We start from the raw sequence: 115,343 nt of genomic DNA, 5'->3' as shown, positions 1-115,343 counted from the left end.
GGTATCAGAAAACAGAATATTTCTATTAATAAAATCATAAGTTTATAGAAACTGGTTAACCCTTTCATCGTTTAAAACGTTGGAAGGGTTTTTTAATTTAAAATATACATGATGAATGAAAAAAGAGTTAAACCCTATTTAATTCACTAAAATTATTCAAATTTGTAGTAAATAAAATAACAATGCAATTCAGAACTCCAATCCCTATTTCTAAAAGTAATTATCCTTTAGATTACAATTCTAAAATTGTGTCTTTGGGTTCTTGTTTTGCAGAAAACATGGGTGAAAAATTCAATTATTTTAAATTCGAAAATACCATAAATCCTTTCGGAATAATTTTCAATCCGGTTTCTATTGAAAAAATCATTTATAAAGCTATAAACACAGAATTATTCACCGAAGAAGATATTTTTTTCTATAACGAACTTTGGCACTGTTTTGATGTGCATTCAGATTTGAATAATGCTAATTCAGTCGAATTAATAAATAATTTGAATGCGATTGTCAAATCAATGAAGCAACAAATAACCGAATCAACGCATATCATCATCACTTATGGAACCTCGTGGATATATCGAAATATAGAAAGCGATTCTATTGTTGCGAATTGCCATAAAGTTCCACAAAAACAGTTTAAGAAAGAATTACTTTCGGTTGAAGAGAGTAAAGAAAGTATTGCAAATACTATTAAATTAATCCTTTCAGTTAATCCTTGTTGCAGTATTATTTTCACGGTTTCACCAGTACGACACATTAAAGATGGTTTTGTCGAAAATCAATGGAGTAAAGCCAACTTGGTTTCGGCTGTTCACAGTGTTCTGAATACGGAACACTATAAACGGCAAACTGAATACTTTCCTTCATACGAAATCATGATGGATGAACTTCGTGATTATCGGTTTTATGCGGAAGACATGTTGCATCCCAATCAAGTGGCAATCGATTATATTTGGAAGCGTTTCAAGGAAACTACCATTTCAGAAACTGTTTTTTCTACAATGGAAGAAGTTGAAAGTATTCAAAAAAGTCTTTCACACAAGCCTTTTAATCCTGATTCAAAAAGTCATTTGAAGTTCGAAACCAAACTCAGAGAAAAAATCACTAAATTGGAAACTCAATATTCATTCATGAAATTTTAATTATGCTTAGAAGAATACTTATTGGAATAGGAGTTATTGTCGGAATATTTTTATTATTCAAATTTTGTGATTTTAAGAAAAACGATGATGAAGACATCAGTTACAACACCAATCTCATTCAGCAACAAATTGTAAACGTAGGGAAATTGGTAGTTACCGAAGGGCATTTCTCAGAGGTGATAACCTATAAAAATCAACAAAAATACTTGTTGGATATGCTTTCTTTCGAGAAAAAAGCATTAGTTATTGTCAATGCCGATGTAACAGTTGCGTATGATTTGCACAAAATGAAGTATGACATCGATGAAAAAAACAAAACTATCACGATTATTAGTATTCCAAAAGAAGAGATAAAAATAAGTCCAGATATTCAGTTCTATAACGTGGAACAAAGTAAACTGAACCCTTTTACAGGCGACGATTACAATAAAATCAATAAGTCAGTTAAAGCGAATTTAGCCAAGAAAATAGCTAAATCGTCATTGAAAACGAATGCTCAAAATCGCCTAATTAGCGAATTATCCAAAATACTGATTCTAACCAATACAATGGGTTGGAAATTACAGTATGAGGGAAAAGTAATTGAGAGCGAGAAAGATTTTGGTCAGCAAATAAAATTGTAATTTTTTTTGTCAGGTTGAGCGAAGTCGAAACCATTTTCATGTGGTATTAAAGCATAAACAATAATCTCGACTGCGCTCGATTTGACAAAATTAATTTAGTATAAAAACCTAAGCTTTCTCTTTATCAAAAATCAAATCCAAACCGCCAGCAATCAAATGCGCTACTTCGGGTCTTTTTTCTTTTAATTTTTTAAGATAAGCGATAACTTCCTGTAACAGTTGCGGTTTGTTTCTGTCTCTCAAAAGTTCCGTGATTTCAACGGCTAACAGCCAGTCATTTGGATGATTGGTATGTAATTTATCAAAAATTGGCGCTAAAGAAGTTTGCATGTCTTTGGATTCCCTGATCATTCGAATCGTTTGGTACAAAACCTCTAAATCATCACGTTCCGCAGTATGTTTCGCCTTGATGGTTTTACTTGTCGGTACATGCGAAATCAGATCAAAACTATTCACATCAGCAGGGCCTGAAAAAGCCGAAATCACCTTTTTTCCTATCGCCATATCGTAATTGCCCCATTCCGGTTGAAACAAAACAGTTTCTCTATGAGTTACGGTACAGTTTTTTAAACTGATTAAAATAATCTCGCCATGCAGGTTTCTGGAGCCAGTTATAATTTCTCCTTTTACCGTAATGTTACCTTCAAATTCTAAGGTTACACTTTTGTTTTCAGTGATAGAATAGGCACTTAAGTCTCTTGGACTCATGTCTTCAATTGCGAGATTTATACCTTTTAGTTTGCCAATAGGACTTCCAAAACCTTCGGGATGTTTAATTGTTCCATGGCCTACTAGTTCTTTTTCTCTATACGATAAGGCAGTTTTTCCTGTAGTTTGGATATAAACGGGTTTTCCTTCTTCTTCAATAACATTGGTAAACACACCCGAAATCTGAATTCCGGTACTCAGTTCAATAGTTCCTAGAGCATTGGAATGAATCAATTTATTAATTCCCGATAATCCTCCGGTACGCAATGCCATTTTATTGGCAAACTCTTCCAAAACCAAGCTTAAATACCCAAAATCTGGGGTGACGTAAAGTTGCGGTTGCAGTTTTGTAATGTCAAAACTCTGATTGGCTGCTGATATATCGTAAGGGATTTTCTTCACATTATCCGTCATGCACCAAGCACTTTCTCCAATTGACGAAAGCAGTCCGGCGCCATAAATTTTCGGGTTGTCGAGAGTTCCTATCAAACCATATTCTACGGTCCACCAATGTAGGTTTCTAATTTGTGCCATCTCCGATAATTCACCCATATTGTTTTGCAAATCCTCCACCGCTTTTTCGGCAGCATTAATATCAGCTTGCGGAGTATCTTCGGCTTCTTTCAAGATAGAAAGCAGTCGGATGGCTTCGTACATTTGGTAATCTTTATTCGAAGAAATCGCTTTGCAGCCTATTTCCCCAAAACGACGCAGGTATTCCGCATATTCCGGATTGGCAATAATGGGCGCATGACCGGCACCTTCGTGAATAATATCCGGTGCTGGCGTGTATTCTATATGTTCGAGTTGACGAATATCAGAAGCAATTACGAGTACATTATACGCTTGAAATTCCATGAAAGCATTTGGTGGAATAAATCCGTCCACTGCCACCGCAGCCCAACCTATTTCGGTCAGAATGCGGTTCATACCATACATACTAGGAATGTGGTCAATTTCAATTCCTGTTTTTTTCAATCCTTCGAGGTACGAACTATGAGCCACTTTCGAAAGGTAATTCACATTTTTACGCATCACATATCGCCAAACCGCTTGATTTATAGGTGTGTAATCGCTATAGTCTTGAGGCTTAATAAATTGCTTTAAGTGCTTTGGCAATCGGTCTAATAACGGATTACTTTCAATAGTTGAGTTCATTTCGAAATCGTTGTAGTTACGTTGCAAAAGTACGAATTTAAGGAGCTATTTCCAGCTTTTCAGTGCAAGTTTTTGCAAACCCGTTTGTTTTTCTAAAGTTGCTGCTAGAGCTTCCTCCGGTCGCTTTGCGGCAACAAGAAAAACTAAAACGGCTTTCGCAAAAAGCTTTTCATTGCAAACGAAGTTCACTGAACTCTAGTAAAAATAAAAGTATAGTGAAGTAATCTGGGCTAGGGGAGTGTTGGATTGATTGATGTTTTTTGGGTTTACTATTCCACCAACTCAAACACCAACACCTGCGTTTTTTGCATCTCAGAAAAATTATTATCAGAAATGAAAATAATGGATTGATTGCCATTAGCTAATTTTGGTCCAAAAGTAAGGCCTTCGATATTATCAATAAAAATCCCCAAATCATCCATGTTTAGAATCAGTTTTTTGGAAGCTAATTCAAAATTTTGGTTCTTTAATGAATCATAGTTTTTAACATTAGTTGCTTTTTTCAAATCACACAGATAAACTTTAATTGTGCAAGCTTGAGTGCCCGTAGAATAAGAGCGTTCCACAACCAGCAACTGGTTTTTACCATAATATTGAATCGCTGAAACTCCATTTACGGCAAAAGCATCTTTTGGATTCGGTTCCAATGCAATAGGTTCTAATTTATATGCATATTGAGCTCTATTCTTTTTGGTTTTTGCATTAAATTGATACAATCGAATCAAACCTCCTTTACTGGTATTGGCTTGTTCACCATCTTCAAATAAAGGTTCCTCAATGTTGGTGTAAATGTTTTTGTAGTTGGGGTCAAAAGTAATTCCTTCTAAAGTTCCATTATTTCTAGGGCCTTTTTCCGCTTTCTGCATTTCTAAATTCGTTGGTAATTTGGCTTTGCCAAGAGAATTACCTTTTAAATCTATAAAATTAATAGAAGGATTTTGTGAAATTAATTTATCTGCGGTAATTACACGAGCGCCTTCGCTGCTCCAAACTAAGGAACTGGTTTTTGGATTGAATCGAATATCTTCAGGGTCGGCTGCCGTTGTTGGGTTAGTATTCCAGTTACCAAAATTTTTTCTGGTTTCATTTTTTAAAGTAGTGACGCTTTGAAAATGGATACTTTCTAATTTATTTTCGACCAAACGAATTTTTGCAGTGTAAAATCTGGAATCGTTAAAAGCTGATCTATCATCACTTATTAGGTAGTAAAGATCGTTTTTCGCATCATAATCGATTCCGGATAAACCACCAACTTTCGTGTCTTGAAAAGTTTGATTAAAAGGAATTTCTAACGAACTGATAAACTTTAAACTGGGAGTCGGTTTGTTTTCAGCAGTTTGTTTTAAATTGGAACAAGAAAGGAGAATAGCTTGTAAAACAACGAGAATTAGAAATTTACGCATATTTTATTTAGTATAGTATTCGTGTGGTTTTTGAATTGTATTTTGTTTCAAAGATACTGGTAATCGAAAAAAAAGTTGATTGGTTAGTCTTTAATAATTCGTTAAGGATTTAGTTCTTTTCGGCATTCCTGAAATACTCAATTTTATAATTGAACATTTCAGCCATATTCATAGCGCGAAGTTTAGCTTCTTCAGCTAATGGGCCAACAAATAAACTATCTGTAGTTTCAATGAAAATTTCCATCCAGCGTTCAAAGTGTTCTTTTGCAACAGGTAATTGTTTGTGTGGCGGAAATGGGCTGCCGGAATAGGTATGTTCTTCTAGTAGAATTGTTTGCCAGAAGAGATACATTTTTTCTAAATGTTCCGGCCATCGGTTGCTTATTTTTTCATTGAACATTGGTCCAATAAATTTATCTTTTTGAACTTTGGAGTAAAAGGTATCAACAAGTAATTTGATGTCTTCGAGAGTGGTAATATCCGTAAGTTGTGTCATTATTTTATATAAAAAAGCCTACGTAAAGGTAGACCATTTATATCAAATAATAGTTTAAAGGTTCTTGCTACTTTTTAGATTAGTTGCTTGTCCACAATGTTACTTAACAACAAAAATAGCACACAGATTATACACATTAAACGGATCAACACAAATTTTTTTGATTATTTTTATTTCAAATTGGTGCTAATTCGTGGCTATTTTTTTAAGGGTTATTTATACTAGGGTTATTGTTTACTATAAATCTGAAAACTGCTTACTTTTTAACAGGCGGGAATTGTTCTAAAATTTTTGCCACAAATTCATTGATTTGTTTTTCTTTTTCACTGCGGTTTTCAGTCAAATAACCTACACCTTCACCTTGCCAAACTAATTCTTTTTTCTTGGCATCGATTAAATCAATATACAATGTCCCTTCGGTTGATGACGAAACATAAGTGCTGCGGCCTCCCCATAAATAAGGATTCCATCCCCATCCCCAACCATAACCCCATCCGGCGTTGTATTGGTTTACATCAATTTTTTCTCTTTCTTTAGTTAGTATATTAATCAGCAAATCTGGATTTTCACTTTTGGTCATTCCTTTGTTGCTTAATTCCCGGTCTATGGCATTTAGTATTCTTTTCTTGTCTAATTCTGAAATTTCAACTTTATCAATTCCTTTTTTATGAAAAGCATACGTTTTGTATTGACTAAAATCTACATTGTTATCATAATCTGAATACACTTTTACAGAACTGCAAGATGCAATTACGAAAAGTAGAAGTACGGGAAGGAGTTTAATTGCTTTCATGGTGTGATTATTTGATTTCTATATGTTTACTAAAGATACGTTCAAATTTTTAAAAATCCAACAAATTGTCGGCTACTATATTAGGGATGGTTACTTTCAATAAAGGTTGCGTCTCCATCGCTCTTTTTATTGCAAATAATGCTCCATCGTTTCTAGCCCAACTTCTTCTGGAAATTCCGTTGTTGACATCCCAGAAAAGCATTGATGCTAAACGTCTTGAAGCTTCTTTTGAACCATCAAGAACCATACCAAATCCACCGTTAATTACCTCGCCCCAGCCTACACCGCCGCCATTGTGAATGGATACCCAGGTGGCTCCTCGAAAGCTGTCTCCAATGACGTTTTGTATCGCCATATCGGCGGTAAAACGGGAACCGTCATAAATATTAGACGTTTCTCTGTAGGGCGAATCTGTGCCAGAGACATCATGGTGATCTCTGCCTAAAACTATAATTCCTATTTCGCCTTTGGCTATAGCCTGATTAAAAGCTTCAGCAATTTTTACACGTCCTTCGGCATCAGCATAAAGGATTCGGGCTTGTGAACCTACAACCAACTTGTTTTCTTGTGCACCTTTTATCCAGTGAATGTTGTCCTGCATTTGTTGCTGAATTTCCTCAGGAGCTGTTTTTGCCATTTCTTCCAGAACTTGACAGGCAATTTCATCTGTATTGGCTAAATCTTCTGGTTTTCCCGAAGCACAAACCCATCGGAAAGGACCAAAACCGTAATCAAAACACATTGGTCCCATGATGTCCTGAACGTAGCTCGGATATCTGAAATCGATATGATTTTCCGCCATTACATCAGCACCTGCACGGGAAGCTTCCAGTAAAAATGCATTTCCATAATCAAAGAAATAGGTTCCTCTAGCAGTATGTTTATTGATAGCAGTAGTGTGTCTGCGTAATGTTTCCTGTACTTTTATTTTAAATAAATCAGGATTATTAGCCATCATTTCATTTGCTTGTTCAAAAGAAAGATCGGCAGGATAATAGCCTCCAGCCCAAGGATTATGTAAGGAAGTTTGATCGGATCCTAAATCGATATGGATATTTTTCTCGTCAAATTTTTCCCAAACATCTACCACATTTCCAAGATAGCCGATAGAAACGGTTTCTTTATTGGCTTGCGCCAAAGCGACTCTTTTTACTAATTCATCTACATTTTCAACCACTTCATTAATCCAGCCCTGACTGTGGCGAATATGGGTGATTTTTGGGTTTACTTCGGCGCAAACGGTAATGCAACCGGCAATATTTCCAGCTTTTGGTTGTGCGCCACTCATTCCGCCCAGCCCTGAGGTAACAAATAAACCAGCCTTTGGACTGCGTTTTATTTTACGAAAACCATTTAAAACGGTAATGGTTGTTCCGTGAACAATTCCTTGTGGACCAATGTACATATAGCTTCCAGCTGTCATTTGCCCGTATTGAGAAACGCCTAATGCATTCATTTTTTCCCAGTCATCCGACTTGGAATAATTAGGAATGACCATTCCATTTGTGACAACAACTCGTGGAGCTTCTTTATGCGAAGGAAACAATCCCATAGGATGGCCGGAATACATGGTCAATGTTTGCTCTTCTGTCATTTCCGACAAATAGTGCATTGTCAAAAGATACTGTGCCCAGTTTTGGAAAACAGCTCCATTTCCGCCATACGTAATCAACTCATGCGGATGTTGTGCTACGGCATAATCTAAATTATTTTGAATCATCAACATGATTGCTTTTGTCTGTTCACATTTTCCGGGATATTCAGCAATAGGTCGCGCATACATTTTGTAATCAGGACGAAAGCGGTACATGTAAATACGGCGATATGTTTCTAACTCTTCTGAGAATTCTTTAACTAATTCAGCATGATGTTGAGGTTGAAAATAACGAAGGGCATTACGTAATGCTAGTTTTTTTTCTTCAGCAGAAAGGATTTCTTTGCGTTTTGGGGCGTGATTGATATCCGTTTCGTATGGTTTTATTTTTGGTAAAACCGATGGAATCCCTTGTTGAATTTGTTCTTGGAAAGTCATTTTTGATGTTATTCGTTAATTTTTTTATGTGTAATTTTAAAAGAAAAGGATTTCGACTGCGCTCGATAGGACACCATTTTAATTTTAAGAATACACTAAGGATAACGAATATCCGACCTATGGTAGGATTTATGAATTTTGATTCTATATTTCTGTAAACAAATATCCATTTAGTTTTTTGTTGATGTTTTTTGAAAACTGCATTCTCTTGATTATACTATCTGCACCTGAATATTGACTACTTTTTATTTGTGCCTGTTTTTTTATCATAACCATAAGGGCAATGACGACAACCGCTTTTGCAACAATAGCCACGTTTTAAATGGTATTTTTCAGTGAAACATTTGTAACCTTCCGGTGTGTAATAGAAATCTTCCCCTTCTATTAATTTATTTTCATTACTTTGCTCATTCATACCTAGGATTATTCTATTCTAAAAGTCATTCGATTTACTTTGATTGATAAAAGAACTCAATCGATTGAGTTTTTCATTAAATAGGACCATTTTATCAGTACAAATTTATAAATTTTATAGCGAATGTTTCTAATTGTTGCTAAATATTTAATTCCAAAAGGATATCGTGGATTGACTGCATTTCCTTTTGTATTTATAAAATATCATATTGATAAAGAAAATAAAGTTTTTATTAATCATGAGAAAATACACTTGCGACAGCAATTAGAACTTCTGGTGATTTTTTTTTTTATTTGGTATTTTATAGAATATCTTTTTCGTTTGATTCAATATAAGAAAGCTGATTTAGCATACAGAAATATCAGTTTTGAAAGGGAAGCTTATGCCAATGAATCAAATTTAGAGTATTTAAAAAACAGACCTTTTTTAAAGTTTTTAAATTTTTTTGATAAAAAATAATTTTATTCATACCATACTTTAAAAATCGATTACTTTAAGAAAATTATAGTTTATTGAATACCCTTTTTTATCGTTCAATTGCGATCAATCAAGGGATGCCACCTTTTTCAATCCTTATTTTTAAATTATAGAAAGAAACTATTAAAAAAAATAGTGCAGTTTGTTTTTTTTGTAAGAAAAAGCTTGTTTATTTAAACAAAAATGTTATTTATATTCAAATAAAATTTTGCTCATAAAAGTGACTGTTTACTGGGAATTATGAGTTAAAATGAGTGCTAAAAAATAAAAAAAGGTACTGAAGATGTGTCGATTAGAGACTTTATTTTTTTTAACAGTTGTTTAGTCATTAATTAACATCACATTTGCATCACATTGGATTTTTAATAAATTTTTTAGATTTAAAACGTGTTGTTTTTCAATAAATTAAGATAAATCTCAATAGAGTAATTAAAAATATATGAAAAATAGTATTTCGTTCTTATTCGTTTTATTCTTGCTAATTTCGAAAGCATCAAATGCACAAGTAGGAATAGGTACTACAAATCCTGAAGTTTCATCGATGCTAGACATTCAATCTACTAATAAAGGATTTCTTTTGCCTAGATTGACTACAGCTCAAAGAGATCTAATAAGTTCACCTGCAACTGGGCTCCTTATTTATAACACTACGACTTCAATTTTTAATTTTTATAATTTGGGTTGGAAAGATTTTAATACAGGTTTAGTTTTGCCAATAAATGGAGGAACTGGAATAGCCAATAGTAACGCATCTACTCTTGCATTACCGGGAGCATTTGCAACTACAATTACAACTACTGGATTAACAGATGTTACATTGCCTAAGACAGGAACTTTATACGGAACGGAAACAGGAAGTATAACTTCAGCACAAATACAGAATTCATCGAGCGATGAAACAGGGACTGGAAAGTTAGTGTTTTCTGAATCTCCAACTTTTACAGGAATAACGCTAGCTCCTACTGCAGCAGTGGGAACGAATACGACACAATTAGCAACGACGGCTTTTGTTTTGGCAAACACTACAAGTAATTATAAATCCATTAATGCTACTGGGGACATAATGACTAGTTCAACTACGGATGTTTTAGTACCGGGAATGTCAATAAGTCCCCTAACAGGAACTTATGCTGTTGCCTTTAATGGCCAATATACAATAACACCTGGTAATAAAGCGACGCAAGCAGCAATCGCTTTACAAGCATTTTATAATCAATTGAATTCAGTCGCAGTTACAAATACTACCCATTCAGCTACGTTTGGAAGTGAGACCGTGAACCCAGGAGTGTATAGTATAGCTACGGCAGGTTCTGTATTAGGTGCCCTTACCTTAGACGCACACGGAGATACCAATGCTCTTTTTATTTTTAAATTCGGAGCGGCCTTTAACACTGGGGCAAGTGCTGCAATAATCTTGCTCAATGGAGCATCTGCTGCTAATGTTTTTTGGTTGGCACAAGGAGGGATAGGGCTTGGAGCTTCAACTATTATGAAAGGAACCCTTCTCGCTAATAATGGTGCAGTTGCTTTAGGAGCATCTTGTATGCTTGAAGGAAGAATACTTTCTACGGCGGGAGCTATAAGTACTGATAGTTTAACCATGACTAAAACTGCTAATAGTTCTCATGTCAACTTGGGAGCTTTGTCTTCCTTTGCTATGTTTACTTCTTCTGGTGGTGTTGGTAATACAGGAATTTCAAATATTACGGGAGACATAGGTACTAACGCAGGTGCTATAACAGGTTTCGAAACTTCTACTGTGAATGGTTCTTTTATTACTCCTACTACTGTTAGTGCTTTGGCTACTTTTAGTATTTATCAAAATGGAGTATTAATTGCAAACTCCAGTAGAACGAGATTAAGTTCTGTTAATACGGTGGATGTGTCATTGCAAGCCATTGCATCTGTTTCGGCAGGTCAAGATGTTGATGTAAGATGGAACATTGATGCAGGAACTTTAAAGCTAGGAAACAGAATATTAACACTAATCAATGTAAAGTAGTTTTATTGATTAACAGGTATTTAGATATAGTGTCTTTTGTTTTTTTAATTTGTCTTAAGTCGATTACTTTATTTGTAAAAATAGTTCTCAATTTTTCTAAAATAAATTTATACGATTATTATTAGGTTAATTAAAGAATGGTTTTTTACAGGTGTCAAGTTATTCAATAGCATCACATTTGCATGCTTTAAAAGTTATAATGTACTTAGTTAAAGGACAAAAATACATTGTTTTCAATGTATTAATGATTTAGATCAATAGAATATATAAAATAAATAAATGAAAAATAATATCTTGTTTTTATGCGTTTTATCCCTGCTAATTTCGGAAGTTTCTAGTGCACAAGTAGGAATAGGTACAGTTACCCCTGAAGTTTCATCAGCTTTAGATATTCATTCTACCGATAAAGGATTTCTTTTGCCTCGTTTGACTACAATACAAAGAGATGCCATTAGCTCACCTGCAACAGGACTTCTTATTTATAACACTACGACTTCAATTTTCAATTTTTATAATTTGGGTTGGAAAGATTTTATTACAGGTTTAGTTTTACCAATTAATGGGGGGACAGGAATAGCTAATAATAATTCGTCGACACTTGCTTTACCAGGTGAATTTGCAACTACAATTACAACAACAGGAGTAACAAATGTAACATTACCTACAACAGGAACAGTTTACGGAACGCAAACTGGAAGTATTACTTCAGCACAATCACAGAATTCATTGATTGATGAAACAGGGACTCAAAAGGTCGTGTTTTCAGATTCGCCAACCTTTACAGGGGTGGCATTAGCTCCAACTGCAGCGATTGGTACGAACACTACACAATTAGCAACTACGGCTTTTGTACTGGCCAATTCAGATAATTTTAATTCGGTTAATGCAACTGAGGATATAGTAACTAATTCAAATACTGATGTTTTAATTCCAGGAATGTCATTGACTCCTAGGGCAGGAACTTATCTGGTTATGTTTAATGGTCAATATAGTATTACTTCCAGCTATTCTTCTAGATCTGTAAATACTGATCAAGGTAGATTAGATTTAAAAGCGGCATACGATCAGTTGAATGGGGTTTCTATTACTAATATTCATGCACCTGCTCTTGGTAGTGGGGAGATTCTAACAGCTGGTGTATATTCAATAGGAGCTGCAGGATCAATAGCTGGAGTTTTAACTTTGGACGCGCAAGGAAATCCAAATGCAGTGTTTATTTTTAAAATTGGAGGGGCATTTACTACAGGAGCAGGTACTGTTGTTGCATTGACTAACGGCGCATCTGCATGTAACGTATTTTGGATTGTAGAAGGCGCAGCATCTATGGCCGCTTCAACGACAATGAAAGGAACTGTTATTGCTAATAATGGAGCCGTTTTTATGGGGGCTAATGGAACGCTTGAAGGGAGATTGTTTTCAACAACTGGTGCTATTAGTTTTGGACCAGGAACTGCATACATACCTTTAAACTGTTCTTATCTTGACTTAGGAACATTGTCTACTTTTGTTATATTTACGACTAATGGTGCAATTGGCAACACTGGGAATTCTTATTTCACTGGAGACATTGGTACGAATTCAGGTGATGTTTCAGGTTTTGAGTATTCAAGCGTGAATGGTTCTATATTTAAACCTGGGACTACTACTGTAGCAACCGCTAGCAAAGCATTAGCAACTTTTAGTATTTATCAAAATGGAGTTTTAGTTCCTAATTCGAGCAGAATTTGCACAAGTAATCTGAATATTGGATCAGTTTCTTTACAGGCAATTGCTACAGTTTCTTCGGGGCAAAATATTGATATTAGATGGAAAATTGATTCAGATGCAATAATTCTGAAAAATAGAATCTTAACCTTAATGAGTGTGAGATAAGATTATGTTAAAAACTATCGTAAATATCTAGTTTGCACCTTGAGATTTTTTATTATTCTTAATAGCTTCATTTTCTAAAACTAAAGATGTTATAGTGTCTAATGAGATTACTTATTAAAAAACATCTAAACTCTTATAAATTAACTTAACTAATAAGCTTGTGTACTCAAAATTACTTAAAATAATACTGTTAATTGTTTCTGAAATTTTATTTCAGAGCAATGCTAATGCCCAGATGTATATTAGTCCTAATAGTTATGTCTTTGCAAGTAATGAAGTTATTTTTATAAAACAAGACTTGGAATTAAGTGCAGCTAGTAGCAATTTCTATTTGAGAAAAGATGCCCAATTGTTGCAAGGCTCTACTTCGGTTGGAACAAATAAAGGAGTTGGTGAGTTATCTATTTTTCAAGAAGGAAGTACGAACAATTTTCAATTCAATTATTGGTGTTCTCCTGTTGGGGGAAATAGTGCTGTCACAGGGAATTCTCCTTTTGGGATTACCCAGCTTAAAGACATTGTAAATTTGACTAGTAGCAATAATCCAACCATTTTAGCAATGAATAATTACGATGGTAAAGCTAGTCCATTTGCAATTGCCCCATATTGGATAAATAAATTGATAGCAACATCGAATTATTCGAATTGGATTCAAGTGGGTTCTGCTTCTAGCATAAATGCAGGAGAAGGTTTTACGATGAAAGGAACTTCAGGGACTAATTTAACTACTGTAAATGGGGTTCAAAACAATCCGACAAGTCAACAAAGATATGATTTTAGAGGAAAACCAAATGATGGAACAATTTCTATTCCAGTGAAAATTCAGCAATTTACGTTAACTGGAAATCCTTATCCATCAGCAATAGATTTGTCTGCCTTTTTAATAGCTGCAACAAATTGTACGGGGATTGCTTATTTCTGGGAGCAAGATAAAACGATAAACTCTCATTTTATAGCTGATTATAAAGGGGGATATGGAGCTTTTTCACCTGGTTCTTTAGGAAGTAATGGAGTTTATGTTCCTGCAACTTTTTATTCTTATGATGGATCTGGAAATCAGGTAACGAGTATGAGTACAGGGGGGATTTATGAAAGACGTTTTAGTCCAGTTGGACAAGGTTTTTTGATTGAAGGAACTGTAAATAGTACTGTGGAAATGAAAAATATTTATCGAGTATTTGTTAAGGAGAACGTGTCAAATTATTCTCAATTTAATAAAAATGAAGATAAAACGAAAAATATCTCTTCTTATTTATCGGATATTCAATCAGTATCTGGTTTTGATTATACCAAAGTGAGTATTCTCCCAACGCCACAAATACGATTCAATATATTGATGAATAATGAAGGAGTCCGTCAAATGGCTTTGGCATTTATTCCTGAAGCAACGGACGGTGTTGATCGTGCCTTAGATGCAATATCCCCAAGCGATGGACCTCCTGCAGATGTTTACTTTGTAGTAGAGGATAACGAATATGTAATAAATGCTGTGAATTTCAATGTCGATAAAAAAATCCCTATAGGTTTTAAAAATGTGGCCAAAGCTAATTATAAAATTACAGTAAAAGAAATTTTGAATTTTACAGGAGCTAATACTGTTTACTTACATGATAAAGTGGCGGATAAATATTTTGATATTAAAAATGATTTCCATGAATTGACTCTTCCAGCAGGTGTCAATAATACACAATTTGAAATCACCTTTAAAAGTAATGTTTCCTTGGGAGTTGAAGATTTGACGAGTGAAGGTTTTGTGGTTTACCAAAATAATTCTACTAAAAATCTAACAATCAATAATCCATTGTTAATAGATTTTACTACCTGTGCTTTATATGATGTCGCCGGAAAATCAATTTTTAATAAAAACGATTTGGGAGTAAATTCATCTTATAAATTTTCTACGTCAGGTCTTGGAGATGGAATTTATATTGTTAAGTTATCCACCAAAGACAATATTGAGGTTGGTAAAAAAATAATAATTAAAAACTAAAACTCATTTGAAATGAAAACAATAAATGCAATCTGCAAAGGTTGCATTTTTGTTATATATAAATTTTACCTTTGTAAAAAAATAACTTAGCTTGAATCAACAGTTAACGATATTATTTCCAAACTCCATTTCAGTGCATATCAAACGGGAAGATTTGATTCATCCTTTTGTTTCAGGAAATAAGTTTAGAAAACTTAAATATAATTTGCTTCAGGCGAAAGAAGAAAATCAGGAAACACTGCTTACTTTTGGAGGCGCTTTTTCGAATCACATTGCAGCGGTTGCTTTTGCAGGGAAAGAAAAAGGATTCAAAACTATTGGGATTATTCGAGGGGATGAATTACGCACTAAAATTTTAGAAAATCCAACCTTATTGTTTGCTCAAAATTGTGGGATGCAATTGGAATTTATTTCGAGAGAAGCGTATCGCTTAAAAAACGAGATTTCATTTTTAGAAAATTTAAAACAAAAATTTGGCAGCTTTTATCTTATTCCCGAAGGCGGGACTAATGCATTGGCCATCAAAGGTTGTCAGGAAATTTTAACACAGAAAGATGCTGAATTTGATTATATTTGCTGCCCAATAGGAACAGGGGGCACTATTTCAGGAATTATAAATAGTGTTTTGCCGCACCAGAAAGTTTTAGGGTTTCCAGCTTTAAAAGGGGATTTTTTAAAAGCCGAAATTTGTAATTTTGCACAAAATGAGAATTGGGAATTAATTACTGATTACCATTTTGGAGGGTACGGAAAAGTAAATAACGAATTAATCGGGTTCATTAATCAGTTTTATGAAGATAATCAAATTCCTTTGGATCCTATTTATACAGGAAAGATGGTTTTTGGCGTTATAGATTTGATACATAAGAACTATTTTCCGGCTCAATCAAAAATTTTACTAATTCATACCGGTGGAATTCAGGGAATTCAAGGAATGAATATGAAATTAAGAAACAAACAATTACCAACAATCAATGTCAATGTTTAAAAAAATTCTGCTGATTCTCACAATACTAACTTTGGTAGGTTGTAAAGCTACAAAGCCAGTTATTGTAACTACGAAAAAAGTTGCTTTAAAACCAAAATCAGAAGTTGTTACCACTGTTAAAAAACCGAATGTCTCAAAATCAATTATTACAAAACCCGTAAAAAAAGAACCAACGATTAGTGAAACGGAAGTAATTGTTTCTACTTCAAAAACGGTAGTTACGAATGCTGTTGTGAAAGCTTATATTTCTCAATTTAAAGAAATTGCAATGGGAAATATGAAGAGTTTTGGTATTCCTGCAAGTATTATTTTAGCTCAAGGAATTTTAGAATCAGGTGCCGGAGTAGGTGATTTGGCTATAAGTGCCAATAATCATTTTGGTATAAAATGTCATGAAGGCTGGACTGGAGAAAGTGTGCGTCATGATGACGATTCTGATCAGGAATGCTTCAGGAAATATAATAATCCATCAGAATCGTTTAAAGACCACGCTATATTTCTAACTGGCAGAAGTAGATATTCTAAATTATTTGCATTGCCAAAAGGAGATTATAAGGCTTGGGCAAGAGGGCTTAGAACTGCCGGCTACGCTACAGATCCAAAATATCCGGATAAATTGATAGCTTATATTGAACGATACAATTTGCAACAATATGACCGTGAGGTTTTAGACGTAAATTATGTTTCGAATGAAAAACAATTAGTAGCAGAATTATCAATAGAAAATAAAAACTCAAAAGGTTCAGACTCCTATGAGGTTCAAAAAGGAGATACGTTGTATTCTATTTCTAAAAAATTCGAATTAAGAATTGACGAATTAAAACAAAAAAATAATCTTTCTGACAATTCTCTTTCAATTGGACAAAGACTGATTATAAAATAAATTAAAAATAACCAAAAATTCATAATTCATTAAATGTTATATAAAAGAAGCAGTCAGCTTTTTGCTGAAGCAGAAAAAGTAATTCCAGGAGGTGTAAATTCACCAGTAAGAGCTTTTAAAGCAGTAGGAGGAACTCCAATTTTTGTCAAAAGTGCCAAAGGTGCTTATTTGTATGATGAAGACGGTAACCGTTTAATCGATTATATCAATTCATGGGGTCCTATGATTTTAGGTCATGCTTTTGAACCGGTTATACAAGCCGTGATTGAGAAAGCTAAATTGGGAACTTCTTTTGGAATGCCAACAGAATTAGAGACTCAAATTGCCGCTTTGGCTGTTTCCATGGTTCCGAATATCGATAAAATCAGATTTGTAAATTCAGGAACTGAAGCTTGTATGAGCGCGGTAAGATTAGCTCGTGGATTTACCAAAAGAGATAAAATAATAAAATTTGCAGGTTGTTATCACGGTCATTCTGATTCATTCTTGATTCAGGCCGGAAGCGGTGCCATTACTTTTGGTTCGCCAAATAGTCCTGGAGTAACCGCAGGAACTGCCAAAGATACTTTGCTGGCACGATACAATGATTTAGAGAATGTGAAGGCTTTAATTGAAGCCAATAAAAATGAAATTGCCACAATAATCGTTGAGCCAGTTGCAGGAAACATGGGTTGTATTCCTCCAAACAAAGGTTTTCTGGAAGGATTACGCAAATTGTGTACAGACAATGGAATTCTATTGATTTTTGATGAGGTCATGACAGGTTTTAGACTTGCCAGAGGCGGTGTTCAGGAATTATTCAATATAACTGCTGATATAGTTTGCTTCGGAAAAGTAATAGGCGGCGGTTTGCCAGTTGGAGCTTTTGCTGCCCGTGAAGAAATTATGAATTATCTGGCGCCATTAGGACCTGTTTATCAAGCAGGAACTTTATCAGGAAATCCATTAGCAATGGCTGCAGGATTAGCGATGTTAGAAGCGTTAGATAATGATCGTGCTATTTTTCAAAGATTAGAAGAAAAAACAGCGTATTTGGCTGCAGGGATTGACAAAGTTTTGAAAGCAAATAATGTTGCTTTTACAATCAATACCATTGGATCTATGATTTCAGTACATTTTGACGCTGCTCCAGTTGTAGATTTTCAAACTGCTGCAAAAGGGGATAATGAAACCTTCAAGAAATTCTTTCATGGGTTATTAAAGGAAGGAATTTATATTGCGCCATCTGCTTACGAAACATGGTTTATTACAGATGCATTAACGTACGATGATTTAGATTTTACCATTCGTGCTATAGATAAAGTTTCAAAAAATTTTTAGTTATAAAAAAACTTCCGGCTTAAACCGGAAGTTTTTTCTTTTTTCTTATTTTCGATCACCACCTCTTCGGTCACCTCTTTCTTGTTGTTGTTTTTCTTTTTCTGCATTCCACTTTTCAAATTGTTCCGGAGTTAAAATGCTTTTCATCTTGTTTTTCATAGCGATTTGTTCATCCATCATTTTGGTTCTCATGTCAAAATTCTCGCCAGTGTTTTTTTCCTGATTTGCTTTTCGTTCCGCTCTCATGGATTCTCTTTTGGCGCTTTGTTCAGCAATAACCTGTTTCATTTGCTCTTGCTGTTTTGCATTCAAATCAAGGTCTAATGTCATTTTTTTTAACATTAATTCATTGCGTTGTTCAGGAGTTAATTTTTCCATATCAGCTCTTGCTGGTCTTTCTTTTCTGTCTTGAGCAAAACTGGTCATTCCAACAACTAATAATGCAGCAATAATTAATTTTTTCATTTGTTTTGTTTTTAAGTTATAATTATAAGACAGTGATAGAGACCAAAGGTTTAATCTGTTAGCAAAAGTTTATTTTTTATTCTTAGTTGTTTTAAAAAAAAATGATAGTTTAGTATGATTGGCCATAACGGATTGATTTTAAAACAGTCTCAAAAGGGCTTTGAAAGCTAAGGTATTTGATAAAGTAGAATAGCGCATGATATTTATCAGTTTTTATTCGGTTTTGTTTCTCGAGTTTTGTGGTTTATTTATTAAATCATTTAGGCATGAAAACAATTAAACCACTTCATACATTTCATATTCCGGTTATGGGGCTTGCATATACAATTGATAGCCCGATACGAGTGGCGAAGTATGGAATATCTTCCGTAATTTCAATTATGGATGATGAACTTATCGAAAAAATGAATGCATTTTACAGTAAGAAATTTGATCTTCCTTACCAAGAAATCACTCAAAAAATTCATGATTATCGCGCTGAACGCATTACTTCTTATTTGAATTTGGTAGACAAAATCGTAAAAGAAAAATTTGAAAATTTTAAAACTGAGTTGTCCGAGAGCAAATTAGCATTGGAAAATTACATGACAATGTTACCCAACAAATCGGAAATTAAATTAGGCTTGCAAAATTTTTTGGAGGACGGTTTTGCTTTCAAAGAAAATATCAAAAATTATCTGGAGAATAATCTTTATCCGGGTGCTATTGATGTGAACATAATGACCAAACTCGATAAGGATAATTTCAATAAAGACGAACAATTACCAATTGCTTTCAATGATGCACATGCTGCCCTTCGAGGCTTTGCCAATAGCACATTAGAATCATCAGTTGTTTTATCCGCGGGAATGAATCCAAGACTGTACAGTTATTTTGAAAATTTCACGGCTTTCTTTCCCGATTTGAATAACAACCTTAAAAAGAAAATCACACTAAAAGTAAGTGATTTCCGTTCGGCAATGATTCAAGGAAATTTTTTAGCCAAAAAAGGGCTTTGGGTTTCTGAATACCGAATAGAATCCGGATTAAATTGTGGCGGTCATGCTTTTGCAACCGAAGGGTATTTGTTGGGACCCATTTTAGAAGAATTCAAACAGAAAAAAGACCAATTGATTGAATCTGCCCATGATTTGATGGTGAAAGCCTTGGGACAAAAAGAAATGCATGTTCCGGAACAACCATTGGATTTAAAAATCACCGTTCAGGGTGGTGTAGGAACTGCTGAAGAACATGATTTTCTATTGGACCATTATAAAGTTGATGCTGTGGGTTGGGGTTCCCCGTTTTTATTGGTTTCTGAAGCGACTTCGGTAGATAAACACACCCGAGCATTATTGGCTGGAGCCAAAGAAGAGGATTTGTATTTAAGTCATATTTCGCCTTTGGGAATTCCTTTTAATACGTTGCGCGGAACGACTAATGAAAAATTAAAACTGAAACGTATTGAGGAAAGTAAAGCGGGTAGTTCGTGTCCAAAACGATTTTTGGCGTTAAGCAAAGAATACGATGTAAAAGGAATTTGTACTTCTTCCAAAAAATACCAAGATTTAAAACTGGAAGAATTACTGCAACAAAAAGATGTTTTATCTGCAGAAATTTTCGAAAAAAAGAAAAATAGTATCACTGAAAAAGCGTGTCTTTGTGTAGGTTTGGCTAATGCTTCTTATCTCGAAAATAATATTAAAATTAAAGGGCAGGCACAAGGCGTTATCATTTGTCCCGGACCAAATATGGCTTATTTTGACCAAGAAGTTTCCCTTTCTAGAATGGTGCAACATATTTATGGAAACGTTTCCGTAGTAACGGTTACGAATCGTCCAAATCTCTTTGTCAAAGAATTAAAAATGTATTTGGATTATTTGAAAAATGAAATCACAGCAGTTTCTGACGAAATTACTGCGGCACAAATAAAAAAATGGCATTCATTCCTAAAGAATTTGATGGAAGGAATTGCATATTATGAAAATTTATTCTCAGTAACACCTTTTTTCGAAAGCACTAAAAAAGAAATTCTAAATCAATTTAATAGTTATAAAACGGAATTGATTGAAATTGAAATTCCAGAGTTAGTTCTGGTTTAATACTAAAAAGGCTTGAAATTTTCCACTGCCCCCAAAAAGTTAGACGCTATTTGAGGGCAGTCTTTTTTCAAGCCTTTTTTATTATTTTCTATAGCCGAAAAAATGTTAAAATGAAATAAAAGGGCCTTTTAATTTTTTAAATTAGATTCAATTTAAAGAATTATAATCTACCTTTGCCCCGTGAAAAAAATAGCATTCATAATAGTATTGTTTATGTTTCTAAAGCCACTAGTCCCGGTTTTAGAATATGCAGTTAATTATGAATATATTTCAAAGGTACTATGTGTTAATAAGGCAAAACCGATGATGCATTGTAATGGAAAGTGCCATTTGATGAAAGAATTAGCCAAAGCACAAGAAGAAGAAAAACAAACATCTTCTAACAAAAAGAATACAACATTTGATACCGTTGATTTAATCTTGGACATCAAAAACGACTTCTCCTTATTCGTTTATAACGGAAATGCCAAAACAACAATACATTCAAAATATAATAATTTATATTCCCACCTGAATTTATATTCTATTTTTCATCCTCCCATTTTTATTTCTTAAATTTTAGCTGAAACACCTTTACGTATACTTTTTCATTTGACAAATGTCATTTGAAACTGTCTTGTACGTGCAATTATTTCAAAACAAAAAATAAGAAATATACAATCATATAAATGAAAAATTTACTGAATAAAGCAATAGCAATTATTGCATTAAGCGCTGTGTTTGCAGGCTGTACTAATAATGATGAGGTAATCTCAGGAACAGGAAACTTAGGGGTTGAATTCGATAATTCTTTTGGGTCAAATGACTTGATATTAAGTACGCAAGCCAATACGACTTCCAACGGGGAAATATTGAAAATCAATACCGTTAAATACATTATCAGCAACATCGTCTTGACAAAAGAGGATGGAACTACTTTTACCTATCCCAAAAGCGAAAGCTATTTTATCGTTGATGAAGCTACTGTAGCCAGTCACTTATTGGAATTAACGAATGTTCCTGCGGCAAATTATATTAAAATAAAATTTGGAATAGGAGTTGACAAAGCGCAATGGGAATTGGGTGCAGCGGGTCAGGGAAATTTCTTAGCTACTGCACAAGCTGCTGATATGTTGTGGAGTTGGTCTGCGGGCTATAAATTCCTTGCTTTCGAAGGTACATTTACGTCCCCAACAGTGGCTAACAGCACTTCGTTTATGGTTCATACGGGACAAACGGGAACAAGTTATAACTATACCGAAGTAACACTTGATTTGCCTACAAAAGCGATGGTACGAACAACTATCGCTCCAGAAATTCATGTTGTAGCCGATGTGTCTAAAATTATTGACGGAACAAACAAAATCAAATTGTCTGACAATAACATGGGCGGAATGGGAGCCATGATTATGGGCGGAACAAATTTGCCTTTAATCACAGCAAACTTAAACGGAATGTTTACGGTAGCCCACGTTCATAACGATTAATTCGTGCTGAATTAGAAGCTATTTCCTGCTATACATTGCAAGTCCTCGCTAAAAAATGTGGTTTTCTAAGCTGGGAAAAGAGCTTCCTTTGGTCGCTTTTTTCCAGCAAGAAAAACTACATTTTTTTGCTGCGGGCTTTCCATTACTATCAGGGCTAAAAAACGTGAAGATGTACAAATTAATAGTGTTATTTTTCTTTTTGACTTTGCTTTCCAGTTGTTCGGATCAAGATGATGTTTATGTCAATAAACCTTTAGATTTCGAGGTGCCGTCTAATTTTCCGGATTTGGCTTATAATATCGCACTGAATCCGCCAACAGAGAAAGGATTTGAACTGGGAAAAAAGTTGTTCTACGACGGAAGATTATCTTCGGATGGTCTTATTTCTTGCGGTTTTTGTCACATTCAGGAAAATGCATTTACACATCACGGACATACTTTCAGCCACGGAGTTGGGGATAATATAGGAACCAGAAACACGCCCCCAATTCAAAATCTAGGCTATCAAACGGCATTTATGTACGATGGAGCAACAACGCATCTGGATTTGCAACCTATTATTCCGTTGACAAGTGCGATTGAAATGAATGGAAATTTGACTACAATTGTTGCCATGATGAAAGCGGATAAAACTTATCAAAAGCTTTTTCAGCAAGCATTTACAGATGGAGCCATAAATACCGAAAATATGCTGAAAGCACTTTCCCAATTCATGTTGATGGTAACGTCATCCAATTCTAAATTTGATAAATACCGACGTAATGAAACGGGCGGTACTTTAACGTCGGAGGAATTTTCGGGTTATGCACTTTTCAATACAAAGTGTGCTTCATGTCACGCCACAGATTTAATGACTGATAATTCCTATCGGAATAATGGCTTGGTAGTCAATCCGCAAATAAATGATGTGGGAAGATTTCGTGTGACGCAAGTAGCAACGGATTATTATAAATTCAAAGTGCCTAGTTTACGAAATATAGAAAAAACGGCACCTTATATGCACGATGGAAGATTCGGTACATTAGAATCTGTTTTGAATCATTATGCTTCCGGAGTTGTAAATGGGGCAACTTTAGACCCGATTCTAAATCAAAACGGAAATTTAGGAATTCCGCTTTCTGATACTGAAAAAATACAATTGATTGCCTTCCTAAAAACACTAACCGATAATCAATATCTCACCGATAAACGATTCTCAGAATATTAAAACCATGAAAAATAAAATTTTAATTATTGTTTTAGTTCTTTTTGTAAACCAGTTTGTATTTGCCAAAATAGAAAAAGACAGTATTTCGAGATTCACTTTCCAGAAAATGCAATTACTCGAAGATTTCGAAGATGATTGTGATGCCTGTGGCTGTTCGGCAAGTGGCGGCAGTATGGGATTTAGTTCTATGCTGAACAATAATTTTGTGGGCTTACGCTATTTCAATCAAAGTTATACCAGTCAAGACGGGATTTTCGCCAACTCCCCGTGGATTGATGAAATTTTCAATACAATCCAAATTTGGACCAAAATTCCAATTACAGAAAAAATCCAGATTTCAGCATTGGTTCCGTATCATTTTCACAATCGCGAGCGTTCCACCGGAACAGAAAACATTCAAGGATTAGGGGATATCTCTGTTATGGCGATGTACTCCGTCTATCAAACGCATAAAGACAGCACCGTTTTTACGCATAAACTGCAATTGGGTGGTGGAGTAAAAATACCAACAGGAAAATTTGAAGAAGCTAACAATACCGGAAGTGTCAATCAGAGCTTCCAAGTTGGAACAGGCAGTTGGGATTATCTTTTGGTTTCTGAATATGTTATAAAAAAGAAAAATTTAGGATTAAGCACCATGCTGAATTATACTTTCAAAACCGAAAACCAAAAGCAGTACCAATTTGGGAATCAATTTAATTACGGCAGTACACTGTTTTATCTTTTTGATTTACCGACTGTAAAACTGGTTCCACAATTGGGCTTGGCGGGTGAAGTCTATGAAACCAATAAGCAATATGGAGAAAAGTTACCGGATACTTCAGGAGATATTCTTTTTAGTAAATTTGGGATAGAAGCAGGAAAAGGAGATTTTTCCATCGGTGTTAATGCGATGCTTCCTATCAATCAGCATTTATCCAATTCAAAAATCGAAGCCAATTACCGTTGGAGTGTTAATCTGAATTATACTTTATAATAACAAAAAAAGAGCTTCGATTGAAGCTCCTTTTTTTATATAATCAAACGGAATAAACTATTCGGCTAATTCCACCACTTTACTATCACCTACTAAAGCTACTTTTACTAAACCATGTTTAGCCAAGCCTTTCATGGCAGCATCCCATTTCTTTCCACTCAAATCTGATTTTACTTTCAATAATCCCAAATCCATTTTGCTTTCATTGGTTTTCAAAAGAGCAATGATTAATTTCTCTTCGTCTAACAATTCAATTTGGACTTGTTTTTTTTCTGGTCGCATTTGCGGGAACAACAACACTTCTTGAATAGAAGCATTATTAGTCAAATACATAATCAATCGATCCATCCCAATTCCCATTCCGGATGTTGGAGGCATTCCGTATTCTAACGCTCTCAAGAAATCTTCGTCGATTATTCCAGTGGCTTCATCATCTCCTTTTTCAGCCAATCTCATTTGGTCTTCAAAACGTTCTCTTTGGTCAATTGGGTCATTCAATTCAGAATAGGCGTTCGCTACTTCTTTACCACAAATCATTAATTCAAAACGTTCTGTTAATTCTGGATTGTCACGGTGTTGCTTACACAATGGTGACATTTCCTTTGGATAATCCGTGATATAAGTTGGTTGAATATAATTTCCTTCACATTTTGCTCCAAAAATCTCATCAATCAGTTTTCCTTTACCCATTGTGGCATCTACATCAATTCCCATTCCTCTGGCAGCGTCAAATAACTCTACTTCACTTTTTCCTGAAATATCAAATCCAGTAAAATGTTTGATAGAATCGGTCATTGTAACTCGAGTATAAGGCGCTTTAAAATTGATGGTATGTTCTCCAAAAGTCACTTCTGAATTTCCATTTACGGCAATCGCGCAATGCTCCAAAAGATCTTCGGCAAATTTCATCATCCAATTGTAGTCTTTGTAGGCTACATATATTTCCATGGCTGTAAATTCCGGGTTGTGCGTTCGGTCCATTCCTTCGTTACGAAAGTTTTTCGAAAACTCATAAACCCCTTCAAAACCACCAACAATCAATCTTTTTAAGTACAATTCATTCGCAATACGCATGTATAAAGGCATATCAAGCGAGTTGTGGTGCGTGATAAAAGGACGCGCTGCAGCTCCACCAGGAATTGGTTGTAGAACAGGAGTTTCTACCTCTAAATATCCTTTATCATTAAAGAAAGAACGCATTGCATTGAACAATTTAGTTCTTTTAATAAACGTTTCTTTCACATGATCGTTCACGGTCAAATCCACATAACGACGACGGTATCTTTGTTCCGGATCGGCAAAAGCATCGTGCGTTTTTCCATCAGCATCCGTTTTTACAACAGGAAGTGGTTTCAAAGCTTTTGCCAAAACCGTCAATCCATAAACATGAACCGAGATTTCACCTACTTGTGTTTTGAAAACCGTTCCGCGAACTCCAATAAAATCGCCAATATCCAATAGTTTTTTGAAAACTACATTGTACATCGTTTTCTCCTCATCAGTCGAAATATCATCTCGTGAAACATAGATTTGAATACGTCCTTCAGCATCTTTCAATTCTGCAAACGACGCTTTCCCCATGATACGCTTACCCATCAAACGTCCTGCTAAAACAACTTCTTTTCCTTCGTACTTCTCGAAATCGGCTAGGATTTCGCTCGAATAAGCGGTTGTGATAAATTCGGCTGCTGGATAAGGCTCAATGCCTAAATTGCGTAATTCGGTAAGTGCTTCTCTACGTAATATTTCTTGTTCGGATAATGCCATTTTATGCTGTTTTTAAGAGCGCAAAGATACTGTATAAGTAGCAAAGTAGCAAAGTGCTAAAGGTTTTTTGGAGCTATTTCCAGCTTTCCGTTATAATCTTTTTATTTTTAAAGAAAAAATAAAAAGGATTTCCACTGTAATCTGGGCTAGGGATTGTAGTTATTATTTTATATTTGGTAAAAAATGACCATTCAAAATCATAAAAATTGAAAAATAAAATTTACGCTTTTTTGCTTTTAGGGCTACTGGTTACAAGTTGCCAAATCACCGAAACCATCCATTTAAATGAGGACGGAACGGGAAGAATAGAAACCGAATCACTTCGCGACGAACACAGCTACATGCAATTAGCGGGAGAAAATTATTCGAAAGAAGAAAAATTTGAGGATACAACTTACTTTTTTAAGGATTTTATAACGAAATATTCGGAAACATTTTCAAAACTTCCAGCATCCGAAAAAGCTATTTTTCAAAAATATGCAACCGTAAACGTTCACATCAAGAAAAGTTCCTACGAGAAAGAATTTCGAACAAAAATCAATCAAAGCTTCGATAAAATTTCAGCAGTTCCGGATTTATACAAAACCCAGGAATATGCGGATGATTTAGAACATAATTATGCCTTGACTGCCGAAGAACATTATTACAGTGTGAGTTATGCTTTTGACGGAAGTCTTTTTAAAAGAATAGTGAAAATTACAGATGAAGTCGAATTAAAAAAACAACAGGATAAAATCTCAGAATTGAAAACCCGAGTAGCCAATTTTAAAATCAATCAACCTTATGTTTTAAAATATCATTTTCCTCGAAAAATTAAGTCAGTTTCGAATATAAATGCAAAAATAAGCGAAGACAAAAAAGCATTAGAATTGCAATTCCTTTTATCGGATTGTTTACAAAATCCCGAAAGCACGAATTTAGAGGTGATTTTGGAATAAGTATTTTAAACTAAAAGATGTAATGGAACACTGTATTATTCATTCTTGAAAACTTTGTACCTTTGCCAATCAAAAATAAGGGAACGAAATAGGATTGCTTCGTTCCTCGCCATGACAAATGAACAAAACCATCCAACTTCAAGATTTAGGGAACAAAGATTACAAGGAAACTTGGGAATACCAAGAAGAATTGTTCAAAGGAATAGTTGACTTAAAAATTAAAAATAGGAGAGAGGAAACGAGTTTACAAACTCCTAATTATTTCCTTTTTGTGGAACATCCTCACGTTTATACTTTAGGTAAAAGTGGTGATTTAAGTAATTTGCTTTTATCCGAAAAACAACTCGAAGCCAAGGGAGCGACTTTCTACAAAATCAATCGTGGTGGTGATATTACCTATCACGGACCCGGACAAATTGTGGGTTATCCAATTATGGACTTAGAAAATTTCTTTACTGATATTCACAAATACTTGCGTTTTCTGGAGGAAGCCATTATTCTTACACTTCAAGAATATGGAATTTCTTGCGGCAGAAGCGAAGGCGAAACCGGAGTTTGGTTAGGTGCAGGAACTCCATTTGCAAGAAAAATTTGTGCCATGGGCGTGCGCGCTTCCCGTTGGGTAACCATGCACGGATTTGCACTAAACGTGAATGCTGATTTGGGTTATTTTGACAATATTATTCCGTGTGGAATTCGCGGTAAAGCCGTAACTACATTAAACGTAGAACTTGGAGTTGAAAGGGTGAATGAAGAAGAAGTGAAAGAGAAAATCCTGAAACATTTCTCCATTCTTTTTGAGGCCAAGTTTGATTGAAGATTTTAGATTAACGATTTTAGATTAACGATTTTTGATTTCAGATTTGTGTAAGACTTATGAATTTTAGTATCATTATTGGCTATTAAAAAAATCAAAATTTTTAATTTCTTAAATCAAAATTTTGAAGCTAATCGATTTGCTTTAAATCTGAAATCAAAAATCGTTAATCGGCAATCAAAAATCAAAAGAATATTGTTCCGGTAACAATCGAAAAGTAATTCGGTGGTATTTCGTTATCCCATATTTCCGTATTGCTTCACGATGTTCTTTGGTAGGATAGCCTTTATTTTGTTTCCAATTGTACATCGGAAATTCTTCATGAATGCGGTTCATATACTCATCCCGATAGGTTTTTGCCAATACGGAAGCAGCGGCAATACTCATAAATTTAGAATCGCCTTTTACAATACTCGTATTTGGAATCGAATTAAGAATTTCGAGTTCAGTAGCAGTGAAAATTTTCCCTCCACGGTTTTTTATCCCTTTTTTGTGAATCAGTGGTGCATTTCCATCCACAATAATATATTCGGGTTTGGGATGGAGTTTTAGAATACTTTCTTGCATCGCTTTTATAGAGGCATTTAGAATGTTGATTTCATCAATTACCAAAGGCTCAAGATGCGTTACCGCAAAGGAAATGGCTTGCTGCTCAATAATAGGTCTTAACTTTTCTCGGATTTTCTCGGATAATTGTTTACTGTCATTCAGGATTGCGTTTTCAAAATCGAAAGGTAATATTACGGCTGCTGCAGTTACAGGACCGGCAAGACAGCCACGACCCGCTTCATCGGTTCCGCTTTCAAGGATAATCTTCGAAAAATTGTTTTCGAGCATGTTCTGTTTTTTTAAAGAAACAAATATTATAAAATTTTCGCTGTAAAAACCCGTTAGTTATCTATTTGTTATAACAATCCTATAAAATGCTGTGTTTTTTTATTTATATGTTTTTATAAATTACCTTTGCTTGATTAAAATTGTAAAAATAATTGCCTAATTATACCCACTTTCAAATGAGAATTCTCTTTTTTTTATTTTTTTTATCATGCTCCAGTTTACTATTTTCTCAGGAAAAAAACGGTAAAAATTTAGACTTCGATAGTAAATACAATAGTTCGGATTCAATAAGTAAAAAGAAACAACCAGTTGCTACCATAGATATGTATCGGGTGATTACCTTGGATCGCGATACGACATATATTGATACGTCACTCACCATTCAAAAAGAATACAGTCATAATTATTTACGAAAAGACATTTTTGGACTTTTGCCTTTTCCAAATGATGGACAAACGTATAATACGTTGCAATATAGTTTAACCGATTTTTCGCCTCTACCGGAATTTGGATTCAAAGCAAAACATTTTAATTTTCTAGAAGCAAACCAAATTCGATATAGCTCTGTAGCCACTCCAGTTACTGAACTGTATTTTAAAACGACCCTACAAAAAGGACAATCAACAGATGCGTTTATTACCTTGAACACATCTGAAAATCTTAATTTTTCTATAGCCTACAGAGGATTGCGATCTGAGGGGAAATATATAAATCAATTGTCAAGTACGGGAAATTTCAGATTCACCGTAAGTTATAATACTAAAAATAAACGCTATTTTTCTAATGCACATTTCACGTCTCAGGATATTCTAAATGAAGAAAATGGCGGAATTACAACAATTAGTGATTTCGAAAGTGAAGATCCCAAATACAATAACAGACAACGACTTGAGGTCTATTTATTAGATGCTAAATCATTTTTGAAAGGGAAAAGAATATTTATAGATCATAATTTTAGGATCAATGCGAATAAGGGTGCTAATAATCTATATATAACGCATCAATTTAATTACGAAAATAAATTTTTCGAATACAATCAGGCGACCGTTCCATCAGCGGTGGGGGGAATGCTCGTATATAGGTTTGGTGATTCTTTTAAAGATAGTGGAATCAATGACCAAACCCGTTATAACAAAATGTACAATAAGGCAGGGTTAACCTATGAAAATACAACTCTAGGGAAATTTCAGTTTTTTGTGGAGGATTTCAGATCTAATTATTATTACAACCAGATACTGATTTTTGACGATAAGACGGTAGGTAGCTCTTTAAGTCAAAACATAAATAATGTGGGTGGGCAGTATGAATACCGAAAAAATAAGTGGAACGGTAAATTTTTGTATTCAAGATCGATTACAAATCAATCCTTATCAAATCTGGATGCGAAGGTAAAATATGATTTTAATGATGAAACGGAATTGTCATTTCAATATCAAAACATAAATAAGTTACCTAACAATAATTACAACCTGTATCAAAGTAGTTATATTCAATACAACTGGTCAAATGATTTCAAGAATGAAAAAATAAATTCAATTAACGTTAATGCCATCACTCCCTGGGTTAATGCATCGGTTCAGTATTCAGTTCTAAATGATCATTTGTATTTTAATGATGTTTCAACAGCTGCGCAAATATTGGCAAATACTCAAATCGTTGCCCCAGTACAATACGGGAACACGATAAATTACGTATCAGTTAAAGTGAGTAAAGAATTGAAATTTGGGAGTTTTGCATTAGATAACACGGTCTTGTATCAAAAAGTAGGTCAACAAGATAATGTCTTAAATGTACCTGAAATTCTGACGAGAAATACCTTTTATTACTCGGGTTATTTTTTCAAAAAGTACGCTTTGTTTTTACAGACGGGAGTTTCATTTAATTATTTTACAAAATATTTTGCTAATGATTACAGTCCGGTAATTGGTGAGTTTTTTGTTCAAAATAATAAAGAAATTGGAAATTATCCAAATTTTGATTTCTTTATTAATGCAAAAATTCAAAGAACCAGAATTTATTTAAAAGCAGAGCATTTTAATTCGACCCTGTCGGGAAATAATTTCTATTCTTCACCTAACAATCCGTCTCGTGATTTTACAATCCGTTTCGGATTGGTTTGGAATTTCTTCAATTAAAAAATAGTAGTCCCTATTCAGCGGCTTGACGAAAGCAAGTAAAAGGATTTAGCTTTAAATGAAATTTACAAAACTCTTATATGATAAAAGTATTGTGAAGAAATAATGTATGCAAAATGCTGTAATTCGTATTGTTTTGTAACAAAATGCTATCTTTGTATTGCGATTTATAACAACTGACACTCTTAAATGGATAATATAATGCACTACGCAGAAAACATATTAGGCACAATAGGCAACACACCATTGGTAAAACTAAATAAAGTTGTTGCTGGAATAGATGCTTTGGTGCTAGCTAAAGTAGAAACTTTCAATCCAGGAAATTCCGTAAAAGACAGGATGGCCGTTAAAATGATTGAAGATGCCGAAGCGGACGGAAGACTAAAACCGGGAGGAACTATTATCGAAGGAACTTCAGGAAATACAGGAATGGGATTGGCATTAGTAGCCATTATAAAAGGGTACAAACTTATTTGCGTCATTTCTGATAAACAGTCCAAAGAAAAAATGGATATTCTTCGTGCCGTAGGAGCAAAAGTAGTGGTTTGTCCTACCGATGTTGAACCAACAGATCCACGCTCGTATTATTCTGTTTCTAAAAGATTGGCCGAAGAAACACCTAATTCTTGGTATGTAAACCAATACGATAATCCATCCAACTCTTTAGCGCATTATGAGCAGACAGGTCCTGAAATTTGGGAACAAACCGGAGGGAAAATTACTCATTTTGTTTCTGGGGTAGGAACAGGAGGAACAATTTCAGGAGTGGGAAAATATTTAAAAGAAAAAAATCCGAATATTAAAATTTGGGGAATTGATACTTATGGTTCCGTATTTAAAAAGTACCATGAAACCGGGATTTTCGACGAAAATGAAATCTATTCTTACATCACCGAAGGAATTGGCGAAGACATATTGCCAAAGAATGTTGACTTCTCTTTGATTGATGGTTTTACAAAAGTAACGGATAAAGATGCGGCAGTTTACACCCGAAAAATTGCATTGGAAGAAGGGATATTTGTGGGGAATTCAGCTGGCGCAGCCGTAAAAGGATTGTTACAGCTCAAGGAATATTTCAAACCGGAAGATGTGGTTGTTGTTTTGTTCCATGATTCAGGAAGTCGTTATGTAGGTAAAATGTTCAATGATGATTGGATGCGAGAAAGAGGATTTCTAGATGAGGAAATCAAAAAAGCCGAAGATGTTATCAAAGACCATATCGATAAACCATTGATTGTAGTGCGTACGGAAGAATTAGTTTCACACGCTATAGAAAGAATGCGTAAATACAAGATTTCTCAAATTCCGGTGATTGACGTTACGGGATTTGTAGGTTCAGTTGATGAAAGTGATTTGTTCCAAAGTTATGTTGCCGATAAAAATGTAGCGGACAGACCCATCAAAGAAATTATGGGAAAACCATTTCCAATCGTAAAATTAGGAACTTCAATTGAAGAAGTTTCTAAATTATTTACCAAAGAAAATGATGCGGTTTTGGTGGAGTTAGAAAATGGCAATCACCATATTATTACCAAATATGATATTATTGGTTCGATAAAATAAACTTAAAACACGAATTTAATTCTATACTTACTCCTGTAAGGTTTTTTAACCTTGCAGGATTTTTTGCTTTAGGACGATATGGCTTGAATATGTTTGACTAGTAAGGCGCCTCTGCACTTTTTGTTATTTTGTCTATGATAATGAAGATGTCTTGTTTAACTGGAGGAAATAAATAATTTTAGGATCTTATAAATTACTTTAATAGGGAGTAAAATATAGTTTTAAAAATATTTCATTAGGACTCTTTTGATTTTGATACAAATGTATGTTTAATTAAATTTTATTGATTATACATTAATAATAGTCTATTTTTTATACACTTATGGTAATTTAATTGCTTTTATTTTGGAGAATTGAGGATTATTAGTTACGTTTGGGTAATCGATTGCACTTTGTCTAAACGGTTTAGTAATTATAAACATTGACAATCACAGTCAAGTTGCATTATAACTTTAATACATCGAAACATTAAAACTGTAAATATGGAAAATTCAAGAAGAAAATTTTTAACCTCTATAAGTATGTTAGCCGCATATAGTGCGTTCCCAATTAATTCTTTCGATTTTGGCAATTCAAAAAAACTTAGAATTGTTCTTGTTGGAACAGGGGTTCGGGGAACAAGCTTTTGGGGGAAAAGGCTCGTTGGAGAATATTCTGATATTTTGGAATTTGTTGGACTTAGCGATATAAATCCAGGAAGACTTCAATACGGAAAAGAATATATGGGAGTTAATTGTCCCACATTTGTAGATTTTGATGAAATGTTGAATACAACAAAACCCGATTTGATCATTGTTACAACCGTAGATTCAACCCATCATAAATTTATAATAAAAGGTTTGGAGTTTGGTTGTGATGTACTTACAGAAAAACCACTCACCACCGATGAAAATAAATCACAAGAGATTTTAAATGCCGAAAGGAAATCAGGTAAAAATCTTATCGTTGGATTTAATTATCGTTGGAGTCCATATGCCACTAAAATTAAGGAAATATTGGCTAATAATACGATTGGTAAAATTACCTCGGTGGATTTTCACTGGTATTTAAATACTTACCATGGGGCTTCGTATTTTAGAAGATGGCATGGTCAAAAAGACAAAGGAGGTTCGCTTTGGGTACATAAAGCAACCCATCATTTTGATCTGTTGAATTGGTGGATAGATTCAGATCCCACTGAAGTTTTTGCTTATGGAGATTTAGAACATTATGGCGCTAACGGCCCTTTTAGAGGAGACAATTGCCGAACCTGTGAATTTAAAACCAAATGCGATTATTATTATGACATCACAAAAGATAAACATTTAATGAATCTCTATGTAGCCAACGAAAAGCATGATGGATATATTCGGGATAATTGTGTTTTTAGAAAAGAAATTGATATTTATGATAAAATGTCCGCTCAGATAAAATATGCCAATAATGTAACCGTAAATTACTCACTAACTACCTATTCTCCTTATGAAGGATGGAGAATAGCCTTTAACGGAACCGAAGGTAGAATAGAAGCGTCTTTAGATATACCTTATAATAAAAATGTAGCAGTAAATCAAGCAGAAATGCATGCCAGAGAAATGGAACAAACTGTTTTAGAAAAAACAAGTACCGAATCAATTATAGTTCATAAACTATGGAAGGATTTTGATACCATATTAGTACCCATTGAAAAAGAAGGTCATGGAGGTGGAGATAAGCGTTTACATGATAAAATATTTAAGACTGCATCAAAAGTTGATCCTTATGATAGATCTGCGGGCATAAGAGATGGGGTGATGTCCGTATTGATAGGAATTGCGGCAAGAAAAAGTATAGAAACGGATAGCCCAATTAAAATTGCGGATTTAACGGATCTTAAACCAATGCCTAAAAGAATTAAATAAATTACGTTAGTATTCGGTTTGTAAATAGTAGGGGAGCAACCCCCTGATTCTTGATGTGTAAATAAATACGGTCATCATTAATTTCTAAGTATTTAAATTTTTATCGCCATGAATTTAACGAATTTAATTCGTTAAATTTGTGGTTTTTTAGTTTTATAAAATACAAATTAAAATGACCTTTACCGCTATAGATTTTGAAACCGCAACAGCATTCCATCCGTGTTCCGTAGGTATTGTTACCGTAGAAAACGGAATAATTGTAGATGAGTTTGTCAGTTTAATCAAGCCGCCAAATAATCTATATTCTCCCTTTACAATTCAAGTCCACGGGATATATCCGCGTGATACGGTAAATGCTAAATCATTTGCGCAAGTATATCCTGAAATACAAAAACGGCTACAAAATAGGATTGTTGTGGCTCATAACGAAAGCTTTGACAGAAATGTTCTGGCTAAATCAATGGCGCTTTATAATTTGGATTATGCTGATTTGAATATCGCCTCTCGTTGGGAATGTACCGTGAAAATCTACAAAGCCAAAGGATTAAAGCCAGCTAAACTAAGTGATTGCTGCCGGGAAATGAAAATACAATTGAATCACCACGAAGCTTTATCTGATGCTCGGGCTTGTGCCAAATTGTATTTATTGAAATAAATTTCTTTCATTTTTTGTATTTTTTTATTACTTTAGAGTCCATTTCCAAGTCTAAACTCTATTATCTGAAAAAAATATGAAAGAAGATTTCCTCCATTACCTCTGGAAATTCAAGAAGTTTGATACCTTGAATTTAAAAACCTTCAATAATGAGGAAGTCACAATTATCAACGTAGGCCAATATCTTGAATTGGCTGGACCCGATTTTTTCAATGCTCAAATCACTATTGGTGATCAAAAATGGGCTGGAAATGTCGAAATTCACCTTAAATCGTCAGATTGGTACGTACATCATCACGAAAAAGATGCGGGTTATGAAAATGTAATTCTCCATGTGGTTTGGGAACATGACACTGAAATTTTCAGATGTAACAATACTGAAATTCCGGTTTTGGAACTTAAAAAGTATGTTGAGATGGATACGCTTGAAAACTATCAATCTTTAATAGCTCCAAAATCATGGATTTTTTGCGAAAAGCAGCTAAAAGAGATTGATGAATTTGCTTTTAAAAACTGGCAAGAGCGTTTGTTTTTTGAACGTTTAGAAAGGAAGTCTCAACCTATATTTGATTTATTGCTACAAACCAATCAGGATTGGGAAGCCGTTTTGTTTTGCCTTTTGTCCAAAAATTTTGGTCTGAATACCAATGGGGAAATCTTCTTGAAAATTGCCCAATCGATTCCTTTTTCAATAATTAGAAAAGAAAGTTTTGAAGTGGAGAATCTCGAGGCTTTAATTTTTGGCAACGCTGGTTTATTGGATTCAGAAAAGGAAGATAATTATTTCAAAGATTTAAAATTCAGATATTTTTATTTGTTGCATAAATATCAAATGGAGAAAGTGTGTATAGAACCCGTTCAGTTTTTTAAGCACCGTCCGGATAATTTCCCTACGATACGACTTTCTCAATTGGCCAATTTATATCATTTTCAACGGAATTTATTTTCGAAAATAAGTACTTTAAATTCGTTAAAAGATATTTACGAAGTTTTCCAAGTGTCTACTTCTGAATATTGGCTAAATCATTATCAATTTGATAAAGAAAGCTCGAAGAAAAAGAAACCGCTTTCTAAATCTTTCATCGATTTGATTGTTATAAATACCATAATTCCACTTCAGTTTGCTTTCGCAAAAAGTCAGGGAAAGGAAATTTCGGAGGATTTGATACGACTTTTAAATGAAGTTGCTCCTGAGAAAAATGCGATTATGGATAAATTTAGTTCTTTTGGAATACAATCAAAAAGTGCTTTTGAAACGCAATCTTTGTTGCAACTCAAGAATGAGTATTGCAATAAAAGCAAATGTTTAGAATGTGCCGTTGGGATGGAATTGTTGAAAAAAAGTTGATTCAGTTATTTTGGATTTGTTTACAGGAGATTGCTGTAATGTTGTAAATTTGTAAATTCGAAGAAACGAATAACCAGTTCAACAAATAAAATAAAAGATGTCAGTAGTAATCAAGCTCAAGTTTTTTTTTGAGAAACACGGTTTTCATGTTTCTTCCCGTTTGGCTGATACATTAGGAATGCGGGCCAGTAGTGTGCGATTGTTTTTTATTTACTTGTCGTTTGTTACTGTTGGATTGTGGTTTGCCGTTTATTTGACATTGGCTTTTTGGATTCGTTTGAAGGATTTAATTAGAGCCAAGCGCACTTCAGTTTTTGATTTGTAAAATAATATAAATAAGAAAAAGGGATTATAAAGTGCTTAAATACTTTATAATCCCTTTTAAATTAGCTGTTTTTATTATCTCGTTTTTTTGAAACTGTAAGCGTAAATAAAAATATGAATTGCAGCAAATATTAGAGAGAAATAAAACAAGAAACTGCCCTCTGCACTTGGATCTAATTGATTGATATATGCGATAACAATTAAGGCAAATACCATTCCTAAACCGGAAGCTGAAACAGTCTTGTAACTATCTAAACTGAAATTTCCTTTATTTAAAATGCTGTGTTTCATTCCGTAAAATAAGTATAAATCGAATCCAATCATCATCCAAACGATAAGACGAATCCAAGTGTCTAATGGTAAAAAAACCATCATAAACAAGCATACTAAAACTCCGGCAATTGGTACAAAAGGTACAAAAGGGGTTCTAAAAGCTCTTGGTGCTTCTGGCATTTTCTTACGCATAATTAACACTCCGATACAAACTAGAATGAAAGCAAACAAAGTCCCAATACTTGTCATTTCTCCAACTACTCTTGCTGGAACAAACGCAGCAAAAAGACTCACAATTACCATAAATAATAAATTGTTTTTTGCAGGAGTTCTAAATTTAGAATGCACTTCTGAGAATACTTTTGGCATCAAGCCATCTTTACTCATAGAGAAAAATACTCTACTTTGTCCCATCAACATCACTAAAATTACAGAAGAATATCCACCTAAAATAGCTAGTAAAATAGCGTTGTTTAACCAAGGATAAGCGGGTGTTATCATTCCGTTAGGTCCGACGGTTCCCATTGCTTCAACTGCAATTGCAACTGGTGCAATTCCATCTTTTCCAGCAAATGCCTGATAATTTACAACTCCGGTCATAACGTGAGCGAAAAGAATGTAAAGAATAGTACATATCGCTAATGATAACAATATCCCAATAGGCATATCTCTTTTTGGATTTTTAGCTTCTTGTGCAGCTGTTGAAACTGCATCAAAACCAATATAAGCGAAAAATACGATTGCTGCAGCTCTAATTATTCCTGAAAATCCAAATTCTCCAAATTTACCGGTGTTCTCAGGTATGTATGGGGTGTAGTTTTCCGGTCGTATGTATTGCCATCCTACTGCAATGAACACTAAAACAACCGTTACTTTTAATAAAACAATAATACCGTTTATTAATGCCGATTCTCGAGTTCCTCTAATTAATATTAATGACATTAGCATAACGATGCAAACGGCAGGTATATTAATTATTCCTCCTTCAAAAGGAGAAAGCATGTAGGCTTCATTTATATGAATACCATAGCCGCCTAAGAATTTACCAAAATATCTGGACCAACTAATGGAAACAGTTGCTGCGCCTACGGCATATTCTAAAACTAAATCCCAACCAATAATCCAAGCAACAAATTCCCCCATTGTGGCAAAAGAATAGGTATAAGCACTTCCTGCAACAGGAATCATTGAAGAAAATTCGGCATAACATAAACCTGCAAAAATACATCCAAATGCAGCTACAAGAAACGAAATTGTTATCGCTGGTCCAGCATTCATTGATGCTGCCAGTCCGGTTATTGAAAACAATCCAGCTCCAATAATTGCCCCAATTCCTAGTGCAACTAGTCCGGGTGCGGTTAATGTTTTCTTTAATCCCTTTTCAGAATCAGCGGCCTCTGCTAAAAGCTGAGCTAATGGTTTTCTTTTCCAAATAGACATATTTTATGGTTTTTTTGTTATTAAGCTCCAAATGTATTCTTTTTTATAAAAAATAAAAACAATAATTCAGTTTTAAGTTATAAAAAAAGAATCTGTCACTCTTTTTAGGGATTTATTTTATATAAAAGCCTTTGTTGTATCTATGGATGTCGAATATTTTGTTGTAACTCCAAATAAATTTTCTGTTTCTTCGAATATTTTCTGTTAGAAAGTGATGCGTCTAGATTTAATTTATAATTTTAGGATTCCTAATTTAAATAAATCAACACGCAGTCATCAGATGAGTTATAAAGCAATTCTTACTTATTTTAAATTCACTCGGGAACAACGTACGGGCGTGTTTTTATTATTTGCGATTATCATTGTTTTGCAGTTGGTTTATTTTTTTGTTGATTTTAGTGCTGTAATAAAAAATTATCCAGAGAAACAGGAATGGCTTTCACTGCAATCTCAAATTGATTCCATGAAAGTGGATAATTATAAGGATTTCCCTAAAATCTATCCTTTCAATCCTAATTTTATTACAGACTATAAAGGGTATAAACTGGGAATGTCAGTTCTGGAAATTGACCGGCTGTTGGTTTTTAGAAAAGAAAATAAATATGTCAATTCTTCTAAAGAATTTCAAAACGTGACTAAAGTTTCGGATTCGCTATTAAATGCGATAGCTCCCTTTTTTAAATTTCCAGATTGGGTAAACAATAAAAAAGAATTCAAAGCTTATAAAAATTATCCAAATCAGGCTTTCGCCAAAAAGGAAAAAATTGTTTTTATCGATATCAATCAGGCGACCAAAGAAGATTTGATAAAAATTTATGGAATAGGCGAGGCCCTATCGCTTCGGATTTTAAAACAAAAAGAAAGTTTAGGCGGGTTTGTTTCAATGGAACAAATGAAAGAGGTTTGGGGATTATCACCTGAAGTTATTGAAAATTTGAATACCCATTTTAAAATTTCAGTACTCCCGAATTTTAAAAAGATAGCCATTAATAATGCTTCTTTAAAGGAGCTTTCCCAGTTTTATTATTTCAGATATGCTTTGGCTAAAGAAATTGTAACTTATAGAAGTATGATAGGAAACATTAAGAATATTGAGGATTTAACAAAAATTAAGGGATTTCCTGTTGATAAAGCAAATATAATTGGCTTATATTTGGACTTTTAAAATAAAACACTGTCACAATGAACTTTGATTACAACGAAACGCAATCGATGATTGCACAATCTATAAGAGATTTTGCTGAAAAAGAAATTCGTCCGAATATAATGGAGTGGGATGAAGCACAGACATTTCCTGTGCCATTGTTTAAAAAATTAGGTGAAATGGGCTTTATGGGTGTTTTAGTACCGGAAGAACTTGGAGGTTCGGGATTAGGATATCATGAATACATTACTATTGTAGAAGAAATATCAAAAGTGGACCCGTCCATTGGACTGTCAGTTGCAGCACATAATTCTTTATGTACGAATCATATTTTAACCTTTGGAAACGAAGAACAAAAGAAAAGATGGATTCCTAAACTCGCCACTGCTGAACATATAGGCGCTTGGGGATTGACGGAGCATAATACGGGTTCGGATGCGGGCGGAATGAATACAACTGCAAAAAAAGACGGGGATTTTTGGATTGTCAATGGAGCCAAGAATTTCATTACGCACGCCATTTCTGGTGATATCGCCGTTGTAATTGTTCGTACGGGTGAAAAAGGAGATTCAAAAGGAATGACCGCTTTTGTATTCGAAAAAGGAATACCAGGTTTTGCCTCAGGAAAAAAAGAAAATAAATTAGGAATGCGCGCCAGCGAAACTGCTGAATTGATATTTGATAATTGTCGTATTCCCGATGCTAACAGATTAGGGGAAGTAGGGCAAGGTTTTATTCAAGCGATGAAAATTTTGGACGGTGGAAGAATATCCATCGGAGCATTATCGTTAGGAATTGCCAAAGGAGCGTATGAAGCGGCATTGAAATATTCGAAAGAAAGACATCAGTTTGGGCAGCCCATTTGTGAGTTTCAAGGAATTTCATTCAAGTTAGCTGATATGGCAACTGAAATAGAAGCCTCGGAATTGTTGTTGCATAAAGCGGCTTTCTTAAAACAACAACACAGGCCAGTTACCACGATGGGAGCTATGGCTAAAATGTATGCTTCGGAGGTGTGCGTAAAAGTAGCAAATGAAGCAGTGCAAATTCACGGTGGTTATGGTTACATTAAAGATTATCCAGTGGAGAAATTCTATAGAGATTCTAAATTGTGTACTATTGGTGAAGGAACAACCGAAATTCAAAAAGTGGTGATTTCCAGAAATTTGTTGAAAGAATAGTTTTTGAAACTGAAATAATAAGATAAAGAGTCAAGATGTATTAAATTGTAGCTTGGCTCTTTTTTTGCGTGAAGGATGGAAGAGGAAAGCCCGGAATGCAATGAGGACCTGCAACGGACAGCCTGACGGCGGATTGAGATGTGTTTTGTGGATGATAAAAGTGGTGCCCGCCGGCACGCCCAAAAATAATCCGTAATTCATGACTTGTAATTCAAAATAATGTTTACTTTTGCACACTTAAAGAAAGGGGGTGTCTATATTATGTTAATTATACCAATTAAAGACGGAGAAAATATCGATAGAGCGTTAAAACGTTACAAAAGAAAATTTGATAAAACAGGAACTGTTCGTCAACTAAGAGCACGTACTGCTTTTATTAAGCCTTCGGTTACCAATAGAATCAAAATTCAAAAAGCGGCTTATATCCAAAATATGAGAGATAACTTAGAGAGTTAGTTAATATCTATTAAAATAAATTACCGTTAGTCATTAAAAGTTTTATAACTTTGATGCTAACGGTTTTTTTTATGACTACTAATAAAGATGCATTTCGGGATTATCTTCGGTTGGAGAAAAAATATTCTTCACATACTGTAACGGCATATTGTAATGATATTGCTTCTTTTGAATCATTCAACGCTATTCATTTTGATCAAGAAAGTATAGAGCAAGTCAATTATAGTCAGATTAGAAGTTGGATTGTGTCTCTCGTTGATAATGATATATCAAATATCTCAGTTAATAGAAAAATTGCATCCTTAAAAGCATTTTACAAATTTCTATTAAAGACAAAGCAAATAGAAGTGAGTCCGTTATTGAAACACAAAGCGCTAAAGACTCCTAAGATTTTACAAATTCCATTTTCTGAAAAAGAAGTTGAGGATGCGCTGAGTCACATGCAAAATCCAATAGGTTTTGAGGAAATACGGAATAAACTTATAGTCGATTTGTTTTATACTACCGGTATGCGAAGAACGGAGTTAATTCATTTAAAAATAGCTGCTATTAATTTATCTAGTGGTACGGTCAAAGTGTTAGGAAAAAGGAACAAGGAGCGGCTATTGCCTGTTTTACCGATAATTATAAATCAGTTTTCTTTGTATTTAAAGGAGCGTTCCTTTCTGTTGTCGATAGTAGATGGCGATTATTTTTTTCTCACAAAAAAAGGGTTAAAATTAAATGATTCTTTTGTGTATCGATTAATAAATTCTTACTTTAGTGCTGTCTCCGAGAAAGTAAAAAAGAGTCCGCACATATTGCGGCATACGTTTGCAACACATTTATTAAATAACGGAGCCGATTTGAATTCAGTGAAGGAGTTATTGGGACATTCTAGTTTGGCGTCTACGCAAATATATACGCATAATAGTTTAGCAGAGCTAAAAAAAGTATATGAAGATGCGCATCCAAGGAATCAGAAGTAATTCGGAAATGTTTAACTATTAAAAAAAAATGATTATGAAGGTAAATGTTCAAGCGGTTAACTTTGCTGTTGACAGAAAGCTACTAGATTTTGTTCAGGAAAGAATGGACAAATTAGAAAAATATTACGATAAAGTAGTATCGGCGGATGTTTTTTTGAAAGTTGAGAAAACAAGTGATAAAGAGAACAAGATTGCTGAGATAAAAATTAATGTTCCGGGAGATGATTTTGTGGTTAAAAAGCAGTGTAAAATTTTTGAAGAAGCGGTGGAACTTTGCGCTGAATCTTTAGAACGATTGTTGGTAAAAAGGAAAGAAAAAATAAGTTCGCACATTTAATACAAATTTTTTTAAAAAAATGTTTTGATTGAGAGATAAAATCTCTACATTTGCAGTCCGTTAGAAATAGCGGACTTTTTTTATTGATTCGCCAGCGTAGCTCAGTTGGCTAGAGCAGCTGATTTGTAATCAGCAGGTCGTGGGTTCGAGTCCCTCCGCCGGCTCAAAACTGTAACGGTTTGACAATAGAAGAAGTAGGGGAGATACTCAAGCGGCCAACGAGGGCAGACTGTAAATCTGCTGTGTAAACTTCGCAGGTTCGAATCCTGCTCTCCCCACAGAATAATGTAGATATTGGAATTAAGGTTTTAAATTTTTTTTGAATCTGAAATCTCAAATCAAAGTTCTGACATCAAGGATTCTGCCGGTGTAGCTCAGGGGTAGAGTGCTTCCTTGGTAAGGAAGAGGTCTCGGGTTCAATTCCCGACATTGGCTCAAGTAAGTAGGAAATAGAAATTAATATATAACTAAGATTAAAAATTAAGTAAAATGGCAAAGGAAAATTTTAACCGTAACAAGCCCCATTTAAACATTGGAACAATTGGGCACGTGGATCACGGAAAAACGACATTAACTGCGGCAATTACAAAAGTATTGTCTGATGCAGGTTACTGTCAAGCAAAATCATTTGATCAAATTGATAATGCTCCAGAAGAAAAAGAAAGAGGTATTACAATTAATACATCTCACGTTGAGTATGAAACTGCTAATCGTCATTACGCTCACGTTGACTGTCCTGGTCACGCGGATTACGTAAAAAACATGGTTACAGGTGCTGCTCAAATGGATGGTGCTATTCTTGTAGTTGCTGCGACTGATGGACCAATGCCACAAACACGTGAGCATATCCTTTTAGGACGTCAGGTAGGTATTCCTAGAATGGTTGTATTCATGAATAAAGTGGATATGGTTGATGATGAGGAATTACTTGAATTAGTTGAGATGGAAATCAGAGACTTGTTATCTTTCTATGAATATGATGGAGATAATGGTCCTGTTGTTCAAGGTTCAGCTTTAGGTGGATTGAATAATGATCCAGCTTGGGTACCAAAAATTCTTGAATTGATGGAAGCTGTTGATGCTTGGATCGAAGAGCCGGTAAGAGATGTTGCAAAACCTTTCTTGATGCCTGTTGAAGATGTGTTCTCAATCACTGGTCGTGGAACTGTTGCTACAGGTCGTATCGAAACAGGTGTTGCTAATACTGGAGATCCAGTTGAAATCATCGGTATGGGAGCTGAAAAATTAACTTCTACTATTACAGGAGTTGAGATGTTCCGTAAGATCCTTGATAGAGGAGAAGCTGGAGATAACGTAGGTATTCTTTTAAGAGGTATTCAAAAAGAAGACATCAAAAGAGGAATGGTTATTTGTAAGCCAGGTTCGGTTAAACCACACGCTACTTTTAAAGCAGAGGTTTATATCTTGAAAAAAGAAGAAGGTGGTCGTCACACGCCATTTCATAATAACTACCGTCCGCAGTTTTACGTACGTACAACTGACGTAACAGGTATCATTACTTTGCCAACAGGTGTAGAAATGGTTATGCCTGGGGATAACTTAACTATTGATGTGGTATTGCTTAGTGCAATTGCGTTAAATGTTGGTTTACGTTTTGCTATCCGTGAAGGTGGTAGAACAGTAGGTGCAGGTCAGGTGACTGAGATTGTAATATAATCCTATAAATAAATTATGAAGCCAGTAACTTCTTTGGATGTTACTGGCTTTTATTAACAAACGGGCGTAGTTCAAGGGTAGAATAGCGGTCTCCAAAACCGTTGATGGGGGTTCGAATCCCTCCGCCCGTGCAAATAAACTAAATCATAATGACAAAAGTTGTTAATTACATATCAGAAGCATTTGAAGAATTAAAGTCAAATGTAACTTGGCCGGCTTGGGCTGAGGTGCAACGTCTAACGATTGTTGTTGCTGTTTTTTCAGTATTATTCGCTTTGGCAACTTGGGGAGTAGATGAAATTTTCGCAAAAGCTTTGGCTGGATTTTTTAACTGGATAAAAGCGTAATTTTTTTGTTATGGCAGATAGTAGTGTAAAAAAGTGGTATGTAGTTAGAGCAGTAAGCGGACAGGAAAATAAAGTGAAAGCATACATTGAAACCGAAATCGCGAGATTAGGGATGGGTGACTATGTTTCTCAGGTTCTTGTTCCTACTGAAAAAGTAGTTACTGTAAAAGAAGGGAAAAAAATAATCAAGGATAAAGTTTATTTTCCGGGTTATGTTATGATTGAGGCAAATCTAATAGGTGAAATACCTCATATTATCAAGTCTATAACAAGTGTTATTGGTTTTTTAGGTGAAATTAAAGGTGGTGAGCCTGTGCCGTTAAGACTTTCGGAAGTGAATAGAATGTTAGGGAAGGTTGATGAGCTGGCTGTTAACACAGATACTCGTTCTATCCCTTTCAATATTGGAGAAACTATTAAGGTTGTTGATGGTCCTTTCAATGGTTTCAATGGAACGGTTGAGAAAATCAATGAAGAAAAGCGTAAACTGGAAGTTATGGTGAAAATTTTCGGAAGAAAAACACCATTGGAATTGAGTTTTATGCAAGTTGAAAAAGTATAATTTTTTGTTACATCTATAATATCCATTGCAATCGCTTCCAAAGATTGTAGTGTTAAATTTTTTAAAAAATGGCTAAAGAAATTAGTAAGGTAGTTAAACTACAAGTTAAGGGAGGTGCTGCGAATCCGTCGCCACCGGTTGGACCTGCTTTAGGAGCTGCTGGGGTAAACATCATGGAGTTTTGTAAGCAATTTAATGCTAGAACTCAAGATAAACCCGGCAAAATATGCCCAGTACAAATTACTGTGTATAAAGACAAATCATTTGATTTTGTTGTAAAAACTCCTCCGGCAGCAGTTCAGTTAATGGAAGCTGCAAAGCTAAAATCTGGTTCTGGTGAGCCTAATCGTAAAAAAGTAGCTAGTGTTACTTGGGAACAAATTAGAGCTATTGCTGAAGACAAGATGCCAGACTTAAATGCATTCACTATAGAGTCTGCAATGAGTATGGTTGCTGGAACAGCTAGATCTATGGGTATAACTGTATCAGGAGACGCTCCTTTTTAATTAAGAGAAAGACATGGCAAAATTGACAAAAAAGCAAAAAGAGGCTGCTTCAAAAATTGAAAAGAACAAATTATATTCTCTTAAAGATGCTGCGGCATTGATAAAAGTAATTGCTTCTGCAAAATTTGATGAGTCTGTTGATATCGCAGTTCGTTTGGGCGTAGATCCAAGAAAAGCGAATCAAATGGTTAGAGGTGTGGTAACATTACCTCATGGAACTGGTAAAGACGTTAAAGTACTAGCATTAGTTACTCCAGACAAAGAAGCGGAAGCTTTAGCAGCTGGTGCAGACTATGTAGGTCTTGACGATTATTTACAGAAAATTAAAGACGGTTGGACGGATGTTGATGTAATCATCACGATGCCTTCAGTTATGGGTAAATTAGGTCCATTAGGTCGTATTTTAGGACCTAGAGGTTTAATGCCTAACCCTAAAACAGGGACTGTGACTATGGATGTTGCAAAAGCTGTTCAAGAGGTAAAAGCTGGTAAAATTGACTTTAAAGTTGATAAAACTGGTATAGTGCATGCAGGAATTGGTAAAGTTTCTTTTGGAACTGAACAAATTATTGACAATGCTCACGAAATTATTCAAACATTAATCAAACTTAAACCAACTGCGGCTAAAGGAACTTACATTAAAAGTATTTACCTAACTAGCACTATGAGTCCTGCAATTGCTTTGGACCCTAAAGCAGTATAATTGGTAGTTAAAAATTTTTAGTATGACTAGAGAAGAAAAATCAATCGCGATTGAAGTTTTAACTGCACAGTTAGCTGGTACAAACATTGTTTATGTATCTGATATTTCTGGAATGAATGCAGAAGCAACTTCAAACTTGAGAAGAGCTTGCTTTAAAGCAGGTATAAAATTAGAAGTTGTTAAAAATACTTTGCTTGCAAAAGCAATGGAAGCTTCCGCTAATGATTATGGAGAATTACCTTCAGTTTTGACTGGTAATAGCGCTATATTCATTTCTGAGATAGCAAACGCTCCTGGTAAGATAATCAAGGATTTCAGAAAAAAATCAGCTAAACCTGTATTAAAAGGAGCTTATATTAATGCTGAAGTTTATATTGGAGACGATCAATTAGATGCGTTAGCAACTATTAAATCTAAAGAAGAGCTTATCGGCGAACTTATTGGATTGTTACAGTCACCAGCACAAAGAGTTATTTCTGCTCTTCAAAACCAATTTGCAAAAAGCGAAGAGGTTACAGAAGAAGTAGAAGCATAATGAAAATAGAGTCTTACTCTAATTTTATTACACAAAACGCGCACAATAAATAAATTATATTTTTACAAATCATTTTAAAACGATAGAAAAAATGGCAGATTTGAAACAATTCGCAGAACAATTAGTTAACCTAACAGTAAAAGAAGTTAACGAATTAGCAACAATATTAAAAGATGAGTACGGAATCGAACCAGCTGCTGCAGCTGTAGTAGTTTCAGGTGGTGGTGAAGCTGCTGCTGAAGACGTTCAAACAGAATTTACAGTTGTATTAAAAGCAGCAGGTGCTTCTAAATTAGCAGTTGTAAAATTAGTTAAAGAACTTACAGGTTTAGGTTTGAAAGAAGCTAAAGATGTAGTTGATAGCGCACCAAGTAATGTAAAAGAAGGTGTTTCTAAAGAAGAGGCTGAAGGGCTTAAAAAATCTTTAGAAGAAGCTGGAGCTGAGGTTGAACTTAAATAGTTAAACTTGCTTTAAAGAATAAGGTTTAGGTCTTGGGTTTAGTCACCCAATGACCTAAACCATTTTTCGTATAACAAAAGTCTACCTTGTGTAATTACACAATAGCCTTTTAAAACAAATTCATTTTACCCATTACGAGGAAAAAAAATTAACAGATAATAAAAAAGTAGTTATCTTAAATTGGTTTTTAAAGATGTAATGGTTGTAAAAAGAAAGTATGAATAAATAAATATTTATACAAAAAAATTACTTTTTTAATCAAAATTTTGTCCATTGATGATAACAAATCAGACTGAAAGATTGAATTTTGCCTCTACAAAAAATATTCCTGATTATCCAGATTTTCTAGATGTTCAGGTTAAATCGTTTAAAGATTTTTTTCAATTAGAAACTAAATCTGACGAAAGAGGCGACGAAGGGCTTTACAATACCTTCATGGAAAATTTCCCAATTACTGATACAAGAAATAACTTCGTATTGGAATTCCTTGATTATTTTGTAGATCCTCCACGTTACACCATTCAAGAATGTATAGAAAGAGGTCTTACGTATAGTGTGCCCTTAAAAGCAAGGTTAAAACTATATTGTACTGATCCAGAACACGAAGATTTTGAAACAATTGTTCAGGATGTATATCTTGGTACAATTCCTTATATGACACCAAGTGGTACCTTTGTTATTAATGGTGCCGAGCGTGTAGTTGTATCTCAATTACACAGATCACCGGGTGTTTTCTTTGGTCAATCGTTCCATGCAAATGGTACAAAATTGTATTCTGCCAGAGTTATTCCTTTTAAAGGATCTTGGATAGAATTTTCTACCGATATTAATAGCGTAATGTATGCTTATATCGATAGAAAGAAAAAATTACCAGTTACCACTCTTTTTAGAGCAATTGGTTTTGAAAGAGATAAAGATATTCTAGAAATTTTTGACCTTGCTGAAGAAATTAAGGTTTCTAAAACAGGTCTTAAAAAATATGTCGGTAGAAAATTAGCTGCCCGTGTTTTGAATACATGGCATGAGGATTTTGTAGATGAAGATACTGGTGAAGTAGTTTCTATCGAACGTAACGAAATAATCCTTGATAGAGATACCATTATCGACAAAGATAATGTTGAAGAAATCATCGATTCTAACGTTAAATCTATTTTGTTGCATAAAGAAGATGCTAATCAAGGTGATTATGCCATCATTCACAATACGCTTCAAAAAGATCCAACAAATTCTGAAAAAGAAGCTGTTGAGCATATCTACAGACAATTGCGTAACGCAGAACCGCCTGATGAAGAAACTGCTCGTGGGATTATAGATAAATTATTCTTCTCTGATCAACGGTACAACTTAGGTGAAGTAGGTCGTTATAGAATGAACAAAAAACTTGGTTTAGATATCCCAATGGAAAAGCAAGTGCTTACCAAAGAAGATATCATTACCATTGTGAAATATTTGATCGAATTGATCAACTCTAAAGCAGAGATTGATGATATTGATCACTTATCAAACCGTCGTGTTAGAACAGTTGGAGAACAATTGTCTCAACAATTCGGTGTTGGTTTAGCGCGTATGGCGAGAACTATTCGTGAGAGAATGAACGTTAGAGATAACGAGGTGTTTACACCAATAGATTTGATTAATGCTAAAACATTATCGTCTGTTATCAACTCTTTCTTTGGAACAAACCAGTTGTCTCAGTTTATGGATCAAACGAATCCACTTGCCGAGATTACGCACAAAAGAAGATTATCTGCACTAGGACCAGGTGGACTTTCGAGAGAAAGAGCAGGTTTTGAGGTACGTGACGTTCACTATACGCATTACGGACGTTTATGTCCAATTGAAACTCCTGAGGGACCAAACATTGGTTTGATATCTTCTCTTGGTGTTTATGCTAAAGTAAACGGAATGGGTTTCATCGAAACACCTTACCGTAAAGTAACTAATGGAACTGTAGATTTAGTATCTACTCCAGTGTACTTAAGCGCAGAAGAAGAAGAAGGGATGATGATTGCTCAGGCAAACATTCAAATGGATGCAACTGGAAAAATTACTGCCGAAGACGTAATTGCACGTCAAGAAGGTGATTTCCCAGTAATTGAACCAACAAAAGTAGATTATACGGATGTTGCTCCAAATCAAATTGCTTCTATCTCTGCTTCTTTGATTCCTTTCTTAGAACATGATGATGCGAATAGAGCCTTGATGGGATCTAACATGATGCGTCAGGCCGTACCATTAATTCGTCCTGAAGCTCCGATTGTTGGAACTGGTTTAGAGCGTCAAGTTGCTTCTGATTCCAGAGTTTTAATTAACGCTGAAGGAGATGGAGTTATTGAATATGTAGATGCAAACATCATCACAATCAAATACGATCGTTCTGAGGAAGAAAGAATGGTAAGTTTTGAGCCGGATGAGAAAACATACAATTTAATTAAATTTAGAAAAACCAATCAAGGTACAAGTATCAACCTAAAACCTATCGTAAGAAAAGGGGATAGAGTGGTTCCTGGACAAGTATTATCTGAAGGATATGCGACTCAAAATGGTGAATTAGCTTTAGGTCGTAACCTAAAAGTTGCCTTTATGCCATGGAAAGGATACAATTTCGAGGATGCGATTGTAATTTCTGAAAAAGTAGTTCGTGACGATATTTTTACCTCTATACACGTTGATGATTATTCATTAGAAGTTAGAGATACTAAATTAGGTAACGAAGAATTAACGAACGATATACCGAACGTTTCTGAAGAAGCTACTAAAGATTTAGATGAAAATGGAATGATCAGAATTGGAGCCGAGGTTAAACCTGGCGACATTCTTATCGGAAAAATTACTCCAAAAGGAGAATCAGATCCTACTCCGGAAGAGAAATTGCTTCGTGCAATCTTCGGGGATAAAGCAGGTGATGTAAAAGATGCTTCATTGAAAGCGTCTCCTTCTTTACATGGTGTTGTTTTAGACAAAAAATTGTTCGCAAGAGCAGTAAAAGATAAACGCAAACGTACGCAAGATAAAGATGCTTTAGGCGCTTTAGAAATGGAATTCGAAACTAAATTTGTTGAATTAAAAGACAAATTAGTAGAGAAACTTTTCTTGATCGTTAACGGAAAAACATCTCAAGGTGTAATGAATGATTTGGGTGAAGAAGTTTTACCAAAAGGTAAAAAATACACGCAAAAAATGCTTTATGCAGTGGAAGATTTTGCTCACTTAAGTAAAGGTCAATGGGTTGCTGATGATGCAACTAATAAAATGGTTAATGATTTAATTCATAACTATAAAATTAAATTGAACGATTTACAAGGGGCTTTACGTAGAGAGAAATTCACTATTACTGTTGGAGATGAATTGCCAGCAGGAATCTTGAAATTAGCGAAAGTATATATTGCCAAAAAACGTAAACTGAAAGTTGGGGATAAAATGGCGGGACGTCACGGTAACAAAGGTATTGTTGCTCGTATCGTTCGTCATGAAGATATGCCTTTCCTTGAAGACGGAACGCCAGTTGATATCGTGTTGAACCCACTTGGTGTACCTTCACGTATGAACATTGGTCAAATTTATGAAACGGTATTAGGTTGGGCAGGACAAAACTTGGGTAGAAAATTTGCTACACCAATTTTTGACGGAGCAACTCTTGATCAAATCAATGAATTGACTGACGAAGCTGGAATACCACGTTTTGGACATACACATTTATATGATGGTGGTACAGGAGAGCGTTTCCATCAAGCGGCAACAGTAGGAGTTATCTACATGTTGAAACTTGGACACATGGTTGACGATAAAATGCACGCACGTTCTATAGGTCCATACTCGTTGATTACACAACAACCACTTGGAGGTAAAGCTCAATTTGGAGGGCAACGTTTTGGAGAGATGGAGGTTTGGGCACTTGAAGCTTATGGAGCATCAAGTACACTAAGAGAAATCTTGACTGTGAAGTCTGATGATGTTATCGGTAGAGCTAAAACTTACGAGGCAATCGTAAAAGGTGAATCTATGCCAGAACCAGGATTACCGGAATCATTCAATGTATTAATGCATGAATTGAAAGGTCTTGGACTTGACATTCGTTTAGAAGAATAAATAAATTTTGTCAACAGTAGAGACGCGATTAATCGCGTCTCTACTTTGGCATTTATAAAAGTTTTTAGGATTTATACCCGTAACCCGTTCCGATTTTTTATTTAGACCCAATCGGTTTTATAAATAGCACTTCAAAATTTTTATTTGAAGTTTAGAGAAGTAATTCGAGGTAATAGTTTAATGATTTAAATCTTTTTTTGGGCGACTCGCTTAAAAGTAAATCATAAATCTAAAATCAATTTTTAATTGCAAATAAATCAATAGTAAAAACTATGATGAATAATAGAAATAATAACAATAAAGATAAAAACCCTGTAAAAAGGTTTAATAAAATCTCAATAGGACTTGCTTCTCCTGAATCGATCTTGAAAGAATCAAGAGGGGAAGTATTAAAGCCGGAAACTATCAACTACAGAACGCACAAACCGGAGCGAGATGGACTTTTCTGCGAACGTATTTTCGGACCAGTAAAAGATTTTGAATGTGCTTGTGGTAAATATAAAAGAATACGTTACAAAGGGATCATCTGTGACCGTTGTGGTGTAGAAGTAACGGAGAAAAAAGTACGTAGAGACAGAGTAGGTCACATCAATCTTGTTGTGCCAATTGCTCATATCTGGTATTTCCGTTCTCTTCCAAACAAAATTGGTTATATCCTTGGTCTTCCATCTAAGAAATTAGATATGATTATTTACTACGAAAGATACGTAGTAATCCAAGCTGGTATCGCTAAAAATGCAGAAGGTGAATCTTTGCAAAGATTAGACTTTTTGACAGAAGAGGAATATTTAAATATTTTGGACACTCTTCCTGCTGACAATCAGTATCTTGATGATTTTGATCCTAATAAATTTGTTGCCAAAATGGGAGCAGAGTGTATTATGGATTTATTGGCAAGAATTGATCTTGATGCATTGTCTTATCAATTGAGACATAATGCTAACAATGAAACGTCTAAACAACGTAAAACTGAAGCGTTAAAAAGATTACAAGTTGTTGAATCTTTCCGTGAGTCTAACTTGAACCGTGAGAATCGTCCGGAATGGATGATTATGAAAGTGGTACCAGTTATCCCACCAGAATTACGTCCGCTTGTGCCACTTGATGGAGGTCGTTTTGCAACTTCAGATTTAAATGATTTATACCGTCGTGTAATTATACGTAACAACCGTTTGAAAAGATTAATGGAGATTAAAGCTCCAGAAGTTATCTTAAGAAACGAAAAACGTATGTTGCAGGAATCTGTAGATTCACTTTTCGATAATACGCGTAAAGCTTCTGCAGTAAAAACAGAATCAAACAGACCATTAAAATCATTATCTGATTCCCTTAAAGGTAAGCAAGGACGTTTCCGTCAAAATTTACTTGGAAAACGTGTAGATTATTCTGCTCGTTCGGTAATTGTTGTTGGACCTGAATTGAAATTATCTGAGTGTGGTATCCCAAAAGATATGGCAGCAGAATTATACAAACCTTTCGTTATCCGTAAATTGATAGAAAGAGGAATTGTAAAAACTGTAAAATCAGCTAAGAAAATAATAGATAAGAAAGAGCCTGTAGTTTGGGATATCCTTGAAAATGTAATCAAAGGTCACCCAATATTACTGAATCGTGCTCCTACTTTGCACAGATTAGGTATCCAAGCATTCCAACCAAAATTAATTGAAGGAAAAGCAATCCAATTGCACCCTTTAGTTTGTACTGCATTTAATGCGGATTTTGATGGGGATCAAATGGCAGTTCACTTGCCATTAGGGCCAGAAGCTATTTTGGAAGCACAACTATTAATGTTGGGTTCTCATAATATTCTGAATCCTGCAAATGGTGCTCCAATCACGGTACCTTCTCAGGATATGGTTTTGGGTCTATACTATATGACCAAAGAACGTTTATCTACTCCTGAGCTTAAAATTTTAGGAGAAGGAATCACTTTTTATTCTGCTGAAGAAGTAAATATTGCTTTGAATGAAGGCAGATTAGAATTGAATGCTCGTGTAAAAATTAGAGCAAAGCATTTTAATGAAGCAGGTGACTTGGTGTTCCAAATCATACAAACTACTGCAGGTCGTGTATTATTTAATGAAGTAGTACCGGAAGCAGCTGGATATATCAATGATGTATTGACTAAGAAAAACCTTAGAGATATTATCGGACACGTTTTAAGCGCTACCGATGTACCTACAACTGCGGCTTTCTTGGATAACATGAAAGATATGGGTTACAAATTTGCCTTCAAAGGAGGTTTGTCATTCTCTCTTGGTGATATTAGAATTCCAGATCAAAAACCTAAATTAATTGCAGACGCCAGAGAACAAGTTCAAGGTATTTCTGTAAATTATAATATGGGTCTTATTACCAATAACGAACGTTACAACCAAGTTATTGATGTTTGGACTTCAGCGAATGCGCAACTTACAGAGTTAGCAATGAAAAACATTAGAGAAGACCAACAAGGTTTCAACTCGGTGTATATGATGCTTGATTCTGGAGCAAGGGGTTCCAAAGAACAAATTCGTCAGTTAACCGGTATGCGTGGTTTGATGGCTAAGCCTAAAAAATCTACTGCTGGTGGTGGTGAAATTATTGAAAATCCAATTCTTTCTAACTTTAAAGAAGGGCTGTCGATCCTTGAGTACTTTATCTCTACTCACGGTGCGCGTAAAGGTCTTGCGGATACGGCATTGAAAACTGCCGATGCAGGGTATTTAACAAGAAGATTGCATGATGTATCTCAAGATGTTATTGTTAACATCGATGATTGTGGTACACTTAGAGGTGTTGAAGTATCAGCATTGAAAAAGAATGAGGAAATAGTTGAAACTTTAGGAGAAAGAATTTTAGGACGTGTTGCATTGCAAGACGTAATTAATCCTTTAACTAGTGATATTTTAATTAAATCGGGTGAGCAAATTACGGAGGTTATTATGAAAGCAATTGAAGCTTCTCCTATCGAGAAAGTGGAAGTGCGTTCCCCATTAGTTTGTGAAGCTTTAAAAGGTATTTGTGCTAAATGTTACGGTAGAAATTTAGCTACCGGTAAAATGACACAAAGAGGAGAAGCAGTTGGTGTAATTGCTGCTCAATCTATTGGAGAGCCGGGTACACAGTTAACCTTACGTACCTTCCACGTTGGTGGGGTTGCGGGTGGTATTTCTGAAGAGTCTAGTATTGTTACCAAATTTAACGGTAAACTGGAAATTGAAGATTTAAAAACTGTTAAAGGTGAAGATAGTGAAGGTAATGCAGTTGATATTGTAGTATCTCGTTCATCTGAATTGAAATTAATCGACGAAAGAACGGGTATCTTATTAAGTACAAATAATATTCCTTACGGTTCCAGCATCTTTGTTAAAGACGGTCAATCTGTTGTTAAAGGGGATGTGATTTGTAAATGGGATCCATATAATGGAGTTATCGTTTCTGAGTTTACTGGTAAAATTGCTTACGAAGATTTAGAGCAAGGTCAATCTTTCATGGTTGAAATTGATGAGCAAACTGGTTTCCAAGAAAAAGTAATTTCTGAATCTAGAGCTAAAAAATTAATTCCAACTTTATTGGTTTACGGTAAAGACAATGAATTAATCCGTTCTTATAACTTACCGGTTGGAGCCCACTTGATGGTTGAAAACGGCGAGAAAATTAAAGCAGGTAAAGTATTGGTAAAAATTCCACGTCGTTCTTCTAAATCAGGAGATATTACAGGAGGTTTACCAAGAATTACAGAGTTGTTAGAAGCTCGTAATCCTTCCAACCCAGCTGTTGTTTCTGAAATCGATGGTGTAGTTTCTTTTGGAAAAATCAAAAGAGGAAACCGTGAAATTGTTATCGAATCTAAATTTGGTGATATTAGAAAATACTTGGTTAAATTATCAAGCCAGATTCTAGTTCAAGAAAATGACTTCGTAAGAGCAGGGGTGCCTTTATCTGATGGTGCAATTACTCCAGACGATATTTTAAGAATCCAAGGGCCAGCAGCTGTTCAACAGTATTTGGTAAATGAAATTCAAGAAGTATACCGTTTACAAGGGGTAAAAATCAACGACAAGCACTTTGAAGTAGTAATACGTCAAATGATGCGTAAAGTAAGAGTACAAGATCCGGGTGATACTTTATTCTTAGAAGACCAATTGATTCACACTAAAGACTTTATCGTTCAAAATGATAAATTATATGGTATGAAAGTTGTTGAAGATGCTGGAGATTCTAGCGCTTTAAAAGAAGGACAAATTATTACGCCTCGTGAATTGCGTGATGAAAACTCTCTTTTGAAACGTACAGATAAAAATCTTGTTGTAGCTCGTGATGTTATTACTGCAACAGCAACACCAGTTTTACAAGGTATTACAAGAGCATCGCTTCAAACGAAATCGTTTATCTCTGCTGCATCTTTCCAAGAAACAACTAAAGTATTGAATGAAGCTGCTGTTGCAGGTAAAATCGATTACTTAGAAGGATTGAAGGAAAATGTAATTGTAGGACATAGAATCCCTGCCGGAACGGGTATGAGAGAATATGATCATACAATTGTAGGTTCGAAAGAAGATTACAATGATATGATGGCTAATAAAGAGGAATACATTTATTAATTCTCATCCTAACCCTCTCCTTTGGAGAGGGGAATGGAAAAATAAAATATTTATGAGCAATTCAAATCAACAACAAGAACAAATCAACATTGAGTTGGATGAAAAAACGGCCGAAGGGATTTATTCCAATTTGGCAATAATCAATCATTCTTCTTCAGAATTTGTTTTAGATTTTGTAAGTATCATGCCTGGTATTCCTAAAGCTAAGGTAAAATCAAGAATTGTCTTGACACCTCAGCATGCCAAAAGATTGTTGAAAGCAATCGGAGAAAACATTCACCGTTTTGAAGCCGCCCATGGCGAAATAAAAGACACCGAACAACCTCCAATTCCACTTAATTTTGGTCCAGCAGGACAAGCATAGTTATAGAAAAGGCTCCAGAAATGGAGCCTTTTTTTTTGTTTATTTTTTTAATGATGCGCTTTTTCTAAGGGATAATGGTTTTAATCGGTCTCTTTCAACCTTTTTGAAGATGTGCAACTGAAATATTAATTAAGGCGTTTATACTAAGATTAAGCAGTGTTAATATTGAAATTTTGTCGCTTAAACAGGTAAAATGGTGGTTCATCGAAAATATTTTTTATTAGAAAGTTAATGGTATAGTTTCGTATCAGAATAAGAACAACATCTTATTTGATTTAATAAAAAGATACAAATGAATCATTTTTCAAAACATGCAAGTAATAAAAAGATTAGCAACATTTTTATGTTGTTAGTAATTATTTTATTATCTAATGTTTCTGCTTTTGGTCAATCTACTGATAATAATTTAGCAGCTAATGCTATTGAAGTGGTTAGTGTTGCAAAACAAAATAATGTTTCGACAAATACGGTTTCTAATAATATGAATTTTGTGCTTTGGTTCATGGGTTCTAAACAAGATCCAAACAATACTATTTCTACGGAAGGTATTAATACAAAAAAACAAGTTATTACTTCTGGAACAGCTCCAAACCGTTTGTTAATCAAAGCTTTTTTGAAAAAGGCAGTAGCTTTAGAAAGTATGGTTGCTTAATCTTAAATTAATTTTTAATTGACATAAAAAAAACGCTAATTTTTAAATTAGCGTTTTTTTATGCAATTATTTTTTTACTTCAGATTTTAAAATTGATGTAAAAACGAAGTTGTTTTCTTTTCTGCGAATTACTCGAATTCAGAAGTGAAATATAATTTAACGTTTGGATATTTATTTTGCGTCATTTGAATCGTAAAATCAGAATCGGCTAGAAATACCAATTGTCCGTATTTATCATGCGCCAAGAATTTTTGTTTGATTCTTCTAAATTCTTTGAACTCATCGCTTTTCACATCATTTGGTTTCACCCAGCACGCTTTATGAACCGGAAAATTTTCATATGTACATTTTGCACCGTATTCATGTTCTAAACGATATTGGATCACCTCATATTGAAGCGCACCTACAGTTCCAATAATTTTTCGGTTGTTCATTTCGAGCGTAAATAACTGAGCAACGCCTTCGTCCATCAACTGATCAATTCCTTTGTCCAGTTGTTTGGCTTTCATCGGGTCAGCATTATTGATGTATCTGAAATGCTCCGGAGAGAAGCTAGGAATTCCTTTAAAACTCATGATTTCCCCTTCGGTCAAAGTATCTCCAATTTTGAAATTTCCGGTATCGTGTAATCCTACAATGTCTCCAGGATAAGAAATGTCTACAATCTCTTTCTTCTCTGCAAAGAAAGCATTTGGACTGGAGAATTTTAAATTCTTTTTTTGACGAACGTGATAATAAGGTTTGTTTCTTTCAAAAGTTCCGGAAACTATTTTTATAAAGGCCAGACGGTCTCTGTGTTTTGGATCCATATTGGCGTGGATTTTAAAAACAAATCCAGTCATTTTTTCTTCTTTGGGGTCTACCAATCGACTCTCTGAATCTTTTGGTCTTGGTGATGGGGCAATTTGAACGAAACAATCCAATAATTCTCTTACTCCAAAATTATTTAAGGCTGAACCAAAAAATACAGGTTGTAATTTTCCGTCTAAATAATCCTGACGGTCAAATTTCGGATATACTTCGTCGATTAGTTCTAGCTCTTCGCGTAACTGATCTGCTGGTTTTTGTCCGATTATTTTCTCTAATTCTGGATTTTTAACATCTGAAAAAGCAATTGTTTCTTCGATATTCTTTCGGCTATCACCACTAAACAAGTTAATATTTTGTTCCCAAAGATTATAAATCCCTTGAAAGTCATATCCCATTCCAATTGGAAAACTTAGCGGTGTAACTGTCAAGCCCAGTTTTTGTTCCACTTCGTCCATTAAGTCAAAAGCATCTTTTCCTTCTCTATCTAATTTATTGATGAATACAATAATTGGAATTTTTCGCATTCTACAAACAGCTACTAATTTCTCTGTTTGTTCCTCCACCCCTTTGGCAACATCGACAACAACAATAACGCTGTCAACAGCCGTTAGGGTTCTAAAAGTGTCCTCGGCAAAATCCTTGTGTCCGGGAGTGTCCAGAATGTTTATCTTTTTGTCTTTATAATTAAATGCCAAAACCGAAGTGGAAACCGAAATTCCTCTCTGACGTTCAATTTCCATAAAGTCACTGGTGGCGCCTTTTTTGATTTTGTTGTTTTTTACAGCACCCGCCTCTTGAATTGCACCACCAAAAAGGAGGAGTTTCTCAGTAAGTGTTGTTTTTCCGGCATCAGGATGTGAGATAATCCCGAAAGTTCTTCTGCGTTGTATTTCTTCTAAAAAGCCCATATTTGTATAAATAGTTTGCAAAAGTACTATTTATAAATGCCAATTAAAAAAATAGTATACTCTTAATTGATTATATGGATTTCGTAGATGATATTTTTTAATTTTTTTAAATCAATTGCATAATTGTGAAGATTTGAATAAGCTGTAAAAAATAAAGACTGCCTGAGAAGGCAGTCTTTAGGATATTTATATTTTACATATTAATGGACCATACGGAATACCCATTTGGAGGACACTGAATTTTAACCCATGTGTCTCCTTGAGTTGTAGGAATCCAGGTTGAATTACCCGTAAAATCTTTGATCTGTGCATTAGTCCAATTCGTAGTAACCCATCTTTCTTGCCAAGTAGATGAATTGTTAATGTAAACGATCAATCCTGGATTTCCATTGTACCCATTTCTTCGAGCAATATACTCATCGGTATCTGCGTATAAAATAGAAGTGGTGCCAGTTGCCTTGTTATTGTGAATCCAAATCAGGTTGTTCATTTTTGTTTTATTCAACCATTCTTCATAATCTCGATAAAAAATAGTAGGATACCCCTCATGTGTCAGAATATAAGCATACGCTAATTCTTTTTTCCAAATTTCATCAGTGTCATGATTGGTAACGAAAGTAACCGCTTTGTACGGGTTTCTTTTCCACATCATATCATCGTTCAAAAGAGTAAGGTTGTTCCCGTCAAATGCGTCGTTCATTTTATAATAACAGGCAAAATCAAAAACCGAACTATTGGCATTATTTGCCCACCATTCTAAGGTGTTTACATTAGCATCCCAATATTCACCAACGGAGAAACCGCCCACATTCGCATTCCAATCTTTCACTACCCATGGACCAAAACCTTTGACATAATCAAATCTCCAGCCATCAAATTTCATCGTGTTTTTATAGTATTTCCCTACGCCATCGGCTCTTTTCCAAAGCCAGTCTTGTACATTAGGGACTACATGTGCTAAATCTGGGAATCCTCCAAACGCGCCTTCGTCATTGTTGGCATACGAATTTTTGTAAAAATCAGAGCTGCTTCTAGGGAATTTACCTGAAGAAACGCCAGTGAAATTAGTATAGGTTTGTGTTCCCGTAAAAGGGTTGTTTTCTAATTGACCGCCACTATTGTGATTAATTACAATGTCTGCATATACTTGCATGTTTTCCGTATGGACTTTGGTTATTAGACTTTCTAATTCAGTACGGGAACCAAATCTGGTTTCTACAGAACCATTTTGATTGTAATTTCCAAAATCAAAATAATCAGTAGGGTCGTATCCCATAGAAAAGGCACCGTTTTGTGCCTTGGATACCGGAGGAAGCCAGATGGATCCGATCCCTGCATTGGACCATTCGGTTATTTTGGTGTTGACTGTATTCCACCAAGTTCCACCCGAAGGTACATCCCAATAAAAAGCCTGCATCATAACACCGCCCCCAGGATTGGCAACATATTTTCCGGTTAATGAAGTTGTCGTTTTTCCCGTGCTGAATGGATGCCCGTCATGATGGGTTACATGGATTACTTTGAATGGAGCACCTGTTGCAGCGGAATCTGTTGCTACAGTGTCATTTGAACTACAGGAGTAAAAGCCAACTAGCAGGGCTGATAACAGATAGATTTTTAAATTTTGTTTTTTCATAAAATGAATAATTTAGGTTAAATAATAGATTTGGTTAACTAGGAATAAAAAGTAGAATACGATGTTAATTTATTAAAAATGAAAATTAAATTTTATCAAAATGAATACAATTGAATGAAATAAATAGATTTAATATAATTTTATATTGTTTATTTGGATAAAATGATATTTTTTTTGGCTAATTTATACAAATTCTTATGCGATCTGCATAAGGGGTATTTTAATTCGTTACGAAAACGTAATAGTGTTGAGAACTTTGTAAATAAGAGTCTTGAAATGAGAATTTTATGCGCATTTTTGAGTTCTGTCTGTAATGTCTAAGAAAGTATTTTTAAGAATTCTTAGTTCTAATAAGTTTGCATGGGAAATAAATACTTCAAAAGAGCAGCAGTCAAAAAACACAAAAGAACAGTTGATTTAAAGACCCGTATGTATCGATCTTATTTAGTCAGTTAAGGGCGTTTTTTATAAGATTTATAAAGGAACTAACGCGATAAATAAATGCGTTTATAAATTTTTGTTAATACTAGTAAGGAAACTTGTATAATGTAATTGAATTGTTATTTTTGTTCGTTTTAAATTTAAAGATTTGAAAGTAATTGTATTGTTAAATTCAATTCAGTTCTTGATTCTTAAAGTGTATATTTGGCCAAAATTAATATACCCTTTGCTATTCAGATTTAAAGACAGGAAAAGCAACGATATGTTGTGATAAAATAAATTAAAAAAATGCCATTAAAAAAAATACAAATGAAATTCATAAATAATAAAATTGCACTTTCTTTTTTTCTTTTGCTTTTTTCATGTGTGATTGCCAGAGCACAAGAAATTATTAAAGATAGTGCGGTTGTTACTACTAATAAGATACAATCCAATCAAAAACAAAAAATTGACGGTGTAATTGCTACAGTTGGAGATTACATTATATTAGACTCAGATATTGATAAATCCTATTTGGAAATCTCGAGCCAAGGTGGTTCTATAAAAGATATTACCAGATGTCAAATGTTAGGAAAGTTACTGGAAGACAAATTGTATGCGCATCAAGCGATACAAGATAGTATTAAAGTGTCGGATTCCGAAGTTAAAGGTATGATGGATGATCGAGTTAACTATATGACGGAACAATTAGGGTCTCTAGATAAAGTAGTGAAGTATTATAAAAAAAATTCTGAAGAAGAGTTTAGAACCTATTTCTTTGATATTCTAAAAGAACAGAAGCTTACTTCAGAAATGCAAAAAAAGATTATTGATGCAGTTGAAATAACACCTGAAGAAGTTCGTAATTTTTTCAAAACTATACCTGCAACTGAGCTTCCAGTTTTTGGTGCGGAAATGGAAGTAGCACAAATCGTTATTAAGCCTAAAGTTTCCGAGGCTGAAAAACAAAAAGTGATTGACAAACTAAATAGTTTCAAAAAAGAAATTCAGGAAGGCTCCAGTTTTGCCACTAAAGCAGTTCTTTATTCGCAAGATCCAGGTTCAAGATCTAATGGAGGGTATTATAAAATGAATCGTAAAACGCCTTTTGTAAAGGAATTTAAAGATGTTGCTTTTGGACTTGCCGAAGGAGAAATATCTGCTCCATTTGAAACGGATTTTGGATATCACATTATATATGTAGAGAAAATAAAAGGACAAGAAATAGAATTGCGTCATATATTATTGACTCCAGCAGTTTCTGAAGAATCACTGAAAGAGGCGAAAGAGAAAATTGCTTTGATTAGAAAAAGAATTGAGGACAAGGAAATAACTTTTGCAGAAGCAGCAAGAACTTTATCTGACGAAAAAGAAACCAGAGCAAACGGTGGAGCATTAATCAATCCAAAAACACAGGATACTCGTTTTGAATTAACAAAAATGGATCCTAGTTTATACGGTCAGGTTTCAAATTTGAAAGAAGGAGAAATTACTGCGCCATTCATGGAAGATGAGCAAGGAAAGAAAAAATTCAAGTTGATTACCGTAACCAATAGAATAAATGAACATACGGCTGATTATGCTAAGGATTATATCAAAATTAAAGACCTGGCATTGAAAGAAAAACAAATCAAAGCGATTGGAAAATGGTTTGATGAGAAAATCAAAGAAACCTACATTAAAATTATCGGTGAATACAGAGATTGTGCTTTTACAAACAACTGGTTGAAAAAATAATTTTTATAAAATAAATAAAAAGAGTTAGCTTTATGAATTCATATCGCTAACTCTTTTTAATTTAAAATACATTCTAAAATGTCTGACGTAGCAGCAATACATAACTTAGTTCAAAAACGAAATGAGCTAAAAAACGAAATAGCAAAAATTATTGTAGGTCAGGATGCGGTGGTAGATCAAGTTTTGCTTTGTATTTTTTCTGGAGGTCATGCGCTTTTAGTTGGGGTTCCCGGATTAGCAAAAACATTGATGGTAAATACATTAGCGCAAGCCTTAGGGCTTGATTTCAAAAGGATTCAGTTTACTCCTGATTTGATGCCGTCGGATATTTTGGGAAGCGAAATATTAGACGAAAGTCGAAAATTTAAATTTATAAAAGGGCCTATTTTTTCGAATATTATTCTGGCAGACGAGATCAACAGAACACCGCCCAAAACACAAGCTGCTTTGCTGGAAGCAATGCAGGAGCGTTCCGTTACTATTGCGGGTGAGAATTATAAATTGGATTTGCCTTATTTTGTTTTAGCCACTCAAAATCCTATTGAGCAGGAAGGAACCTATCCTTTGCCTGAAGCGCAATTAGACCGATTCATGTTTGCCATAAAACTGGAATACCCTTCTTTTTTAGAAGAAGTACAAGTGGTAAAACGCACGACTTCCGATTTGAAGAGCGCTATAAATCCGTTATTTACGGCGCAGGAAATTATTGATTTTCAACAATTAATTCGTAGGATTCCTGTTGCGGATAATGTGATTGAATACGCAGTAACACTGGTAAGCAAAACACGTCCGGACAATCCTTTGTCGAATGAATTTGTGAAAAATTATTTGGATTGGGGGGCAGGACCAAGAGCTTCGCAAAATTTAATTTTGGCTGCTAAAGCCAATGCTGCTTTTAATGGAAAATTTTCACCGGATATCGAGGATGTAAAAGCAGTGGCTACCGGAATTTTGCGTCATAGAATAATCAAAAATTACAAAGCTGATGCGGAAGGAATTACCGAGGAAATGATTATTGATAAATTGATTTAAGGAGTTGTTTTTAGTCATAAATTAATAATTTCCCTTTTGACTCCTACAATATCACATATTTAGTATTATTATTTAGAAAAAAACGAAAAAATAATCATCGTAAAAAGGTGATTTTGTCTTCTAAAGTAGTAATTATACAAATAATCTTTCTGATTTTCAGAATTTTTCAATAAAACACATAATATTTATTTTATTTATAAATATTATGATTCAAATGGCATCTTTTGCTGTTTTTTTTAAATTATCATCTTTAATTCTTAAGTTTGCATCACCAATAAAAAAAACTAATATTATGGCTTTTTTATTTTGAAATAATCAAGGAAATCTGCCATACAACATTGAAAAGATATCATTATGAACACTTATAACGATTACATCAAGGAGATCGAAGAACGAAAAATTCAGGGTCTTCATCCCAAGCCAATTGATGGTGCTGAATTACTAAGCGAAATCATTGCACAAATTAAAGATTTAGCTAACGCAAATAGAGTTGATTCTCTTAAATTCTTTATTTATAATGTTGTTCCAGGAACTACTCCTGCTGCTAATGTGAAAGCTAAGTTTTTAAAGGAAATCGTTTTAGGTCAATCAGTAGTTGCTGAAATTATGCCTGCTTTTGCATTTGAGTTATTATCACACATGAAGGGTGGATCCTCAATTGAGGTATTGCTTGATGTTGCCTTAGGTGATGCTGCCGCTATTGCGAAAGAAGCTGCAAAAGTTCTTAAGACACAAGTATATCTTTATGATGCGGACACAGACCGTCTTAAGGAGGCATTTGAAAGCGGTAATGAAATTGCTAGAGAAATTATTGAAAGTTACGCAAAGGCTGAGTTTTTTACAAAATTACCAGAAATAGCTGAAGAAATTAAGGTAGTTACATTCATCGCTGGTGAAGGAGATATTTCAACTGATTTACTTTCTCCGGGTAACCAAGCGCACTCAAGATCAGATCGTGAACTTCATGGTAAATGTATGATTACTCCTCAAGCACAAGAGGAAATTAAGGAGCTGCAAGCACAACATCCTGACAAAAGCGTGATGTTGATTGCTGAGAGAGGTACGATGGGTGTAGGTTCGTCAAGAATGTCAGGTGTAAACAATGTGGCCCTTTGGACTGGTAAACAAGCAAGTCCTTATGTTCCATTTGTTAATTTTGCTCCAATTGTTGCGGGAACAAACGGGATTTCTCCTATCTTCCTTACAACTGTTGATGTTACTGGAGGTATTGGTCTTGATCTTAAAAACTGGGTAAAAAAGCTTGATGCGGATGGTAATTCTATTCGCAATGAAAGTGGTGATCCTGTTCTTGAAGAAACATACTCTGTTGCTACTGGAACTGTTCTTACAATCAACACAAAGACAAAGAAACTTTATAACGGCGATAAAGAATTGATAGATATTTCTAAGGCATTTACTCCTCAGAAAATTGAATTTATAAAAGCTGGTGGGTCATACGCAATCGTGTTTGGAAAAAAACTTCAAACATTTGCATCAAAGACACTTGGTATTGATATTGTACCTGTATTTGCTCCGTCAAAAGAAGTTTCTATTGAAGGACAAGGTCTTACAGCTGTAGAAAAAATATTTAATAAAAATGCGGTTGGTACAACTCCAGGTAAAGTTTTACACGCTGGTTCAGATGTTCGTGTTACCGTAAATATTGTTGGTTCGCAAGATACAACTGGTTTGATGACTTCTCAAGAATTAGAGTCTATGGCTGCTACTGTGATTTCTCCAATCGTTGACGGTGCTTACCAATCAGGTTGTCACACTGCTTCGGTATGGGATAATAAATCTAAGGCAAATATTCCTAGATTAATGAAATTCATGAACGACTTCGGCTTAATTACAGCCCGTGACCCGAAAGGCGTTTATCACGCAATGACTGATGTAATTCACAAAGTACTTAATGATATTACTGTAAACGAGTGGGCGATCATCATTGGTGGTGACTCTCATACAAGAATGTCTAAAGGTGTTGCTTTTGGTGCTGACTCAGGAACAGTTGCTCTTGCACTTGCTACTGGAGAAGCTTCAATGCCAATTCCTGAATCTGTGAAGGTAACATTCAAAGGAGATATGAAAGGGTATATGGATTTCCGAGATGTAGTTCATGCTACACAATCTCAGATGCTTAAGACATTTGGTGGAGAGAATGTGTTTCAAGGAAGAATCATTGAGGTTCACCTTGGAACTCTTAATGCGGATCAAGCATTTACGTTTACGGACTGGACTGCAGAAATGAAAGCAAAAGCTTCTATCTGTATTTCTGAAGATTATACCTTGATTGAATCTCTTGAGATAGCGAAGGGCAGAATTCAGATTATGATCGACAAGGGAATGGATAACAAAAATCAAGTTCTTAAAGGATTGATAGCTATAGCTGATAAGAGAATCGCTGAGATTATATCTGGCGAGAAACCAGCACTAAGACCGGATGCAAACGCTAAGTATTACGCTGAAGTTGTTGTAGATCTTGATCAGATTGCTGAGCCAATGATTGCTGATCCTGACGTAAATAATGCTGATGTTTCTAAACGATATACTCACGATACCATTAGACCTTTATCTTTCTATGGAGGAGTTAAAAAAGTAGATCTTGGATTTATCGGTTCTTGTATGGTTCACAAGGGAGATATGAAAATCCTTGCTCAAATGCTTAAGAATATTGATGAGCAAGAAGGTAAAGTAGAGTTTAAAGCACCACTGGTTGTAGCTCCTCCTACTTATAATATTGTTGATGAATTAAAAGCAGAAGGCGACTGGGAAATTTTACAAAAATACTCTGGTTTCGAATTCGACGATAATGTTCCTAAAGCTGCGGCGCGTACTTCATATGAAAATATGTTATATCTAGAGCGCCCGGGATGTAACCTTTGTATGGGTAACCAGGAAAAAGCAGCCAAAGGGGATACTGTAATGGCAACATCTACTCGTCTTTTCCAAGGAAGAGTAGTAGAAGATACTGAAGGGAAAAAAGGAGAGTCATTACTTTCCTCTACACCAGTTGTGGTTTTATCTACAATCCTTGGTAGAACTCCAACAATAGAAGAATATAAAATTGCTGTGGAAGGTATCAATCTAACTAAGTTTGCGCCTTCTCATAAGCTATTAGTTAAATAATTCACATAATAGTTAATTATAATTTAAAAGCCTGAGTCTAATGACTCAGGCTTTTTTTATACTCTATTTTTTTGTATCTTGTATGTTTAAAATAGAATAGTAACAATTATATATAAATCTTATGGCTTTTGATATTGAAATGATTAAAAAAGTGTATGCGAACATGACTAGTCGTGTTGATGCAGCGCGTGAAATAGTTGGTCGTCCACTAACTTTAACTGAGAAAATTTTATATAGTCACCTTTGGGATGGCGTTGCTAAGCAAGCATACGGAAGAGGAGTTGATTATGTTGATTTTGCTCCGGATAGAGTAGCCTGTCAAGATGCAACAGCTCAAATGGCTTTATTGCAATTTATGCACGCTGGAAAGAAAACTGTTGCTGTTCCAACAACGGTTCACTGTGATCATTTGATTTTGGCTAAAAATGGAGCTGAATTTGATTTAGCTGCAGCAAATAAACAATCTAAAGAGGTTTTTGATTTTCTTTCTTCAGTATCTGATAAATACGGAATTGGTTTTTGGAAACCGGGTTCAGGAATTATTCACCAAATCGTTTTGGAGAATTATGCATTCCCTGGAGGATTGATGATTGGTACCGATTCGCATACTGTAAATGCAGGAGGATTAGGGATGTTAGCTATTGGTGTTGGTGGAGCTGATGCCGTAGATGTAATGTCAGGAATGTCATGGGAATTAAAATTTCCAAAATTAATAGGTGTAAAATTAACTGGAAAACTTTCTGGTTGGACTGCACCAAAAGATGTTATCCTTAAAGTAGCTGATATTCTTACCGTAAAAGGTGGAACGGGAGCTATTGTTGAATATTTTGGAGAAGGAGCTACTTCAATGTCTTGCACTGGAAAAGGAACTATTTGTAATATGGGTGCCGAAATTGGAGCTACCACATCTACATTTGGTTATGATGAGTCAATGAGAAGATACCTTTCTGCCACAGGTCGTCAAGATGTAGTAGATGCTGCTGATAAAGTAGCTTCTTACTTAACTGCAGACCCAGAAGTATATGCTGATCCAGCAACTTATTTTGATCAAGTTATCGAAATTAACCTTTCTGAATTAGAGCCACACATTAATGGTCCTTTTACTCCGGACAGAGGTACGCCAGTTTCTAAAATGAAAGAAGAAGCTGCTGCTAATGGATGGCCAATTAAAGTAGAATGGGGATTAATCGGTTCTTGTACGAACTCTTCTTACGAAGATATGGCTCGTGCTGCGTCTATCGTAAACCAAGCAGTTGAATTAGGGATTAGCCCAAAAGCTGAATTTGGTATCAACCCAGGTTCGGAGCAAATTAGATATACAATCGAAAGAGATGGAATCATCGCTACTTTCGAAAAAATGGGAACCAAAGTATTTACAAATGCTTGTGGACCATGTATCGGCCAATGGGATAGAGCAGGAGCAGATAAAGGAGAGAAAAATACAATCGTTCACTCTTTCAACCGTAATTTCTCTAAACGTGCGGATGGTAACCCAAACACACACGCTTTCGTAACTTCTCCAGAAATGGTAGCTGCTTTAGCAATTTCAGGGCGTTTGGATTTCAATCCTATTACTGATACTTTGATCAACGATAACGGTGAAGAAGTGAAATTGAGCGCTCCTTATGGTGATGAATTGCCTAAAAAAGGGTTTGCTGTAGAAGATGCAGGATTTCAAGCGCCAGCTGCTGATGGATCAGGAGTTCAAATCGTAGTTAGCGAAACTTCAGATCGTTTGCAATTATTGGCGCCATTCCAACCTTGGGACGGTAAAAATATTTCAGGAGCTAAATTATTGATTAAAGCTTTCGGGAAATGTACTACAGACCACATCTCTATGGCCGGTCCATGGTTGCGTTTCCGTGGTCACTTAGATAATATTTCTAACAATATGTTGATTGGGGCAGTTAATGCTTTCACAGATAAAACCAATTCGGTTAAAAATCAATTGACTGGTACTTATGATGCAGTTCCTGCAGTAGCACGTGCTTATAAAGCGGCTGGAGTTCCATCTATTGTTGTGGGAGATCACAATTATGGAGAAGGATCTTCTAGAGAACATGCGGCTATGGAACCTCGTTTCTTAGGTGTTCAAGCAGTATTAGTAAAATCATTTGCTCGTATTCACGAAACAAACCTTAAAAAACAAGGTCTTTTAGGATTGACATTTGCTAATGAAGCAGATTACGACAAAATCCAAGAAGATGATACTATCAACTTCACTGATTTAGTAGATTTTGCTCCGGGAAAACCTTTGACATTAGAATTTGTTCATGCGGATGGAACCAAAGATATTATCTTGGCAAACCATACCTATAACGAAGGACAAATTGGTTGGTTCGTAGCTGGTTCAGCATTAAATTTAATTGCTGCTGCCAGTGTTGCATAAGTAAATTAAATATTTACATCCAAAACTCTCAAGGTAACTTGGGGGTTTTTTTGTTTCATGGGGTTTTTTAGAAGAGCGGTATGTCTCATTTTAAAACATATTAATTGTACGTTAAAATACTGATAATAAGTATTTTGAGGTTTAAAATGATTCGACTATTTTGTATCTTTAGTTACTATTAATTTTAAATCTAATTGCGATGAGAATGTTAGTTAATGTTATCTTCCCTATTGAGCCTTTCAACTCAATGGCTAGAAATGGTACAGCAGGTGAGATCATCAGTCGAGTGATTGAAGATATTAAACCAGAGAGTATTTATTTTTCTGAACAAGACGGTAATCGAGGTGCGGTTATGGTAGTTGAAGTTCCTGATGCTTCCGCTATTCCATCAATTGCTGAACCTTGGTTTTTAAATTTTGAAGCCAATTGCGAGTTTAGGATTGCAATGACTCCTGATGATTTAATGCGGGCTAACCTCAGTAAACTTGCAGAAAAATGGCACGATGTTCATGTAATGTAAAGAAAGCGAAAGAACTAAAAGCACCACTTCAAATAAAATGGGGTGGTTTTTTTTGGAGCTATTTCCTGCTGACCGCTTCAAGCTTTTTCATAGAATTGCTTTTTCCAAGATAAAAAAGGAGCTTCCGCCGGTCGCTCTTCTTTCTCAGGAAAAAAATGCAATTCCATTTTAAAAGGCTTTCCACTTTCATCAGGGCTAGAAATCGGGAAGACGATTTCTTTTGGATTTTACGATTTAAAAAAAAGAAGTGAATAGTGTCAGTTTAAATAAAATGTAATTTTTCATTCTTAAAAGCCCTTAAAAATGCTGAAAAATAGGCGTTTTCTTTATTTTACACGTTAAATTCAAAAAAAAATGTTGTTTTTTGAATTTTATAACTTAAATTAGCTTTTTTGTAGATAAATTTTTCAGCGAAGTTTTTTTGATTGTAAATACAAATCATCTCTTCATTAAAATATTTATTTTCAGCGCAACAATACATTAGGATTGTACTGCGTTACAGTTTAAGTTGCTTTTGCAATTCGAACAAAAAAACCAACTAGATTTTAAAATAAAATATTATTGCCCTCTTTTTTGAAAAGAGATGCCATTTTTTATTTTTAAAAATAAAGATAGTTGGAACAAACCCTAGCGAGATTTAATAATTATATCCCGAAATTGCTAAGGAGAATAAAAATGGGGTAAGTAATTTGAAATAAATGAATATGAGTTTAAGATTAGTTGTAACATTGTTTTTATTGAATAGTATTGTACTTTTTTCTCAGGAAAGCACCAAGAAACATACCATCGTAAAAGGAGAAACCATTTCGAGTATTGCAGAGAAATATGATGTAAAACAAAGTGAAATCTATAAACTAAATCCAAAAGCCAAGAATCTATTAAAACTCAATTCAGTATTATTAATTCCTGTTACTGCACCAAAAAATACCAATACCAAATCTAAGATTGCAACAAATTATTTCGGGAAAGAACACGAAGTACTTGCCAAAGAAACACTTTACGGAATCGCAAGACAATACGGAATTACAGTAAAAGAATTAAACGAAGCCAATCCTACATTAGAAACTTCAGGATTAAGAATAAGTCAAAAAATTACAATTCCCGGTAATGCAACTTCAACCGAAATCGCAGTTGTTCCCCAAGTAAAAAAGTCTTCACAAAAAGTACCTGTAGTAATTGAACCTCAAATTGCTGAAACCGAAAGTACTATTGGCGAACAAACTATTATAGAAGTTTTGCCAAAAGAAACAAAGTATTCCATTACAAAAAAATACGGAATCACAATCAAGGAATTCGATAAAGCCAATCCAACATTAGGAGTTAAATCACTTAAAGTGGGGCAAAAAATTAATATTCCTGCAAACGTATCACTAAAAACTGAAATTGCAGTTGCACCTCAAGAAAATAAAATACAATCCATACAAGAACCGGCTGCTATTATTCAACCAATAAATGATTTCTCAAAGGCAGCATTGGTAATGGTTACAAATCCAACTGAAAGTTTAAATACTTCAAATGAAAATATTGTTCGGGAAGTGTTACCAAAAGAAACCAAGTACGGTATTGCAAAACAATACGGAATTACGGTTCAGGAACTGGAAAAGCAAAATCCTGAAATTAAAAATAAGCTGCGTGTTGGGTATAAATTAAACATTCGATCCGCTAATGTAACTAATGAAAGTGTAGCAGTTTCGGATACTGAAAATACAACACATGAATTTACTAATATTGGTAATGATAACGAGAAATACAAAAATATTGAAAACAATAATTGGGAATTCAAAAGTTTTTTAAAACCGGCTTCGAATCCTAATTTTTTAGATGAATTGATTGAAACCGCTTCATCTAATATCGGGACTAGATACCAGTCAGGTGGAACTTCAAAATCAGGCTTTGATTGTTCGGGTTTAATGTGTAACACATTTGAAGCTTTTGATATCAAATTGCCAAGAACTTCTTTAGAACAATCCCGTTTAGGAGTTGTTGTCAATCCAGAAGATGCCCAAAAAGGAGATTTAATTTTCTTTAAAACTAATGGAAGAAGCCGTATTAATCATGTTGGAATGGTTGTTGAAGTTTGCGATGGTGATATAAAATTCATTCATGCCTCTGTAGGTGGAGGTGTTGTAATTTCATCTGTTAAAGAGAAATATTATGAAAAAAAATTAACCCAAATCAATCGCGTTTTACAATAATCAAATTTTAGAAAATATACTACTCTTACATATAATGGAAACTCTTCAGGAAACTGGGGAGTTTTTTGTTTTATCAAATGTGATTTCATCTTTAAACTTTTTATACCTTCCAAAAAAGACAAGGGTTAACTTCTCATTATTGTTTTGAGTTTTTTTATTTCCGGGTCTTTTTATTCGCTTTATTATTTAGTTCAAAAGAGAACTGAAATCGATACTACAAAGTTGCAAAAGATACGCAAAGAAAATAGTACACAATTTAGAAGAAAAGTATCATTTTTCACACATCTGATTAGATGTGGTTTATTGTTTTTTTTGCTAAGAGTAGTGAAAAGTTTGCAGTTCTCTTGTCTAAATTTGGGATATAAGGATGAAGCTGTAGCTTTTAAAAGTGGTAATCTATTTTTCAACGCTGTTTACTTCAATCCAATAGCCATCTGGATCCTGAAAATAAATCTGTTTAATACCGTCAGCACGAACGTTAATTTTATGAATCGTTCCTGGCCAGTCAGAATAAGTGATCTTTAGGTTTTCCAATACTTTTACCAGTCCATCAAAGTTGACGGCTTTAAAAGCAAGATGTACCGCTCTATTTATTGTAACGGGATCTTTAATAGTAGAAACCAAATGCAATTCTTTTCCATCTCCTAAAGAAATCCAACGGATGCCTTCTTTTCTTGTTAAGTTAGTAATTTCTTTAAGTTTCAAAACGTTTGTGTAAAAATCAACCGAACGATCCAAATCTTTTACTGATAGCGCAGTATGATCCATAGTTAAAGAAAATGAGTTTTTGTCCTGCGCCCAAATTGATACAGTGAATACAAATGAAAGAAGTAAAAAGAGTGTTTTTTTCATAGCTATTTAATTTTGGTTTTTGATAAGGAAAAAGGGTAGTACTAAATCAGTTTGCAGTAAGAATACGATTGATGATTTTAATACAATCATCCGTATTACTGTTATTGGTGTTTATCGCCACACTATTATTGTTGTAAGGCGCATACATGTTTATATTAGGACGTGAGAACAAACCAACAGTTGTGGTTAGTGAAGCACTGGCCAAATGCATAATACCGCTATCGGCACCAATAAAAATTACGGTATTTGCAATTACTGACCCAATTTCACGAACGTCTTTACTATAAAAGGTAGGTGCTTTAAATCCAATTTGTGAAATATTTTCAACAGGTAACACTTCCATAATATTGTAATTGGGGTATTCCTTCTTTAAACGGTCATAAAATTCTTCCCACCAGGATTCTGAATAGCATTTATCGTCAGTGGCATAGGTAAAAACAGCTATTGTCTTTATATCGTTTTTTACTATTTCTTTCACTATTTTTTGACCTTCAGCAATTTCTGAAGAACTTAGCTTAATGTCTAATGATGGAACGGGATTCTCGTTATTCTCAAATCCTAATTTGGTTAAAAAACTTCTAAATTCATACACCGGATATTTTGCAATATGCTCATAATCGCTATATTTTAATTGAATGTTTTCATCAACTTCGCCAAAAAACTTATATTTTGCATTAGCAAATTGCGCAGACAATCTTCCTGATGAAGAACCTTTATCTACATTTATAACAATATCATAGTGTTGTTTTTTGATTTTTATCCAAACTTGAAAATAAGCTATTAAATTTTTAAAAGGCTTTTTAGGGAGTTCTATAATGTAATTGATGTTTTCATAATTTTGAAAAACAATAGGAGCTAGCCCTCCTTTTACAAATAGATCAATTTTACACTCTGGAAAAGTGAAGATAACTTCTTGCACTAGCGGCGTAATCAACAAAAGGTTTCCTAATCTATGATTTGGCCTTGAAATTAAAACTCTTTTAATTTCGATTTTTTGAGTTAAATCAATTTTTTGATTCTTTTGTGAACTGCCAATGTTTTTAGTCAGGTTGTGTGTTATTATCCTTCTATATTCATTTACTTTTTTTAAGACACTCATGCTTTTAATGTTATAGGGTATTGAATTCTTTTCAGTTAAAATTAAAAAGGTTGTGAATATTCATGAAACAAAATATGAAATAATTAAACACAGCCCAGAAATGTACTACGTACTTGACAAATGTACAATATAGATGGAAATCATTCGGCTTATCCCATAAAATAAAAAGAGAACTAGAATTTATACTTGTGTAAAGTCCCCTTCCTAAAGAGGGGAAGTGTGGTTGTAATTGATCTGGTATCAGATTTTACTTGGTTCAGTTGACTGCTATTAATTCATAATTCACTTTTTATATTATATAGAATTAATGTAAATTAGCCTTTTGCATCATAAAAAAATCGCTATTGCTGAGCTGTCAGGATATATTTTTGCAATCTTTGAACTCTAAAAAATTAAACAGCGCTATGAGTAAGACGAAACTAATAATTAATCGCAATGGATCTATAAAAATAGAGGGTGATTTCGAAATAATGGACTTCGAAGGTAAAGTTTATGGACTGGAAGGAAGAACCGCATTGGGTCTTTGTCGTTGTGGATTATCATCCAATAAACCTTTTTGTGATGGTTCACACCGCAATAATTTTGAACATGAAGCAGAAGCATTTGACTTGCCGCCAATGAAAACGAATTAAAGAATACCGTTTTTCTTTTATTGGATAAAAATAGAATAATCTAGTATAGATTGCTTCGTGTATCGTTATTTTAAGACGGAACATTGAAGTATTCCTGAAAAAAATAAAGCCGCACAATTCATGTGGCTTTATTTTTTTGGTTCTGTTTATTCTTAGAGTAATATCCCGTATGCCTCGCAAAAAGCCTTGGTTACATATTCGTTTGAACAATAAACATAACCATTGTCGCAAAAATCGGTACCCCAGCTGTTGCGAACGATAAAATAATCTTCAGTATACCCCACAATGGCTACGGCGTGACCACCATGCATACTTTCCATATCATATACTTCAAACTTGTGTTCTGAGGTTATAGCCCATTGACTATCAGTGTCTACCAAAGCAAGTACAGGACCTTGACTTGAAATCCACATGCGTAGATAATCCACATTGCAGTCATCGTTATTGATTACCCTGTAGTAGCCTTTAATCCTCATCTGCGCGGCCAAATCAGTGAATTCTGTTGTTTTGAATTTCGTACTGAATAGGTCTGTATCTAGCGGAAGGTCTTTTTCGTGAACAGCACCATATTTTCGTAATATGTCCAGTGCAGCTTTCAAGCATACCCCGGAATTAATATCTTGAGATGTTGTAGTATCATCTTGGTCAGTTTCTTTAGCAGCCATCCATGTCAGCCATGATGACAGTTGATCTTCCTTACTGATCCGGTTTTCTTTAACAAGATGCCATCTAAGTAGTCCATGTGTAGATGCCCAACCCACACATGCGGATGTTTCGAGTTGGTCCCCAATTTCCCACCAGTCTTCACGCAAATCAAAAGTCTCTGGAAAGTCAGTTATTACTAGTCCTTCAACGATTGCCTTATCGAGTGTCCAATCGTTTTCTTTATCAAAAGAGGGAACACAATTTAGTATTCTACCTGTTACTCTACCTCCTGCTGGCATAAATTTTGGTTTTAGTGTTTAGAAATTATACGTATATTCGGACACAAGATAGATGTTAAGGTTGATTTTAGCAAATGTGTGGATACATTGTTAAAGTACTTGTAAATAATCTACTTTTCGATTGGTCGATTATTAAAAAATGAGAAATTATAAGACATTCGAGCGAGTCTTCATAATTCATTAAAAGATAGTGTTTTATTACAAAAAATTAAAAACTTCCTATTTTTTTCAAATCTTTAAAGATTTATCTATTTGAAAAAGAAGTATATAACTTCTATTTTGGTTTGATGAAATTGTTTTATTAAAAAAGTTTATCCCACGGATTATCACTTCTGAAAGGAATGGCAGGAAGTCCTTCTTTGCTGATAAAATTGGATTGAGCAGCCTCGTTCCAACCAAAACGCACCGAAAGGGGATGTGGAACTTCGGGAGCAGAAACGATTATTTTATAGCCCTCTATTTCCGCTTTTGCCGGTACAAATTTCCCGTCCACACCTGCTATACTAAACCAGGTAAGAGGTCTTTTATCACGGCTTGCTAAACCACTTCCTACATTTGAAAAAGTGATTTCAATGGTATGGTGTACTATTTTTATTTTTTGATATGCAGGTCCGGAACAAACGACATTTTTTTGTCCATATGCTTTATTTGCGGCAACTAGACTTAAACGGCGACCAACTTCCCATTTGTATCCAGGATGTAAATCAGCAATGCTGTCGACTAAATCGGTAATCGCAACCATGCTTGTATTCTTTAAATGCAATGCGAGCGCCTGTGCTTCCCAAAATTCGGGAAGATTTTCAGTAGTATGTTGACGAACATCTTTGGCAGCAGAATAATTGTAGGGCGCTATTTGAACAAAATAAAAAGGTAATTTTTTATCTTTCCAATCGGTACGCCAACTTTCTATTAGTGTTTTTAACTTATAAGCATAACGGATATTTTCGTTCAGAAAACAATTTGATTCTCCCTGATACCATAGAATTCCTTTCAATTTAAAAGGAATTAGCGGTTGTATCATGCTGTCATAAAATTTACCGGGATCGCCACCATCCGCACTTAGTTTGTCTAGCGTTTTTCCGTTTTTCATTTTAGGAGCTATTTCCATTTTAGAAGCCTGAATCCAAGGTTCAATCCGGCTACCAGGCACTGCTGCAGCAATCATTCCGATAGGCACATGTAATTTGGCATATAAGTCTTTCGCAAAATAATAACCAACAGCCGAAAAATCAACCAATGGCCGCCCAATTGCCGAGTCCCAACCGAGATGTTCCGGACTTGGATCCATGTATTTTCGACGGTCGAGAAAAATGCGGATATTGGGATTATTTGCTGTGTTTAAATCATCCTCAGGAGGTCTGTTTCCCTTCACTGCTGATTGGAATTTACTATATTTTCGCATAGCATATTCCATGTTCGATTGGCCTGAACAAAGCCAGACTTCCCCGACCAATATATTTTTTAGTAGGATTGTATTTGTTCCTTTAATAGTCATTTGGCGTGGTGTAAATGATGCTTTCATCGGGCTGAGTTTCACTGACCATTTTCCAGAGCTGTCGGCAACCGTTGTTTTGCTTTGTCCAGCAAAAGCAACCGCTATTTTTTCGCCTGGACTGGCAGTTCCCCACACAGGTACTTCTTTCAGTTGTTGTAAAACCATGTTATGTCCCAGAATTTTCGGGAGTGTAACTTGACTAAAAAGGTTGAAAGTAACTAAAAGTAAAACAGTTAAAGATAAGAAAATCAATTTTTTGGAACACATATTTTTATAATTTAAAAAAGCACGGGATGATTAAAGCTCAGCCCGTGGATAAAGATTATTCAGTTTTCTGATTGTCGGTATTTTGAAGAAGTTGTTCAGAACTGATGTTGTCAATTTGGTGAAAGGGATTGCGGCAGGATGAATTACATTCCCGGCCAATATAAGACATTGAATTTGTGACCGTCTGGATCTGCAAATCCAAAAGTGTATCCCTTGTCGAATTTCTGCGGTTCAGCATAAATTTTTCCGCCCGCTTTCTTGACTTTTAGGAACCATTGGTCAACTTCTTCTTTACTTTGTGCAGAAAGAGAAAAAATCACCTCGTTTTGTTTTACAAGATTTGCAGCCTCACTGTTCGCAAAGCTTTCAAATCTTGTTTTCGCAAAGAAATGAATAATAAATTTATCATTACCAAAAAAGAAACTCGACAACTCTTCCGTACGATTGCCATTTGTTTTAAAATCTAATTCTGTGTAGAATTTGGTTGTCCTGTCTAAGTCATTTGAGACAAGATTCGCCCATATCATTTTAGGTTCCATAAGGTTAAATTTTTAGATGTCTATTTGCGAAAACTAAGGTATGGATTTAATGCTTTTTATATGCAAAAAGCTATATTCAATTACGTTTATTATGCGGTTGTCAGAAAACTTACCGCTAAGGTTTCGTGTATTTTCGCAGGCGCGTAAAGAGCGGGATCTTCGAATTTCATTTTTTTTTAATTAGATATGCTTACTGCTTTTTTCAAATATTCGTTGGTTTTCAGTTGGCATAACATAAAGCCTGCAACAGCAGTCCGTGCTATTTTAAGGTTGAGTTTTTTGTATGTTCCTTCAAAACCAATTTTGTATTGATTGGTAATTTCGCCATCAGTTAATGCACTTGGTCTTACGATTGTATAATCCAAATTGCTATTCAAGATGTGTTTTTCTTGTAATTGATGGTCTTGAAATGCTTTTTTGAGCAACATTCCAAACATAATGTGTTTCCAAATAAAATTGAGGTTTCCATAACTTTCGCCCATACCGAGTGTGGTTTGACAAATCAACCTTTTAATCCCTTTTTTATTCATTGCATCAATGATGTTTTTTGTTCCCGAGGCTCTTATTTTTCCGGCTTTTCCGTCACCTAAAACACACAAAACTGCATCTTGATTTTGCAGCGCATTTTCTACTTCGCTTACATTCAAAACATCAGCTTTGCAAATAGTAAGATTGACATGATTGAGGTTCTGTATTTTTTCAGGATTGCGAACAAAGGCTGTAACATCATAGCCTTTATTTAATGCTTGTTTTACGATTTCAACGCCAACTGTTCCTGTTGCACCAAAAATTATTACTTTCATTTTATTCTATTTTTAAAATTGATGAGGCAAAATTGCGACGGATAAACCGTGTAAAATAGAATAAAAACGACAGTTCTTTTATTTATTAAAAGTTTTTGGTGTTTTGCCTGTAAAAGCCTTGAATACTTTGATGAAGTGAGATTGATCTGAGAAACCGTTTTGATATACAATATCGGTGAGTTTGGTGTAATCTTTTATGGTCAGTTGTTCCAGTGAAGCCTGAAACTGGATGATTTTAGCAAATTGTTTGGCTGAAAGTCCCGTTTCATTCAAAAATCTACGTTCAAAAGTGCGTATATTGAGATTTGATTTTTCGGCAACCGCACGAATGCTTTCCTGACCTTTTGTGTGGATAATGCTTTCTATGCCTTGTCGTATTTCAAAATCAAGATTTTGCCTTTTCTTTTCAAAATACAATAAAAGCAACTTTGAGATGATTTCAATTTTATCTTTTACGGTTTTGCACGATACCAATTGCTGGTTAAGATGAGCAATATTGTCTACGGTGTCTTCCAAATAGTAGCAATTATCGTTTATACTTTGCGGAGCGATATTGAAAAATGTTCTTAAAACAAAAGGATACAATTGGAAAATGAGGATGAGGTATGTTCCCGAAATTTCCAGTTCAATGGGTTTGATTGTTTGACCGTAAAGAAAAATTTCTGGCATTATTTTGTTGTGTGGCTTTACGATTAATCCGTTATCGGTTTGCTGAAACATTAATCCGGGGAAACCATCTGCAAAAAAAGGTAAACAGGTTTTTATGTTTTTGTCCTTATTTTCAAACACCCAAATATTTTTCACAAAAAGCGAAATAGATTTATCAGGAAGGATGTTTTTAAAGTTCATTTGCTCTTATTGTGAGGGTTTGTGGAATTACCGCTAACGTCAGTCTGTGAAAAAACTTCTGTTGTACTACAACCAAATATAGCAAAATACTTGTATAAAAAGAAGATTATTCTTATTTTTAAGAATGCAACACATCACCGGAATTTCCCGCCAACAAATGCGTTTTTCAAGTTTAGTAGACGCAATAAGTCTAGACAATCAAGTTCGGTTTATAGACGCTTTTGTTGAATATATAGATTTGATAAAACTTGGTTTCTCAGTTCAAACACTCAAAAAAAAAGGTCGTCCGAGTTATACCAGCCAAGTATTTCTTAAGATCTATTTATACGGTTATCACAATGGTTTAAGAAGTAGTTGTAAATTAGAAAACGAATGTTTTAGAAACATTGAAATACAATGGCTCTACTTAACGGGATTGGAAAAAGTAAATGGAGAACACAGCCTGATTATGCTTGTGTATAACATCAAACGCAGTATCAATATACTCGGCGTTCCGGATTTGATTGCCAAACTCCAAAAATGGAACTCGCCCTACAAGGCAAAAGCCTTGCTTTTAATAAAAAAAGATTTGTTTAAAGCTAAATGCTAACAATTTTTATTCAATTAAATAGCAGCCTGAAAAAAAGACTTCGTTATAAGGCTTGATTTGAATTGCAGTATCATGAAATTTGGAGGTTTTTAGAAAAAAAAGAGGTTTTTTCACAGCCTGACGTTCTCGCGCTACAAGCAGTATGGGACTAAATTAAGCCCATTATTCGGATTTGCCTAATTTCCCAAATACAAAACCATTTTCCCATTAAGCCAATTGCTCAAATCCGTTGTAGCTGTTGTAGGCAGTGCTTTATTTTGATGCTTTAGACTTCTTGATGTTCAAAGCTTTCTTTTTTATCCATTGAATTGAAATATCAACAGGTGCTGTAATATTGCCAGAAGCTGTATTGTGTCCTAATGTTGAAAACAAGGTATATTCGAAAGGTTTGCCTTGAACTTTAAATGTATTTAATTGCTCTATACACAACTTTACTGGAATTTGGATATCTTTCTCACCAAAAAGCCAAAGTCCTGGAATAGAAAGAGTATTCAAGGAAATCTTTGGGTCAGTAGCTGTAAATTGATACCTGTCAGAATCATTATTGATATGTTCACGTGCTTCTGCTTCTGTGTGATTTTCCCAAAAATTATTATTCCCATTGGTATAAAACTGAAATCTAAGTTGTTCCAAAGTTGTAATTGTTGGGCAACTAAATAAAACCATAAATTCTATTAACGGATTTTTACTTGCAGCAATTGGGATTATCCATCCTGCTTGACTGAAACCAACAAGACCTATAGGTATATTTTTATACAGTTGATGAAGTTTGTTCACGGCAGCACTTGCATCTTTTGCTAATAGAGTTAAATTAACTGAATCAATGTTATTTGTCCCAACTTCTGGACCAGCATAAACTCCACCAGATTCTCCAACTCCGCGTTTATCATATGTTAATACAGCTATGCCTTCTTTGGCAAGACGTTCAGCGAACTCCATTTCCCTTTTTACAGGGTCAGACCCATGAATAATTACAACTGCTGCAAATGGCTTTTTAGGATTTAAAATTGAGCCAGCAAGAGTTACTCCTTCACTTTTAAATGTTACATTCTCTATTTTTATAGAGTCTAATGATTGAGCTTTTACTTGATTTAGTGTCATCAAGAAAAGCAACAATAAAAAGAATATTCTGAAAAAAAAAGAGAGATTCTTTAGTTTTTTTTCTGCTTTAAGTTCAATCACGATATTTTTTTTTATCATATATTTAATCTATAATTTTTAGGCTTTTTTTGGCGCATTGCCTACAACGTTCTGGTACTACAGCGGGTTTGGGACTAAATTAAGATTTATTTTCGGATTATTACTAAACTTTTCAAGTACAAAACCATCTTTAAATTCAGCCTAAAACCCCAATCTTGCCAAACGGCTGTTACCTGCTGGCGTATTTTCCGTACTACACTTTCCGTTAAAATTTATAACTATATCCAAGCCTTATTACTTGTGTTTCGTAATAGTCATTACTTGTATAGTTAAAACCTTGTCCGTTGATTTCTTTTTTGATTATCATTGTGTTTAGTAAATCTGTAGCGTTAAAAAAGAGTTCGCCTTTCCCTTTTTGAATTGCTTTTTTTAGCCCAAGGTCTAATGAAAACCTTGATTTAATTTTTCCTTGTGGAATTATATCGGGTGCTAAATAAATTGTTGTTAATTGTACATCTATGTTTTTAGGAAAATGAAACGTATTGTTCAATTTTATGTTTCCAGAATATATTTCTTGTTTGTCTGCTGAAAAAGTATGTGTAGTTGGATATTTGTTTTCAACTGTAAATGCATCAATTTGATTTCTGTATGCGTTTAGATTAATATTGAATGAGTACAATTTAGAAATTTCTTGTGCTAAAACCATTTCAATTCCTGTGTTGTAACTTTTATTTACGTTTTGAAATGTTGCATAAATTAAATTACTTGGTGGAACAGTACTTGAAATCCTTGTAATTGTACCATCAGCAAATCGGTGATAAATAGCCTTGTATAAACTTCCTTTTTCCCAACTTTTTTTATATCCCAATTCTATCGAATTGGTAAATTGTGGTCGCAATGCAGGATTCCCCACTTTTATAATTTCTGCGTCATCATATTTTGGAAAAATACGAATATCAACTTCGTTTGGTCGGTCAACTCTTCGGTTGTAGAAAACGGAAACTTTATTGTTGTCGTTAATTTTGTATGCCCAACGTAAATTTGGAAACGGTTGGGTATAATTATAACCATCACTTTGATATACTATATGGTTAGGATTAACTTCATATTGAATTTTTACATACTCAATTCGTAATCCTAATTCGGCTTCCCATTTTTTGTTTTCAAAAATGTAGTTTCCATAAACGGCAGGAATTAATTCTTTGTAAGTTGCCCAACCGCCTGCATTGGTGTCTAATACAGAATTCACACCTGGTATAAATTGCATATTTGTCGGTATATTTCTGTTGCGAAGTTTTATTCCTGTTTCAATTCGTCCGTATTTAAGTGGTTTTATGTAGTCAAAATTAAAATCATAAACTTGTTCGTCTGACAATAATTTAAACGCATCGGTTCCTGTGGAAGTTGGCAAATAATTGTCGTAAAAATATTTTTCGTCTTCTCTGTGAAAAGTGTAATTTAAACCAATATTTAGCAAATGTCCTGCTTCTTTAAATTTGTGTTGATAGCTGGCAGTTGCCATTATGGTTGTTTTTAATTCATCTTCTAAAAACTGCCAAAGTCTGTTTCGTTGTGAAAAATCGCTATTAAAAAAGGGTTGGTCGCCTCTGTCAATTATTTTTTCACTTCCAAAAAGTCCGGAAATAGTCAAAGAATTTTCGTCGTTAATTGCATAATCAAAACCACTTTTCAATGTCGTAAAATGCGTGTTTCTGTTGCGTTTTAATTGTGAATTTATGACTACGCCATTGTCGTAATTTCTTATTACAAATTCATTTTTGTTGAGCGTTTCAGTATATAAATAATCGCCTTGAAAAAAGACATTGACTTTGTTTTTTCTATAATTGAGTGAAACGCTTGGGTTGATTTTTGGCGTAAAAGTATATTGTGGTCTTATGGTTGGTAAATTTTCTTTTCGTACCCAAAGTGAACCAACACCTGTTGTAAAACCAAACTTTCCATTAAAACCATCTTTTTTGTTTTTTTTGTAAATAATATTGATAATTCCTGCATTTCCATTTGCATCATATTTGGCAGAAGGATTGTTAATAATTTCAATTTTTTCAATGGCAGATGCAGGAATATTATCTAAGCCTGTTTGGTTTCCAAAACCTGTCAATGCTGTTTGTTTACCGTCAATTAACACTGTTACTTTATCGTTTCCTCGCAATTGTACTTTTCCGTCTTGTACTGTAACACTTGGTAAATTTTGCATTGCTTGTAATACCGAACCACCACTTTGACTGATATTGTCTTTCAAAGAAAATGTTTTTTTATCCATTTTCTCACTTATCTCGGCTGTTTTTCCTGTTACAACAACTTCTTGCAAAGATGTTGATTCTTCATCTATCTCAATGTTTTTAATGTCAAGATATTCTGTTAGATTACCCACGAACAGCGATTGTTTTGTTGTTTTGTAGCCGATAAAAGAAACCTCTAAAAGGTAATCGCCTGACTTTACTTTTGATAATGAAAATCGCCCTTCTTCGTTGGTAACTGTCCCACTTACAAAAGAGCTGTCTTTTTCAGTTTTCAAAACTACGTTTACAAAAGGCAAAACAGCTTTGCTGTTTTTGTCTTTAATAATACCCGAAATGGTTACGCTAGTTTGTGCGTTTGATATTGAGAAGAATGAAAGTTGTAAAATCAAAAAATACAGTATTTTTTTTGATGCTTTTTGTAGAGACATTTTTGATCAATTTGTAAATTATACTGCAAAGAACGTGAGTAACAACGAGTAAATAACAAAAGACAAGTGCAGAATAATTTTTTTGTATAAATTAGTTGTTTTGTGCAAGATTTTTTTTGAATTGAGTTGGTGTTAAACCTTTGTATTTCTTGAATATAGCATTAAAAGAAGATTTAGAATTAAAACCTACCTCTGTGGCAATTCCTAAAAGTGTAAATTGATTATTTTGGTCGTTTTTTAGGCGTTTTATAAATTCTTCTACTCTGTATTCATTGATGAAATCTTGGAAATTTATTTTCATATGTTCATTTAAAACTTCCGAAATATACTGTTTTGGGATATTGAGTTCGTTTGAAACATCTTGAATGGATAATTTCCCATTTAAGTATAATTTATCCATTTCCATTGAATTAATTAAATCAGACTTATATTGTTCAATCAGTTTTGTGTTTAGTTTAGAATTTTTGTATTTGCTTATTTCGTTTTTCGGCAAAATATCTTTCCCTTTGCTTAATAATTTAAAAGAAATAAAATAGAATAAAAATGCGACAATTAATAAAAGATAGGAGTTAAAGTTTTGATTACTGAAAAAAGACAATTCTTCTAATCCTATTATTTTAAGAACATCATTTATACAAGAAAACACTAATAAAATAACAATTGGAATAACAAAATAAGTGGTCCAAATTCTTCTTTTATCTGTAAAAACGGAATATAAGATTAAGCCTAGATAAATCACAAAAGTTATTTCCATAAGTACTTCAAGAATTTCAATATTCAAGTTTTCTTTGGGTAATTTTATTTCAAGTACTTCAAGAATTAAATAAAAAATGTTGGGAAGAAAAAATAGATAATTGGATTTTATAAATTTTTTCCTTTCGTTTTTGTAATACTTGAAAAACAAAAAAAGAAAGGTTACAAATAAGGTGTTATCAAAAAGAAACCAATCTGTATCTTTAACAAACAGATTGTTTTTGTCATCACCCAAGATGTAAAGCAAAACAGAGATTAAACCTCCAAAGAGCAACCAAAAAGTAGTCTTTTTGTAATCTTTTCGATTTGTAAACAAAATAATAAGAACAAAAATTCCTTGTATTAAAGCAATGATTTGAATTGTTTGGAGCATTGTTTTATTTAAGTTTTTTGGGCAAATGTAGTACAATTTTTGTTGTTTTTTCTGCTTTTCGTGTCGCTCGGAACGCTTGCAGGTAACGTTCTGGGACTACAGCGGGTTTGGGATTAAATTAAGCCCATTCTTCGGATTTACCAAATCTTCCAAATACAAAACCAATTTCAAATTAAGCCTAAAACCCAAATTGCTTGTAGCGTGTGTTATAGGTAGCCTTTTTATGATGATGTCCAAAGGAAAACCATATCATAATTATATAATTTTGCCTGCTTTGAAATATGTATTAATTTACGAATTGCTTCTTTTGCATCTTCAGTAACCTTAATTTCTTCTGATGGATATGTTTTTGACATTTCAGTAAACCAATTTTTTGAAATTTGCTCCACGTCCGATTCATCAATAGTTGAAAAAAAGGCTATGAATTCAGGAGTTAGTTGAATAGCTCCATATTCTGGCTCGTCAACATATATCTTTGTAAAATTAAAATTGTCTTGAAATCCAATGTCTTTCTTGTTTTCAATGATTGAAGCACAAAGCACAAGTATATCAATATCATTCAATCCAATATGCAAACTAAAATCAGCTAAGTTACCTTCTGTTTCGATTTTACTCAAATAATCATAATCTTGTTTTTTAGTTGCCTTAAGAATTTTATCTGCATTGCCAACTGCAAATTGATAATCCAAGCTTACTCCAAGTTTATTTAATTTGTTGCTTACAGAATTTAAATTGTTATTAGAACTTTTGTTATCGTTAGTCTGCATATTTGTGTTTTTACAAGAAACCAAAAGAGAAAACACACTTATGTAAAAATATTTCATCATTGTCTTGATTTTGCTTAAGGTTACCTATAACGTTCTGGCGCTTGGCGAGGTTGGGGAATAAAGATGCGAGATTTTTCGGTTAAACACAAATTTTCCAAATACAAAACCATCTTTAAATTCAGCCTAAAACCCTAATCTCGCCAAACGGCTGTTAGCGGTAGTACCTTTAGTCCCAATGATTCCAAATAGTATCTGTTTTAATGAATTTAGGAACTTTGTTAACAATTTTATATTTTGAGACCGGAGTTATACTTTCAGGAAATGATTCAGACTTCCATATTAAACTTTCAGGAATTACATTTTTGTATATTTTGACTTGGTTTATGCTTAATTTTGAATTGTCAGACACAATAAAGTTTTTTAGTTCTGCATCACTATAAATTCCGAATAAATATTTGTCATTTTTAAAAATCCCCGCTCCAGAACGAGTTATAGTGAAAATAGTATCTTTTCCCTCTATATAAAATGATGCTCCATAAATATAAATATTATTTTTTCTTGGATTTTTAACGGGATAAGTATTTTGATATTTAATAATAATTTCTCTAAAATTTGTTGACAATTCTTTATTTTCAATTTTGGCTTTTTTTAAGTTCGAATCTATCTTTTCTTTTTTTGAGCAACTAAATAGAAATAAAGTTATGAGTAAAATTATTTTCTTCATTTTCGTCTTTTTTTTAGGTTCTGCGAGGTATTACCGCTAACTAGTATATAGGCGAAACAAACCTTCGTATATACACACAAATATGGGTAGATTGGCGAAGGTTTGTTTCGCTTTATGTCTCCTCAAATATATTGAAATTTTCTTACAAATCATCAAAAGGACTTTTTATTTGCTGGATACTTTTTGTACTCACGTGGGTGTATATTTCGGTGGTTTTACTACTACTGTGTCCCAATAATTCTTGAATATATCTCAAATCGGTTCCGTTTTCTAATAAATGAGTGGCGTAACTGTGTCTAAGCCAGTGCAAAGTGGCTGGCTTTGTAATTCCCGATTTTTGTAACGCTTGTTTCAATATTAGTTGTAAACTTCGGGCGTCATATTGTAATCCAATAGTTTGCCCTTCAAATAAATAAGTTTTTGGTTTATATACTTTGTAGTAATCACGTAGCATTTCTAAAATTTTTGGACTCAATGGGACTATTCTGTCTTTTTTTCCTTTGGCGTTTTTAAGTAGTACAATATTTCTTATAGAATCTATATGAATGGGCTGAAGTGCCAATAATTCGCCACAACGTAAACCACAACTATAAATCAACGAAAGCATCATTTTATGTTTGATATTGCTGTGGGCATTTAATATCAATTTTACTTCCTCTTTACTTAACACATTTGGTAATAGTTTGGCTCGTTTTGGTCGGTGAATGGTATCTACTACCATCATTTTATTTTGTAAGGTTCTAAAAAACAATTTCAATGCATTGACAATCTGGTTTTGGTAAGATGCTGACAAATTGTTCTTCAATATAAATTCGTTATTGTAGATAATCACATCCTCGTTGGTAATGTCAGCAATGGGTTTTTCTCGGTAAAAAACCAAAAATGATTTCAAGGCTTCGCTATAGGTGGTAAGGGTGCTTTCACTATAGCGTTTAGAACGAAGCCATTGCTTGAATTTTTCTATATTAGCAATTCCCTCAGATGAAGGGAGAGAATTTGTAAGGGGTTCTATTTTAAATCGTTCTCTGTTTTCAGTTGTATCGGGAATATGCCAAGCGGTATTTTGCTGACTCCATCTGGCTCCTTCAACGTGTTTGATACGAGCGATTAATTCGGTGTTTTTATCAAAATAAACGGCAATTCTGTTTTCTCCTTTGTGTTTTATGGGTTTTGCTGTCCAAGTCATATAGCGTTGATTTTGTGATGGAAAGATACTGATTATTTTAACAAAGACTATTTTATTATAGTAATGGTTCTTGTGGTATTGAAGGGGTTGTTTTGCGTGAGTGATGGAAGCGGCATCCTTTATTTTCTTTCTTTAAGAAAATAAAGATACAGCGTACAGCACGACCCGGAGTTTTTACGGAGGGGCACGCCCAAATAAATAGTTTTCTTTCTCAATCATCTAATTTATTTATCATCTCTTCGGCTATTTTCTTAAATTTCCAAAAAAAGTATATCTTTAGCCAACTAAAATCAAAACCCCAAAACCAAAAAATATGGAAGACCAAAAACCAGAAGATTTTAAAAGAGAACTCGGATTACTTGACGGAACCATGCTTGTGGTGGGTTCTATGATAGGTTCGGGGATATTTATTGTAAGTGCTGATATTGCCCGACAAGTGGGATCAGCAGGTTGGTTGATTTTGATTTGGTTGATTTCGGGATTAATTACCATGATTGCAGCTATAAGTTATGGTGAATTGAGCGCTATGTTTCCAAAAGCTGGTGGTCAATATGTGTATCTTAAGGAAGCATACAATAAGTTGATTGCCTTTCTCTACGGTTGGAGTTTCTTTGCGGTGATCCAAACGGGAACTATCGCCGCGGTAGGCGTTGGGTTTTCAAAATTTGCGGCATATCTGGTTCCGCCATTAAGTGACGAAAATATTCTGTATGAAATAGGTTCTTTCAAGCTCAACGCAGCCCAAATTGTTTCTATAATCACGATTATTTTGCTGACCTACATCAACAGTCGCGGGGTGAAGAACAGCAAAATCATGCAAACGGTTTTGACGGTTATTAAAATCTTGTCATTGTTTGGATTAATAGTTTTTGGGTTTATTCTTGCTGCCAAAGCAGAAATTTGGAATGCCAATTGGACAAATGCTTTTAGTTCCCGAGCCTTCAATACCCAAAGTGGTTCTTGGATGCCAATAGGCGGAACGGCTTTGCTAACCGGGATTTCGGCAGCGATGGTGGGTTCTTTGTTTTCCAGTGATGCGTGGGTGGGAGTTACTTTTATAGCGGGTGAAATTAAAAATCCAAAACGAAATGTAGGTTTGAGTTTGTTCTTGGGAACTTTCATCGTTACGATTATTTATGTTCTTACAAATTTGATGTACCTCGCTGTAATTCCTTTGGACGAAATTGCTACTGCAAAATCAGACAGGGTAGCGGTTGTGGCCTCACAATATACTTTTGGTGACATGGGAACGATTATCATTGCGGTGATGATTATGATTTCGACTTTTGCTTGCAACAACGGATTGATTATGGCAGGAGCCAGAGTCTATTATACTATGGCAAAGGATGGTTTGTTTTTTAAGAAAGCAGCCGTGCTTAATGATGCAAGCGTTCCGGCTTGGGCCTTATGGATACAATGTGTTTGGGCCTCGGTTTTGTGTTTGACTGGGAAATATGGTGATTTGCTGGATTTTGTAATTATCATTGTATTGATTTTTTACATCTTGACTATTTACGGAATTTTTATTCTTCGCAAGAAAATGCCAGATGTGGAACGACCTTACAAAGCTTTTGGATATCCTTTTCTGCCATTTTTATACATAGTTATTGCTTCGGCGGTGTGTATTTCTTTGTTACTGACTAAATTTTCTACTTGTGGTTGGGGTGTGTTGATTATGTTGACAGGAATACCGGTGTATTATATGACGAAACCGAAAGAGTAGTTTGCAGCATTTAGTTTTCAGATTGTATTGATACTAAATATTGGAATCTGATTTATGGTTTGCATGAGGGATTATTTCACAATATTTTATTTTATTTCCCGACCCGAAGTTTTTACGCAGGGTGACGCCCAAAATACTTTAATTTATACGATAGAAACAGAAAACCCGCCTTGAGACCAAGACGGGTTTTTCTAGTGTAGTAAGCACTTGTTTAATGTTAGTTAACTGCGTTTTCTAACACTAACTCTTCATGAAAAGGGAGATTCCAAGCTTCGGCAACTCCCTTGTAAAGGATTTTCCCGTTGGCAATGTTCAATCCTTTTTTCAATTCTTCATTTTCGGCGCACGCTTTTTGCCACCCTTTGTTTGCTAATTGCAACGCGTAAGGTAAAGTAGCATTTGTAAGCGCCAATGTTGAAGTATAAGGGACTGCACCTGGCATGTTAGCCACGCAGTAATGTACGATATCGTCTATGATAAAAGTTGGGTTTTCGTGTGTGGTAGGTGTACAGGTTTCAATACAACCTCCTTGATCAACTGCGACATCAACTACTACCGTTCCCGGGCTCATTAATTTCAGCATGTCACGAGTGATTAAGTGCGGTGCTTTGGCTCCTGGAATTAAAACGGCTCCAATAACTAGATCGGCAGTTGTAATAGCTTCACGGATATTGTAATGATTGGAGATAATTGTGGTTACATTAGCTGGCATCACATCAGATAAATAACGCAAACGCGCTAAGCTTACATCCATAATGGTTACTTGTGCACCAAAACCTGCTGCCATTTTTGCAGCTTGTGTTCCTACGATTCCACCACCTAAAACTAATACTTTAGCAGGAGGAACTCCCGGAACACCACCCAAAAGGATTCCTTTTCCTTTCAATGGTTTTTCTAAATATTTAGCACCTTCCTGAATTGACATACGACCCGCCACTTCTGACATGGGTACCAATAAAGGCAAGCTACGGTCTGCTTTTTCAACAGTTTCGTAGGCCAAACATACTGCGCCACGCTCAATCATAGCATGAGTCAATGGTTCAGAGGAGGCGAAATGAAAATAGGTAAATAATAATTGGTCTTTTTTGATCAAAGGATATTCAGAAGCGATAGGCTCTTTTACTTTGATTATCATTTCAGCAATGCTGTAAACGTCTTCAATTGTTGGCAATAATTCCGCTCCAGCTTCAGCATATGCTTTATCGCTAAAACCACTATTTTCACCAGCACTTGCTTGTACATAAACGATATGACCCTGTTTTTTGAATTCGGCAACACCTGCAGGTGTAAGTGCAACACGATTTTCGTTGTTTTTGATTTCTTTAGGAATTCCGATTATCATAGTGATGAGTTTAAATGTTGGGGTAAAATTGCATTACAAACATACTATATAAAGAAAATATTATTGCTATATGGCAATAAGTTAAGGAAATATTTATTTTATTTAGTAATTTAGCCTAAAATATTTCTGAATATAAGTTTTTTTATATTTCTAAAAAGAAAAAAAAACTGCTGTTGTACCTAAAAAAAGAATTGACAAATTATGATACTGGACGAAACTGACAAAAAAATCTTACGACTTCTTCAGGAAGATGCGCATCTAACCCTGAAAGATATTGCCAACCAAATCAATCTTTCGCTGACACCGGTCCATGACAGGGTAAAGCGTTTGGAAAAGGAAGGGATTATTGAGAAGTATGTTTCGATTTTGAATAAAAAGAAACTGGGTAAAAACCTGACGGTATATTGCCAGGTGACACTCGTGAAACAGACTTATGATATCTCAGAAGGATTCAATCAAGCGATACTGAATTTACCCGAAGTGGTGGAATGTAATTTTGTTTCGGGAAGTTTTGATTATATGTTGAAAATTGTATTGGCGGATATGGAAAGTTACCATCATTTTCATCAGAAAAAATTATCCGTTTTACCGGAGGTTTCTTTGATTAACAGCTTTTTTATTATTTCGGAAGTGAAGAGTACGACCGTTTTACCGATTTAAAATATAGGTTTGTTGAAGTGTTCCAAAAAGCTAAAAAAATGGAACACAGATGACACGGATTAAACGGATTTCCACTGATTTAAAAAGTTTAATAGTAGTGAAATTTATGTAATTCGTGGCGGAAATAATTTTAGTCTGGATTAGGGATAATCGTATTGAACTAAAATAGTGTTCTTAATTTATTAAATTAAAAAAAACCGTCCCGATAAAATCAGAACGGATTTTCTATTTAATTCAGGTTGGGTTGCTTTATATAAAAAAAAACTAAAAAACTAAAACTAAAAAACGGCAACGTACAACCTGTAATCTAAAGGCTAGTAATACGTGAAACGTCTCACTTTAGCAATATATTTCGCCAATCGGATGACTTGGTGGCTGTACCCATATTCGTTATCATACCAAATGTATAAGACGATATTTTTTCCATCATTAGAAACAATTGTAGCATTGCTGTCATAAATCGAAGGTGCCGAAGTCCCTACAATATCCGAAGAAACTAATTCGTTGTTCAACGAATATTTTATTTGTTCTACCAGTTCGCCTTCTAAAGCGTATTTTTTCATGATGGCATTAATTTCCTTAAGGGAGGTTACTCTGCTCACTTCAAGATTTAGAATTACCAAGGAACCATTGGGAACTGGCACTCTGATCGCATTAGAAGTCAGTTTTCCTTCAAGCGATGGTAATGCTTTTGCGACAGCGCTTCCTGCGCCCGTTTCGGTAATGACCATATTCAAAGCGGCAGCTCTGCCACGACGGTATTTTCGATGCATATTATCAACTAAATTCTGGTCGTTAGTGTACGCATGAATAGTTTCTAAGTGTCCTTTTACAACACCTAAAGTATCTTCAACAGCTTTCAAGATTGGAGTTATCGCATTCGTAGTGCAGGATGCAGCCGAAAAAATGTTTATTTCATCGGGATTGTATTCATTTTGGTTTACGCCATGAACAATATTTGGGATTCCTTTTCCCGGAGCGGTAAGTAGGACTTTATCGGTCCCTTTTGAAACTAAATGTCTGCTCAAAGCTTCATGATTTGTGAATGCGCCAGTATTATCAATGACCAAAGCATTATTGATTCCGTAAAGGGTATAGTCAATTTCTTCGGGTGTATTTGCGGATATTACATGAACGGTTGTGCCGTTAATAATCAACGCATTATTTTTGGTGTCAGCAACAACTGAGCCTTGAAAATCGCCATGAATAGAATCATAACGCAATAAGGAAGCTCTTTTTTCCAGGGAAGTTGCATCGTTTTTATCCCGGGTTACAATGGCTCTCAATCGCAATTGGTTTCCTTTTCCTGTTTTCGAAAGTAACTCACGAGCCAGTAATCTTCCAATTCTACCAAAACCATACAACACCACATCTTTAGGCTGAATTTCCTCAGATTTTTTGGCGTCTTTTAATTTGTCTAGTACAAAATGTCTGGTGTCAGGATATTTATCCTCTTCTAAACGATACTCATACGTAAGTTTACCAATGTCCAGTTTTGAAGGCGGTAAATCCAATTCCAAAACAGCTCTGGCAATTTCTACTGAATCAAACACAGAAATTGGTTTTCCCACGAATTCACCTGCATATTCATGCAAGTTGATGATTTCGCTAACGTTTTTGTCAATTAATTGATTTCTGAACAAAACCATTTCAATTGATTTGTCATACCATAAATCACTGATGATTTTGATCAATTCTACTCCTGCACGTCTTCTGTCGGCTTGAAAAGAAACTTCTTTTTCGTATGTAATGCTCATGTGAAAATTTGTAAATTAAATTAATGATTTTTTAAATTTTGCGCAAAATTACCCATTTCAATCGATTTCGTAACCTATTTTATCATTTATTTTTAAAATAAAAAAGCCGCCTCGGTTTTACAAGGTGGCTTTCATTTTGAGATTATAAGTATTAGATTATAATTTTTATAGTTTCTCCGTTTTTATTAATCATCTCAATTCGGATACTTTGACTTTCGTCCTTTTTATCTAAAAGTTTAGAGACTGTTTCTATATCTGTTGCTTTTATATTATCAATACTCAGAATAATATTTCCTTTGAGTTCTTCCTCATATTGTTTCAGGTTTTCATTGGTAACAGATCTAATTTTAATACCATAATTCAGATTGAATTTCTTTTTATCAGAAGCATCCAAGTTCTCCAATTCCAGACCTTTGAATTCCGTAGTAAAAAATTCATTTTTACTCAAAATTACCGGAACAATTCTATTTTTCCCGTCTCTGAGAATGGTTACCTGAACTTTATCATTAGGTCTTTTAGTATTGATATACCCAGAAAGATCGGCATAAGTAGCCACATTTTGGTCATCTAATTTTACGATAATATCTCCTTTTTCAAGTCCGGATTTTTCGGCACCGGAATTTTTAGTCACGTTTTTGATATAAAATCCTTGTGTTTGGGAAATTCCTAATTCTTTCGAAGCAGTTCCATTTAATTCGCCACCTTCAACTCCAAGAATTCCTCTTTGCACATTACCGAATTCCATAATGTCTTCAATTATTTTTCGGGCAATATTTGACGGAACTGCAAAAGAATAACCAACATAAGAACCCGTCATGGATGAAATCATCGTGTTGATACCAATTAATTCCCCGCGGGTATTTACCAATGCGCCACCACTATTTCCTGGATTTACCGCTGCATCTGTTTGTATGAAAGACTGAATACCACTAGTGCCCAAATCTCTGGCTTTTGCCGAAACAATTCCTGCGGTTACCGTTGAGGTTAAGTTGTACGGATTTCCTACTGCCAAAACCCATTCGCCTATTTTCACCGAATCAGAATTGGCGAAAGCAGTATACGGTAACTTTTCGTCGGCATCGATTTTCAATAAAGCAATGTCCATTTTAGAATCGGTTCCAATAAGTTTGGCTTTATACGATTTTTTGTTATTTAAGGTGATTTCAATTTCCGAAGCATCTTTTACCACATGATTATTAGTTACGATATAACCATCTTCAGAAATAATTACACCGGAACCCGTTCCTATTTGTTCTTGCTGCTGCTGTCCACCGTAGCCGTAAAAATATTCAAGCATTGGGTTGCTCACCGTTTTACGCGATACATTTTTTACGTGAACTACCGTATGGATGGTCTTTTCGGCTGCTTCGGTAAAATCAACATTCTCAGCAGATAATCCCACGCGTTTTCCATAGGCATCAGAAGCGAGGGTTGTAATTGAGTTTTTGTTATTCGAAAAATACCCATCATTGTCAAATAATAATTTGTAAGCCCCTAATGTTACGGCTCCACTCAGCAATGATGTTAAAAACAGTGTTGAAAATCGTTTCATATTAGAATTTATTTTTAAATTATTTTAAAGTAAAAATAGCGTTAAATTTCTTTTTTATAAAACAGTTTAACGCTCTTTAACAATGATTAACATTTCATTATTAGTTCGTACTTTTGTATATCTCAATTTAAATAAAATGCAAATAGAATTTTATAAATACCAAGGAACAGGAAATGATTTCGTGATGATTGATAATCGTCAGGAGATTTTTCCAAAAGACAATATTCAACTTATAGCCCGCTTATGCGACAGACGTTTTGGGATAGGTGGAGACGGACTTATTTTATTAGAAAATGACCCGGATACTGATTTCAAAATGGTCTATTACAACTCAGATGGAAACCAAAGCTCCATGTGTGGGAATGGTGGGAGATGTTTAGTGGCTTTCGCCAAAAAGCTAAACGTTATTGATGATAATACTACTTTTATAGCAACAGATGGGTTACATCACGCCTCAGTTGCTGACAATGGAATAGTTTCATTACAAATGATAGATGTCGAAGACGTGAAAATCACTCCAGAATATGTCTTTATGAATACGGGTTCTCCACATCACATACAATTAGTGGAAGATTTAGAGCACTATAATGTCAAAGAAAACGGAGCGAGTATTCGATATGGTGAATTATATGGAAAACAAGGAAGTAATATCAATTTTGTAAAAAAAATAGATGAGACTACCTTTTCATTAAGAACATACGAAAGAGGGGTTGAAGACGAAACATTAGCTTGCGGAACCGGTGCTACAGCAGTTGCCATAGCGATGAATGTATTGGGCGAAACGAAAGCGAATTCGATAGATTTGAACGTTGAAGGAGGAAAATTAGTGGTGTCTTTTGATGAAAAAGATGGGCATTTTACCAATGTTTTCCTGAAAGGACCGGCTGAGTTTGTTTTTAAAGGAACTATTGAGATATAACTAAAACCCAACCTACTCCTAAATGATAACATTAAAAGGTGAGAACATCTACATTCGTGCGCTCGAACCCAATGATTTGGAGTTTGTTTACGCTATTGAAAACGACCAAAGTATTTGGGAAGTGAGCAACACGCATACGCCTTACAGTCGGTTTTTGGTAAAACAATATTTGGAAAATGCGCATCAGGATATTTATGAAGCCAAGCAATTGCGATTGGCCATTTGTCAGGATCAGGATTTTCCGGCTTTGGGATTAATCGATTTATTTGATTTTGATCCAAAGAATAATCGGGCAGGAGTTGGGATTGTAATTCAAGGCAGTGAAAATCGCAAACAGAATATTGGTTCAGAAGCATTAGGACTATTAATTCGGTATGCTTTTCATCATCTTAATCTGCATCAATTATATGCAAATATTGGCTCTGAAAATGTAGCAAGTACCGCTCTTTTTACTAAATTTGGTTTCCAAAATATAGGAGTAAAAAAAGATTGGAATTTAGTTAACGGCGTTTATAAAGACGAAGCTATTTTTCAATTAATAAATCACACGAGCGTCAGCGAACTGGCGTAGCAATTTTAAAAAAATAATTATTTTGAACTTAAAAAAAATTATAACAATCATTTCTGTGGTATTAATATCAGTATTAATAGTTTATGGATTTATTTTGTTGGGTCAGATTTTTTCGGCTAATACAAAATTTGCCGATAAAGAAGTCTATATTAAAATTCCAACAGATTCTAAATACGAAGATGTCAAAAAAATAATCGCTCCTTATGTCGAAAATATGGGCCGTTTTGAAATGGTTGCCAGTAAAAGAGATTATCCGGCAAATGTAAAACCGGGTCGTTTCTTATTCACAAAAGGAATGAATAGTTATGAATTGGTAAAAACATTACGAATAAATGTACCGGTAAAATTGGCTTTCAATAATCAGGAACGATTGGAGAATTTTGCAGGACGTGTGGGTTCTCAAATTGAAGCCGACAGTCTGTCATTGCTGACTTCATTTAAAGATTCTGTTTTCTTGAAAGAAAATGGTTTTACCGAAGAGAATGTTTTGGCAATGTTCATTCCTAATACCTATGAAACGTATTGGAATACCTCGGCTGAAAAGTTCCGGGATAAAATGATTAAAGAATATAGAAATTTTTGGAATAAGGAACGTGTTGCCAAAGCCGCCAAACAAGGATTAACACCAATTGAAGCCACTATTCTAGCTTCGATTGTGCACAAAGAATCTGTTAAAAAAGATGAAAGACCAAGAATTGCAGGAGTTTATTTGAATCGGTTAAAAGCTCAAATGCCACTTCAGGCAGATCCAACAGTAATTTATGCGATAAAAAAGAAGTCAAATGATTTTGATCAGGTTATCAAAAGAGTTTTTTATAATGACTTAACAATGAGTTCTCCTTATAATACCTATGTAAATATTGGACTTCCTCCAGGACCTATCGCGATGCCTGATATTACAGCATTGGAAGCAGTTTTAAATCCAGAGAAAAATAACTTTATCTATTTCTGTGCGAGTGTGGAACGTTTTGGATACCATGAATTTGCCGCGACTTTAGAAGAACACAATAAAAATGCCAAAAAATATTCCGATTGGATAAACAGTCAAGGTGTAAAAAGATAGTTTTGAAATTTAAAAAACTACTTTTTTTATTCTTGCTCTTGATTGGGTATCAAACGGTTTTTTCACAAAATACAATTGATACTTTCCTTACACCATCTAATTCTTTAAATAAAAAAAGACAACAAACCGTAGTAATCTCTGAAGTGGTATTGGCTTCGGGGATTTTGGTAGGTTTAAACCAACTTTGGTATGCCGATTACCCCAAGTCTGATTTTCATTTTATAAATGATAATTCCGAATGGCTTCAAATGGACAAATTGGGACATTCTTTTTCTTCGTATCATTTAGGAAGGTTTGGTGCCGAAATGTTGCAATGGAGTGGAGCCAGTAAAAAGAACCAACTTATTTATGGAGCAGGTCTAGGATTTGCTTTTTTGACAGCTGTAGAGGCTATGGATGGATATTCTTCTGACTGGGGTGCTTCATCTGGCGACATAATCGCTAATGCTTCAGGAACGGCTTTGTATGTTTCGCAGGAATTACTGTGGAAAGAACAGCGGATAACTCCCAAATTTTCTTTTCATACCACACAATATGCAAATCAAAGACCAGAAGTTTTAGGAAATTCATTTACGGAACAAATTTTAAAAGATTATAATGGACAAACCTATTGGCTCTCGGTCAATTTATATTCCTTTGCGAAAGGCTCAAAAATACCAAAATGGTTGAATCTTGCTTTGGGTTATGGAGCCGAAGGAATGATAACCGGAAATAGACAAAATGAGACTCAATTTCCGACTCTAAATAGACAAAGATACAGACAATTTTACGTGAGTTTTGATGTAGATTTGACTAAAATTAACACAAAATCACACTTTTTAAAGACTCTTTTTGCAGTTTTAAATACAGTAAAAATACCAGCTCCAACGATTGAAATGGTGCACTTCAACGATGTTAAAGTGCACTTAATCTATTTTTAGTAAACTTTAACTCATTGATTATCAGTATAATTATTTTTTACGTATATTTGCACGTAGAAATTTCTTAACGGGACAGCGTTTTGAAGAAAAACAATTTATGATAAAGAAATGGTATTTTTATACAGGTTTGACAATTATTATTGCCTTTTTAAGCTCGGGTTTTAAGCCCTTTAATTTAGACACCAACTCATGGTTTCTAGTTCACGAAGAAGATGGATCACACTACTTATTTCCATCTGAAAAACAAGAAGATTACACCAATTTGAACATCCCTTTTACTGGAAATTTCTTTATTGGATTCAAAGAAGCAATCGGATATAGAGAATCCGAAAGCAAATACAAAAAAATTAATTCACTCGGTTATTTAGGCAAATACCAGTTTGGTATTGAGACACTAAAATCAATCGGTATATATAATAGTTCCGCTTTTTTGAATAGTCCTGAAATGCAGGAAAAAGCATTTATTGCTCTTTTGGCAAAAAATAAATGGGAATTAAAAAAAGAAATTGAAAAATACGAAGGCACAATAATGAATGGAATCTACATAACGGAATCCGGAATATTGGCTGCTGCACATCTTGGAGGGGCAGGTTCAGTAAGAAAATATTTGAAAAATAAAGGTAAAAGATATTTCCGGGATGCCTATGGCACTTCAATACGGAGTTACATGAAATCCTTTGGAGGGTATGATACTTCGTTTATTGTTGCTGATAGTAATGCCAGCATAAAAAACATATAATTTTTACGTTATTCAAAGAAGAGGCTACCAAATATATTTTGGCAGCCTCTTCTTTATTTATTATTCACAGTAGTATTATTTCATTTTTATAATTTCGCCATCTGGACGAACTACTAATTTAACGATTTCATTGTCTTTTTTAATCTTAACGTTATATTGTTTCTTAATTACATCCCCTTCCTTTTGTGTATAGAGAAATTGATCGTTTACAATTGCCCATCCGGGATAAGCTCTGTAAATGGAATAAATTACTTCGCTGGGAAGTTTTACATTTTTATACTCTTCAACCACACGGATTAATTTTCCATTCTCATCATAAGTTGCAGATAAAGTCCCTTTTTTGGTACTCATAACCAAGAGATATTCTTCAAAACCTTCAAAGTCTTTCCCTAAATCATAAGCGATGAATTTTTCTTCTACAGCTTGAACACTTTGATCGGGGTTATTATCCGGAAGATAGACTGAGAAATCTTTCCCTGCTTTTTTGATTACAACTGGTGGCAATTCTGTGATTTTCATCTTTCCCTGAACACTATCTTTCTTCTGATCTTGCGAATAAGATGGTACACATAAACCTAAAAATAACAAAATAATAAGTAATGATTTCATGATATTTGGTTTTTAAATTAATATTAAATGAGATAAATTTTAATGAACAAATAAATGGTAAATGATATTGTTTACAAATTCGTATTAATGATGTTAATAAATTGTATATCAATATTTTAAATAAAAATTATTTTAAAAAATATGTTGTCTACGGTAAAATTAACATATTTATTAAGCCCATTAAGTTAATTATTTCTACATATTATGTTAAAAGTAACTACTCTAAAAAACCTTTTTTTAATAGGAATACATACTTGTAATATAGATTGAAAAACGGGTACAAAAAAACACCAATTTTTCGATTGATGTTTTTTAAAATTGATATAAAAAGAATCTGTTTATTCGAAACTTTCCATCAGAATTTCCAATATCTTGATAGCTGCTTCACTGATTTTTGTCCCGGGCCCAAAAACGGCAACTGCACCAACATCAAATAGAAACTGGTAATCTTGTGCAGGAATTACTCCGCCAACAACCACCATGATATCTTCCCGACCGTATTTTTTAAGTTCATCGATTACTTGAGGGACAAGGGTTTTATGTCCTGCAGCAAGAGAGGAAACCCCTAAAATATGTACGTCGTTTTCTACCGCTTGTTTGGCAGCTTCAGCCGGTGTTTGAAAAAGTGGACCAATGTCAACATCAAAACCTACATCGGCGTAACCGGTGGCAACAACTTTTGCCCCACGATCATGTCCGTCTTGCCCCATTTTGGCAATCATAATTCGAGGGCGACGTCCTTCTATTTTAGCAAATTCATCTGCTAATTGTTTTGCTTTTTCAAAACTTTTGTCATCTTTTATTTCTTTACTATACACACCGCTAAAGGATTTAATTTGTGCTTTGTATCTTCCAAAAACCGTTTCCAGCGCATCGCTAATCTCTCCTAATGTTGTTCTGTTCCTAGCAGCTTCAATAGCAATTTCCAGTAAATTGCCATCGCCAGTTTGAGCACAAAGGATTAATTTTTTTAGAGAGTCTTGTACTTTTTCAGTATCTCGGGTCGCTTTTATTCGGTCTAATTGTTCCAGTTGTTGTTTGCGAACCATTTGGTTATCCACATCCAAAATCTGTAAAGGGTCTTCTTTTTCTAATCGGTATTGATTAACTCCCACAATAATATCCTGGCCACTGTCTATTCTTGCTTGTTTTCTGGCCGCAGCTTCTTCTATTCGAAGTTTTGGAATTCCGGATTCAATGGCTTTCGTCATTCCTCCCAGTTCTTCCACTTCTTCAATCAGTTTCCACGCATTTTCGGCAATTTCATTCGTTAAACTTTCTACGTAATAACTTCCAGCCCAAGGATCGACAGTTTTTGTGATTTTAGTTTCTTCTTGTAAATAGAGTTGCGTGTTTCTGGCAATTCTTGCCGAGAAGTCTGTTGGTAATGCAATTGCTTCATCCAAAGCATTGGTATGTAAAGATTGTGTTCCTCCAAAAGCGGCTGCTGCAGCTTCAATACAGGTTCGAGCCACATTATTGAAAGGATCTTGCTCTGTTAAACTCCAACCCGAAGTTTGACAATGGGTTCGCAATGCTAATGATTTATCGTCTTTTGGTTCGAATTGTTTTACCAGTTTTGCCCATATCATTCTTCCTGCACGCATTTTGGCAATTTCCATAAAATGGTTCATTCCAATCGCCCAGAAAAATGATAATCGTGGAGCGAATTCATCAATTTTCATTCCTGTTGCTAATCCGATTCTAATGTATTCCAATCCATCGGCTAGCGTGTAAGCCAATTCAATATCTGCAGTGGCTCCCGCTTCTTGCATATGATATCCTGAAATAGAAATAGAATTGAATTTCGGCATTTTTTTGCTGGTGAATTCAAAAATATCAGCAATGATTTTCATCGAAGGAGTTGGCGGATAAATATAGGTGTTACGCACCATAAACTCTTTCAGAATGTCATTTTGAATCGTACCTGAAAGTAATTCGGGTTTTACGCCTTGTTCTTCTGCAGCGACAATATAGAAAGCCATAATGGGTAAAACGGCACCATTCATGGTCATGGAAACCGACATTTCGTCCAGCGGAATTTGGTCGAATAATACTTTCATATCTTCCACAGAATCAATCGCAACTCCTGCTTTTCCTACATCACCCACTACGCGTTCATGATCTGAATCATACCCGCGATGGGTAGGTAAATCAAAAGCGATGGAAAGTCCTTTTTGACCCGCAGCCAGATTTCTTCTATAAAAAGCATTGCTTTCTTCGGCAGTGGAAAATCCTGCATATTGGCGCACTGTCCAAGGTCGGCGAACGTACATCGTAGCGTATGGTCCGCGTAAATTTGGTGCAAAACCAGCTCCGAAATCAAGATGAGTAAGATGCTCAATGTCTTGTTCCGAATAGGTTTGTTTTAGTTCTATTCCTTCGGCTGTGAGAAATGTATTAGCGAGTAAATGATCACTCTCGACTTTCGACTTTTGACTTTCTAATTGAATATGTTGAAGCGCTTTTCTTTTCATTTTTAAGCAATGAATTATACTATTTTGTAAATGTTTTAACGGAATACTAAACGCTTAGCTTTCTTTCTCTAATCGTTCTTGTTCTATTTTTTCGGCCAGTCGTTTTTCGATTATTGGCGTAATTAATGTTTTTCTCGGTTTGACTTTTACAAAGGGAAACAGTTCTAAATCATGTTTCATTTTATCGGCGTTGTTGGGATGTTTGTTTGTCCCAAGTAAAATTTCTTTACCATTTTCAAATAATTCTTGAGCCGTATCAGCACTTTCCTGAATTTTTCTTTTGATGATTCCGTCATTAAGTTGTTTCAGGAAACCACCATTAGACTCCATATCCTTGAATAAAGCCAACGATTTTTCGGCTAATTGATTGGTAAGACTTTCTATATAATAACTTCCGTCAGCCGGATTATTGACTTTGTCAAAATAACTTTCATTTTTGAGAATCAATAATTGATTTCTCGCGATTCGGTCTCCAAATTCATTGTCTTTGTGATACAATGCATCGTAAGGTAAATTAGCAATAGCATCCGCTCCACCAATAATTGCCGACATACATTCAGTCGTAGTTCGCAACATATTTACGTTATAATCGTATAATGTTTTGTTGCGTTTTGTAGGCGAAACGATAATGTTGCAATCCAAGTTATGGTTGTATTCTTTGGCAATCAAATTAAAAAGCAATCGCAAAGCGCGTAATTTTGCTATTTCAAAAAAGTAATTTGTCTCAACAGCAACTTCGAAAACAATTGGTTGATTTATAGATTCAATTCGGTTGAAATATTCATTAGCATGGCCTAAGCTATAGGCAATTTGCTGCACCATGTTTGCGCCTGCGTTTTGATACAAAGCGGCATTGATGCTTATTAAAGATACAGCTGTTGTTGCTGCCGAAAGTAAATTCAGCGTTTCAAAATTACTTTTTTCTTTGGTTACAAACCAGTTTCCGTCTTTGGCTAATTGTCCAATTGGATCCAGATTACAGAAAATTATCGTATTGTTTTTCTTTGCAAATGCATCAATCTTTTTAACGAAATCGATTGAGATAAAAGTCAAATGGAAGTAAACGGTAACTTTTTCTAAAGGCAATTTCTCCAATAGTTTTGTGATGTCAATCGATTCATTTTCTATTGTAAACCGAAGACTGTTCGCACCACGATTTAATGAATCTAAAGCTCTTTCGATTGATTTTTCAAAATCATAAACAAATATGTTTTGGCAAATTTTGAATTGAGTTGCTTTTGTAGTAACGGGAAAAATTTTCTTGAATTCATCTTTGTGGTAAAACGGTTTTACCTGAATGTCTTCGGGGGAGTTCCAAACTAAAGTTTCGTTATAATCAGCTCCATTGAGTTCAAATTGGATTTTTTGTTTCCATTGTTTGGAAGAAATGGGATTGAAATCATCGAAAAGGTTTGCAGCCATTTTGTTTGTTGATTATTTTATGGTTTTGAATAATTAAAATTTTTAACTATTTATTTTTTTTCAATCGTGTCACCTTCGAATTCAATGATATAAATGTCTTCGCTGTCTTTTTTCATATAGTATTTTTCGCGAGCGTATTTTTCTATTTGTTCGGAATTTTTTAATTCTTTGATGTTCTCCTGATCTTTTTTTATTTCTTCTTGATAATATTTTTTATTGTCTTCTAATTCGTCAATTTGTTTGTCAAGAAAACGGTGGTCGAAATACGAATAGTTGTCCAAAAAAATCATCCAAGTAGCAAAAAACAACAAGACCCAAACGTATTTGTTACTCAAAAATTTAAACCAAGGTTTGTTTTTATACGGATTTGTCATTTTTATTTTTTTAGCCCCGATTGCAGTGAAAATCCTTTTTATTTTTGGCAAAAAATAAAAAGATTGTAACGTAAAGCGGGAAATAGCTCCTAATCTTTATTAGATTAAAATTACAACTTAATTATAGTATTTTTTGATTTATTACCGCCCGAACTACGTCTATGGCAACGGTATTGTATTTATCATTTGGTATAATAATGTCAGCAAATGCTTTTGTAGGTTCTATAAACTGCTCATGCATCGGTTTTAAAGTCGTTTGGTATCTGTTGATGACTTCGTGCATATCGCGACCCCGTTCTGCAATATCACGTCGCATGCGACGGATTAATCGTTCGTCAGAATCCGCGTGAACATATATTTTTACATCAAATAATTCTCTTAATTCTGGATTTGCCAAAATTAAAATACCTTCTACAATCATCACTTTTCGGGGATGTGTAAATATGGTATCGTCAGTCCTGTTGTGCGTTACAAAGGAATAAACGGGTTGATTGATGTTGTTTCCTTCTTTTAGTTCTTTAAGATGAGCAACCAATAATTCAAAATCAATAGCACGCGGATGATCAAAATTAATGAGTGCTCTTTCATCGTATGACAGCCCTTGATTTTCTTTATAATAGGAGTCTTGTGAAATAATACCTACTTCTGTTTCCGGTAATTCATTCATAATTTGATGAACTACGGTTGTTTTTCCACTTCCTGTTCCTCCGGCAATTCCTATAATGAGCATAAAAGTTGTATTATTTATTTATCAAGGCAAAAATAGCAATTTAATTGCGAGTGGTTTTGTTTTTTGAGGAAATGTTGCTAATTTAATATATTTATCGGATAGTATTAATTAGCATTTTTTTCTACCTTTAGTTTTCTAAAAACTGCAGCGCTTTGTATTCACAAATCAATAAAAATATTAGTCGGTACGTCACTTTTGAACGGGAAGAATTAGAAATTTTCAATTCTTTATTGGAATATAAAACCGTTCCTAAGAAAACGATTTTGCTCCATGAAGGTGAAATGTGCAACTTTGAAGCATTTGTTATCAAAGGTTGTGTCAGGAAATATTATATTGATGCCAATGGTTTTGAAGTGATTCTTCAATTTGCCATCGAAAATGCTTGGGTGAGTGATATTTCTTTTAGTATTTATGAAGATAAGCCGAGTCGGGTGTGCATCGAAACATTGGAAGATTGTGAGTTTTTTATGTTTAGTCCCGAAACAAAAGAAGCTTTATTTACGAAAGCACCAAAGTTTGAACGAGCTTTCCGGATATTGATGCAACGCAGTCTGGCAGTCACTCAAGACCGCTTATTCAATACTATTTCTAAAACGGCTACCGAGAAATATTTGGAGTTTCTCGAGCAGTATCCTTCACTTTCACAGCGCGTTGCCCAACATTACATTGCTTCCTATCTTGGTATTTCGGCTGAGTTTTTAAGCAAAGTAAGAACCAAAATTGCCAAACTCTAAATTCCTGTTATTTTCATTTCTTGTCCTAGTTCAATGCAGGCGCTTTTTTTTTGACGCAACTTTGTACCATAATACTAAAGAAAAGAACAATGGAAAATACAGATAAAATTAAAGACGGAGTTATCACTCATTCAGTTTTGCACAAAGCCAATACCCGTGGTCACGCGAATCATGGTTGGTTAGAATCCTATCACACGTTTAGCTTTGCTAATTATCACAATCCGGAGCGCACAAATTTTGGTGTTTTACGTGTTTTGAATGATGACAGAGTTAGTCAAGGAATGGGTTTTGGGAAACATCCACATGATAATATGGAGATTATTTCTATTCCGCTTGAGGGTGATTTAGAACACCAAGACAGCATGGGAAATACTACCGTAATCAAAGAAGGAGATATTCAGGTGATGAGTGCCGGTACAGGGATTTTTCACAGCGAATACAATAAGAATAAAGACCAGTTGGTTAAATTTCTACAGATTTGGATTTATCCGAATCAAAAAAATGTAACCCCGCGTTATGACCAAGTTACTTTGGACTTGAAGGATCGTCACAATAAACTGCAACAAATTTTATCCCCAAATCCAGATGACGAAGGCGTTTGGGTTCATCAGGATGCTTGGTTTCATATCGGAAAATTTGACAAGGATTTTTCTACTTCTTATCAATTGAAAAAACCTGGAAACGGAATTTATGCTTTCGTTTTGAAAGGTGATTTCACGATAGGAAACATCGCTCTCAATGAACGTGACGGATTAGGAATTTGGGATACTAATATAATTTCAATCACGGCAAATTCAGCCGATGCCGAAATCCTTTTGATGGAAGTACCAATGAAATTATAATCAGATAAAAAAACAATAGAAATAACTAATAAATAATACTACTATGTCAACAACAAAATGGGCAATAGACCCAACACATTCAGAAATTGGTTTTAAAGTAAAACACATGATGTTTACTACTATTTCAGGTAAATTTTCAAAATTTGATGCTTCAATAGAAGCAGAAGACACTGATTTTGAAAACGCAAAAATTGAATTTACGGGAGCAGTCGATTCCATATCTACCGGAAATGCAGATCGAGATACCCATTTATTAAGTCCTGACTTTTTTGATGCAGCGCAGTTTCCCGAAATTAAATTCACAGCGTCTTCCTTTACTAAAATTAATGAGGGTGAATATGAATTGGTTGGAGATTTAACCATGCATGGCGTTACAAAATCAGTGAAACTAGCAGCAGAATTTAGTGGACTAATGAAAGATCCATGGGGGAATACAAAATTAGCTTTTTCATTAGAAGGAAAAATCAATAGAAAAGATTGGGGATTGAATTGGAATTCAGCTCTTGAAACTGGCGGAGTTTTAGTAGGTGAAGAAGTTCGATTGAATATTGAATTGCAATTTATAAAATTATAATTTTCAGAAGGACTAAAATAGTAATCTCAATGAATTTAATCTTTGAGGTTGCTGTTTTTTAAAAGTTGAATGATGGAAACCACCAATATTCTTTACATAGGAAGACATATCGAAATTCTGGCTATTGTTGTCCGACTCATTAATTCTAATGAAGATTGGAATGGAGTAGGGGTTATTAATGATGAAGCCGCAAAGGAAATTTTTTGCCAAAAAGAGTTTTCACTGGTACTATTGGGTTCCGGAATTCAGAAAGAAAGTGAAACTAATTTGTGTGCTTTTTTCAAAAAACAGAATCCCAATATAATTATTGTACAGCACTATGGTGGCGGAAGTGGCTTGCTGAAAAGTGAAATTTTAGTAGCTTTGGAAAATAATAAAAATTAAAAAATTCTTTTTTTTTCACCATTAAGAAATTAAGTTTTATTAAGTTCCAGTTCTTAATTTTTCTTAATCTCTTAATGGTTTATTTCAAAAAAACTATTATTTGTTCTTCTTTGCTTTAATCATCATTTCCAACTGATCCCAAAGTTCTTCGGGAATAGCTTCCAGAATATTAAATTGTCCGGCGCCTTTGAGCCATTCGCCACCATCAATAACAACAACTTCGCCGTTTACATACGCTGAAAAATCAGAAACCAAATAAGCCGCTAAATTGGCTAATTCCTGATGATCTCCCACGCGTTTTAACGGCACTTTTTTTGCCATATCAAATTTCTCGGCTAAATCTCCTGGTAATAATCTGTCCCAAGCGCCTTTAGTTGGAAAAGGTCCCGGAGCAATCGCATTGGAACGAATCCCGTACTTAGCCCATTCTACAGCAAGACTTCGTGTCATGGCCAAAACTCCCGCTTTTGCAGTAGCGCTCGGTACCACATAAGCAGAACCAGTCCAAGCATAAGTAGTTACGATATTTAAGATAGTAGATGATTTCTGTTTGGTGTCAATCCAATGTTTTCCAAAAGCAAGGGTACAGTTTTTTGTTCCTTTTAAAACAATATCAATTACAGTATCAAAAGCATTTGCAGATAATCTTTCGGTTGGAGAAATGAAATTTCCGGCAGCATTATTAAGTAAAACATCAACTTTACCAAAAGCTTTCAAAACTTCTTGCAGCATATTTTTTACTTCTTCGTAATGACGTACATCGCATTGAATAGGAAGACAAGTTCCACCCGTTTCTGTTTCCAGTTCCGCAGCTGTATTTTTTAGTTTTTCTAAATCTCTTGATGTAATGGCAACTTGCGCACCCAATTCCAAGAAATATTTAGTCATTGCTTTTCCTAAACCGCTTCCGCCACCGGTTACGACAATCACTTTGCCTTTTAGGGCATCGTCTCGTAACATTTTATCTGTATAACTCATGTTTTGATATTTTTTTTTATTGTAAATATAATAAATTAAATAGTATGCGCGCATAATAAAAAAATAAAATCGATGCTTTTAAATGGCACACAATCTTTTAGCAGCTTCTTCCAGTGTTGCATTGTCTTTGGCAAAACAAAATCGAATTAATTTCAGATCTTTTCCATCAGTATAGAAAGTAGAAATAGGAATGGCAGCCACGCCATGTTCAACTATTAGGCGTTTGCAAAAATCAACATCATTTTCATTTGAAATAGCAGCATAGGAAACAACCTGAAAATAAGTTCCTTCGCAAGGCATGAGTGTGAAACGACTGTCTTTTAGTAATTGTCTAAAGTAATCTCGTTTTTCCTGATAGAATTTCCCAATTTCATCCACGGAAACTAAGTCTAAATAGTCACTAATAGCTACCTGACATATACTATTTACACTAAAAACTAAAAACTGATGTACTTTTTTGATTTCTTTCATTAAGTATTCAGGAGCTACTAAATAACCAATTTTCCAACCAGTTACATGGAACGATTTTCCAAAAGAGGAAATCATCACGCAACGATTGAGCAGTTTCCTCCGAGTATGGGCAGAAATATGTTTTTCTTGGAAAGTGATGTATTCGTAGACTTCATCAGATAGAACTAAAATGTCAGGATATTTTTCCAGTAGAATTTCCAATGATTCAAAATCAGATTGCTTTAAAATTTTACCTGTTGGATTATGTGGATTGTTAATGATAATCATTTTCGTTTTTGAAGTACAGGCTTTTTCGATAATTTCCCAATTTGGAGTATAGTCATCATTTAAAGCCACTCGAACTGGATTTGCATTGCAAAGTAAAACTGGTGCTTCATAACAATCATAACTTGGATCTAAAATAAGAACTTCATCATTAGTTTTTACTAAAGCCAGTATTGTGGTAAAAATAGCTTGGGTAGCTCCAGCGGTTACTAATAGTTCAGTGCCAGCTTGAATGGTTCTATCGTATGATTTTTTGACTAGTGTTACTATTTTTGATAATAATGGCTGATAACCTGACATAGGCAAGTATTGGTGTACGTTTTCTTTGGCAAGTTTGGCAACAATAACTGTTAATCTTTCATCAACAGGAAAGTTTGGAAAACCTTGCGATAGATTAATAGCATTATACTCAGCGGCCATTTTTGACATAACAGTAAAAATACTTGTAGTGATATTTGGTAATTTACTCATAAAATGATTTCATTTCTTACTTGATAAATATAACTCGTTTAGCTATAAGTTTGTTTTTTTGAAGATTAAAATTTAAAAAATATATAGTTGTCTAAGTCTCAAAAAAAAAGCTATCTGAATGATAGCTTTTAATTTATGTTTATTTGTGATTACATTCCTTTGACAATATCCCCATTCGCATTAACAACTAATTTGCGAACGTCTTTGTCTTTTTTTATTCTCAGATTATATTCTTTTTTAATAACATCACCTTCTTTTTGAGAATATAAATATTTGTCATTTACAATTTGCCACCCGGGAAAAGCTTTATAAACGGAATAAATTACACTATTTGGAAGTCTTACGTTTTTATAGTTTTCAACAACTCGGATCAATTTTCCATTTTCATTATAAGTTGCATTCAATGATCCATTTTTGGTTTCCATAATTACTAAATAGTTTTCATATCCTTCATAATCTTTTCCCAGATCATATGCGATAAATTTTTCTTCTAAAGCTCTTACATTTTTATCAGGATTTTTATCGGGTAAATATATAGAGAAGTCTTTTCCAGCGCTTTTAATAACAACCCCAGGTAATTCTTCCATCCTTATATTTCCATCAATATCCTGCGAATATGATGTAATGGTTATGCTTAAAAAAAGCACAACAATAATAAACGATTTCATGATATTAGTTTTTAAATTATATTTCAAGTCATGTCAATAGCTATGATTAAAATAAATTTAGTAAGGTTTATCGTTTTCTTCCCCTTTTTGTTTTTAATTTATTTAAATCATTATAATTCAAAACATTAGTGGTTATATTTTTTGAATATTAAGTCAAAAAATTATATTGAGGACTAGTAAAGTTACCACTTTTTTCAAAGTGATGCAGTTAACTTTTTCTATAAATAAAGTTAATATGAGGGGAGTTTTTATGTCTGTTTTTAGCAGGAAAATCCACTGTGCCTATAAATAAAAGGCAAGATTATTTTGTTTTTCTTCTATGAAAAATAATCATTCAGTAATGAACATTTTATAGAGTGACTTATTATTTTAATTTGTTTTCAGAGGATGGAATGGTAATATTTGGAAAGTATGTTTTTCTGATGTTCCTTTAAAACTGCCTATTATAAAAGGAAACTTTTTAATTTAATGCCAAAGCTATTTTGTTCTGATTTTTAAATTCAGAATAAGTTGTTACATTTTATGAATTATAAAAATAGTAGGGCGGTTGTGTAAATCTACCTGTGTCTTTTTCCAATCAGAAGCGCGCATAGTTTTGATATATTCTGTTGGTAAAGTAATGTCTGTTGCAATACAAAGATAGGTTGCAGGATTTAGGGCTTGTAAAATATCCTCCAGCATTTTATTATTTCTATAGGGTGTTTCTATAAAAAGTTGAGATTGGTTTTTATCCTGAGATAGTTTTTCCAAGTTTTTAAGAGCTGTTTTCTTTTCTCCTTTTTCAATAGGTAAATACCCATTAAACGTAAAACTTTGTCCGTTCATTCCAGAAGCCATCATTGCCAAAAGAATAGAAGAAGGACCTACGAGAGGAACAACTTGGATTCCTTTTTCATGTGCCAGTTTTACTATTACTGCGCCGGGATCAGCTACGCCGGGACAACCTGCTTCGCTCATCAATCCTACATTTTTTCCTTCTAATAAAGGTTTGATAAAATCTAAATGCTCTTTGGTTTCAGTATGTTTGTTTAAAACAAAAAGTTTCAGCTCCGATTGCTTCTTTTCAGGACTGACTCCTTTAATAGATTTTCGGGCTGTTTTTTCGTTTTCAACAATATAATAATCAATAAAATCAATACTTCTTTTAATGGTTTGAGGTAAAACATCCATAGGGTTGCAATCTCCCATTGTAGTTGGTATTAAATAGAGTTTTCCTAAAAGAGAGGTTGGTTTCATTGGTTTGATTTTATGTTCCTTGAAGTAATTTTTTAAAGAATTCTTCTCGTTGAGTGTATGGTGTAGATTTTTTAAAAGAACTAAAAATAATTTTTTTAGAGAAAAGCTTATTGATGTTTTTCTATTATTTTTTTTGAAATTACATTGCAAACTTCATCAAGCATGTTGTAAACGATTTCAAATCCATTTGGTAAACCAAAATAAGGATCCGGGACATCTACATTTTCATTTGGAAACAACTCATTTAAAATGAGGTGTACTTTCTCTTTTTGATCTTCATTTTTGGCAAGCTCAATCACATCACTATAATTAGAGTTGTCCATTACATAAATATAATCAAAAGCATCAAAATCATTCGTGCTGAATTGGCGTCCTTTTTGATTTGAGATATTTATTTTATTTTTTTTTGCAACAGCAATGGAACGATCATCGGGTGAATGACCAATGTGCCATGAACCTGTTCCTGCTGAATCTACTGTAAATTTATTTTTTGGGAGTTTTGATGCTAATATACCTTCGGCCAAGGGCGACCTACAAATATTTCCTAAACAAACCATTAAAATTTTTATGGGCATGATGCTTTTTATAGCGTTAATTTTTTATTGATGTCTTCAACAAATTTCTTGAATTGTTTGTCGGTAGCAACTAAATTGTCAACGGTTTTGCAAGCGTGTAATACTGTAGCGTGATCTCTATCTCCAATTTGTGAACCAATGTTTGCTAAAGACGCTTTTGTGAATTTTTTCGCAAAAAACATAGCTAATTGTCTCGCTTGTACAACATGCCTCTTTCGAGTTTTTGATTGTAGCGTTTCTAAATCCAATTGGAAATAATCGGAAACAATTTTTTGAATGTAATCGATAGAAATTTCTCGTTTTACATTTTTTACAAATTTTTCAACAACACTTTTAGCAAGTTCTAAAGTAACTTCTTTTTTATTGAAAGATGATTGTGCAATCAGGGAAATGATGGCTCCTTCCAATTCTCTTACATTCGATTTGATGTTTCTTGCAACGTATTCAATTATTTCTTCAGGTATTTGCACACCATCTCTATACAATATATTTTTAAGGATAGAAATTCTGGTTTCATAATCCGGTTGGTGCAATTCTGCAGACAATCCCCATTTGAAACGAGATAATAAACGTTGTTCAATATCTTGCATGTCAACTGGTGCCTTGTCTGATGTCAAGATTACCTGTTTCCCGTTTTGGTGCAAATAATTGAAAATATGGAAAAATACATCTTGAGTTCCTGATTTTCCAGAAAGGAATTGAACGTCATCAATAATTAAAACATCAATTAATTGATAGAAGTGTATAAAATCATTTCGGTTGTTTTTCTTTACCGAGTCAATATATTGTTGTGTGAAAATTTCCGCCGAAATGTATAACACCGTTTTTTCAGGATATTTGTCTTTTATTTCTACACCAATTGCATGCGCTAAATGCGTTTTTCCAAGACCAACTCCTCCAAAAATTAATAATGGATTAAATGAAGTTCCTCCAGGTTTATTGGCAACAGCCATCCCAGCAGAGCGCGCTAATCTATTAGAATCACCTTCCAGAAAATTATCGAAACTGTAATTCGCGTTAAGCTGAGATTCAATTTTTAGATTTCTAATACCAGGAATTACAAAAGGATTTTTTAATTCTGGGTTCAGGTTTTTAAATGGAGCATCTACTTCTTGTGGCTTCATAGGAACTCTATTAGCACTTGGCAATTGTTCCGTAAACGGTTGTTTGTTGCCATAAGTGTTTTCCATTCTGATTTTATAGAGTAACTTTGCGTTTTTTCCAAGTTCTTTGGTAAGTGCCACTTTTAATAATTTTACATAGTGTTCTTCTAGCCATTCGTAGAAAAATTTACTTGGAACTTGAATATATAATGCATTATCGGTTAGCTCAACTGATTTGATTGGTTCGAACCAAGTTTTGTAAGCTTGATCCTGAATATTGTCTTTTATGAAAGAAAGACAGTTTTCCCATACTGATTGAGCAGTTTTGTTCATATATTCTGTTAGATTATTTTTATTCTGTAATTATTATCTTACTAAAAAAAGAGTGAAATTTCATCGTTTTTCGGGGTAACAAATATGTGAACAAATTTCTGTAAAAAAAAATATATTGGGTAATAATTTTACGAATTATTGTTGTAAGGCACGTTTTAATTTTTAATTTTTTAATTCATAATTAATGAAAGATCATCAAATTCAAGTTCGTGTACGTTACTCAGAAACGGACCAAATGGGTGTTGTATATCATGGAAATTACATCCCTTATTTTGAGATAGGAAGGGTGGAATGGCTTAGAGACAAAGGGATTTCATATAAAAACATGGAAGAAAGCGGTATCGGGTTGCCGATTGTTTCGATGAATATAAATTATAAAAAATCAGCTCGGTATGATGAGTTGCTTACCGTTCATACCACTTTCAAAAGTCAGAGTTCTGTTAAGATTGAATTTGATTGCGCTATTTATAATGAGTCCGAAGAGTTGTTAACAACTGCCCAATTTATTTTGGTTTTTGTGGCCTTAAAAACGGGTCGCCCAACAGCTCCTCCAGATTATATTTTAGAATTGTTAAAAAGGATAGAATAAATTATAGAAACAGCAATTTCGAATAGAAATTAGAGTCGTTTTATATCGATTTCAAACATCATATTAAAAATGTCGAATACCATTTCGGCATTTTTTTTTCGTGTTTTTATTTCCATTTTGCCTATCGGAAGTCCTGAATCTTCATTTATTTCCATTTCCTGAGCCACCATCTCGAGCTTTTTCTCCTTTATTACTCGCATCACTTTGTTCATGTTTTTATAATCAAATGTGATTGAATAATGAATATTTATAGTTTTTTCGACTATTTCGCAAGTTTCAAGGACCATTTGAGAGGTCGTCTTATAAGCAGATATCAATCCACCAACACCTAGTTTTATGCCTCCAAAAATCCGAACCACCACAATTAATACATTGGTTACGGAAAATGACTGAATTTGTCCGTAAATAGGCATGCCTGCAGTGTTGCTTGGTTCTCCATCATCATTAGCTCTATACGTTACTGTGTCAGCACCTATTTGATAGGCATAACAAAAATGTCCAGCATTGGGATGTTGTTTTCGTAAAATTTCGATTAGTGGTTTTACTTCGTCTTCAGATTGAATTGGGTAAGCATAACCAAAGAATTTACTGTTTTTTTCTTTGAAAAGTATTTCTGAAGATGGAAATTCAATGGTGTTGTAAGTATCTTTAAATTCCAAAAGGGTTTATTCTAAATTATTTTTTTGTCAAATAAATTAACGACATCTTCTTCACCGACTTGTAAATTCCAAACTTGAAACCCTAATGCGAGAGCCGCATCTGTATTTTCTTTTTTATCGTCAATGAATAAAGTGCGTTTTGGAGCCAAATCATGTTTGTTTACCAAATAATTGAAAATTTCAGGATTGGGTTTTCTCATTTCTACTTCAAACGAAAAATAGACTTTTTCAAAACATTGGTAAAAATCACTATAAAATGAAATTCCGTTTTTTTGCTCGAAAGTTTCTATATGGATGGCATCCGTATTGGACAATAAAAATAACCGGTATTTTTTGGAAAGCATTTGAAGAAATTCCAATCGGTACAATGGAAAATCAAGGAGAATTGCATTCCAAGCTTCAAGAATTTCATTTATGGAGGCGTTTGGTACATGTTTTTGAATACCAAGAAGGAAATTTTCACGCGAAATTTGACCCGTTTCAAACTGAATATTCAAATGGTCCAAATCTTCATTCCACTCCTGCAAACCTAATTGATATAAGGCATCCATAGTGGCTTGTTTATTCAAATTGATAAAGATATCCCCAAAATCAAATATAATAGTATTAATCATGGTTTCTAGAAATTATAAGTTCATCAGTGCCAATCGAATATTTTTCGAACGGTTTTTTATCTAGTATTGGGGCTTTCGTTCCCGTAGTAAATTGAATGTTTCCAACAAATATTCGTGCTTCATCCCAAAGGTTTGCGTCAATAAAAGTCTGTAGTGTTTGCCGGCCACCTTCAATAATTACAGATTGAATTTGATGCTGATACAACGCTTTTACTATTTGTTTCGCTATGTTTTGTTCAAAGTCAATTACTTCAAAGATAGTGTTTTCTTTTTCAATTGAGGTTTTCGATTTCGAAAATTGGATAGTTTTAACCTGATTATTAAAGATATGACTGTCTTTGGGAATTCGATTATTTTGATCTATAATTATTCGAATCGGATTGTTTCCATACCAATCCCGTGCATTTAGTTTCGGATTGTCATCAATAATTGTTTGCGTTCCTGCCAGGATAGCTTGCTCTTCAGTTCGCCATTTGTG

Annotated in this window: 101 protein-coding genes and 4 tRNA genes (2 of these 105 cut by a window edge); 63 read left to right on the top strand and 42 right to left on the bottom strand. The window is 34.4% G+C overall.

The window, feature by feature from the left end:
* From ACM55M_RS07760 to ACM55M_RS07750, 3 genes are all read left to right on the top strand, one after another.
* Window positions 1–29: the 3' portion of a hypothetical protein gene (locus tag ACM55M_RS07760; RefSeq protein ID WP_416856987.1), read on the top strand. It extends 661 nt beyond the left edge of the window; 29 of the gene's 690 nt are visible here — the last part of the coding sequence; its start codon lies off the left edge, out of view; the stop codon is at window positions 27–29.
* A gap of 153 nt (window positions 30–182) precedes the next feature.
* On the top strand, window positions 183–1,139 hold the full coding sequence (locus ACM55M_RS07755) for a GSCFA domain-containing protein (protein WP_416856986.1): 957 nt from the start codon (window positions 183–185) through the stop codon (window positions 1,137–1,139).
* A 2-nt stretch (window positions 1,140–1,141) separates the two neighbouring features.
* Window positions 1,142–1,762: a DUF4230 domain-containing protein gene (locus tag ACM55M_RS07750; protein ID WP_416856985.1), complete on the top strand. Its 621-nt coding sequence runs from the start codon at window positions 1,142–1,144 to the stop codon at window positions 1,760–1,762.
* A gap of 108 nt (window positions 1,763–1,870) precedes the next feature.
* Here the strand turns inward: ACM55M_RS07750 and ACM55M_RS07745 are convergent, their stop codons facing one another.
* The 6 genes from ACM55M_RS07745 to ACM55M_RS07720 form a co-directional block, all read right to left on the bottom strand.
* A complete protein-coding gene (locus tag ACM55M_RS07745) occupies window positions 1,871–3,628 on the bottom strand; it encodes an aromatic amino acid hydroxylase (protein WP_416856984.1) in 1,758 nt (585 codons plus the stop codon).
* Window positions 3,629–3,897: 269 nt separating this feature from the next.
* Entirely contained in the window at window positions 3,898–5,031 is a 1,134-nt protein-coding gene (locus ACM55M_RS07740; protein ID WP_416856983.1) for an esterase-like activity of phytase family protein, read from the bottom strand.
* 109 nt (window positions 5,032–5,140) lie between these two features.
* Window positions 5,141–5,527, bottom strand: coding sequence for a group III truncated hemoglobin (locus tag ACM55M_RS07735; protein ID WP_416856982.1), 387 nt, complete (start codon window positions 5,525–5,527; stop codon window positions 5,141–5,143).
* A gap of 256 nt (window positions 5,528–5,783) precedes the next feature.
* A complete protein-coding gene (locus tag ACM55M_RS07730; protein ID WP_416856981.1) occupies window positions 5,784–6,320 on the bottom strand; it encodes a DUF4136 domain-containing protein in 537 nt (178 codons plus the stop codon).
* A 49-nt stretch (window positions 6,321–6,369) separates the two neighbouring features.
* Window positions 6,370–8,352: a urocanate hydratase gene (locus ACM55M_RS07725; RefSeq protein WP_416856980.1), complete on the bottom strand. Its 1,983-nt coding sequence runs from the start codon at window positions 8,350–8,352 to the stop codon at window positions 6,370–6,372.
* A gap of 238 nt (window positions 8,353–8,590) precedes the next feature.
* Entirely contained in the window at window positions 8,591–8,767 is a 177-nt protein-coding gene (locus ACM55M_RS07720; RefSeq protein ID WP_416849176.1) for a DUF5522 domain-containing protein, read from the bottom strand.
* 123 nt (window positions 8,768–8,890) lie between these two features.
* On the opposite strand from ACM55M_RS07720, the gene ACM55M_RS07715 reads away from it, so the two are divergent.
* From ACM55M_RS07715 to hemL, 7 genes are all read left to right on the top strand, one after another.
* Window positions 8,891–9,226 (top strand): hypothetical protein, encoded by a 336-nt coding sequence (locus ACM55M_RS07715; protein WP_416856979.1) that lies wholly within the window; start codon window positions 8,891–8,893, stop codon window positions 9,224–9,226.
* Window positions 9,227–9,683: 457 nt separating this feature from the next.
* The gene (locus tag ACM55M_RS07710; RefSeq protein WP_416856978.1) at window positions 9,684–11,246 is read left to right on the top strand and encodes an ice-binding family protein; all 1,563 of its coding nucleotides are present in this window, start codon (window positions 9,684–9,686) and stop codon (window positions 11,244–11,246) included.
* 279 nt (window positions 11,247–11,525) lie between these two features.
* Window positions 11,526–13,118: an ice-binding family protein gene (locus ACM55M_RS07705; protein WP_416856977.1), complete on the top strand. Its 1,593-nt coding sequence runs from the start codon at window positions 11,526–11,528 to the stop codon at window positions 13,116–13,118.
* Between the two features lie 160 nt (window positions 13,119–13,278).
* Window positions 13,279–15,108: a T9SS type A sorting domain-containing protein gene (locus ACM55M_RS07700; protein WP_416856976.1), complete on the top strand. Its 1,830-nt coding sequence runs from the start codon at window positions 13,279–13,281 to the stop codon at window positions 15,106–15,108.
* 91 nt (window positions 15,109–15,199) lie between these two features.
* Window positions 15,200–16,096 carry a 1-aminocyclopropane-1-carboxylate deaminase/D-cysteine desulfhydrase gene (locus ACM55M_RS07695; protein WP_416856975.1) on the top strand — a complete coding sequence of 299 codons (897 nt, stop codon included), beginning with the start codon at window positions 15,200–15,202 and terminating at the stop codon, window positions 16,094–16,096.
* Entirely contained in the window at window positions 16,089–16,979 is an 891-nt protein-coding gene (locus ACM55M_RS07690; RefSeq protein WP_416856974.1) for a glucosaminidase domain-containing protein, read from the top strand. The genes ACM55M_RS07695 and ACM55M_RS07690 overlap by 8 nt, the downstream gene beginning before the upstream one ends.
* A gap of 33 nt (window positions 16,980–17,012) precedes the next feature.
* Entirely contained in the window at window positions 17,013–18,299 is a 1,287-nt protein-coding gene (gene hemL, locus ACM55M_RS07685; protein ID WP_416856973.1) for a glutamate-1-semialdehyde 2,1-aminomutase, read from the top strand.
* Between the two features lie 45 nt (window positions 18,300–18,344).
* Here the strand turns inward: hemL and ACM55M_RS07680 are convergent, their stop codons facing one another.
* The gene (locus ACM55M_RS07680; RefSeq protein WP_416856972.1) at window positions 18,345–18,764 is read right to left on the bottom strand and encodes a hypothetical protein; all 420 of its coding nucleotides are present in this window, start codon (window positions 18,762–18,764) and stop codon (window positions 18,345–18,347) included.
* Window positions 18,765–19,030: 266 nt separating this feature from the next.
* Here ACM55M_RS07680 and ACM55M_RS07675 point away from each other — a divergent pair, with 266 nt between their 5' ends.
* The 5 genes from ACM55M_RS07675 (at window position 19,031) to ACM55M_RS07655 (ending at window position 24,494) form a co-directional block, all read left to right on the top strand.
* Complete coding sequence (locus ACM55M_RS07675) at window positions 19,031–20,845, top strand: hypothetical protein (RefSeq protein WP_416856971.1); 1,815 nt, start codon at window positions 19,031–19,033, stop codon at window positions 20,843–20,845.
* A 213-nt stretch (window positions 20,846–21,058) separates the two neighbouring features.
* Entirely contained in the window at window positions 21,059–21,400 is a 342-nt protein-coding gene (locus ACM55M_RS07670) for a hypothetical protein (protein WP_416856970.1), read from the top strand.
* 113 nt (window positions 21,401–21,513) lie between these two features.
* Window positions 21,514–22,311: an MbnP family protein gene (locus ACM55M_RS07665; protein ID WP_416856969.1), complete on the top strand. Its 798-nt coding sequence runs from the start codon at window positions 21,514–21,516 to the stop codon at window positions 22,309–22,311.
* A gap of 169 nt (window positions 22,312–22,480) precedes the next feature.
* Window positions 22,481–23,518, top strand: a complete 1,038-nt coding sequence (locus ACM55M_RS07660; protein WP_416856968.1) for a cytochrome-c peroxidase — start codon at window positions 22,481–22,483, stop codon at window positions 23,516–23,518.
* Window positions 23,519–23,522: 4 nt separating this feature from the next.
* A complete protein-coding gene (locus ACM55M_RS07655) occupies window positions 23,523–24,494 on the top strand; it encodes a transporter (RefSeq protein ID WP_416856967.1) in 972 nt (323 codons plus the stop codon).
* 57 nt (window positions 24,495–24,551) lie between these two features.
* On the opposite strand, the gene lysS is transcribed toward ACM55M_RS07655, so the two are convergent.
* Complete coding sequence (gene lysS / locus ACM55M_RS07650) at window positions 24,552–26,261, bottom strand: lysine--tRNA ligase (protein WP_416856966.1); 1,710 nt, start codon at window positions 26,259–26,261, stop codon at window positions 24,552–24,554.
* 206 nt (window positions 26,262–26,467) lie between these two features.
* Here lysS and ACM55M_RS07645 point away from each other — a divergent pair, with 206 nt between their 5' ends.
* Window positions 26,468–27,199: a hypothetical protein gene (locus ACM55M_RS07645; RefSeq protein ID WP_416856965.1), complete on the top strand. Its 732-nt coding sequence runs from the start codon at window positions 26,468–26,470 to the stop codon at window positions 27,197–27,199.
* A gap of 118 nt (window positions 27,200–27,317) precedes the next feature.
* Window positions 27,318–28,016 carry a lipoyl(octanoyl) transferase LipB gene (gene lipB, locus ACM55M_RS07640; protein WP_416856964.1) on the top strand — a complete coding sequence of 233 codons (699 nt, stop codon included), beginning with the start codon at window positions 27,318–27,320 and terminating at the stop codon, window positions 28,014–28,016.
* Between the two features lie 177 nt (window positions 28,017–28,193).
* On the opposite strand, the gene ACM55M_RS07635 is transcribed toward lipB, so the two are convergent.
* Window positions 28,194–28,853 (bottom strand): ribonuclease HII, encoded by a 660-nt coding sequence (locus ACM55M_RS07635; protein ID WP_416856963.1) that lies wholly within the window; start codon window positions 28,851–28,853, stop codon window positions 28,194–28,196.
* Window positions 28,854–29,029: 176 nt separating this feature from the next.
* Between ACM55M_RS07635 and ACM55M_RS07630 the strand changes: the two genes are divergently transcribed.
* The 6 genes from ACM55M_RS07630 to ACM55M_RS07605 all read left to right on the top strand — a co-directional run bounded on the left by ACM55M_RS07630 (window position 29,030) and on the right by ACM55M_RS07605 (window position 36,759).
* Entirely contained in the window at window positions 29,030–30,988 is a 1,959-nt protein-coding gene (locus ACM55M_RS07630) for a putative porin (RefSeq protein ID WP_416856962.1), read from the top strand.
* A 201-nt stretch (window positions 30,989–31,189) separates the two neighbouring features.
* Window positions 31,190–32,551, top strand: coding sequence for a pyridoxal-phosphate dependent enzyme (locus tag ACM55M_RS07625; RefSeq protein ID WP_416856961.1), 1,362 nt, complete (start codon window positions 31,190–31,192; stop codon window positions 32,549–32,551).
* Between the two features lie 482 nt (window positions 32,552–33,033).
* Window positions 33,034–34,431, top strand: coding sequence for a Gfo/Idh/MocA family oxidoreductase (locus tag ACM55M_RS07620; RefSeq protein WP_416856960.1), 1,398 nt, complete (start codon window positions 33,034–33,036; stop codon window positions 34,429–34,431).
* Between the two features lie 172 nt (window positions 34,432–34,603).
* Complete coding sequence (locus tag ACM55M_RS07615; RefSeq protein ID WP_416856959.1) at window positions 34,604–35,086, top strand: 3'-5' exonuclease; 483 nt, start codon at window positions 34,604–34,606, stop codon at window positions 35,084–35,086.
* Window positions 35,087–35,162: 76 nt separating this feature from the next.
* A complete protein-coding gene (locus ACM55M_RS07610; RefSeq protein ID WP_416856958.1) occupies window positions 35,163–36,434 on the top strand; it encodes a DUF2851 family protein in 1,272 nt (423 codons plus the stop codon).
* Between the two features lie 97 nt (window positions 36,435–36,531).
* Entirely contained in the window at window positions 36,532–36,759 is a 228-nt protein-coding gene (locus ACM55M_RS07605) for a PspC family transcriptional regulator (RefSeq protein WP_099714538.1), read from the top strand.
* A gap of 74 nt (window positions 36,760–36,833) precedes the next feature.
* Here ACM55M_RS07605 and ACM55M_RS07600 read toward each other — a convergent pair whose 3' ends face one another.
* Entirely contained in the window at window positions 36,834–38,471 is a 1,638-nt protein-coding gene (locus ACM55M_RS07600; RefSeq protein WP_416856957.1) for an amino acid permease, read from the bottom strand.
* A gap of 280 nt (window positions 38,472–38,751) precedes the next feature.
* On the opposite strand from ACM55M_RS07600, the gene ACM55M_RS07595 reads away from it, so the two are divergent.
* The 20 genes from ACM55M_RS07595 (at window position 38,752) to ACM55M_RS07500 (ending at window position 57,038) form a co-directional block, all read left to right on the top strand.
* Window positions 38,752–39,636: a ComEA family DNA-binding protein gene (locus ACM55M_RS07595; RefSeq protein WP_416856956.1), complete on the top strand. Its 885-nt coding sequence runs from the start codon at window positions 38,752–38,754 to the stop codon at window positions 39,634–39,636.
* Window positions 39,637–39,653: 17 nt separating this feature from the next.
* The gene (locus ACM55M_RS07590) at window positions 39,654–40,796 is read left to right on the top strand and encodes an acyl-CoA dehydrogenase family protein (protein WP_416856955.1); all 1,143 of its coding nucleotides are present in this window, start codon (window positions 39,654–39,656) and stop codon (window positions 40,794–40,796) included.
* Between the two features lie 261 nt (window positions 40,797–41,057).
* Window positions 41,058–41,252 (top strand): 30S ribosomal protein S21, encoded by a 195-nt coding sequence (gene rpsU / locus ACM55M_RS07585; RefSeq protein ID WP_035670421.1) that lies wholly within the window; start codon window positions 41,058–41,060, stop codon window positions 41,250–41,252.
* Between the two features lie 71 nt (window positions 41,253–41,323).
* Window positions 41,324–42,220 (top strand): tyrosine-type recombinase/integrase, encoded by an 897-nt coding sequence (locus tag ACM55M_RS07580; RefSeq protein ID WP_416856954.1) that lies wholly within the window; start codon window positions 41,324–41,326, stop codon window positions 42,218–42,220.
* 34 nt (window positions 42,221–42,254) lie between these two features.
* Complete coding sequence (hpf, locus tag ACM55M_RS07575) at window positions 42,255–42,557, top strand: ribosome hibernation-promoting factor, HPF/YfiA family (protein ID WP_416849145.1); 303 nt, start codon at window positions 42,255–42,257, stop codon at window positions 42,555–42,557.
* Between the two features lie 90 nt (window positions 42,558–42,647).
* Window positions 42,648–42,721, top strand: a tRNA-Thr gene (locus tag ACM55M_RS07570).
* Window positions 42,722–42,754: 33 nt separating this feature from the next.
* A tRNA-Tyr gene (locus tag ACM55M_RS07565) sits at window positions 42,755–42,835 on the top strand.
* A gap of 85 nt (window positions 42,836–42,920) precedes the next feature.
* Window positions 42,921–42,992, top strand: a tRNA-Thr gene (locus ACM55M_RS07560).
* 54 nt (window positions 42,993–43,046) lie between these two features.
* A complete protein-coding gene (gene tuf, locus ACM55M_RS07555; protein ID WP_416856953.1) occupies window positions 43,047–44,234 on the top strand; it encodes an elongation factor Tu in 1,188 nt (395 codons plus the stop codon).
* Window positions 44,235–44,294: 60 nt separating this feature from the next.
* A tRNA-Trp gene (locus tag ACM55M_RS07550) sits at window positions 44,295–44,365 on the top strand.
* An 18-nt stretch (window positions 44,366–44,383) separates the two neighbouring features.
* Window positions 44,384–44,581: a preprotein translocase subunit SecE gene (gene secE, locus ACM55M_RS07545; RefSeq protein ID WP_039109059.1), complete on the top strand. Its 198-nt coding sequence runs from the start codon at window positions 44,384–44,386 to the stop codon at window positions 44,579–44,581.
* A 10-nt stretch (window positions 44,582–44,591) separates the two neighbouring features.
* Window positions 44,592–45,143 (top strand): transcription termination/antitermination protein NusG, encoded by a 552-nt coding sequence (nusG, locus tag ACM55M_RS07540; protein WP_416856952.1) that lies wholly within the window; start codon window positions 44,592–44,594, stop codon window positions 45,141–45,143.
* Window positions 45,144–45,211: 68 nt separating this feature from the next.
* On the top strand, window positions 45,212–45,649 hold the full coding sequence (rplK, locus tag ACM55M_RS07535) for a 50S ribosomal protein L11 (RefSeq protein ID WP_416856951.1): 438 nt from the start codon (window positions 45,212–45,214) through the stop codon (window positions 45,647–45,649).
* A gap of 13 nt (window positions 45,650–45,662) precedes the next feature.
* The gene (gene rplA / locus ACM55M_RS07530) at window positions 45,663–46,352 is read left to right on the top strand and encodes a 50S ribosomal protein L1 (protein ID WP_416856950.1); all 690 of its coding nucleotides are present in this window, start codon (window positions 45,663–45,665) and stop codon (window positions 46,350–46,352) included.
* A 22-nt stretch (window positions 46,353–46,374) separates the two neighbouring features.
* Complete coding sequence (rplJ, locus tag ACM55M_RS07525; RefSeq protein ID WP_416856949.1) at window positions 46,375–46,887, top strand: 50S ribosomal protein L10; 513 nt, start codon at window positions 46,375–46,377, stop codon at window positions 46,885–46,887.
* Between the two features lie 91 nt (window positions 46,888–46,978).
* Entirely contained in the window at window positions 46,979–47,347 is a 369-nt protein-coding gene (gene rplL / locus ACM55M_RS07520) for a 50S ribosomal protein L7/L12 (RefSeq protein WP_039109063.1), read from the top strand.
* Between the two features lie 276 nt (window positions 47,348–47,623).
* Window positions 47,624–51,436 carry a DNA-directed RNA polymerase subunit beta gene (rpoB, locus tag ACM55M_RS07515; protein ID WP_416857256.1) on the top strand — a complete coding sequence of 1,271 codons (3,813 nt, stop codon included), beginning with the start codon at window positions 47,624–47,626 and terminating at the stop codon, window positions 51,434–51,436.
* Between the two features lie 272 nt (window positions 51,437–51,708).
* A complete protein-coding gene (gene rpoC / locus ACM55M_RS07510; protein WP_416856948.1) occupies window positions 51,709–56,022 on the top strand; it encodes a DNA-directed RNA polymerase subunit beta' in 4,314 nt (1,437 codons plus the stop codon).
* A gap of 52 nt (window positions 56,023–56,074) precedes the next feature.
* Window positions 56,075–56,386, top strand: a complete 312-nt coding sequence (locus tag ACM55M_RS07505) for a DUF3467 domain-containing protein (RefSeq protein ID WP_416844038.1) — start codon at window positions 56,075–56,077, stop codon at window positions 56,384–56,386.
* 292 nt (window positions 56,387–56,678) lie between these two features.
* A complete protein-coding gene (locus ACM55M_RS07500) occupies window positions 56,679–57,038 on the top strand; it encodes a hypothetical protein (protein WP_416856947.1) in 360 nt (119 codons plus the stop codon).
* 128 nt (window positions 57,039–57,166) lie between these two features.
* Here ACM55M_RS07500 and ACM55M_RS07495 read toward each other — a convergent pair whose 3' ends face one another.
* Window positions 57,167–58,756, bottom strand: a complete 1,590-nt coding sequence (locus tag ACM55M_RS07495; RefSeq protein WP_416857255.1) for a peptide chain release factor 3 — start codon at window positions 58,754–58,756, stop codon at window positions 57,167–57,169.
* 193 nt (window positions 58,757–58,949) lie between these two features.
* Entirely contained in the window at window positions 58,950–60,392 is a 1,443-nt protein-coding gene (locus ACM55M_RS07490) for an alpha-amylase (RefSeq protein WP_416856946.1), read from the bottom strand.
* Window positions 60,393–61,121: 729 nt separating this feature from the next.
* Between ACM55M_RS07490 and ACM55M_RS07485 the strand changes: the two genes are divergently transcribed.
* The 6 genes from ACM55M_RS07485 (at window position 61,122) to ACM55M_RS07460 (ending at window position 71,811) form a co-directional block, all read left to right on the top strand.
* The gene (locus ACM55M_RS07485; protein ID WP_416856945.1) at window positions 61,122–62,549 is read left to right on the top strand and encodes a peptidylprolyl isomerase; all 1,428 of its coding nucleotides are present in this window, start codon (window positions 61,122–61,124) and stop codon (window positions 62,547–62,549) included.
* Between the two features lie 78 nt (window positions 62,550–62,627).
* On the top strand, window positions 62,628–63,581 hold the full coding sequence (locus ACM55M_RS07480; protein ID WP_416856944.1) for an AAA family ATPase: 954 nt from the start codon (window positions 62,628–62,630) through the stop codon (window positions 63,579–63,581).
* Window positions 63,582–63,935: 354 nt separating this feature from the next.
* Window positions 63,936–66,707, top strand: a complete 2,772-nt coding sequence (locus ACM55M_RS07475) for a bifunctional aconitate hydratase 2/2-methylisocitrate dehydratase (RefSeq protein WP_416856943.1) — start codon at window positions 63,936–63,938, stop codon at window positions 66,705–66,707.
* A 121-nt stretch (window positions 66,708–66,828) separates the two neighbouring features.
* The gene (locus tag ACM55M_RS07470; RefSeq protein ID WP_416856942.1) at window positions 66,829–69,096 is read left to right on the top strand and encodes an aconitate hydratase; all 2,268 of its coding nucleotides are present in this window, start codon (window positions 66,829–66,831) and stop codon (window positions 69,094–69,096) included.
* 199 nt (window positions 69,097–69,295) lie between these two features.
* Window positions 69,296–69,616, top strand: a complete 321-nt coding sequence (locus ACM55M_RS07465) for a hypothetical protein (RefSeq protein WP_039109077.1) — start codon at window positions 69,296–69,298, stop codon at window positions 69,614–69,616.
* A gap of 704 nt (window positions 69,617–70,320) precedes the next feature.
* On the top strand, window positions 70,321–71,811 hold the full coding sequence (locus tag ACM55M_RS07460) for a LysM peptidoglycan-binding domain-containing protein (RefSeq protein ID WP_416856941.1): 1,491 nt from the start codon (window positions 70,321–70,323) through the stop codon (window positions 71,809–71,811).
* 396 nt (window positions 71,812–72,207) lie between these two features.
* Here ACM55M_RS07460 and ACM55M_RS07455 read toward each other — a convergent pair whose 3' ends face one another.
* A complete protein-coding gene (locus tag ACM55M_RS07455) occupies window positions 72,208–72,663 on the bottom strand; it encodes a VOC family protein (RefSeq protein WP_416856940.1) in 456 nt (151 codons plus the stop codon).
* Between the two features lie 46 nt (window positions 72,664–72,709).
* Window positions 72,710–73,762, bottom strand: a complete 1,053-nt coding sequence (locus ACM55M_RS07450) for a glycosyltransferase family 9 protein (protein WP_416856939.1) — start codon at window positions 73,760–73,762, stop codon at window positions 72,710–72,712.
* A gap of 404 nt (window positions 73,763–74,166) precedes the next feature.
* Here ACM55M_RS07450 and ACM55M_RS07445 point away from each other — a divergent pair, with 404 nt between their 5' ends.
* Entirely contained in the window at window positions 74,167–74,394 is a 228-nt protein-coding gene (locus ACM55M_RS07445; RefSeq protein WP_416849124.1) for a CDGSH iron-sulfur domain-containing protein, read from the top strand.
* Between the two features lie 152 nt (window positions 74,395–74,546).
* Here ACM55M_RS07445 and ACM55M_RS07440 read toward each other — a convergent pair whose 3' ends face one another.
* The 5 genes from ACM55M_RS07440 to ACM55M_RS07420 all read right to left on the bottom strand — a co-directional run bounded on the left by ACM55M_RS07440 (window position 74,547) and on the right by ACM55M_RS07420 (window position 79,291).
* Entirely contained in the window at window positions 74,547–75,338 is a 792-nt protein-coding gene (locus ACM55M_RS07440) for a C1 family peptidase (RefSeq protein WP_416856938.1), read from the bottom strand.
* A gap of 301 nt (window positions 75,339–75,639) precedes the next feature.
* Complete coding sequence (locus ACM55M_RS07435; RefSeq protein WP_416856937.1) at window positions 75,640–77,100, bottom strand: sialate O-acetylesterase; 1,461 nt, start codon at window positions 77,098–77,100, stop codon at window positions 75,640–75,642.
* Window positions 77,101–77,243: 143 nt separating this feature from the next.
* Complete coding sequence (locus ACM55M_RS07430) at window positions 77,244–77,639, bottom strand: VOC family protein (protein WP_416856936.1); 396 nt, start codon at window positions 77,637–77,639, stop codon at window positions 77,244–77,246.
* 176 nt (window positions 77,640–77,815) lie between these two features.
* On the bottom strand, window positions 77,816–78,442 hold the full coding sequence (locus ACM55M_RS07425; protein WP_416856935.1) for an NAD(P)-dependent oxidoreductase: 627 nt from the start codon (window positions 78,440–78,442) through the stop codon (window positions 77,816–77,818).
* A gap of 78 nt (window positions 78,443–78,520) precedes the next feature.
* Window positions 78,521–79,291: a helix-turn-helix domain-containing protein gene (locus ACM55M_RS07420; RefSeq protein ID WP_416856934.1), complete on the bottom strand. Its 771-nt coding sequence runs from the start codon at window positions 79,289–79,291 to the stop codon at window positions 78,521–78,523.
* Between the two features lie 124 nt (window positions 79,292–79,415).
* Between ACM55M_RS07420 and ACM55M_RS07415 the strand changes: the two genes are divergently transcribed.
* Complete coding sequence (locus ACM55M_RS07415; RefSeq protein ID WP_416856933.1) at window positions 79,416–79,880, top strand: transposase; 465 nt, start codon at window positions 79,416–79,418, stop codon at window positions 79,878–79,880.
* A 252-nt stretch (window positions 79,881–80,132) separates the two neighbouring features.
* Here ACM55M_RS07415 and ACM55M_RS07410 read toward each other — a convergent pair whose 3' ends face one another.
* From ACM55M_RS07410 to ACM55M_RS07385, 6 genes are all read right to left on the bottom strand, one after another.
* Window positions 80,133–81,080 carry an alpha/beta hydrolase family protein gene (locus ACM55M_RS07410; protein ID WP_416856932.1) on the bottom strand — a complete coding sequence of 316 codons (948 nt, stop codon included), beginning with the start codon at window positions 81,078–81,080 and terminating at the stop codon, window positions 80,133–80,135.
* Between the two features lie 205 nt (window positions 81,081–81,285).
* On the bottom strand, window positions 81,286–83,709 hold the full coding sequence (locus ACM55M_RS07405; RefSeq protein WP_416856931.1) for a TonB-dependent receptor: 2,424 nt from the start codon (window positions 83,707–83,709) through the stop codon (window positions 81,286–81,288).
* A 91-nt stretch (window positions 83,710–83,800) separates the two neighbouring features.
* A complete protein-coding gene (locus ACM55M_RS07400) occupies window positions 83,801–84,835 on the bottom strand; it encodes a helix-turn-helix domain-containing protein (RefSeq protein WP_416856930.1) in 1,035 nt (344 codons plus the stop codon).
* Between the two features lie 221 nt (window positions 84,836–85,056).
* On the bottom strand, window positions 85,057–85,662 hold the full coding sequence (locus ACM55M_RS07395; RefSeq protein ID WP_416856929.1) for a hypothetical protein: 606 nt from the start codon (window positions 85,660–85,662) through the stop codon (window positions 85,057–85,059).
* Between the two features lie 166 nt (window positions 85,663–85,828).
* On the bottom strand, window positions 85,829–86,326 hold the full coding sequence (locus ACM55M_RS07390; protein WP_416856928.1) for a hypothetical protein: 498 nt from the start codon (window positions 86,324–86,326) through the stop codon (window positions 85,829–85,831).
* 142 nt (window positions 86,327–86,468) lie between these two features.
* Window positions 86,469–87,512: a tyrosine-type recombinase/integrase gene (locus ACM55M_RS07385; protein ID WP_416856927.1), complete on the bottom strand. Its 1,044-nt coding sequence runs from the start codon at window positions 87,510–87,512 to the stop codon at window positions 86,469–86,471.
* 313 nt (window positions 87,513–87,825) lie between these two features.
* On the opposite strand from ACM55M_RS07385, the gene ACM55M_RS07380 reads away from it, so the two are divergent.
* Window positions 87,826–89,235, top strand: coding sequence for an APC family permease (locus ACM55M_RS07380; RefSeq protein ID WP_416856926.1), 1,410 nt, complete (start codon window positions 87,826–87,828; stop codon window positions 89,233–89,235).
* Between the two features lie 217 nt (window positions 89,236–89,452).
* On the opposite strand, the gene ald is transcribed toward ACM55M_RS07380, so the two are convergent.
* The gene (ald, locus tag ACM55M_RS07375; RefSeq protein WP_416856925.1) at window positions 89,453–90,577 is read right to left on the bottom strand and encodes an alanine dehydrogenase; all 1,125 of its coding nucleotides are present in this window, start codon (window positions 90,575–90,577) and stop codon (window positions 89,453–89,455) included.
* Between the two features lie 201 nt (window positions 90,578–90,778).
* On the opposite strand from ald, the gene ACM55M_RS07370 reads away from it, so the two are divergent.
* A complete protein-coding gene (locus ACM55M_RS07370; RefSeq protein WP_416856924.1) occupies window positions 90,779–91,237 on the top strand; it encodes an Lrp/AsnC family transcriptional regulator in 459 nt (152 codons plus the stop codon).
* A gap of 314 nt (window positions 91,238–91,551) precedes the next feature.
* On the opposite strand, the gene ACM55M_RS07365 is transcribed toward ACM55M_RS07370, so the two are convergent.
* Both ACM55M_RS07365 and ACM55M_RS07360 read right to left on the bottom strand, forming a co-directional pair.
* On the bottom strand, window positions 91,552–92,994 hold the full coding sequence (locus ACM55M_RS07365) for a glyceraldehyde-3-phosphate dehydrogenase (protein ID WP_416856923.1): 1,443 nt from the start codon (window positions 92,992–92,994) through the stop codon (window positions 91,552–91,554).
* A gap of 151 nt (window positions 92,995–93,145) precedes the next feature.
* Window positions 93,146–94,546, bottom strand: coding sequence for a trypsin-like peptidase domain-containing protein (locus ACM55M_RS07360; RefSeq protein ID WP_416856922.1), 1,401 nt, complete (start codon window positions 94,544–94,546; stop codon window positions 93,146–93,148).
* 136 nt (window positions 94,547–94,682) lie between these two features.
* Here ACM55M_RS07360 and dapF point away from each other — a divergent pair, with 136 nt between their 5' ends.
* The 5 genes from dapF (at window position 94,683) to ACM55M_RS07335 (ending at window position 98,758) form a co-directional block, all read left to right on the top strand.
* On the top strand, window positions 94,683–95,465 hold the full coding sequence (gene dapF, locus ACM55M_RS07355) for a diaminopimelate epimerase (RefSeq protein WP_416856921.1): 783 nt from the start codon (window positions 94,683–94,685) through the stop codon (window positions 95,463–95,465).
* A 22-nt stretch (window positions 95,466–95,487) separates the two neighbouring features.
* Entirely contained in the window at window positions 95,488–96,036 is a 549-nt protein-coding gene (locus ACM55M_RS07350; RefSeq protein ID WP_416856920.1) for a GNAT family N-acetyltransferase, read from the top strand.
* 22 nt (window positions 96,037–96,058) lie between these two features.
* Window positions 96,059–97,099 carry an endolytic transglycosylase MltG gene (gene mltG / locus ACM55M_RS07345; protein WP_416856919.1) on the top strand — a complete coding sequence of 347 codons (1,041 nt, stop codon included), beginning with the start codon at window positions 96,059–96,061 and terminating at the stop codon, window positions 97,097–97,099.
* 2 nt (window positions 97,100–97,101) lie between these two features.
* Window positions 97,102–98,019 (top strand): DUF2279 domain-containing protein, encoded by a 918-nt coding sequence (locus ACM55M_RS07340; RefSeq protein ID WP_416856918.1) that lies wholly within the window; start codon window positions 97,102–97,104, stop codon window positions 98,017–98,019.
* A 97-nt stretch (window positions 98,020–98,116) separates the two neighbouring features.
* Window positions 98,117–98,758 carry a peptidoglycan-binding protein LysM gene (locus ACM55M_RS07335; RefSeq protein WP_416856917.1) on the top strand — a complete coding sequence of 214 codons (642 nt, stop codon included), beginning with the start codon at window positions 98,117–98,119 and terminating at the stop codon, window positions 98,756–98,758.
* A 75-nt stretch (window positions 98,759–98,833) separates the two neighbouring features.
* On the opposite strand, the gene ACM55M_RS07330 is transcribed toward ACM55M_RS07335, so the two are convergent.
* From ACM55M_RS07330 to udk, 5 genes are all read right to left on the bottom strand, one after another.
* Window positions 98,834–99,367, bottom strand: a complete 534-nt coding sequence (locus ACM55M_RS07330; protein WP_416856916.1) for a hypothetical protein — start codon at window positions 99,365–99,367, stop codon at window positions 98,834–98,836.
* A 338-nt stretch (window positions 99,368–99,705) separates the two neighbouring features.
* The gene (gene scpA / locus ACM55M_RS07325; protein WP_416856915.1) at window positions 99,706–101,844 is read right to left on the bottom strand and encodes a methylmalonyl-CoA mutase; all 2,139 of its coding nucleotides are present in this window, start codon (window positions 101,842–101,844) and stop codon (window positions 99,706–99,708) included.
* Window positions 101,845–101,898: 54 nt separating this feature from the next.
* Entirely contained in the window at window positions 101,899–103,266 is a 1,368-nt protein-coding gene (locus ACM55M_RS07320; RefSeq protein WP_416856914.1) for a methylmalonyl-CoA mutase subunit beta, read from the bottom strand.
* A gap of 50 nt (window positions 103,267–103,316) precedes the next feature.
* The gene (locus tag ACM55M_RS07315) at window positions 103,317–103,640 is read right to left on the bottom strand and encodes an FtsB family cell division protein (protein WP_416856913.1); all 324 of its coding nucleotides are present in this window, start codon (window positions 103,638–103,640) and stop codon (window positions 103,317–103,319) included.
* 121 nt (window positions 103,641–103,761) lie between these two features.
* Window positions 103,762–104,370 carry a uridine kinase gene (gene udk, locus ACM55M_RS07310; RefSeq protein WP_416856912.1) on the bottom strand — a complete coding sequence of 203 codons (609 nt, stop codon included), beginning with the start codon at window positions 104,368–104,370 and terminating at the stop codon, window positions 103,762–103,764.
* A 152-nt stretch (window positions 104,371–104,522) separates the two neighbouring features.
* Between udk and ACM55M_RS07305 the strand changes: the two genes are divergently transcribed.
* The 4 genes from ACM55M_RS07305 to ACM55M_RS07290 all read left to right on the top strand — a co-directional run bounded on the left by ACM55M_RS07305 (window position 104,523) and on the right by ACM55M_RS07290 (window position 106,904).
* A complete protein-coding gene (locus tag ACM55M_RS07305) occupies window positions 104,523–105,104 on the top strand; it encodes a Crp/Fnr family transcriptional regulator (protein ID WP_416856911.1) in 582 nt (193 codons plus the stop codon).
* Between the two features lie 89 nt (window positions 105,105–105,193).
* Window positions 105,194–105,946 (top strand): pirin family protein, encoded by a 753-nt coding sequence (locus tag ACM55M_RS07300; RefSeq protein WP_416856910.1) that lies wholly within the window; start codon window positions 105,194–105,196, stop codon window positions 105,944–105,946.
* Window positions 105,947–105,989: 43 nt separating this feature from the next.
* Entirely contained in the window at window positions 105,990–106,520 is a 531-nt protein-coding gene (locus tag ACM55M_RS07295) for a YceI family protein (protein WP_416856909.1), read from the top strand.
* A gap of 69 nt (window positions 106,521–106,589) precedes the next feature.
* Window positions 106,590–106,904: a hypothetical protein gene (locus ACM55M_RS07290; protein WP_416856908.1), complete on the top strand. Its 315-nt coding sequence runs from the start codon at window positions 106,590–106,592 to the stop codon at window positions 106,902–106,904.
* A gap of 96 nt (window positions 106,905–107,000) precedes the next feature.
* On the opposite strand, the gene ACM55M_RS07285 is transcribed toward ACM55M_RS07290, so the two are convergent.
* The 6 genes from ACM55M_RS07285 to dnaA all read right to left on the bottom strand — a co-directional run bounded on the left by ACM55M_RS07285 (window position 107,001) and on the right by dnaA (window position 113,003).
* A complete protein-coding gene (locus ACM55M_RS07285; protein WP_416856907.1) occupies window positions 107,001–107,882 on the bottom strand; it encodes an SDR family oxidoreductase in 882 nt (293 codons plus the stop codon).
* Between the two features lie 78 nt (window positions 107,883–107,960).
* A complete protein-coding gene (locus ACM55M_RS07280; RefSeq protein WP_416856906.1) occupies window positions 107,961–109,088 on the bottom strand; it encodes a methionine aminotransferase in 1,128 nt (375 codons plus the stop codon).
* Window positions 109,089–109,237: 149 nt separating this feature from the next.
* Complete coding sequence (locus ACM55M_RS07275; protein ID WP_416856905.1) at window positions 109,238–109,756, bottom strand: hypothetical protein; 519 nt, start codon at window positions 109,754–109,756, stop codon at window positions 109,238–109,240.
* Window positions 109,757–110,269: 513 nt separating this feature from the next.
* Entirely contained in the window at window positions 110,270–110,992 is a 723-nt protein-coding gene (locus tag ACM55M_RS07270) for an SAM-dependent methyltransferase (RefSeq protein WP_416856904.1), read from the bottom strand.
* Window positions 110,993–111,099: 107 nt separating this feature from the next.
* A complete protein-coding gene (locus ACM55M_RS07265) occupies window positions 111,100–111,567 on the bottom strand; it encodes a low molecular weight protein-tyrosine-phosphatase (RefSeq protein WP_416856903.1) in 468 nt (155 codons plus the stop codon).
* A gap of 8 nt (window positions 111,568–111,575) precedes the next feature.
* On the bottom strand, window positions 111,576–113,003 hold the full coding sequence (gene dnaA / locus ACM55M_RS07260; RefSeq protein WP_416856902.1) for a chromosomal replication initiator protein DnaA: 1,428 nt from the start codon (window positions 113,001–113,003) through the stop codon (window positions 111,576–111,578).
* A gap of 184 nt (window positions 113,004–113,187) precedes the next feature.
* Here dnaA and ACM55M_RS07255 point away from each other — a divergent pair, with 184 nt between their 5' ends.
* Window positions 113,188–113,592, top strand: coding sequence for an acyl-CoA thioesterase (locus ACM55M_RS07255; RefSeq protein ID WP_416849097.1), 405 nt, complete (start codon window positions 113,188–113,190; stop codon window positions 113,590–113,592).
* 29 nt (window positions 113,593–113,621) lie between these two features.
* On the opposite strand, the gene ACM55M_RS07250 is transcribed toward ACM55M_RS07255, so the two are convergent.
* The 3 genes in view from ACM55M_RS07250 to ribD are tightly spaced (at most 11 nt apart) and all read right to left on the bottom strand, a layout consistent with a single transcriptional unit that may run on beyond the window.
* Complete coding sequence (locus ACM55M_RS07250) at window positions 113,622–114,251, bottom strand: IMPACT family protein (RefSeq protein ID WP_416856901.1); 630 nt, start codon at window positions 114,249–114,251, stop codon at window positions 113,622–113,624.
* A gap of 11 nt (window positions 114,252–114,262) precedes the next feature.
* Window positions 114,263–114,865: an HAD family hydrolase gene (locus ACM55M_RS07245; protein ID WP_416856900.1), complete on the bottom strand. Its 603-nt coding sequence runs from the start codon at window positions 114,863–114,865 to the stop codon at window positions 114,263–114,265.
* Window positions 114,858–115,343 carry the final stretch of a bifunctional diaminohydroxyphosphoribosylaminopyrimidine deaminase/5-amino-6-(5-phosphoribosylamino)uracil reductase RibD gene (ribD, locus tag ACM55M_RS07240; RefSeq protein WP_416856899.1) on the bottom strand. 558 nt of this gene lie beyond the right edge of the window, so only the last 486 of its 1,044 coding nucleotides appear in the window; the start codon falls outside the window, past its right edge; it ends in the stop codon at window positions 114,858–114,860. The genes ACM55M_RS07245 and ribD overlap by 8 nt, the downstream gene beginning before the upstream one ends.

It is taken from the genome of Flavobacterium galactosi, assembly GCF_048158585.1.
Lineage (GTDB): Bacteria > Bacteroidota > Bacteroidia > Flavobacteriales > Flavobacteriaceae > Flavobacterium > Flavobacterium galactosi.
This window is presented reverse-complemented; position numbering and strand designations above follow the sequence as displayed.

Coding starts and splice junctions, on each gene's coding strand:
- ACM55M_RS07755 (WP_416856986.1), top strand. CDS start 183: ATGCAATTCAGAACTCCAATCCCTATTTCTAAAAGTAATTATCCTTTA.
- ACM55M_RS07750 (WP_416856985.1), top strand. CDS start 1,142: ATGCTTAGAAGAATACTTATTGGAATAGGAGTTATTGTCGGAATATTT.
- ACM55M_RS07745 (WP_416856984.1), bottom strand. CDS start 3,628: ATGAACTCAACTATTGAAAGTAATCCGTTATTAGACCGATTGCCAAAG.
- ACM55M_RS07740 (WP_416856983.1), bottom strand. CDS start 5,031: ATGCGTAAATTTCTAATTCTCGTTGTTTTACAAGCTATTCTCCTTTCT.
- ACM55M_RS07735 (WP_416856982.1), bottom strand. CDS start 5,527: ATGACACAACTTACGGATATTACCACTCTCGAAGACATCAAATTACTT.
- ACM55M_RS07730 (WP_416856981.1), bottom strand. CDS start 6,320: ATGAAAGCAATTAAACTCCTTCCCGTACTTCTACTTTTCGTAATTGCA.
- ACM55M_RS07725 (WP_416856980.1), bottom strand. CDS start 8,352: ATGACTTTCCAAGAACAAATTCAACAAGGGATTCCATCGGTTTTACCA.
- ACM55M_RS07720 (WP_416849176.1), bottom strand. CDS start 8,767: ATGAATGAGCAAAGTAATGAAAATAAATTAATAGAAGGGGAAGATTTC.
- ACM55M_RS07715 (WP_416856979.1), top strand. CDS start 8,891: ATGTTTCTAATTGTTGCTAAATATTTAATTCCAAAAGGATATCGTGGA.
- ACM55M_RS07710 (WP_416856978.1), top strand. CDS start 9,684: ATGAAAAATAGTATTTCGTTCTTATTCGTTTTATTCTTGCTAATTTCG.
- ACM55M_RS07705 (WP_416856977.1), top strand. CDS start 11,526: ATGAAAAATAATATCTTGTTTTTATGCGTTTTATCCCTGCTAATTTCG.
- ACM55M_RS07690 (WP_416856974.1), top strand. CDS start 16,089: ATGTTTAAAAAAATTCTGCTGATTCTCACAATACTAACTTTGGTAGGT.
- hemL (WP_416856973.1), top strand. CDS start 17,013: ATGTTATATAAAAGAAGCAGTCAGCTTTTTGCTGAAGCAGAAAAAGTA.
- ACM55M_RS07680 (WP_416856972.1), bottom strand. CDS start 18,764: ATGAAAAAATTAATTATTGCTGCATTATTAGTTGTTGGAATGACCAGT.
- ACM55M_RS07675 (WP_416856971.1), top strand. CDS start 19,031: ATGAAAACAATTAAACCACTTCATACATTTCATATTCCGGTTATGGGG.
- ACM55M_RS07670 (WP_416856970.1), top strand. CDS start 21,059: ATGTTTCTAAAGCCACTAGTCCCGGTTTTAGAATATGCAGTTAATTAT.
- ACM55M_RS07665 (WP_416856969.1), top strand. CDS start 21,514: ATGAAAAATTTACTGAATAAAGCAATAGCAATTATTGCATTAAGCGCT.
- ACM55M_RS07660 (WP_416856968.1), top strand. CDS start 22,481: ATGTACAAATTAATAGTGTTATTTTTCTTTTTGACTTTGCTTTCCAGT.
- ACM55M_RS07655 (WP_416856967.1), top strand. CDS start 23,523: ATGAAAAATAAAATTTTAATTATTGTTTTAGTTCTTTTTGTAAACCAG.
- lysS (WP_416856966.1), bottom strand. CDS start 26,261: ATGGCATTATCCGAACAAGAAATATTACGTAGAGAAGCACTTACCGAA.
- lipB (WP_416856964.1), top strand. CDS start 27,318: ATGAACAAAACCATCCAACTTCAAGATTTAGGGAACAAAGATTACAAG.
- ACM55M_RS07635 (WP_416856963.1), bottom strand. CDS start 28,853: ATGCTCGAAAACAATTTTTCGAAGATTATCCTTGAAAGCGGAACCGAT.
- ACM55M_RS07630 (WP_416856962.1), top strand. CDS start 29,030: ATGAGAATTCTCTTTTTTTTATTTTTTTTATCATGCTCCAGTTTACTA.
- ACM55M_RS07625 (WP_416856961.1), top strand. CDS start 31,190: ATGCACTACGCAGAAAACATATTAGGCACAATAGGCAACACACCATTG.
- ACM55M_RS07620 (WP_416856960.1), top strand. CDS start 33,034: ATGGAAAATTCAAGAAGAAAATTTTTAACCTCTATAAGTATGTTAGCC.
- ACM55M_RS07615 (WP_416856959.1), top strand. CDS start 34,604: ATGACCTTTACCGCTATAGATTTTGAAACCGCAACAGCATTCCATCCG.
- ACM55M_RS07610 (WP_416856958.1), top strand. CDS start 35,163: ATGAAAGAAGATTTCCTCCATTACCTCTGGAAATTCAAGAAGTTTGAT.
- ACM55M_RS07605 (WP_099714538.1), top strand. CDS start 36,532: ATGTCAGTAGTAATCAAGCTCAAGTTTTTTTTTGAGAAACACGGTTTT.
- ACM55M_RS07600 (WP_416856957.1), bottom strand. CDS start 38,471: ATGTCTATTTGGAAAAGAAAACCATTAGCTCAGCTTTTAGCAGAGGCC.
- ACM55M_RS07595 (WP_416856956.1), top strand. CDS start 38,752: ATGAGTTATAAAGCAATTCTTACTTATTTTAAATTCACTCGGGAACAA.
- ACM55M_RS07590 (WP_416856955.1), top strand. CDS start 39,654: ATGAACTTTGATTACAACGAAACGCAATCGATGATTGCACAATCTATA.
- rpsU (WP_035670421.1), top strand. CDS start 41,058: ATGTTAATTATACCAATTAAAGACGGAGAAAATATCGATAGAGCGTTA.
- ACM55M_RS07580 (WP_416856954.1), top strand. CDS start 41,324: ATGACTACTAATAAAGATGCATTTCGGGATTATCTTCGGTTGGAGAAA.
- hpf (WP_416849145.1), top strand. CDS start 42,255: ATGAAGGTAAATGTTCAAGCGGTTAACTTTGCTGTTGACAGAAAGCTA.
- tuf (WP_416856953.1), top strand. CDS start 43,047: ATGGCAAAGGAAAATTTTAACCGTAACAAGCCCCATTTAAACATTGGA.
- secE (WP_039109059.1), top strand. CDS start 44,384: ATGACAAAAGTTGTTAATTACATATCAGAAGCATTTGAAGAATTAAAG.
- nusG (WP_416856952.1), top strand. CDS start 44,592: ATGGCAGATAGTAGTGTAAAAAAGTGGTATGTAGTTAGAGCAGTAAGC.
- rplK (WP_416856951.1), top strand. CDS start 45,212: ATGGCTAAAGAAATTAGTAAGGTAGTTAAACTACAAGTTAAGGGAGGT.
- rplA (WP_416856950.1), top strand. CDS start 45,663: ATGGCAAAATTGACAAAAAAGCAAAAAGAGGCTGCTTCAAAAATTGAA.
- rplJ (WP_416856949.1), top strand. CDS start 46,375: ATGACTAGAGAAGAAAAATCAATCGCGATTGAAGTTTTAACTGCACAG.
- rplL (WP_039109063.1), top strand. CDS start 46,979: ATGGCAGATTTGAAACAATTCGCAGAACAATTAGTTAACCTAACAGTA.
- rpoB (WP_416857256.1), top strand. CDS start 47,624: ATGATAACAAATCAGACTGAAAGATTGAATTTTGCCTCTACAAAAAAT.
- rpoC (WP_416856948.1), top strand. CDS start 51,709: ATGATGAATAATAGAAATAATAACAATAAAGATAAAAACCCTGTAAAA.
- ACM55M_RS07505 (WP_416844038.1), top strand. CDS start 56,075: ATGAGCAATTCAAATCAACAACAAGAACAAATCAACATTGAGTTGGAT.
- ACM55M_RS07500 (WP_416856947.1), top strand. CDS start 56,679: ATGAATCATTTTTCAAAACATGCAAGTAATAAAAAGATTAGCAACATT.
- ACM55M_RS07495 (WP_416857255.1), bottom strand. CDS start 58,756: ATGGGCTTTTTAGAAGAAATACAACGCAGAAGAACTTTCGGGATTATC.
- ACM55M_RS07490 (WP_416856946.1), bottom strand. CDS start 60,392: ATGAAAAAACAAAATTTAAAAATCTATCTGTTATCAGCCCTGCTAGTT.
- ACM55M_RS07485 (WP_416856945.1), top strand. CDS start 61,122: ATGCCATTAAAAAAAATACAAATGAAATTCATAAATAATAAAATTGCA.
- ACM55M_RS07480 (WP_416856944.1), top strand. CDS start 62,628: ATGTCTGACGTAGCAGCAATACATAACTTAGTTCAAAAACGAAATGAG.
- ACM55M_RS07475 (WP_416856943.1), top strand. CDS start 63,936: ATGAACACTTATAACGATTACATCAAGGAGATCGAAGAACGAAAAATT.
- ACM55M_RS07470 (WP_416856942.1), top strand. CDS start 66,829: ATGGCTTTTGATATTGAAATGATTAAAAAAGTGTATGCGAACATGACT.
- ACM55M_RS07465 (WP_039109077.1), top strand. CDS start 69,296: ATGAGAATGTTAGTTAATGTTATCTTCCCTATTGAGCCTTTCAACTCA.
- ACM55M_RS07460 (WP_416856941.1), top strand. CDS start 70,321: ATGAGTTTAAGATTAGTTGTAACATTGTTTTTATTGAATAGTATTGTA.
- ACM55M_RS07455 (WP_416856940.1), bottom strand. CDS start 72,663: ATGAAAAAAACACTCTTTTTACTTCTTTCATTTGTATTCACTGTATCA.
- ACM55M_RS07450 (WP_416856939.1), bottom strand. CDS start 73,762: ATGAGTGTCTTAAAAAAAGTAAATGAATATAGAAGGATAATAACACAC.
- ACM55M_RS07445 (WP_416849124.1), top strand. CDS start 74,167: ATGAGTAAGACGAAACTAATAATTAATCGCAATGGATCTATAAAAATA.
- ACM55M_RS07440 (WP_416856938.1), bottom strand. CDS start 75,338: ATGCCAGCAGGAGGTAGAGTAACAGGTAGAATACTAAATTGTGTTCCC.
- ACM55M_RS07435 (WP_416856937.1), bottom strand. CDS start 77,100: ATGTGTTCCAAAAAATTGATTTTCTTATCTTTAACTGTTTTACTTTTA.
- ACM55M_RS07430 (WP_416856936.1), bottom strand. CDS start 77,639: ATGGAACCTAAAATGATATGGGCGAATCTTGTCTCAAATGACTTAGAC.
- ACM55M_RS07425 (WP_416856935.1), bottom strand. CDS start 78,442: ATGAAAGTAATAATTTTTGGTGCAACAGGAACAGTTGGCGTTGAAATC.
- ACM55M_RS07420 (WP_416856934.1), bottom strand. CDS start 79,291: ATGAACTTTAAAAACATCCTTCCTGATAAATCTATTTCGCTTTTTGTG.
- ACM55M_RS07415 (WP_416856933.1), top strand. CDS start 79,416: ATGCAACACATCACCGGAATTTCCCGCCAACAAATGCGTTTTTCAAGT.
- ACM55M_RS07410 (WP_416856932.1), bottom strand. CDS start 81,080: ATGATAAAAAAAAATATCGTGATTGAACTTAAAGCAGAAAAAAAACTA.
- ACM55M_RS07405 (WP_416856931.1), bottom strand. CDS start 83,709: ATGTCTCTACAAAAAGCATCAAAAAAAATACTGTATTTTTTGATTTTA.
- ACM55M_RS07400 (WP_416856930.1), bottom strand. CDS start 84,835: ATGCTCCAAACAATTCAAATCATTGCTTTAATACAAGGAATTTTTGTT.
- ACM55M_RS07395 (WP_416856929.1), bottom strand. CDS start 85,662: ATGATGAAATATTTTTACATAAGTGTGTTTTCTCTTTTGGTTTCTTGT.
- ACM55M_RS07390 (WP_416856928.1), bottom strand. CDS start 86,326: ATGAAGAAAATAATTTTACTCATAACTTTATTTCTATTTAGTTGCTCA.
- ACM55M_RS07385 (WP_416856927.1), bottom strand. CDS start 87,512: ATGACTTGGACAGCAAAACCCATAAAACACAAAGGAGAAAACAGAATT.
- ACM55M_RS07380 (WP_416856926.1), top strand. CDS start 87,826: ATGGAAGACCAAAAACCAGAAGATTTTAAAAGAGAACTCGGATTACTT.
- ald (WP_416856925.1), bottom strand. CDS start 90,577: ATGATAATCGGAATTCCTAAAGAAATCAAAAACAACGAAAATCGTGTT.
- ACM55M_RS07370 (WP_416856924.1), top strand. CDS start 90,779: ATGATACTGGACGAAACTGACAAAAAAATCTTACGACTTCTTCAGGAA.
- ACM55M_RS07365 (WP_416856923.1), bottom strand. CDS start 92,994: ATGAGCATTACATACGAAAAAGAAGTTTCTTTTCAAGCCGACAGAAGA.
- ACM55M_RS07360 (WP_416856922.1), bottom strand. CDS start 94,546: ATGAAACGATTTTCAACACTGTTTTTAACATCATTGCTGAGTGGAGCC.
- dapF (WP_416856921.1), top strand. CDS start 94,683: ATGCAAATAGAATTTTATAAATACCAAGGAACAGGAAATGATTTCGTG.
- ACM55M_RS07350 (WP_416856920.1), top strand. CDS start 95,488: ATGATAACATTAAAAGGTGAGAACATCTACATTCGTGCGCTCGAACCC.
- ACM55M_RS07335 (WP_416856917.1), top strand. CDS start 98,117: ATGATAAAGAAATGGTATTTTTATACAGGTTTGACAATTATTATTGCC.
- ACM55M_RS07330 (WP_416856916.1), bottom strand. CDS start 99,367: ATGAAATCATTACTTATTATTTTGTTATTTTTAGGTTTATGTGTACCA.
- scpA (WP_416856915.1), bottom strand. CDS start 101,844: ATGAAAAGAAAAGCGCTTCAACATATTCAATTAGAAAGTCAAAAGTCG.
- ACM55M_RS07320 (WP_416856914.1), bottom strand. CDS start 103,266: ATGGCTGCAAACCTTTTCGATGATTTCAATCCCATTTCTTCCAAACAA.
- ACM55M_RS07315 (WP_416856913.1), bottom strand. CDS start 103,640: ATGACAAATCCGTATAAAAACAAACCTTGGTTTAAATTTTTGAGTAAC.
- udk (WP_416856912.1), bottom strand. CDS start 104,370: ATGCTCATTATAGGAATTGCCGGAGGAACAGGAAGTGGAAAAACAACC.
- ACM55M_RS07300 (WP_416856910.1), top strand. CDS start 105,194: ATGGAAAATACAGATAAAATTAAAGACGGAGTTATCACTCATTCAGTT.
- ACM55M_RS07295 (WP_416856909.1), top strand. CDS start 105,990: ATGTCAACAACAAAATGGGCAATAGACCCAACACATTCAGAAATTGGT.
- ACM55M_RS07290 (WP_416856908.1), top strand. CDS start 106,590: ATGATGGAAACCACCAATATTCTTTACATAGGAAGACATATCGAAATT.
- ACM55M_RS07285 (WP_416856907.1), bottom strand. CDS start 107,882: ATGAGTTATACAGATAAAATGTTACGAGACGATGCCCTAAAAGGCAAA.
- ACM55M_RS07280 (WP_416856906.1), bottom strand. CDS start 109,088: ATGAGTAAATTACCAAATATCACTACAAGTATTTTTACTGTTATGTCA.
- ACM55M_RS07275 (WP_416856905.1), bottom strand. CDS start 109,756: ATGAAATCGTTTATTATTGTTGTGCTTTTTTTAAGCATAACCATTACA.
- ACM55M_RS07270 (WP_416856904.1), bottom strand. CDS start 110,992: ATGAAACCAACCTCTCTTTTAGGAAAACTCTATTTAATACCAACTACA.
- ACM55M_RS07265 (WP_416856903.1), bottom strand. CDS start 111,567: ATGCCCATAAAAATTTTAATGGTTTGTTTAGGAAATATTTGTAGGTCG.
- dnaA (WP_416856902.1), bottom strand. CDS start 113,003: ATGAACAAAACTGCTCAATCAGTATGGGAAAACTGTCTTTCTTTCATA.
- ACM55M_RS07255 (WP_416849097.1), top strand. CDS start 113,188: ATGAAAGATCATCAAATTCAAGTTCGTGTACGTTACTCAGAAACGGAC.
- ACM55M_RS07245 (WP_416856900.1), bottom strand. CDS start 114,865: ATGATTAATACTATTATATTTGATTTTGGGGATATCTTTATCAATTTG.